This window comes from Leptolyngbya sp. FACHB-261 (genome assembly GCF_014696065.1).
In the GTDB taxonomy this organism is placed as follows: Bacteria; Cyanobacteriota; Cyanobacteriia; order FACHB-261; family FACHB-261; genus FACHB-261.
Genome location: NZ_JACJPL010000026.1, coordinates 115,344 through 230,686 on the forward strand (window position 1 = coordinate 115,344; position 115,343 = coordinate 230,686).

Consider the following 115,343-nt stretch of genomic DNA (forward strand, 5'->3'; position numbering starts at 1 on the left):
TTGGCCAAATATTTCAAAAGGTTAGTCTCGTTTTCTAAAACGGTGGAGTGAGCAGGCCGTTGCTCTGCCTGGGCTTTTAAAGCTGCTTGCCAAATATCAATCGCTCCTTGAAAGTCCCCTGCCTGATAGCGCGACAAGCCCTGTTGTAAAGGTTGGCTTGCACTGCCAGTAGGACTAGTGGGCTGCGCAGTTACTCGACCATCGAGACTAGCTGAATGGAACGAGGATATTGGCAGTGGGCCAAGCCAGACACACAGACCAACGCTGAACAGAAACAAAACTTCTAAAAATCGCCGGATTCTGACTCGGCGTCGTTGACTTGGCACGGGGAAACTCCGATGGGCTATTTTATACGTCGGGGCTTGGCTACATCCTAATCCCTGATCAGTGGTGCGCCATAGGTATAGAGCAATTAACAAGCTTCAGAGAGCTTACAGAGATTAAATTAACGATGCTTAAAACTTGGCTGCGACAGGGGGGGAGATGGGGGCTCGTCAGTTCCCTAGTGCTGGTTTGCAGTTTGGGAGAACGGACTGAGGCACAAATCGTTCCGGATCGCACATTGGGATCCGAACATTCAGTGGTGCGTTCCTCGCCTGATCTTCCAGTGGATGCCATTGAGGGAGGGGCCATTCGAGGAACCAACCTATTTCACAGTTTTCAACGATTTAATGTGTCAGAAGGTCGGGCCGTTTACTTTATTAGCCCAGAACCAGCTATCCAAAATATTCTGGCACGCGTCACAGGCCGTAGCCGTTCCGAAATTCTTGGCACCTTAGGAACATTAGGCGGCTCTAACCCCAATCTATTTTTGATTAATCCGAATGGTGTAGTTTTTGGGCCGCAGGCTAGCCTGGATATCGCTGGTTCTCTGGTCGCAACTAGCGCCAATGCTGTGAAGTTGGGATCAGGCAGCTTCAGCGCCTCTGCTCCTGCAACTAGTCAATTACTGACAATTAATCCTTCCGCTCTCATCTTTAATGCACCGGGTAAACCTGCAAGCATTGTCAATCACTCTAGAGCCGCTACTACAGCTTTGGGAGGAGCCTTAAACGGACCATTAGATCGCCCAATTCGAGGACTTCAAGTACTAGATGGTCGCAGCCTGTTGCTAGTTGGTGGTGACCTGAAACTAGAGCAGAGTTTGTTGACTGCTCCTGGTGGACGCATCGAACTAGGTAGCGTTGGCGGGCCTGGAACTGTTGAATTGTTAGGCAGCAGGGCCAGTGTGTTGGCCACCCAAGTTCCCGATAGTCTTACGCGGGCCAATGTATCCATCAGTGCTTCAGTTCTGGATGTCACTGGTGCTGGTGGTAGTGTTGCCATTAATAGCCACAATTTAGATATTTTCAATGGCAGTGGGATCTGTGCTGGCCTAGGCTCAAACAATGTTTGCCGTTCAACAACCTCTAATTCTGGTTCATCACTCGATGAGGCAGGCAACATTGGACTGAATGCCACTGGCAATATCAGGATTCGACAATTCAGCCGAATTGAGAATGATGTTAACCCGAATGCAACGGGCAATAACAGCAATATTTTCGACGCCATTGAGAACGATAAACTGTTTGGTTCTGTTGTGATTAATGGCAGAACAGTGTCAATTACCGATGGGGCTCAAGTCAGTACCAGTACCTCTGGTCGCGGCAACGCTGGGCTAGTGTTCATTGCGGGCAGTGACAAAGTTCGGCTAGACCAGGCAACGCTTTTCAGCACTGTCGATGAAGGTGCAGTCGGGGATGCAGGTGGCATCTTAATCACTGGAGGTTCAATCTCTCTCGATCACGGAACTGAACTTCAGGCTCAAACCAGTGGCCGAGGTCTTGCTGGGCTGGTGGCTCTCCGATCTCAGGGACCTGTTTCCCTCGCCAATAGGAGCATTATTGGCAGTACCGTGGAAACAACAGCCCAAGGCAGGAGCGACAGTGGTGGCATTATTATCGCTGCTGAATCGTTGACCCTAACTAACAATTCGCAATTGCAGACTCAGACGGACGGGCAGGGTAAGGCCGGCCCCATTGTCGCACTGACAACCGGTCCCGTTTCGCTCTCCGATAGCGGCATGTTCAGCACCGTTGAAAGTGAAGGGCGAGGCAAGGGCGGCAACATTGTGATCACCGCAGGAGCTTTGAATTTAACAGATGGCTCACTCCTTAGAGCTGATACGACCGGGCAGGGTAATGCAGGCAACATCCTTGTGCAATCCCAAGGGCCAGTGCTGGCCGATAACAGCAGCTTCTCGACCTTTGCTCTGAGCTTTAAGGGTGGCGATATTAATATCGATGCTAGTGATATCCGATTACTGGAGGGCAGTGATATTGTCACTAGTGTTCTGACTGGTGATCAAAACGGGGGGCGAATTACGCTAACCGCAGACACCATTGTTGCCCTGGGGGATAGTGATATTTTGGCATTTGCCCAAGGTGGTAGAGGGGGGGATATCACCTTGAATACTCCTGCATTTTTTAGCTCCCCTTTCTACCGCCCAAGTCCACCTCTGCTAGATCTCGAAGCATTGCTTAACCTGGATGGTAACGACCAAGTGGATATCAACGCCAGCGGCAGTCTTAGCACTGGGATTATTACACTGCCCGATATTAGCTTTTTGCAAAACAGCTTTACTGAGTTGCCAGCCAACCTACTTGATACTGATAGGTTGCTTGCTAATAGCTGTATTGTCCGCCGCCAACAACAAGAGGGCAGCTTTATCGTGACTGGGTCAGGCGGTTTACCTGTACTGCCAGATGATTTCTCAGAATCATCATTTGAAACCTATAACTTACCCTCGCAGCATGACCAGCCTGCTCATTCTCGCCCCTGGCGATCTGGAGACCCAGTAGTCGAGCCGCAAGGGGCTTATCGACTGGCCAATGGTGTTACTGTGTTGAGTCGAGATTGTCCCTAGAACTAATTGCATTAGAACTAACTGCGTTTCAAATTATGTTTTGGGGAACATAAACCTGATGTAGTGAACTTTGGCTAGTGAATTCTGGACTTAAGCCAGTTCTGCCATTTTCTAGGCGCTCCAACACTCGGAAATCGAGTTACGAATTAGGCGACTGCTCCTGTTCGTCTTCTTGCAGTTTGAGCCGCAGGCTCGTAAAGCAGAGAAAAATAATGCCGATAATAATTGATTCCATTGCTGACTGCTCTCCGTTGGCTTTGTTCTTCGCTTCGTCTCCACTTTAGGAGAGGAGGCTACGAGAGCGCATTCACTTTTGATTCAACTCAGTTGCCAATTTTGGAAGGTAGGGAGTAACCGCTCTGGTATCTCAGGGAGAAGTCTTGCCCTCGGAGGGCCCCCAATATTCTGAGGCTCTCCGAGGGCAAGGCTTCACACATATCTGAGTCAATGCTCAAATTTTGCTTAACAAAACTTGACAACCGGGGGCAAAATGAGCACATTGGGAGGCATGGAGCTTCAACGTGCCATTTCAATCCTGTTGCCGGACGAACGTGAACTGAGCGAGCGCTTGCTCGTACTGCTGTCCTGCGAAGACGCTAGCCAGGATGATAAAGGTGAGCAATCAGCTCCGATAGGTTGTCTAGACCCTCTAACGGTTCAACCGCTACGGGCCTTGCAACGATGTCGGATCCGAGTCGTAGACCAGGAGCAGGCCTTACCGGGTGTTCGCTGGCAGGGAAAGCTCTATAGTTTTCTCAAGCATTTCAACGACACGGCAAGAGCCCGATCTGCCGCCCAGCGCCTCATTGCCCGAGGCGAACAGATTCTATTGACCTCTAGTCCCAAAGGCTTGACACTCTGGGCACAGGAAGAAGATGGAGAACTAGAGTCCGAGCGAGGAGGCCTCATCTAGCTTTTGAGTTCTAGCTTTTGAGCTCTAGCTCTTGAGCAAAGCCTCGGCATGACGTAATTGTGCTACTGCCTTCTCCGCGCTGGAGAGTCTACAGATAAGGTTCTAAGCATTTAAATTCTAGTTTTCTAGGAGATTCATTGTTGTCCATGATCATTTGAAAAATATTTTTGTAGTAGGCTTCGAGTGCTCTGAAAACGAATTGGCAGAAATCAGCAACGCTCGTTTTATCACTGATATTGACTGAGAACTGCTTGGGGTAATTCTCAAACCCCACGATTGAGACATCCGCCATTACTTTTTTCATTACAAATGGCAGCACAACTGTTTGACGGGGGTAGTAGCAGCGGGTGAATGCAGCTGTCCTCAAACGATAGGCACTTTCCGGGCACATGGTAATCGCCATATCGAAATGCCAAACCCCGTTCTCTAGATACATCGCTTCTCTGAGGGTCCTCTCCTCGCCATCACGATCGCGATACTGTAACCGCTTAGCAGGAATATCAAGATAAACCTCTAGGCCCTTGATCAAGGTCTCAATAAACTGGACACAGGACTCTAAGTAATCTGCCATCTCAGAGTGGGACTGATTGTAAATCTGACACAGGTCTTGGAACTTGCTCATCGGGGGTTCTCCTGCTCAACAGGTTGCGGTTCGACTTCAGGGGCCGTGGGTTCGGGCGTTTTTCCATTGGTCCAGCGTCGAGTGAATTGGTCCCGTAAGTTGCCAATGATGATGTAGAGAATCGGCACCACAAACAAACTCAAGAATGTGGACACAACCATGCCGCCCATAACTGCTGTGCCTAGAGAGATGCGGCTTGCGGATCCAGCTCCTTCGGCTATAACCAGCGGCACAATCCCGAAAATGAATGACAGGGCGGTCATTAGAATTGGGCGGAGACGCGATTCTGAAGCTTCGATCGCGGCCTTAACCAAGGAAAGCCCCTGCTCTCGCAATTGATTGGCAAATTCCACGATCAAGATGGCGTTTTTGCTGGCTAAGCCAATCAGCATCACCAGGCCGACTTGACAGTACACATCATTCGGAAGGCCTCGGGCCGACTGGGCTAGCATTGCTCCTAGAACCGCCAGCGGAACAGACAGCATGATAGTGATTGGGTCGATGAAATTCTCATACTGACCCGCTAGTACCAGGAAGACAAAGAGTAATCCCAGGCCAAAAATGAATGGGGCTTGCCCACCGGATGAAAGCTCTTCCAAAGATAGCCCTGACCATTCGAACCCCATGCTGTCTGGCAACACCTCAGCGGCAATTCGCTCCATCGCTTGAATGGCCTGTCCAGAACTGAAACCAGGTGCAGGCGATCCGTTGATTTCGATCGAGCGATACAGATTGTAGTGATTGATGACTTGAGGGCCAGTAGCAGGGGTAACGCTTACTAGTTTGCTCAGAGGAATCATTGCACCTTGTGTTGAGCGCACATACAGCTTGTCAATGTCGTCAGCATTAGCTCGAAATTGCCGGTCAGCTTGGACATAAACACGATAGGTGCGGGTGAAAGCATTGAAGTCGTTGACATACTGCGATCCCAAGAAGATCTGCAAGGTCGTGAAGATCTCATTAATGGGAACTTGCAAGGCTCTAGCCTGGTCACGCTTTACTTCCACTAACAACTGCGGTGCGCTTGCGGTGTAGGTGCTAAAGACGTTTTGTAACTCGGGTGCTTCACTGGCCCGACTGACCAACTCATTTTTGGCCTGCACCATAGCCGGTATGCCATTGTTGCCTTGGTCTTGAAGCTGAAAAGTGAAACCCCCGACCGTACCCAGGCCCTGAATGGTAGGGAAATTAACCGAAATAATACGGGCTTCAGAGATGGCCGATAAGGGCTCTCGTATCCTTTCCAAAACAGCGAGGGCGGAATGTTCGTGTCCCTCGCGTTCACTCCAGGGCTTGAGCGGCACGTAGGAGAAGGCACTGTTAGCCGTATTGCCACTGGCTCCAAAGCCACCCAAAGTAAAAGTTCCGGCAACTTCAGGCAGGTCCAGCACGACATCTTCCAACTGGTCAATCACTTGACTGGTGTAGTTGATCGAACTTCCCTCTGGTCCCTGCACAATATTGATGAGCAAGCCTTGGTCTTCTTCCGGCAGGAATCCTGTAGGAACACTGGTGTAAATCCAGGCGGTTAGGCCCAGAGAGGCTACAAACAATGCCAGCACTACATATTTGAAACCATTGAGAAATTCCAGCGATTGCCGATAGCTTCGGCGCATCCAATCGAGAAAACGATTAATTGCCGCAAATACTTTGCCCACTAGACCGCTGCTTTCAGGCTGTTTTCGCAGCAGGAGGGCTGCAAGGGCAGGCGCAAGCGTCAGAGCTAGAAAGGTGGATAGCGCAATCGAAAAGGCGATGGTCAGGGCGAATTGTTTGTAGAGTTGGCCTGTCGTACCAGGGAAGAACGCAACGGGAATAAACACCGCCATCAACACCAGGGAAGTTGCAATGACCGCCCCAAACAGCTCCCGCATTGCCTCAGACGCTGCTCGACGCGCCGTTAATCCCTCTTCTTGAATCAGGCGAGCGACGTCTTCGACCACAATGATCGCATCGTCCACCACTAGGCCTGTGGCCAGCGTGATCCCAAACAAGGTCAGACTGTTCAGCGAGAACCCGAACACTTTCACAAACGCGAAAGTGCCGACTAGCGAGACTGGAATGGTGATGATGGGAATTAATGTGGCACGCCAGTCCTGCAGAAACACAAAGATAACCAAGACGACTAGAAAGATAGCCTCATAGAGGGTCTTGAGCACTTCATGCTGAGACTCTTCGACAAACAGCGTCGGGTCGTAGGGAATCTCGTAGGTTAAGCCTGGGGGAAAAGACTGCGCCAATTCCTCCATTTTTGCTTTGATCGCGGTCGCGGTTTCTAATGCATTGCTACCTGGCAGTTGCACAACCCGAAAGCCGACGGCACTTTGCCCACTGTAGCGAGCAAAGGTGTTGTAGTTCTCAGCGCCTAGTTCAGCCCGTCCCACATCTTGCAGCTTGACTAACGTGCCGTCTGGTTCCGCTTTAAGAATCAGTTCGTTAAACTCGTTCACCTCTCGCAGCCGACCCACCGCTTGCAGGTCAATCTGATACATCTGCCCATCTACGGTGGGCGCTTGGCCAATTCGTCCAATGCCCAGCTGTAAGTTTTGTTCATTGAGGGCATTGGCGACATCTAGCGCAGTCAGTTCTCGACTGGCGAGCTTATTGGGATCAAGCCATAAACGCATGGCATAGCGACGCTCCCCATTGACCTGAATGTCGCCAACCCCCTTAATGCGCTTGAGGGTATCGAGAACGTATAGGTCAGCGTAGTTACTGATGAACTCGTTGTCGTAACGGCCATCCTCACTAAAGATGCCCATCCCCACCACGGTGGCACTGGACTGCTTGCGCACAGTGACCCCCACTCGCCGCACATCTTCGGGAAGTTGGGGCTCAGCAATCGAGGCGCGGTTTTGCACATCGACTGCGGCAATGTCCTGGTCGTAGCCCTGATCGAAAGTGATGGTGATTGTGCTGGTGCCGTCGTTACTGCTGTTGGAAGACATGTACTTCAAGCCTTCCACACCGTTAATTTGACGCTCTAGCACCGTTGTGACGGTTTCTTCCACCACCTGGGCACTAGCACCGGTGTAGGTGGCTGATACCACCACTTGAACGGGGCTGATATCGGGGTACTGCTCGACCGGCAGCGTCGGAATGGCAATTGCCCCCACCAAAGTGATGATGATGGCAAAGACCGCCGCAAGCACAGGCCGTTTGATGAATGTCTCGGAAAACATAACTTCAAAAAAACTGAAAGAACAGGCTACGGCTCGGCAACAATTGCCGCTCCATTCGATAGCTGCAATAGGCCCGTAACCGCGATGCGTTCACCCGCTTCTAAACCGTCGAGAACTTGATAGTTATTGCCCTGAGCCTGACCTAATTTCACCTGTTGCTGGCGGGCTACTAATCCAGCGCCTTCCTTGGCTTTTTCTGCAAGGTAGACAAAATTTTCGCCAGCAACACGAGTCACAGCAGTTGTGGGAATCAAAACGCCTGGGCGCTGGTTCCAGATCACTCTAGCTCTAACTTGCTCGTCTGCTCGTAGTTGCCCGTTAGGGTTGTTGTACAAAGCTTTAACCAGCACGGATTGGGTGGTGTTACTGGCATTCGGTGCGATGAAGGAGATGCGGCTAGTTCCAACCGGTTGCCCTTGATCGTTAAGCAACTGAATCGGCATCCCTAACCTCAAGCGAGCAGCCCGTTCAGATGGGATGGAAAGATTGACCTCTAACGGATTGTTTTGAGTAACGGTGATCAACCGGGTAGAGGTATTAACGAAGTCGCCAACTTTAGGTGGAATATCGCCGACAGTGCCGGTGAAGGGTGCAGTAATACGGTAATACTGAAGTTCGACTCGGGCCTGTTGAGTATTGGCTTGAGCCTGTTGTAGTAGCCGTTGGGATCGGTCGATCACCGCTTGCTGAGCTCTAATTTGAGCATCTGTTGCTTTTAAACTTGCTTCTGCAATTGCCAAGCTGTTGGCGTATTGATCCTTGAGCTCGCGACTGACAGCTCCTTCGGTTTCGAGTGCTGTGTAGCGCTTATGTTGCTGCTGCATAAATCCCAGCTCAGCCTGCCGTTGCAAACGTTCTGCTTGGTGAGAGAGGAGAGTTGCTTTAGCATTCTCCACCTCGGAGCGGGCTGAGGCAATTGCTGCGGCAGAGCTGCTAACCGCAGCCTGTTGTCTGGCTGGGTCAATTTCCATTAGCGGAGTTCCCGCCTTGACCGCCGCTCCTGGATTAACCAAGATGCGCGATACGAGACCTTCTACACGAGGTTGCAGGGCAACCGACTGGCGAGATTCTAGGGTGGCAATGTATTCGGAAGTCTCTGCAACTTCACTCGTTTGAATGGTTGCAAGTTTGACCGCAACCCCCGGCGCTTCTTGAGCAACCGTTGAGTCGCTATGGCGGCAACTGCTGATCAATACCAGTGGCAAGAGCGACAAAATCAAAGGATATAGTTTGATCGCTTTTGACCATCCTTGACGCGATGTGACCTTGTGCTTCTGATCGAACACCCACAATGTCTCAAAAAAATTCATATGTGATAACTCCAACGCTACAAAAGTTGGAAGCGAACTGATGAAGCTAACCTAGGGGTTGGGTTAGATAGGTTGGGATGAGGCTTTAGTTTGAAAGATTCTCGGCGGTTGACAACTGATTCAATATCTCGAATTCGTTAACCGTAAGCTGGATCGAGGTAGCAGCAATGTTTTCTTCCAGGTGGGCGATTGTTGTTGTGCCTGGAATGAGAACTGTATTCGGTGCACGATGTAAAAGCCAGGCTAGGGCAACTTGACTCGGTTTTACATCGTGGCGTCGAGCGATATCTGCGAGAATTCCCTCAGAGGTGGCCAGTGGCGCACCGCGTTTAAGGGGGTGCGCTCCAAGAGAGCCGTAAGGAATGAAGGCAATATTCTGTTCTTGGCAATACTCCAAAACAGCTACGCTACTACGTTCTACAATACTGAGCCGATTTTGTACAGCCTCGATTGCTACAATTTTACGGGCTTCCTTAAGTTGCTCCAGAGCAATATTTGACAGCCCAATATGACGAACTTTGCCTTCTTGTTGCAGGCTTGATAACATCGACACAGAATCTAAGAATGGTACATTGGGATCAGGTCGATGTAATTGATACAAATCAATTTGCTCAACTTTTAGGCGTTGTAAACTTGCCTCACAGCTACGCCGTAGGCTCTCAGGTGTGCCATCAGCTCGAATATCATTAGGAGCAGGTTTATAAATTCCACCCTTAGTCGCAATCACAATTCCTTGCGAATAGGGATAAAGTGCAGACGCGATTAGTTCTTCGTTAAAGCCAGGGCCGTAGGCTTCCGCGGTGTCAATAAAATTAACTCCGAGTTCAACTGCACGGTGCAGAAGCTTTTGACCTGCTTCCCAGTCAGCATAAGGACCGAAATTTCCAGGTTGTCCAGTCAAGCGCATAGCACCATAGCCTATACGATTGACTAGCAAGTCGCCACCTATCATAAATGTTTTGGCAAAGCCCATTGCATTTATGGTCATAATAAAGTCCTTGCAAAATTTGCAGATCGCCCTCAGAGGCATATTTAGGGCTAAATTACTTGTTCTCTCCAGCCTTGGGATGGCAAACCTCAGAGCTGGAGGCTAAAGCGTCTCAAAAGCTGCATTCCAATCTTATAGCTAGCCTGAAAATATTCAGGTAACAACAAGCTTAAAAGCTTAGACAGGGCTGTCTATAAAGTTCTTGCTTTTTTAGTTAATTCTTGCGATCTATTTTCAGTCACCAACCAACCTTGCTCTCAGACAATCTAGGAGAAGGCACAGGCAGCCTTAAGGATCGGCTGGAGACTGACGCAGCCTTTCTGGGCTTGGGCAATCAATTCATCAATCAATCAAACCAATCTCAAGGCCGTTCCAGCGATTCTCTACACTTTGTTCTTGCTGCTTCGTAAGCTTCTAGGTAATCCATACCACCCAACATCACGTCGCCGTAATACTCATAGGGAGCAGCCCCGTAGATTGGCAGTGGATTGTCTTCTGGATAATCTTCCTTGGCTTCCTCTACTGCCGCTTTTAGTTGCTTGATGCTCAGACGTTGGGCGGTAAAGTAGCAAAGCTTTTGTGAATCACGGTTAAGGTGGGGCAGTGTTGGATCGACCGTTTGCTCATCAAGCTCGATCCAAGCATGTTCAATCGGTTCTTCTGACTTCCCTACGATCACTAAGAAACCCTGAACATACATTGCTCCCTTCGTTGCCAATGCGGCTCGATAAGCATTTTCAAATGGAGTCTTCGGCTTACTGGCGACACTGTCCCCTAGTTCTCTTGAAAGCGTTTCATTTAAAGGCTTATTCATCAAAAATAATTTAGAAAAGAGGGCTGCTACAAAGTATAGCTCGCCTTTCCACCGCGCTTTCTACCGCAATAAGAAAACTGGGATGGCCTACCCAGCATACTTAGAACCCCTTTTCTGTGAAACTGAATTTTCTAGTCTCCAGTGATAGCGCTGATGACTTTGCTACTTCAATTTTTTAATTCTTTCAAGTGTTCAGGAGCGCAATTTTGAGTGCAACTTTAGATGTGTCCCTACTGATCTAGGTTCTCCTGTGGGTCGAGTGTTCCTTGTTGCCACAGAGCCTCGAAAGCAATTTGAAGCATCTTGGCTAGCCCTAGGTGGGTAATGCCAAGAGCTGTAAAACTGGGGGTGCCTAGCAATGGGTCTTGCAATGACAACAGGGTTACCCGTTTATCAAATAACTGCATCTTGAAAGGCACTTCGGAGACAAAGCGAGCTTGCTGTCCCCAGGACTGGCACTGACGGACAAACTCGCGCCCACTCGGGTCTTGCCAAATGTTGTATTCGTAAATGGTGCGGTAGCTGATGCCTCGGCTGAGCGGATCTTGCACCAGTTGTAGCCCTTCTTCGTGGCTGAGCAGGGAGGGATGGCTGAAGAAAACACAGATACTTTGCTGAGCCGTTTGAGCTAAGGCAGCTCCTCGCTCAACAATGCGGTGTGGCTCTGAGAGTACCTCAATGTAAGCGAGGGGATCCTCTGTGCCATGTCCAGCTGCGTAAAGCGGTGACAAAGACGCTACAAGCCCTTCGGTTTGTTGCTTTTGTCGGGCCAGCTCAGCTTCGTACTGGCGTTGTTTCGCTTGCAGCAAGGTTGGTAAAGCCTTGGCTGGATCTACTGCCTGAAACAGCCGCTGCCGACCAGAATGCCTTTCCACACATAAGCCGTACTCGCAAAGGGAGCCTAGGACATCGTAAATTCGCTGCCTAGGTACTTGGGCGCGAGTTGCAACTTGGGACGGCGTAAAGTCCTGCCGTTCCAATAGAGCTAAGTAGACGCTTGCCTCATAGCGGTTCAGCCCTAAGTTCATTAAGTTTTCGAGTTGCTGGGGCTCAGACATAGGGTGACACCACTGGTGGGTGGTGCTATCTTAAAGTTCATCCTGAACTATCCGCAAGAGGAGCAGAACAAATGAAAACGGCTGTTATTCAGACAGAGGCCGATGTTGAGAAGGTGCCTAGCCCTTCTTTCCTGCCGCAGGCTTATTTGAGAGGCCAGTTTCTACCCTTCAATGAGGCTCACATCTCCATCGCAACTCACGCCCTGCATTACGGTACAGCTGTGTTTGGAGGCATTCGGGGGCTACAGGCCCCAACTAATCCCAATCGCACCCTGTTATTCAGATTGGATGCTCATTGTCAAAGGTTGAGTAACAGCGCTAGATATCTGGGCTACTCGATCACACCGGAGGCTCTCCGAGCTGTGCTGATCGAATTTGTGCGCCTCAATCAACCGAGCTTTCCTTTTTACTTGCGGCCACTGATTTACACCTCGGGTTTGGGGATTGCTCCGCGGCTACATCAGGTGGAAAAGGATCTGCTGATCTATGGGCTAGCCATGGGAGATTTTTTACCTAAAACAGGGGCCCGCTGCCGAATCAGTTCCTGGTGCCGACAAGAAGATCGGAGCTTACCTCTGCGCGGTAAGGCCAGTGCCACCTACATTGCGTCAGCTCTCGCTAAAACGGAAGCTGTTGCTTCGGGCTTTGATGAGGCAATTCTGATGAACTCTCAAGGGAAGGTGAGCGAAGCTTCTGCCATGAACCTGTTTATAGTCAGGAAGGGCCAGCTGATTACACCTAGTGTTGATCAAGACATTTTGGAAGGAATAACCCGCGACAGCATCATCACCCTAGCCCGCGATTCCGGGCTTTCTGTCATAGAGAGACCTGTAGATAAATCTGAGCTGTTTATTGCTGACGAAATTTTCCTTTGTGGAACTGCTGCCCAGCTCACCCCTATCGTCAGTGTTGAAAACTACTCACTACCAGAGGATCGCCCTATCACTACGATGCTGAGCACTGGTCTCCAAGCGGCAATGGAGGGTCGAGATCCGCGCTACTACAACTGGCTGACAGAAATCTGAATCTCCAGATGACGTCTTGTCTCGGCAGGGGAGGGCTCTGTTCTTGCTATCTGCTCTGAGCTCTATCGCTCAAGAAGCTTACCTGCCCCACCCTCTGCAACGAATTTCAAAAAAGCATAGGTTTTCTCGGGAGAATAACGGAAGCTCTCCCCCCCATACTCGACGATGTACTCACCAGAGGTTGATGCAGAACAAGCGGTGCAGGTTAACACTTCTGAACTTAAAGTCTCAACGCTGAGTTTCAAGATTTGCTGGGACAGCCAATGCTTGAAAGCTGCTGGAATAGCTGCATTGATATCTGACTGACTCATGGTTGTGTTTGTACTCCTTCAAAAGCTCTGAGTTTGTTCTGTTGCTCGTTCAAGCCATGCTGGTGCTAGTAGGAGAGCTGCTGGCCGGATTCTACTTATCAGAGCAAGTATTTTGAGCAAGGTGTTTCCTCCCTTGATTCCCTGACCTAATCCAGGTTACACGAAAGTCAGGGGCTGAAACCTTGTCGGCTTGAGAGGTTGGCATCCCTTATGTAACTTTGCAGGGGTCCAGGTCATCGGTTCAGTTAACATCTGCAATTATGCTACTGAACTGGGGGTTGTCAATTGCTCCTGATCAAGCTAACTGCCAATCTCCCTGACATTGAGAACATTGAGAGCCGATTCAAAGGGTCGTCTAATTTATGGGGGGAGTGGTTGGCCTGTCTTTACCTTCTACGACTGTTACCCCTGCTTCACGGTGCTTGGCAGATAGCTGGGTGAGTGAAGAGGCTTGCAATTTTAGTCGGACAGAATCGGCGGCTCTGCCTCTAAAACTTCATGGATAGTTTTAACTAATTCCTTCACTGGATAAGGCTTTGGTAGAAAGGCTTGAACCCCAGAGTAGGATTCCTCAACTACTTGATAACCAGATAGGAGCCCACTTACAGCAATAATCTTAATTTGAGGGTTGATTTTCTGTAATGTGCGGATCGTTGTTGGTCCGTCCATTGACGGCATCATCATATCAACCAAGACCAAGCCAATTTCGTCTCGGTGTTGAACATATAGGGAGATTGCCTCAATACCATCGTTTGCGGTAAGAACCTGGTAATTATAAGCCTCTAGAGAGGCTCGGCTGACCTCACGAATTGCAGCCTCATCATCGACCACCAGAATCAGTTCCTCATGACCCATGAGGGCCTCGGAGATATTTGCCTCCCAATAGTCTCTTGCTATGACAGCCGGCAAGAAGACCTTAAACTCGGTTCCTTGGCCCACTGAACTTGTCACGGTGATGAAGCCGTGATGGCTTTTGATAATTCCTAAAACGGTTGAAAGTCCCAACCCGGTTCCTTTGCCTAGCTCTTTCGTCGTAAAAAATGGCTCAAAAATTTTATCTAAAATTTCAGGGAAAATCCCTGTACCTGTATCCGCTATTGTGATCCCAATATAAGTCCCCTCGCGTGCGTCCAGGTTCATTCGAGCGTAATTCTCGTCAACTGTCAGGTTCTCGGTCAAAATTTTCAAGTGACCACCGGCTGGCATCGCATCACGAGCATTGACACAAAGATTCATAAGAACTTGATGCAGCTGAGTTGCGTTCCCGGTTACAGCCCATAAGTCCTCGGGTACCTCCATGTAGACTTCAATAGATTTTGGAAAGGTTTCTTGAACTATTTGTTGAATCTCTAGAATCAAATGCTTAATCTGCAGAATCGTGTGTTTTCCTTCAAGACCACGGGCAAACGATAAAACTTGCTTGACTAGCTCTGCTCCCCGCTTGGCATTAGCCTCCATTGCCTGCAACATCTGATGGCTCCGCTCATCAATATTTGTCAGTTTTATTTGCAATAGTTGAGCTGTTGCCAAAACAGGAGTCAAAATGTTATTTAAATCATGAGCGATTCCACTAGCTAAAGTCCCAATGCTCTCCATGCGTTGGGCTCGAAAAAATTGGGTCTCAAGCTGCTTTTTCTCAGTGACATCAGTGCTGACAACCAGGATAAATTTAGGCTGCTGGCCAGCATTATGGACTAATGTCCAACGACTTTCAACAATGATTTCTCGTCCTGTCTTTGTGACTTGATTGAGCTCTCCTCGCCATTCCCCCTTTGCGATCAGAATCTTTTGAGCCTCCTGAAACTGGGAAGATATTTCCTTGTACAAAAGCTCATCAGTTTTTTGACCTAAAGCTTCTTCTCCCTTCCAACCGTAGAGCCGTTCAGCACCTTTATTCCAAAATAGAATTCGATTTTCCAAGTCTCGGACCAGGATTGCATCGGTAGCAATGTCAAGCAGAGCCGCTTGTTCACGAATTTTCTGTTCTGCTCGTTTGCGCTCAATTGCATAGCGAATGGAACGTACCAGCAGTTCCCCTGTAATCTGTCCCTTTACCAGATAATCTTGAGCGCCTTCCTGCACCGCTCGTAAAGCCAGGGTTTCATCATTTAACCCCGTCGTCACGATGATAGGAATTTCGCGGGCATGGGTGTGTAGTCGCTCAAAGGTGTGGAACCCCTGGCTATCCGGCAGGGAGAGATCTAACAGAATGACGTCAAAGCTCGCTTCGTTGTGACGCTGTAGCCCCTTGCTCAAACAATCAACGGGTTCAAGTTCGATCTGCACAGAAGTTACTTCCCGTAGCAACTCTTGCAACAAGCGAGCATCCCCAGGATTATCTTCGATCAGCAGGACGTGAATTGCTCTATGTTCCATCTTGCTACTCCGCTGGAAGTTTTACGATGGTTAGCCAGAAGTCTTCAATTGACTTAATGACTCTGATGAACTGATCCAGATCGATCGGTTTGGTAATGTAGCAGTTAGCATGGAGATCATAAGCCTTGATGATGTCTTCCTCAGCCTGAGAAGTCGTGAGGACAACCACAGGGATACGCCTCAAGTGTCCATTAGCTTTGATGATTTCTAAAACCTCTCGTCCGTCTTTTCTAGGTAGATTCAAGTCAAGTAGAATCAGATCTGGATGAAGGGCATCTGTGTAAGGTGCTAGTTTCTTCAGAAATGCAATAGCCTTCTCGCCATCTTCAACAACGTTCAAGTGATTGTGAACCTTACCCTCTTTTAAGACTTCCTGGGTCAGTCTCACATCACCCGGGCTATCTTCAACCAGCAAGATCTCGATTGGTTTCCCAACAGGCTTAGCGTTCACGATCAGACTTTTCCCTCATTTGGAATTTCAAAATAAAAGGTTGCTCCTCTACCCAGTTCAGACTGTACCCAGATTCGTCCACCATGCCGCTCAACAATCTTTTTACAAACAGCAAGCCCAATACCCGTGCCAGCATACTCTACTCGGTTGTGCAGTCGTTGAAAAATCACGAAGATTCGTTCAGCATATTCAGGGTCGATGCCGATGCCATTATCCTGTACTGAAAAGAGCCATGCCCCCTGCTGTAGAGATGCTCGAATGTGGATCACAGGAGGATCTTCACGGCGGAATTTAATTGCATTGCCAATCAGATTCTGAAACAGTTGTGTGAGTTGAGTTGGATCTGCTTTCACACTTGGCAACTCCTCACAAGCAATAACAGCTCCACTTTCACCAATGGTGACTTTGAGATTATCAATTGCACGATTTACAATTTCAGAACAGTTAATCAATTCAAAGGCTTGTCCACGGGTGCCAATTCGCGAGTATGCCAATAAGTCGGTAATCAACGTCCTCATGCGGGCAGCGCCGTCGACGGCGTAGCCAATAAAATCATCTGCATCTGCATCTAATTTGCCTTTATAGCGCCGCTCAAGCAATTGTAGATAGCTCGTGACCATGCGCAGTGGTTCTTGCAGGTCATGGGACGCGATGTAGGCAAACTGCTGTAGTTCGATGTTGGAGCGAGTCAACTCTTGACGCTGCAGCGTCTCTTGTTCCAGGAGTTGGGCTTGCATAAGCGCAATGCCGAGCTGATCAGCTAATTGCTGAAGCAGCTCAGTTTCAAACTGAGACCAAACGCGAGGGCCTGTACACTGGTGGGCAATTAGCAGACCCCACAGTTCCTCTTTAGCAAGAACTGGTACAACCAGCTTTGCTCGCACTTGAAACCGTCGCACAAATTGGACTAGGCAGAGAGGAATCTGATCATCTTCCTCCACATCTGCGATCTCTCGGATCCGCCCTTGGCGGTATTGTTGCTGAGACTCTTCAGGGAAGACTTCCTCTGGAAAGGTTTGTCCTAACAACTGAGGTAAGCCTGGCACTACCGCCTCAGCGACGCCGCCGCCAGTGCCATCCGGCCCAAGCTGATAAATTAATATGCGATCAGCTTGCAGGATTCTTTGCACCTCTGTAACAACTGTTCGTAGAATATCGTCGATTTGAAGCGATTGACGGATCTTAAGAGTAACTTCGGCAAACAGTTGCGATCGCAGATTCTGCTGCCGTAGAGCCTTTTCTACTCGTTTACGTTCGCTAATATTTTGAAAATAAACTGATAAACCATCTGTGGAAGGATAAGCATGAACCTCAAACCAAGTATTCAGTGGCGCATAAAACTCCTCGAAAGCAACACTAACTTGTTCGCTAACTGCTTTGTGATACTCTTGCTCAAATGTCGATCCAATCGTCTCTGGAAACTCATTCCACACACATTTTCCTAGAAGATCTGCCCGAGAGCGCTGAAGCAATCGTTCTGCCTGTGGATTGAGATAGGTAACCCTCCACTCCTGATCCAGAGCGAAGAAGGCATCTGTAATGCTCTCCAAAATTCTTGCCGCCTGGTTCCGAGCAGCTTCAGCCTCTGCTCGTGCAACTTGCTCTCGCTCCCAAAAAGCTAGTCGCTCCTTTTCAATCTGCTGACGCACCTGGATCTCTTGTTCTAAAAGTGTATTGCGCTCCTGAAGTTGTTTTGTCAGAGCCTGCAGGCTTAGGTGGGTTTTAACCCGAGCAAGTACTTCTTCGTATTGAAGTGGTTTAGTAATGAAATCTACTGCACCAAGATTGAATCCTCTAATTTTGTCAACTGTCTCTGTTAAAGCAGTCAGAAAAATCACCGGAATGGACTTGGTCAGCTCGCTCTCTTTTAGACGACGACATGTCTCAAATCCGTCTATCCCTGGCATCAGGATATCTAGCAAAATCAAATCGGGAGATGCGTAATTCGCTTTTTGAATTGCACTCTCACCATTTTCAGCAATCAATACTTTGAAGCCAGAGTTGTTTAGAAATTCAAATAGAATTTCTAGGTTGATGGGTGTATCGTCAACGACGAGAATAATCTCTTGCCCAGTCGTATTAGTATTCATTATTCATGCCCGAAAACGTTGGATCAATTCTAAAATTTGCCGCTCTTTAAAGCCTTTTGCGAGTTGACGAAGCTGAATCGTAAATGGCAGCCACAGCGGATTTTGTACCTCTAGCTTAGCGGCCTGGTCAACGATTCCCCTGATATCGCCTCTCATAGCCAAATCAAGTAAGATGTTGATCTCTTCAGGGGGGAGTGCGAGGACGAGTGTAGACGCTGAAGCTTCGTCTTTGAGACATTCCTCATCACTTGTGTGCTTACTGTTTACTTCCCCGTAAATCCACTCTAGCTGGAGGCAAGCCTGTAGTTGCGTTAGGAGTTCTGCTTCCCGTACAGGTTTAGAGATAAAACCATTACAACCTGCTTCCTGGCTTGCCTGTTGATTGAAGCCAAAAACGCTGGCCGAAGTAGCAATGACAATCACGCCTTGAAGACCTGGCGACAGCTTAAGTTGACGCGTGGCTTCAAAACCATCCATAACTGGCATCACCAAATCCATTAAAATGACATCAGGTATAGTCTGATGAGCCTTATTCAGTCCATCCTGTCCGTTCTCTGCCTCAGCCACTTCAAAGCCTAAAGGCTGAAGAAAGTTGACAAGAACAGAGCGATTTTCCCAATTATCATCAACGACTAAAACCTTCAGTTTAGGGCCCTGATAACCAATGATCTGAGCTTTGGAATTGACACTATCTCTTGCCTCAGAAACTTCAGGCAGAGCGAGGTCGAGCCAGAAGGTACTCCCTGCATCCAAGGTGCTCTTCACCTGAATATCCCCGCCCATTAGTTGCGCTAGTTGGCGGCTGATGGAAAGCCCTAAGCCTGTCCCCTCAGCTTTACGACCCTGGTCGCCTACCTGCTGAAAAGGCAAGAAAACAGCTTCCAGTTGCTCTGCCGCAATTCCAATACCTGTATCTTTTATCAGAAAGCGGATTTTCCCCTCATGGGAGCTAACTTTGAATGTGACTTCTCCTACTTCGGTAAATTTAATTGCATTACTTAGAATGTTAAGCAGAATCTGACGTAGACGCTTTTCATCCGCTTGAACTAACTTAGGCAAGGGAGAAGTTATCTCATGGATCAGCAGGATCCCTTTCTGTTGGGCCCGTATTAGGCAGATGTCAGCAATTTCTTTTAGAAAGTTAGGAAAATCGAAATCGTTTACGTGAAGCTCCATCCTCCGAGCTTCAATCTTTGAGAGATCTAAGATGTCATTGATAAGGGTTAGTAGATGTTCGCCACAGCGGTGGATAATTTTCAATCCATTTTCTTGTTGCTCGGTCAGGTTCTCGATTTTTCTGAGAATCTGGCTGTACCCTAGTATGCCGTTTAGAGGTGTACGCAGCTCATGGCTCATGTTTGCTAGAAATTCGCTCTTAGCACGGCTAGCAACGTCAGCAGCTTCCTCTGCCTTCTGACGTTCCCAAATTTCTTGTTGCAAATGTAAGTTTTTTTCCTGTAGCTCTTGCGTCCGTGACACCACCTTGGCTTCCAGGGTCCGGTTCACTGCCTCCAGGTCAGAATAGAGACGTGCGTTCTCAATGGAGATGGCGGCTTGGGCTGAGAGAAGTTGCAAGATTTCCAACCGGTTTGAGGTGAAAGCTCCGATCGTTAAGTTGTTCTCCAAATAAAGAATCCCTGTTCGCTTACCCTGATGTAGGATTGGCATGCATAAAACTGATTTTGATCCTTGTCTCGTGATGTAAGCATCGTCAGCGAAGAGTTTGTCAGTTGTCGCATCACTTAGGACCACAGGTTCTTGGGTTCTGGCGACGTAATTAATGACGGATATGGGGAGTAGGGAATGTTCAGGCGTTTCTGTCACCTCCAGGGGCACCAATTGCCGCACAGTCATCTCCTCTACCGCGGTTCCTCCTGCTGCTTCTAGAAATAGCTGTCCCGCTTTATCGAGGAGTAAAAAGCCCTTTTGAGCACCCGCACTTTCGAGTACGATCTGCATGAGTTTTTTTAGCAACTTGTCTAGGACAATCTCACCCGAAAGCGCTTGAGATGCTTTCATGACTGTAGCAAGGTCTAAAGCTGGCGCACTTCCTATAGACCCAGGGCTTGTTATCGGCTCGGTCTGCGTATGGTCGCTATTTTCCCGTTTCAGAGCTTGGAACAAAGTTTGGGGATATCTCTCTTCCAGATCCCTAACTTTTGCCATTGCTCCCCAACGCAGGTAAGCATAGTAAGATTCAATCAGGTAAACCCGAGCGATTTTTTCTCTGCCTTGCGAGAAGTAAAACTTCGCTGCTAATTCGTTACCCAATGCTTCTTCTTGGATATAACCCTGTTCCCTAGCTCCAGCGATCGCACTGTCATAAAGTGCCATTGCCTTTACAATTTTCTCCAAAACTCGTGCTTTTTCTGCCTCTACTAACTGGTATTTATGGTGAAAATTCATTGGGGCATGCTCTGCCCATCTCTGCATTTTTTCCTGGTTGCGAACTACTCTCTCCAAAAGAATTTCTCTCTCTGTGTGTGAAGCTGATGAATGAATAGCTAAATGGGTTAGAGAATCATAGAAGTAGAATAATGGAACAACAATCCATCCTGTTACTCCATTCATATATTGCTCAGCCTGGGCAATATTTTCTACTGCCTGTAAGAATTCACCAAACCAGTAGCATAAAATCGCTTTATTTAGAAATACATAATAGATAGTCGTCCGCTCATTTAATTGCATGTGCAATGGCAGCAGTTGCTCTTCATCATAAACTTCACCGAGCAAACGGTAAGGTTTTTTAACTGCTCCGATCAGGTTTAAAACTACTTGATGAAATATTTGATGCCATTTTAAAGCAGTTTCTTGATTGATTTCAGCGATTGTCCTCCCGTAGCTCGTCATTTCTTGCTCAAGCTTTTGGAGCTCTGTGCCGCTCCAATAGGCATACTGACATTTAAAACTTGCTGCATAACCAGTATGAGCTAAATCTCCGTTCTCCAAGCCACTCAGATAAGCATCCTCTAAGAGGGACAAGGTTTCCCGAACATGATGCTTCCAATGTATGATGAAGGTCGAAACTTTAAATAATGTTTGACACCTAACTTCACGAGCGTTCAATAGGTTCATCAACTCTAAAGCTAGCTGCCCAAACCTGTAACCCGCCTCAATATCTTGCAGCAGACCGCTAAAGACAATTCCATAATCAGCAAAGCCACTGGCTGACAAAGAAGTATTTCCGTATTGAATAGACAAGTTTACCTGCTGGCAGGCCATGAGAATAAAGAGTGCGGGTGCAGCTTGGTAAGCCGCAGGAACCAAGCTTGCTATCAGCCTAAGTGCCGCTAGCTTGTTTGGGTCTGTCATCAACGGTAGATTGATTAAATCCCTTACTTCTTTCCCTACTAAATTTGCTGCTGTTTCTTCAACGGCCGCTTGGATATCCTGTGGAGTAGGAAATTCGTTGAGTTGTATTCCCAATATTTTCAAAACTTGCAGGCCGAGCTTCACTGCTTCGAGTAACTTTCGTTGGACCTCACAGGTTTTAATTCTTATTTCATATACTTTCACTCTATCTAACAACGTTTTAGCTTGTTGCAGCACTACCTCAGTGAGCTGCTCCATTTCCTCAAACTTGCCGTTTAGAAATGCTGACTCTGCCGCCTCTTCATGCAAAGATAATGTCAGTTGGTATTGTCTATCCCAACTGGAAGCTGTTAATAAACTCAGTCCCACCTCCAAATAATTTGCGGCAGCTTCATATGCTGTTGCTACTTTTGCTTTACGACCAGCGATGAGGTTGAGTATAGCTAGCTTATATCTTTCTGAATCCGAACTGAGTAAGTCAGTACCAAAATTTAATTGGTTGACCAGATCAAAAACATTCTCCCTTTGCAACTCAAGTGGAGTGTTCTGCAGCAATAGCCGACCAATTCTTAAATGGGTTTGCTTTTTCTGCTCCTCTGGAATGAGAGAATAAGCTGCTTGTTGAACGCGATCATGTAGAAACTTGTAAGTAATTTCTAAAGGGTCAAGCCCTAATGTCTTTAGGGCTTCCAGGTCAAGCTCAACTGGGATTTTGTAAGCCTCAGAGAGAGATAAGATCAGGCCGGACTCTAGGGCTTCCCGCAATTCTCTTGCCGTCTCTAACTGAGACTTTTCGTTGACGATGGCTAGAACATTTAGGGTAAATTTTTCTCCGATACAGGCAGCTAACTGCAAAACGTTTTGCGCCTTCTGTGATAGCCTTTGAATTCGGCTGATCATTAACTCAACTACATTATCTGTGATGTCAGTAGCCTGAAGGCAAGCAATGTCCCACTGCCAGCATCCCCTGTCAAAGTTGAAGAACAACAGATTTTCTTGGTAAAGGGATTTTAGAAACTGTGTCAGGAAGAAGGGATTACCTTGGGTCTTGTCAACAGTTAACTCAGCCAGTGAGTTTGTCTCCTCCGGCTTCCTGTGTAGCGTGTCGCTAATTAACTGCGTGATGTGGGCATGGTTTAATGGCTGAAGGGTGACATTGTTCACCGTTACGCCAGCCTGTCGAGTTTCCTCCAGCATTAACATTAACGGATGAGCTGAATTGACTTCATTGTCGCGGTAAGTCCCAATGACCAAGAAGTATTTGCTATAAGGGCTACTAAGTAGCAGGTGAACGAGTTTGAGCGAAGCAGAGTCAGCCCATTGCAGGTCATCCAGGAACAAAACCAGTGGATGTTCAGGCTGAGTTAGCACCTGAATAAATTGTTGGAATACTCGGTTAAAACGGTTTTGAGTCTCGGTCACTCCTAACTGGGGGATTGGTGGCTGAGCTCCAATGATCTGCTCAACTTCGGGGATAACGTCAATGATCACTTGGCTGTTAGAGCCGAGGGCCGCTAAAAACTTTACTCTCCAGCTCTGGATTACATTGGCACTTTCAGTAAGCAGCTGCCGCATTAAATCTCGAAATGCTTGAATTAGAGAAGCATAGGCAATATCACGCTTGAATTGGTCGAACTTGCCTGAAATGAAATAACCACGCTGCCGCACGATCGGTTTGTGGACTTCATTGACCAGTGAGGATTTACCAATGCCTGAGTAACCGCTTACCAGCATTATCTCAGCCGCACCATTACTCACCCGATCAAAGGCCGCTGCCAACATCGCTACTTCATTCTCCCGACCATACAACTTTTGGGGGATGAGGAACTGACTGGACCAGTCTAGCTGCCCAATTTGAAAGGAAGCGATCCGCCCTGAAGCCTGCAGCATTTGTTGGCAAGTTAGCAAGTCTGCTTTGAGACCCAAGGCGCTTTGATACCGCTCCTCGGCTGTCTTCGCCAATAGTTTCATTACCAGAGCACAGACTGCCTGTGGGATACAAGAATTTATATGGCTGGGGGGGATGGGAGCCTTGGCAATATGGCTGTGAACCAGTGCCAAGGGATCTGTCACTGGAAAAGGGAGCTGCCCAGTCAGCATTTCATAGAAGGTGGCTCCTAAAGAGTAAAAGTCAGTACGATAATCAACTGCCCGGTTCATTCTCCCAGTTTGTTCTGGTGATAGGTAAGCCAGGGTACCTTCCAGTAACGCGGGATCGACGACAGTCTGATTCTCTTGAGGTAGGTATGATGAAATACTGAAGTCAATGATTTTGACTTGCCTAGTTTGAGGGTTGATGAGAATATTGCGAGGATTGAGATCTTTGTGAATGATCTGATTTTGATGGAGTTCCGCCAGTGTTGAGGCCAGTTGGATGGCGATGTTAAGAAATTCAACTAAGGGAAGGGGTTTGCTCTCCAACAACTGTTCCAGAGAGACTCCACCAAAATCCTCTAATACCAACGCCAAACCATTTTGGTCAATCTCTAGAGTTAAAGGCTTGATTACTCCTTCAATGTCTAAAGTCTGAAGAATCTTGTACTCATGCTTTAAGCGAGCAATCTCCTCTAGAGGAGGATACTCATACTTGAGAACTTTAAGGACGACAGGTTGCTGCTCTGGCTCTTTTAACCCTGAATAAACTGTTGTATTAACACCTTCGTGAATTACTTGTGTCAGAGTATAGTTAACTAGTATCCTGTTCATAAATAAACCTTTGTAAACTCAGGGGGTGAATTACTACGATGCTCCATTCTGGATAGAGCATAAATACTCGACTTGATTCCAAGTCCCCTGTTAACCAGCTAAATTCTTGTCTCCTGCCAAGTCTATTTCAATTTTATCTACTATGCTCAAATCATCTTTTTCTTGAGGCAGTTTTAGTGAGCTTTGCAGCGCTCCCTGATGGCCAGCTATGAAAAGAAATGCAGATAAAGAAATGTATATACCACTTGCCCAATAGGTTTAACCTGGCTGGCGTGGGAGCAACGTGTAGGTTTGTATACCTCTGCTGTTTAGGTGCCAATGGCTCGTAAAGATGGGTAAAGCAAACTGTCCTGCCTAAGGAGTGACAAACAGGCTGGTTGTACTAGTTTTGTACTATTTTCCTGCGCAGGTTTCCTGTCCATCGAGCAGGCACGGTATTTCTCAAGCTTCACAGTACCGAGTAGCAAGCTATTACTCTTGGCTCCCGTCTACACCTTTGCACAAAGCCTTAACTCGACTAAAAGTTAAGGCCTTGTGCTTGTGCCCCAAAGATTGATGAACTAGCCTGCTTATATTAGATTCAGGATAATTCTGCCCCTACCAAGTCTGGTAGGTTTGGTAGAACGCTTTGCTGAGAATTCGAGCAACCAGCTTCTTGAATCCAGAATTTAGGGCTATGTGGACAGCGGATACTTACTGAGAGCTTGGATTAACTCTTCCTTTCGAATGGGCTTACTAATGTAGTCGTCCATTCCAGACTCAAGGCATGCTTCGCGATCACCTTGCATAGCGTTGGCTGTCATCGCAATGATTCGAGGGCGGCGCTCTTGAGGCCATTCTTGGCAAAGGAGACGAGTCGTGGTCAAGCCATCCATCTCTGGCATCTGCACATCCATCAGAACCACGTCGTAGGTTTGACGACGTAAGGATTCTAATACTTCAATACCATTACCTGCAATATCAGCTCGATAACCAATTCCTTTAAGTATGAGTAAAGCAACTTTCTGGTTCACAACGTTATCTTCGGCTAGCAAAATTCGTAGAGGAAGTTGCTCAGCTAGCAGAGGTTCAGCTTGAGGTAGGGGTGGTTGACCTGAGCCTATTTCAAGCTGTGAATCTTCCAGGACACCAACCAAAACGTCGTAGAGTTGGGATTGTTTGATTGGCTTGCATAGGGAAGCAGCAAAGAGCACACTGTCATCAACATCACTGGCTTCCTGCCTACCAAGGGAAGTTAATAGAACGAGGGGCAAGGCTTTACCCGCAGGTAGATTGCGGATTTCGTTTGCTAGATTTAAACCATCCATTTCTGGCATCTGCATGTCTAAGATTGCCAGATCAAAGGGCTTACCCTGCTGGAGCCAACTTAATGCTTCGGCTCCTGATTTGGCAGCGTGGGGTAGCATTTTCCACGCCTGCCCTTGCATGACTAATATTTCTCTGTTTGTGGCATTGTCGTCGACAATCAACAACCGTTTTTCAGCGAGTTTCACTTGCTGATTTCGCTGCTCAGTGTGCAAGCGGTTAGGAACAGATTCAGCAACCACAGTGACGTAAAAGGTAGAACCCTCGCCCACTTGGCTTTCAACCCAAATGCTACCCCCCATCATCTCGCTCAAGCGCTTACTAATTGCTAGGCCCAGGCCAGTACCCCCGTATTGGCGAGTGGTCGAAGAATCGACCTGGCTAAAGGACTGAAATAGGCGATCCATGCGCTCGTTAGGGATGCCAATACCAGTGTCTTTGACAGCAAAACAGATCTTGTATTTAGGGGATTGCAATTCCCCTACAGCGCTACTTGTGACTTGCTCATGAGCGGTCACAGAAACGACTATCTCTCCCTTTTCGGTGAATTTAACTGCATTACTCAACAGATTTACTAAGATTTGCCGAAGACGAGTAACATCTCCCAAAATTACCGTCGGCACTTGTGGCTCAACCCGATAAGCTAACTCCAAACTTTTCTCTGACGCTTCTAGGGCTAGCAGAGCTAGCGCATCTTCGACACAAGTTCGCAATTCAAAAGCTTGTTTCTCCAGCTCTAGCTTGTTGGATTCAACTTTCGAGAAGTCCAAAATGTCATTAATAATAGTAAGCAAGGAATCAGCACTGGTGCGAATCGTTTCAACAAAGTCCTGCTGCTGAGGCTGAAGCTCGGTATCTAACAGGAGCCCAGTCATGCCAATTACACCATTCATGGGAGTACGAATTTCATGACTCATATTTGCCAAAAAGGTGCTTTTGGCTTCAGAGGCTAACTCTGCTTGACGACGGGTTAATTCAAGCTCTTGTCTCTGATGGACTTCTTCCGCAAGAAGTTGTGCTTGCGCTAAAGCAATACTGACTTGATCTGCCAGCTGTTGCAGCAGTTGAACTTCCGAACTTTGCCACTGTCTTGCAACTGTGTTTTGGTGGACAATCAAAAGTCCCCAGGCGTCGGTTTTCAAAAGGATAGGCACTATCAGATGAGACTTTGCCTCAGACTGTTGTAGCAATTCCAAAGAACAGATTTTAGGGTCCATCTGCTCTAGCTCAGCGCTATCATCAGTTTGAATTTGCCACGAGTGCTGAAAAAACTCTGATGGCGGGCAAGAACTGGTAATTGTTGTCCCTAGAAGACTAGGGTAGCCAGGAACCACGGCTTCTGTAACTACCTTTCCATGAGACGCTGGCTGAATTTGGCAGATCAGCACTCGGTCCGCTTGGAGAATCTTTTGCACCTCCACGACGGTTGTCTGCAGAATGTCTTCCAGTTGCAAAGACTGACGGATTTTCAAGCTGATTTCCGCGAACAAATGCGCCTGTAGATTCTGAAGCCGTAAAGCTTCTTCCGCCCGCTTACGTTCCTTGACTTGTTGCCTAAGTAGCTCGTTGGCCTTAGATAGCTTGATGGTGCGTTGTGCGACCCGCCGCTCGAGTCGGTCGTGAGCTGCTTTCAGTTCCTCTTCTGTCTGCTTACGCTCGGTGATATCCCGCAAGATCACGACATATTCTTGTAGTCTTTGATTGGCTTGGTGGGAGAGGGTGACTTCAATGATGCGCGAGCCCTGCTCCCCTTGAGGGTATTGCTCACTGCGGTTGGGCCATTGCTCTGGCTTGCCTGTTAGTTCTGTAAAAAATACCTGGAGGGGCTTGCCCAATAGAACCGTATTGGCGAGCCCAAGCAAGTTCTCTGCCGCTGGGTTTGCTCGACGGATTGTGCCATTCTCATCTAGCACCACAATGCCATCTGGTACTGTCTCTAGCGCCATGCTGAGTAAGCTCTTTGCTTGATTCCGTGCCTCATCAATAGCCGCTACTTGGGGTAAGGTCGTCCAGCAAGCAATGGCCACACCTACGAAGGACAGGGTTACCAGCAGAATCACCAACATATTGCCATGCGTTATTGGTGAAATCTTGCTGAGTTGAGCACTGATACTCCAGCCCACTGTAGCGGCACCACAGATGAGCGAGATCAGCACTACGACTTGCAACATCACGAAGTCCTGCATCTTGCCCTGATGCTGTTGCGAGTAATGCCGTTGCCACCATGCGGGCTGCAAGACAGCAAAGGGCAAACGGCGCAGGGCAGCATCTATGACTAGAATGACAACCGGCAAGAGCAGGCCACTCAGCAAATCCTGCCAACTCCAGGCCAGACCTCCTATTACCAGCACTACTACTTCCACAAGCAGGAAACAGAGTGACCATTTAGGCCAACGTACTTCAGGTCTGCTCCGGTTCAGCCACAGCCCTAGATGCAGACCCATAATCGACAACAGATAGCCCGTTCCCGCCACAATGACTACGTGGGAAAGGTCATCCAATAGCAGACACACCAGGCTGAGCAGGAAAGTGCAGAGCAAGGCAGGACCCAACACCCCGCGTTGCGAAACCACCTTGAATACAGGCGAAAGGTGACCATCTAGTGCAAGCTGGTACAGAATCCGGGGGGTGCTGGCAACCGTGGTGGCACAAGTCAGCAGGCAGGCAAAGGCAATCAATAAGGTCACCAGCACCGAAGCAGACGGTCCCCAGAAGGGCTCAGCGGCAGCTAGCAGGTTCAGATATAGGTTGTCCCCTAGTCCGTCGGGTTGAGTTGCCAGTCGCATGAGCACCCAAGACCCTCCCACAAAGGCCACTGGCATCAGCCAGGCAGCGAAGTTCAGAAAGCGTAGAGTCTGAAGGGGTTGACGGCTATCGGCAACAAACGCAGCCGCTGTTTCACCGGAGTAAACCGAGTAAGTGGCAACGAAGAACCACTTGAGCCAATCGCCCAGGCTGAGGCTGGACCAGTGGCTAGGCAAAAGACCTGGGCTAGCCGGGGAGAAAGCTAGCCAGCCAAGTCCCTGTAGGCAAAACATCAGTAGGAAGGCAACTGCTGGAACTACAAAAAATAAGTGCAGAATTCCTAAGGCGCGGGTGCCACTAAAGCCAACGACAAAGGCAATGGCCGTAAAGCCAATTTTGAGCAGTGTTGTTGGGCAGGTAATTCCTAGAGGCTCCAGATTGGCTTGAATAAGATCTGTCAAAACGAAGGCATAAGCGGCAGGTGCTGTACCCCAGCCGATGAAGTAGCCGATGGCAGCATAGCGGCCTAGACTCGGCAACTTCTGTTGCGTCAGTAAGCGAGCCGCATAATTAGGAGTTCCACCTGCTACATCAGGCCAAAACTGCCCTAATCGCTGCACTTGCAGAATAAGCATGACCGAGACAATCACGCCCGGCAACCACAAGAAGACCGCTTGAGGACCGAGGGCAGCATGGATAGCGGGTGCAGTACCGATCCAGCCCACATGTCCTGAGAGGCCAAAACCCCAAGTTTCGAACGAGCTTAGGTTGCGAGATAGACTTGTTGTTAAGGATCTAGGGGACCTCACCCTGTTCACTCCATGAATTAAGTTTCTATGTGCAGTAACGTTTGTGCTTTTATGAGCTGAGTGTTGATGTGTGTGCTAGCTAGAAGGGACTAGTGAATTGGCCTTCTAGAGCCCCACTACGCTTTAGGTAGGCTAGGTAAGAATTCAGCAAGGTGATATCGACAGGTGGGCAAACGATGGAGGTTCCAGTTAGCCCCCTGACCGTGTTCTGACAGTCAAGAGCCTGAGCCCCGAGAGAACAAGTTTCTAAATAGGTTAAAGGTTTGTCTGAAGTTTTTTGGATCAACAGAGATGCTAGGGGCTTCAGCGCATTTTCCTGAGCATCATCTTCTAGTAAGGCAACTCGCCATTGCTCATAGTCCATCTGTTGAACAGGATAGCCGAGAGCACTAATTGTGTTGACTACCTCGCTAAGGTGTAAGGGTTGAGGATTGAGCAAGTGAAAAGCTTTGCCTAAAGACTCTGGCTGTCTCGACAGATGAACGATAGCCTTACTGACGTAATCAACTGGAATCAAATTGAGCATCAGCTCCAGGTCAGGCGCGTTGCCAAGCTGAATAAAGCCCTTGATCATTCTGCAGATCAGGTCATCTGTTCGAGAAATCCCTGTTTGGCTATGACCTGAAATCATGCCAGGTCTATAGATACAAACTGGTATTCCTCTTGATTTTGCAATGGTCATTAACTTCTCACCCACCCACTTGGTTTGGGTATAACCATCGCCGAGGGTTTTGTGAGGGGCAAGGTCGTCCTGTTCTTGAATGTCTTTCGTACCATAAGCTTCAGCCGTTTGAAACACATCAAGGGTAGAGACGAAATGCACCGGTTTCGTTTTGCTTTGGCTTGCCAATCTGAGGATTTCTTGGGTGCCAGAGACATTAGGCGCTTGCAAAGCAGCATAGGGATAGATCAAATTGACCAGTGCACCGTTGTGATAGATCAGGTCAATCTCGCTTGCTAGCTGACCAAATTGTTGTTCTGTAAGACCCAGCAAAGGCTGGGACAGATTGCCAACTACTGGAATAATTCTGGGGCTTAGCGTTTGATCCCAAAGTAAATAGTGCTCCAGGTTCTTCTGGATTTTTTGCCTGCCAGTTTCAGGATCAGCAGAGCGAGTCAAACAATAGATTTTTGCCTGAGTTTGTTGTAGAAGTTCATGGAGCAAAAACGCTCCCAAAAAGCCAGTAGCCCCAGTCAGGAAGATATGTCTGGGTTCAGCAGTTGGATCCGCTGCCTGCGCGGCTGGAACAATGGTTTCATCCAGAACGGCTTCAGCCTCAAGACTCGGCCCAGGTTGATCTTCAAGTGCAGCAGGGGAGCTTGAGTGCTGCTGAATTACCTGAGCAAATTCAGCAACTGTAGGGGCCTCAAAGAGGCATAGCAAGGGGAGCTTGATCTGGAGAGTTTCTTTCACCTGACAAACCAACTGAACAGTGAGTAACGAATCTCCTCCCAACTCGAAAAAGTTGTCATGGGTGCCAACCTGCTCGATTCCCAAGACCTGAGCCCAAATCTCTACTAATTGCTCCTCCAGCTCACTATGAGGGGCAATAAATTCTTCCGTCAAAATCGGTCTGGCTCGACTAGGAGTGGGTAGAGCTTGACGGTCTACTTTACCGGTGGGTGTCAGAGGCAGAGCATCCAAGAGAACAAACGTAGATGGCACCATGTAACCGGGTAACTTCTCCTGCATAAAGGAGCGTAACTGCCGTACTAGACTGTTAGCTCCTTTAGCTTGAAGAGGATTATTGGCATAAGTATGCCAGGATGTATTAGACACTATTCTATCACCGACCTTAGAGATCTTGTGCTTGTGTCTATCAACAGTTAAGGCTGATTGCTGCTGGAAAATAACATCATAGTAGCCCTCTGTACTGTTTCTCTCTGACCACTGGATATGAGTGGTATAGCCTAAATCTTGCCCAAGGCTCCATAACGCTTCAGGCTCAATCCCTATAAGCTGGGGCTTGTTTTGAAGGTTTGCTCGTAGGTCTTCCACGGTTCCAGAACCAGCATAATTTCTCAGCCATTCCATAGCACTCATTTCTTTGAGCAGCCGTGCATTTGGAATCTGGCTAACCTTAAGAGCTTTCGGTTGGGAATCTTTTAAGACTTGGTGAAGCGAAGATAGTGTGAGTTCCTGCTGTTGCCAGTCGAGTTCTAAAGGTTCGACCGGAGGCAAAGATTCAGTGCCAATGTGAAGAACTACATCGTAGCGAAACTGAGTAAATTCGTTGTGATAACAGCCGCGCTTTAGCTGTACTTGAACCTGGTTGATTTGGGGGAATCGCTGTTTGAGGGCAGCGAAAAAAGCTGGATCAATCACCAACTCTTTATCCTGCGCTACCCGCTCTTGAATCCGCTCCCGGAGGTGAGCAATTGGCAAAAAATCAGGAGCTTGATGCAGTTGAACCGAGGTGTGAAAGGCCTCCAGCAGAGGCAAACTGCGCACATCACCAATAAAGATGTGACCTCTGGGCTGAACAACTTTAACCGCTGTTTCTAAAACCTGTAGTAGATAGTCCAGATTTGGAAAATACTGAATGACAGAGTTGATGACAACCACGTCAAATGTTTCGGTGACTGTTGCCTCTAGGGCGTCAGCTGCCTTAGCTAGAACTGTGACCTGTGCTTGGCTCTGCTGACTGTCTAGTTGCTGCTGAACATAACCAATCGCTTCTGCAGAGATATCTGTGCCGACATAGCGAGAGCAATGGGGTGCAATTCTAAATAGCAATAATCCAGTACCACAGCCGATCTCCAGCACGCGCTTCGGCTGCAAAACAAGAATTCTCTCAACCGTGTAATCTAACCACTTCCGAATTTCATCGACTGGAGTTGGCAGGCCAGTATGACTGTCGTGGATACCACTGATATTAAATGTGGGCTCTTCGGGGGCTACCGGTTGGCTGTACGTTTCGTTCCACACCTGCTGCCAGTACAAAACTTGTTCACTCGGAGGTAGCGTGGGGGCAATAGGCTCGGCTGATGCCGACAATGGCTTTGGAACAATGTAAGCAACTAAGCGTTTGCCGTCTGATGAATCTGATGAATGCTTTTGAGCAACAACTACAGCTTCTCTAACGTTTGGATGTCCGTAGAGCTTGCTCTCAATCTCGCCCAATTCGATGCGGAAACCACGAATTTTGATCTGATGATCCGCACGCCCAATAAATTCAAGGCTGCCATCAGGTAGATAACGAGCGAGGTCTCCAGTTCTGTAAAGGCGGGCCGCTGGCTCGGTGCTTAGAGGGGGGCGAACAAACTTCGCCTGGTTCAGTTCAGGTCGATTCCAGTAGCCCCGAGCGAGACCAATACCCCCAATGTAGACCTCTCCTATCTCATTCAAAGCAACTGTCTGAAGCTGTGAATCTAGCAGATAGATTTGAGTGTTATCAAGCGGTTGACCAATTAGCCCTGGATGGCTCTCAGGCTCCACCCGGTACGCGGCAGACCAAACAGTTGTTTCTGTGGGACCATACATGTTCCAGACCGAACCACTACGCTCTAACAATTGCTCAGCTAGTGCTTGGGTTAGAGCCTCTCCACCGCAGAGAATTTTGAGCGACGGATCACCTCGCCATCCTGCTGACAGTAACAACCTCCAGGTTGCTGGCGTCCCTTGCATAACCGTTACCCCTAATTGGGTCAGCACTCTCATTAGCTGTGCTGGATCAGAGGCAACCTCACGACAAACCAAGGTAACGCAAGCCCCTACAGCAAGCGGTAGGTAGAGTTCCGGAACGGCCATATCGAAGGACACGGTCGTGATCGCAAGGAAGATATCTCGATGGGTTAATCCTGGCGCTCGGCTCATGGAATTGAGCAGATTCACTACAGACCGGTGCTCAATCTGAACTCCTTTTGGCTTGCCAGTAGAGCCTGAAGTATAGATGGTATAGGCCAAGTTATTGGCAAGCACATCGTTGGTTGAGTTTTCCTGGCTGCATTGGACAATAATCTGCCAATCCCGTTCTAGACAGACTACTTGTGCTTCAGTTTCTGGAAGCGCACTTAGCAAATGCTGGTGGGTTAACAATACGGTTATCTGCGAATCTTCCAGCATGAAGACTAAGCGTTCTTGCGGATACGCAGGGTCTAAAGGCACATAAGCACCACCAGCTTTTAAAATACCTAAAAGCCCAACTATTAGGTCAAGCGAGCGTTCCAAACAAATGCCAACCAGAACGTCAGGCCCCACTCCTAGTTTCTGTAGATAGTGCGCTAGTTGGTTAGCTTGCTGGTTCAGCTCTTGATAAGTAAGCTGTTGATTCTTAAAAGTAACTGCGATATTGTTAGGGACTTTTTCTGCCTGAAACTCAAATAACTGGTGAATGCATAAATCTTCTAGCCGCTGAACTTGAATGTTCTGCTGCTCTAGTTCGTTTATGTAGGTACTCACTAAGGCTTCTCCCTTTGGAACGCTAGATGTTGCAACTTTCTTAGGAAATAGCTCAAATTTAGGTTCTTGTTTTTGCGATGGAAAATAAGAACTTCACTCTAAAATCTCGAGTCCTCGTAAGGGTATGAGAGCAAGGTTATAAAATTGCGACCACTAATAATAGTTTTTTAACTAGATAGGCTAAACAACCCTCAATCTATTAACACCTCTAAACATAGAATTATTCTTCTGAGAAATACTTAGCTAGCAGGTCCTCACCCTCGACGCTGAGTTGCTGAATTAACTCTTCCAGCTTTTGCAAAGCCAGAGGAGAGGGTTTAGAGTGACCGTTCTCCCAACGATTTACGGTTAGGTGAGTGACTCCCAACTTAGCCGCAAACTTTTCCTGGGTTAGCTGGGTTTTTTGCCTGATCCTATAGATTAATTTGCCTACTCCCGGCTGATCTACTGGCAATGTTCTCTTACTGCTCATCCCTAGAAAGCATCATTTGATGTATCAACAAATGCATCCTAGTTGCTAGATCTGCCTCTGTAATCAGCATAACTACGGAGGATAAGAAAAGCGGCAGCCGCTGACACCTCGGTATTTAGGCAGACGGCAACCGCATCTCTCAGTGTCTTCTGCGTTGCCACTCTTGGGAGTGAGGGTACTCGCTCAGGGTTATAACTAATGGCCTTAAGGTTATGTCTGTTCCGAAAAAGCCACGCTGCCTATAGCTGGTGCGCAATATACTGAGCAGCTTCCGCTGAACTGCGCACCGGAATGATCTCAAAATGGCCAAGATCACTCCAAGCCTCAATCCAGATATCAAACAAGGCCCGATCATCGGTACGCATGAGTTGGAAGCACCTGAAGTAATCTAGGTCTACCCAGCTGTCTACATACTCAAGTCCAGGTGGCAATTGACGACCTCGGTCACGAGCACGACGATAAATATCAACCGCTGCACCTGCATTAAAGTATTCGATGACCATGTAAAGCATCAGCTACAGCTCCTGAAGCAGTTTGCTCTACTATTTTAAGGAAATATGTCTAGGCTCGCGATCATAGTAAAATCTTTATTGGAACTCTTTTCTTTTTTGCAATAGAGTCTAGAGAAGCAAGATTTAGAAAACCGATCTTAATTTACTACAGCCCAAGAGAAAGACAGGTTGAAAAGATGCGGTGGCACACTTGGCAAAGGCTGTTTGGGGAAGCACGAACTCGCATCTCAATTTCGTATTTTGTGTTGATGTTGTTTTTTGCTGGAGTCTCTATTCCAACAATTCGTCAAGTGTTATTCTCACGGGTGCAAGAACGAATTGAGCGATCTCTGGATCAAGAAGTAGAGGAATTTCGGCGCTTGATAGGGAGGAAAATCCCCGAACAGGTCAGCTATTTGGTGAAGATGCTGCTGCTATTTTTGATGTTTTTCTTTCTAGAAATATTCCTGGTGATGATGAATTTCTGCTGACACTATTAAATGGGAAACTGTACGAATACAGCCCCAGAGCGTTGCCAGAACCATTACAGCCCGGATCAGACTTGATTCAACAGTGGGCAGCTGCAGTGAAGCCAGAACAAAGAACGGTAAATACCTCTGCTGGAACCATTATCTATCGGGTTGAACCACTGATCATTAACCAGAAATGGATGGGGGTATTTGTTGTAGCCCATACAGCAGTCGGTGAAAGTCAAGAAGTCCAGGAAACCATTCAGGTGGTTATTCAAGTCATGCTTGTCGTGCTGGCACTATCTGTTGCCCTCTCTCGGTTGGCAGCAGGAAAAGTGCTCGCACCGCTTCAGTCATTGAAGGAAACAGCCCGTTCGGTCAGCGAATCAGACTTAACCCAACGAATTCCAGTGCAGGGCAGTGGAGACATTGCAGAACTTGCAATCACGTTTAACGACATGATGGAGCGGTTGCAGTTAGCATTTGCTAGTCAGCGAGACTTCATTAATGATGCTGGGCATGAACTCCGCGCCCCCATTACCATTATTCGTGGGCATCTAGAGCTGATGAGTAGCGATCCGGAAGAACAGCAAGAGACTCGGCTCCTGCTATTAGATGAGCTGGCTCGGATGAGCCGGTTTGTAGACGATTTAATTGTGTTGGCACAGGCTGAGTAACCCGACTTTTTATATTTAAAGACAATTGATGTTGCCGTATTAACAGAGAAATTGCTCGCTAAGGGAAGAGCGCTAGCGAGCCGAAACTGGCTGCTGGACAGGGTTGCTAAAGGAAAGATAGTGGGCGATCGCCAGCGAATTACTCAAGCAGTGATGAACTTAGCGCAGAATGCCACTCAACATACTCAGGAGAGCGACACAATCGCTCTTGGTTCTGTAATTGATGCAAATTATGTGCGTTTTTGGGTGCGAGACACGGGCAAAGGCATTGCCCCTGCTGATCAGAAGCGGATTTTTGAACGTTTTGCCCAGGCTGCCAATAGCTATCGCCGCTCAGAAGGGCCGGGTTGGGGTTATCGATCGTAAGAGCCATTGCAGAAGCTCACGGTGGACGGGTTGAACTGTATAGTCACCTGGGAGCTGGATCGACCTTCACCATCGTCTTGCCGTTAGAGTTGCTTCAAAGAGTGGAGACCCGTGCATCAAATTCTCATCGCGGAAGATGAGCCTCGTATTGCCTCCTTTGTCGAGAAGGGCTTACGCGCTCATGGCTTTACTACGTCCGTCGTGACTGAAGCCCAAGAGGTGCTGGTGCTGGTTCAGGAAAGTCAGTTCGATCTGCTTATTCTAGACTTGGGGCTTCCCGGCAAAGATGGGCTAAGTGTGCTAGAGGAGCTGCGGGGACAGGGAGAGCAACTGCCAATCATCATCCTGACAGCTCGAAATAGCATCAAGGACAAGGTGGCTGGGTTAGAAGGTGGTGCAGATGATTACATCACTAAGCCCTTTCGATTCGAGGAACTACTGGCACGGGTAAGAGCACGCCTGCGAAATGCAACTGCATCGCAAGGGAAAGATGAGCAGATTTTGCGGGTTCGTGATGTGACTCTAGATTTACGTACTCGAAGGGCAAAAGTTGGCGAGCGCACAGTTGAGCTACCTGCTCGCGAATTTACCCTGGCTGAAACCTTCTTAAGCCACCCTGGGCAGGTTATGAGCCGACAGCAACTGCTAGATCGGGTCTGGGGTTACGATTATGACCCAGGCTCTAACATCGTTGATGTTTATGTAGGTTACCTACGCAAGAAGCTGGGCAACGACCTGATTGAGACTGTTCGAGGTATGGGTTATCGCCTACGAGTGTAAGTACGGGCTAACAGAGGCGGGCTTGACCTGTAAAATTCCCTCTGTCACGAGGCGTGTGATTAGTGGAGCAATATCCCCCTCAAAATCAAGCTCAGGCGCCCAATTGGCAATGTCAGACAGGCTGAATTCAGCCTGCCTCCACAAGTTCTCCGCTAAAGTTTGTGGAATGCCCTTCAGCTCAATCTGCTTTGATCCAGCTTGCACGCGATAATACTCCTCCCCAAGCTGGTTAAGGCGAATGTGATGTAATTGTGACCAAGCAAACCGAGTCGAAAATAAATCTGGAAAAATATCTGACCCCATTTGACTGGGCAGGTTAACTAGTAGTGAGGGATGATCACGATAGGCGAGAGCGTCAATATATCGCTGGAGCAAATCAGGCTGATGTAAGGACTCAATCAATTGCTGACGGAGTTGAGTCAACTGCTGTTCTAAAGCTTCAGTGTTGTCGCCAACCATTGCAGGTAAGCTTTGCCGCCACTCCGCTTTCTTCTGTAAGTCGCCAATCAACCAAGCCAGTCTAGTCCGGTTTGGCATTCAATTCCCACTGTTAGGTGAAGAGATGGCTGTTCGCAAGCGACCGCATAATGCCAATGTCCTCTTGGGATGTAAAGTAAATCTCCAGCTCTAAGAGTGCATTCCAGATAGGGCGGCTCTGTCAGTTGAAGCTGCTTTGATGAAGGCATGTTTGAAGTGGGATAGGATACTGTTTCTCGATAAACAAACCACTTCTTCTCGCCATCAATTTGCAGGATTAGGACATCGTGTGTGTCATAGTGGCAATCAAACCCTTGTTGTCTTGCGGGTGAGCAGTACAGGTTGACATGGGTTTCATAACCAATGTCACATCGTAAATTAGCCGCGAGTTGAGCAACTGCTGGAACTCGTTGATGAACGCCATTGATGATCAGTGTCGCCCCCTGTCGCAGCCGATCGCTCCAATCGCGTCGATCGCGCGTCTCTGGTAGCGACTTACCCTCTGTTGAAAAACGTAAATCTGGTTCTGTAAGTTTCTGATAGTTCAATAGGTAATTTCAATCATTCCATGAAAAAACGGTTTGGAATTTCTGAGGATTGTCTGTCGAAATGTGAATTGCTTCCTGGGTCCAGTATTGCGCCAAGAACTGCTCAATGACAAGCGGTGCTAGTAGCTGCTGTAGAGTCCTCATAGCTAAGTAATATCTCTAAAAAACTTCTGCGATTTCTCAATCTAGCTGTACAAGGACAAGAAAGGGGACGAGAAGCTCTCAATTATTCAAGCTAAACGTACTTACAAAATTAAGCCTCTCAATCAGTTCCCGTCCCCTAAAACTGCTCTAAAACAACAAGCCTGGTTTAGTCGTCATCATCATCCAGCCACCAGCGTCTGCGACCAGAGTCACTGTCACTATTGCTATTGCTATTGCTGCTGCTATTGCTATTGCTGTTGCTATTGCTGTTGCTGCTGTTACCAGCGATAATGAATTCAGAGAAATCGCGGCCTGCTAAGTCGATCACCTCAACGTCAAGAGCCGATTGCTGGGTTGCTACAGTCCGCTCCGAGGACACGGCGGCATTAGCTAACTGGCTCCCTAGTGGCAATAAAAAGCCAAGATTGGCACCCATCATTAGACAGAGAATTACCTTAGGACTCATACGCAGCTCCTTTTAGGTTAGGTTAGTGGTCCGAGGAACCAGAGAACTTGGTATTAGTTCCCTCGATTACTACCTTTCAACGCCTCAATGAAGAAGAGATGAACAATAAATGAGAAAGTTCTCATCGTCAACTTCAAATACCAAATAGGTTAATTGAAATAACTCGTTTTATTGGACGCAATTATCAAAGCCAGTGAATATTAATAAATTAAGCCAGAAGCTAAGTCACAGGTGATCAGAATCTGAAACTTGCCGGCAGGAACACTGCTGCTCAACCGCCTAATAAATAGATGATAGGTGCCAGTCTCTGTACGAACATCTCGCTCAAGCGCAACAATCGGAGCATCGCTTTGAGCGCTCTCTTCTAAAAAGCTACAGGCGTCGAGTAGGGCTTCAACGACTTGCGAATCGTTCGCACCTCCCAGCGCTCGTTCAACTAGAGCTACGGCCTGAGGCAGAAGACGACTTCTAAGCTCGGTAGATTGAGTAGAACTCATAGCATAATTCTCCCAAGGCTTGCATTACCTGAATGTCAATAAGTTACATTAGGCTAATTGTAACGGTTAAGAGCAATAAGTGGCAGATATATCGAATATAGCTCTAAAGACTTTTTTCAACAGCTTCATTGCTATGCCATGTCGTATTTCTTTCCACCCAGTATTCTTTGCCGTTTTTGACGAGTCCCATCGAAGATTTCGAGTATTCTAATCTTCACCTGCAAGTGTCAGGTAGAAGTTGATTGATTCTGAACTCATCAATCCAGACAATGACATCTCAATAAAGTTGCCACGTAGTTAGGCTACTGCATAGCTATATTTTCAAGCTATTGTCTGACGATCAATTTCCAAATCACTTGCTTCTGACCAATTGCAGATAATCTTTCAACAACTAACTCAACCCATTCTGTAACAAGCCGATGATGAGATTGAGTAGTTTTCGGCAACCTTCACAACTTCATTAGCGTTTGCAACTGCCCAAAGTTCAATCTACACTCACAAGTCAACGATTCAGCAACCTATCCGCGGGTAAATACGGAGCTGGAACAGGCTTACCGATGGGTTAGACGATCATAGGCACGCCATATCTCTGCAACGTTACTTGATCAAATTGAGGCTATCAGAGCTGGGATGCCTGCTAGTTCACAAAAGCTTTACATAACAACCAATTAGACCCACAACATGCAAAGTTTTCGTGAAGGCCTTTCTGTTCGGTCTCCAAAAGAGGATCTCAACCGTAACGAGGCAGCTGACCGCAAATATACAGAGGTGGGTCAAGCACGGCGAAATCCAAGCCTGCTCGTACTTCTGTAGGGTTTGTAGGGTTTCTGAGTATGTCCGCGACTGTATTCCAGCAAATCCCTAGGAGATTTTCATGAGACTGAACAGATTCAATACAATCGCAGTCCTATTCGTCGCAACAGCTCTCACCTTGCTCAAGGACGTTCCAGCAGCGCAAGCTGCAACGACTCGGCTGTTTGGTCTCACCGAGAGCAATACCTTACTTTCCTTTGATCCTAATGATCCTGCTGAAACAAGACGTCTTAGCGTAACTGGCATCAACGGTACGTTGTTAGGAATTGACTTTCGTTCAGCCAACGGTTTGCTTTACGGTGTCACCGATAAGAATGGCATCTATACTATTGACCTAGTTACCGGTGCTGCAACCTTACAAAATTCGCTCTCTCCCCTCGGCTTCACTAGCGGGCAGCAATCAGGGCTAGACTTTAACCCAGCTGCTGATCGTCTCCGGTTAGTTGGCAGCAATGATCAAAACTTCCGCATCAATGTTGATACGGGTGTAGTAGCTGACTTTGACCTCAACACGGTAGGTGTTCAGCCTGACGCTAGCCTAGCTTATGCACCTGGAGATGTTAACGCTGGTGTAGACCCCAATATCACCGCCGCTGCATATACCAACGCATTCCGAGGCGCGCCCGCCGGTCGAACAACCCAACTGTATGGCATTGACTTTGCTCAGGATGTATTAGTTCTGCAAAATCCACCCAACGCTGGCACGCTGAACACTGTAGGTTCTTTAGGAGTTGATTTTGGAGCGCTGGGAGGATTTGACATCTTCTCACCTAGTAAGGGGATAAATACCGCCTTTGCAGCTTCTGGTTCAACCCTATACAAGATTGATCTACCAACAGGAAAGGCAACAGCTCAAGGCACTATTGGTCGGGGCGACACTCCCCTGATTGGTCTAGCCGCAACCTCGGTTCCCGAACCTGCTACTCTCAGTAGCCTGATTGGTTTAGGAATTGTTGGTTTACTCAGCCGTCGTCGCCGCTCTGCTCAATAAATATAGGCTGTAGCTCCTACCGCAGATTACAATCAGCAGCTCACAATTGCTTGAGGGCGTGGAAGTTCCACCTCCTCAGGCAATTGCTTGCTTTAAGCATTTCAGCAAAAGCTACTCGCTTAATTGAGAACTAACAAACCCTACCCGATCGGGTGATTTAGCTTGCGGCAGCGGAACTATTTCTTTTTGACCTGTATCTTAGTCGATGGACAAGGTGAGGGCAAACGATGCTACGGGGTAGTTTGATCAAGATTGGTTTGACAATCGGAATATTATTTAATGCTGGCTTGACAGAAACGGCATCAGCAACCTCAGCAGGCCCAATAGGACGGACGATTTTTGCTGAAAGCCCACAAACGGTTGAGCGTTATTTTGGACGCTATTGGACACGCCTAACTCAAACAGATGCACAGGGCAATACCACCCGAATCTACACCTATAATCCTGCTCGGTTTCGGGGAGTGTTTCCTGAATCGAAGCGGATGAAATTTTACATCACCTTCGTTAATGATCGTGCGCAATCGGTCCACCTGGAGGACATGTCGACTTACCTCAATCGGGTGCCTGATCGCATGGATAGTTTTTATGAGGTGGTCTTTGGCTATCGTCCATCACTCACCAATCCGGTTTATCACCGCCTGGTCAGTGACCCAGGTGGAGCCAATGGAACGCTGCAAGGACTGGCCTATTGCATGGAGCCAGGTACTGCCCTGGCTTTTGAGGCGGTGAGTGTTGCAGAAATTGCCACGTTTGCAATGCTGAGTCGGGACGCCCGCTGTAATGCAAGCACCCCTGCTCCTCAGTGACACTTGCTCTCGAAGCTTGCTCTCTTAATAGTCAGTGAGTTTGCACGGGGCGATCGCTGTTGGCTGGTATGAATGGCCTAGGTCCTGACAAAGTTAGCCGGGTCCTGATCGCGCCGATGGTTAGCTGGAATGGGGGGGGCCTGACCATCACCTACCAGGGCGGCAGTTTTCTCTAGGGCTTCCCTTAGCCGCTTTGCCGCGTAGATAGACATGTCCCGGGGTACATTAACCCTGTCGCGCAGATATCTCAGGGCAACATCAGACCCTGAGGGCGGCACACGAGTTTTGCCGGTCATCATGTAGGTTAGGGCGCAACGCAAGGCTTCATCAAACAATCGGTCATCAGCGGGGTTGACTCGAATGATATTGGCACGGTGCTTGATCACGCGTTGAAGCGCTTCAATGCGGGAGGATTCAGGCTCTGGGTAAGTCACATCAGGTAACCCAAACCAGGGGCCTTGATCCACCTGTGCCTTATTGAGTAGCATCTGGGGCTCCCCGTTTTCCCAGCAACCTCCCATCTGGGGGGGCAAATCATGCACATGGGTATGAAAGTCACTCTGAGTACCGCGATAGGTCGGTCGGCTTTCCATCGCCGCAAACCAGCCTGCCAAGTGCCGGTTTTCCTCTCGTAGTGAGTAGCCTTTGTAGTAGTAAAGACTGGCATTCATACGCTCGACATAGGGCGTAAAAATAACGTCAGCTGTGCTGAATTCCTCTAGAAAATAAGGGCCTGGAGTGCTGCTTAGGGCGTCCTCAACCTTGACCGCTATGCCTTTGAATTGGTCTCGGTTGCGCTGCTCTTGCCGAGGTGACCCGGCCGGATAGCAAAGCCAGGAACACCAGGCTCTAAAGAGAACTCGTTCCAGCCGCCGTAGCGGCAGCACCTTGGGGTCTTGCATACCAGGCCCCAAAGGTCCGAAGACCTGTTCCAGGGCGAGCAAGATGTCATCGCTTTCCGTGATCACGCGACCATCCAGCTCGATGGCCGGCAGCATACCTGACGGCACTTTGCGTTTGTACCAGCTCTCTTTCTCCCCATAGCAGAACATTGTTACTTTCTCGATGCGGTAGGGGATCTGCTTTTCCTCTAACCACAGCCAGACTTTCTGACAATAGGGGCACCAAGCGTGGTTGTCGCGGTATAGCGTTACGCGCACATCAGCTTCAGTCTGACCGAATAAGCGCAAACGGGCTTGAGCATTGGTGGGCCCGTTGACGGTATCAACTTGAAAGTTCGTGAGCGTTTCAAGCTCTGGCCAGCTGAGAGGAGATAGGGTCATGGAGTTGGGAGTCATTGTGAGCTTAAAATCACCAGTTTTAGATGGTTCCGATCGATTTTGTAGGAGCCAAACTCTAATGCAAATCAAAATTTACAGTCGATGATTAATTGTAAACCAGTCCCACATTCAAAAGCTCAAGGTAGTTTAGCCCTGAACATCCACAGATACACTTGAAGGATCGTCCCGAACGACTGCCCCCTTCGGTTAAAAAATTTCAGGTTATAGACGCGAACAGGGTGCAGAAGCATTGGAAAGTTATGCCCAATACAAAACTATTTGAGTGAATTTAGTGTAGTTTTAGCTGTACTGAAGAAAATATAGGGAGACTTGTGCGTGGTTGTTTCATCGGGATTGCCTCCCATTTTTGCCCAAACGCCAATCGCTCTGGTAGCAGCAGAGGTAGTCGCAGAATTTCCAGCCAATACATTTCTAGAAAGTATTGCTGTCAGTCCTGATAACACTCTGTTTATCACTGATCACTTAAATGGCAGCGTCTGGCGCATTGGTGCCGACGGTCAGACCATCCTTCATGCCAAGATTGCTGGAAAGGCAACGGGGCTTGTCTGTCTGCCGAACGGCAACCTTCTACTCAGTGCTTGGGATGAACAGAATGTTGCTACTGTGTTCAACATCTCACCGGACGGAGAAACTAGTGTTTTAGTAACGCTGCCTGATGCCATATTCCTCAATGGCATGACACCTTTGAGCGGCGGCTCGCTTCTAGACGGCACCGAACCCATCTTAATTGCTGACTCCTACCGTGGAGTTATTTGGCTACTCAATGTGCCTGAAAAAACAGTTCACATCTGGCTTGAGCACCCTTACTTAGTCCGCAGTTCTCCTGACAAAGAATTTCCAGCAGTTAATGGGCTGAAAATTTATGATGGAGTGTTATACGCATCCAACACCGAGAAAATGCAACTAGTCAAAATCCCCATAGTGAATGGGCAACCTGGAGAACCAGAAGTTTTTGTGACTCCGATTAATCTGGATGACTTTGCCTTTGATCAAGAAGGTAATCTCTACGGAACTACTCACATTTACAACAGTGTTGTGAGAATTGCACCAGAAGGAACTGTAACCGTGATTGCGGAAGCGGAAGCAGGTATGACAGGCAGCACTGCCCTTGCATTTGGACGGGGTGAAAGCGACCGCACAAGTGTTTACGTTGTCACCAATGGCGGTATGTCATTTCCACCTGCTACAGGAGTGGAACTGGCTAAGGTCATTCGCCTAGAAGCTGGCATTCCAGGATTGCCGATTGGGAAGTAAATCATTCTGAGCCAATGCAGCCCCTGAACAATGCTGACGATCCTCCAGTTACCATCCATGTACTTCACCGAGTAAAGCCAGGTTGTGAAGCTACCTTCGAGCAGGTCCTTGGCGACTTAATCACTGCTGCCCATTCTTATGAAGGACATCTTGGTGTGAATGTGTTTCGCTCTGGTAATAACACAAACCCCGAATATCAAGTTGTCTTCAAGTTTGACCAGGGAAGTCATTTCAAACAGTGGGAGTCATCGGCAATTCGGCAGCAATTGTTAACGCGAGTTAACCAGCTAACCGTTGATGCGGGGCAAATCTCGGTTCTCACTGGGCTAGAAACCTGGTTCACCTTACCAACCAAACCCGGATTGCCACCGCCCCCTCGTTACAAAATGTTTGTAATTACGTGGGCAACTATTTTTGTCCTGATTAGTTTAATGAATCAGCTGGTGATTCCACTATTGCACTCCCTACCATCCCTGCTCGGAACGCTGATCGTAACTGGACTCATGGTATTCCTGATGACCTACGTCGTTATGCCACGAATAACCAAGTTGTTTGCGCAATGGCTATATCCAAAAGCGAAACATTGAGCAGATCAATAAACTCACCCAATAGAAGTATCACCATGACTATGAAGATTGGCATTATCGGTGCGGGCAATATGGGCACCGGCATGGGCAAATTCTGGGCGAAAAACGGGCATCAGCTTATGTTCAGCTATTCACGCAGTTTAGAAAAACTGAAGGCAACGGCAGCCTCTGTCAGCGCAGATACTTTGACAGGCACGCCTGCTGAAGCTGTGCAATTTGCTGATGTCGTTGTGCTATCGGTCGCTTGGGCTGCGGTTGAAGATGCACTGCAGCAAGCAGGTTCATTGGATAGCAAGATCCTGTTTAGTTGTGTCAATGCTCTTTTGCCTGACATGAGTGGATTGGCTGTTGGCACAACCACATCCGCCGCTGAGGAAATCGCCAAACTAGCACCTGGTGCCCGCTTGGTAGAATCGATGCCATTATTTGCGGAGGTGTTGCATTCTCCCTCCACCCAGTTTAATGGGCAGACTCCAACTGTGTTTTACTGCGGGGATGATGCGGAAGCCAAGACAATTGTGGCTGGCTTGCTGCAAGAAACGGAGTGTGAGGCCATTGATGCGGGGCCCCTCCGAAATGCCCGCTATGTTGAACCCGCAGGAATGCTGTTAGTGCAGCTTGCCTACGCACAGCAAATGGGACAAGTGGCAATAAAACTCTTACAGCGTTGAATTAGCATCCTCGCCCCTTCAGAGGGGCGAGAAATCCTCTACCGTTTGCTATGCGGTGAGTACAGTGCGCCCTTGCGTCAAATTCTCCTGGTTGATCATCAGCTTCGGGCGAGCAACACGGGCGATCAATTGGCTCAAAATTGAGGTTTCAGGAAGCTCGCCGCTTAAGGCTGGGGTAAGGCATGGATGCAGCGATTGCTAGTCAGCCTGTGGGGTGAAAGACCGTCACAGTTCAGCCGTGAATACAGGCGGTTGTTTGGTGTACCCCCGTCTCGCAATATTACTCAGCTAAAAATGTGCCTATACCCAACTCGTCTGAGCGGCTACAGAATTGGTATGATTTTTGCGCTCGCCAGGTGCCAATAACTTTCGGAGTTCGATATGAAGAGATTTGTTTAATGCTTAATGACTTGTTCTGGCGTCCTTCATAGCTTTCATGGCCGCAAGTAACGACTGCTTAGAATAATGGCTCTCCAAAATAGCCATACTAGAAAGCTATAGAACATAATATTCAGAACAAATGTTGCTGGGTTCCTAGAGATATAATCCTCCAACCCGACTTTGCCCCAGCCGCTTGTGGGAGAACCTATTTCGTGATCCCAAACCATTGGCAATAGGAAGCCTGCCCTTTGCTCACCAAATTTACACTGATCTATCTGACAGGGTTCTTTTATGCACAACTGCTGGCAGTTAGCTGGCCGTTTGTAGCCTAAGGAGGATATCGTCAAACCTGTTCCAACCAGGATAATTAGGACAGTTAGGATTACTCTATAACCCAAAAAGCCAAGTTTTGACATCAGCTTGACTCCTCCCTTTAGGTTGTCGAAACCCATTAACCACTAGGATCTCATAACAACTCGCTTTAAAGAAACGATCGTAATCTACTGTGCTGTATAGCCACCATCAATAACCAAGTTATGCCCGGTGATGTAAGAAGCATCGTCAGAACATAGCCAAGCTACTGCTTTAGCAATCTCCTCTGGTTTTCCACCCCGCTTGAGAGGTACACTTGCCTCCATTTGCTCCAGGGTGTCATCAGGAACCTCAGCAAGCAAATCAGTCAGAATTAGACCTGGGCTAACGCAGTTGACCCGAACACCTTGTCCCCCGTATTCCATGGCGGCTGTTCGGGTTAGAGCCACTACGCCGCCTTTGGCTGCGGTGTAGCTGGCGAAGTTGGGCACACCGATTACACCACCGCCTTGAGATGCCATATTGACAATCGCTCCACCTCCGCTTTTGAGCAGAGCTGGAATCTCATATTTCATAGACAACCACACTGCTTTCAGGTTGACGCTCAATTCTGAGTCCCATCCCTGCTCTGACAGTTCAACTAGAGGGACCGCTTTACCAGTCCCAGCATTGTTGAAAACACAATCGAGCCGGCTATAAGTCTCTAAAGTCTTGGTGATCAGTACCTCAATATCTGCTGCCTTCGTTACATCAGTTTTAACGAAAAAACCATCACCACCAGTCGCTTTGACCTGACGAACTGTTTCCTCCCCTTCTGCCTCTCTGCGGGCCGCAACAACGACCTTCACTCCTTGTCTGGCTAACTCAATTGCAGTGGCTCGACCGATGCCAGAACTTCCACCCGTGACGATCGCGACCTTCCCACTTAGCCCAAGGCTCATGTTGCTAGCTCCCATTTACACCTGCTTTTGGACAATTTAGGAAAAATGTTGGCAATTGTCTATCAATTTCTTGCGATCGTGCTTTGAAGATATCTTCTTGACTGCACCTTGCAATGATTTAACAGTCCAGTGTTGCTTACACCCACCGCCAATAACTTCTGCATCATAGTCAATTGACTTGCATCAGTAGGCATGTATAGGCTCTGTTAGTTTGCTGTGAGGTTGTAGTTACGAAGTTGCTAGATACAGACATGTGCAATAAGCTAGCCGAACTTGACCTTGCTTATCACAGTAACGAGTATGTGAGTCTGATAACTCTGAAACAAGTTCTCCTAAAGCAAAAACTTTGGAGCGTATCCCTAGCTCCGAGCTAACCTAACCAAGCCAGTAGAGAAAAGATCTAAAGAATGTGTTCCTAAAACTGGGGCACAGAATTGGTTGAGGCTCCTATCGGCATCCTCACGGCAATTTCTTTCTTAGCTTAAATTCGGCAAGGATAAAGCGAACTAACGGCAAAATCGAGTGGCGGCTAATAGAGCTGAACTTAAGCGTGGAACCTCCCATCCATTGATATCCAACACCCACAGGAAACCTTTCTATTACAGCTCTACAATCATTCAACAGGCTAAGGCTCAAACCAGCCGCTAGAAACAACCTTGACAACAACCGCAATGGCTTTCGGCAGTCTGCTTTTACCGACTTGTCAGGCGAATTGGCTAAGGGAATTTTGCTGATGTTATAGATGTCAAAAGATGGCTGAGCTGTTTTAAGGATTGGAGAGAAATTGCGATAGGTCAGAGGGCATCGAACGTGTATGTACGAGCTGGCCAGTCGCAAGGTACTCCAGTTCCTCGGGAGTTGATTGGCGCCCTAGGACCTCGTTGCGATGAGGCTGACGGCCAAACAGGGCAATCACGTCTCGATGTCTACGCGCTTGCCCTGCAGAAAACTCCAGCAACGGTCGATGCTCCGGTGGCGCTTCCTGCACAAGGCCATCTGCCAGCTTGATCGCTAGCTCTAGGTTGCTGAGATCCTCAGCATGCCCTAGTGGTAGCAAGAAGAAGGTCTTCTCCCAAGGAGTCTCAAGAGCTGCGTAGTGACCAAGGTCGATTCCTTCAAGGGTCAGTGCCCGAGCCTTCGAGTCCTGAGCGAAGGCTTGAGCCGTTCCCCGATAGATAGTTCGTGAGAACTGGTCGAGGACGAGGATCAGTGCGAGGCGTGACTGTGGCTCGCACGACCAGGCATCGAGTTCACCCTGCACAGCTCGTTCCAGCAGTGGTGCAAAATGCTCGGTTACCTCAGCGTTGGTTCCTCCACGAAACCACCTATCCCACTGCCGAACCATTGCTGCTTGAGCAGGGTTTGCTTGGCTGGGAAACCAGAACTGAAGAACGTCTTCGGGCCGTTCAGTTTTCAAGATGAACCTTCCTTCTTCTTAATTTGTTGTTAAACACAGCTTCCTTGTTTAAATTGGTTAAATCACCGGTTCGGGTATTTAGGCAGAAATGTTCAGGGGCTATAGGATGAACTCGAACGGTAGTCAAAAAGTCCCTTTTCGCGCGTTGCAAAAGAATTTCTATGCTGCTTTCATACCTCTCTGATCACTCTACAAGGATTTCCTACTGCAACAACATTCGCTGGAATATCTTTAGTGACAACACTTCCTGCGCCAATTGTAGTATTATCCCCAATCGTAATACCCGGACAGACGATGGCTCCGCCGCCAATCCAAACATTATCACCAATGGTTATTGGAGCAGCTATCTCCACACCAGTTTTTCTAGCTTCTGGATCTAATGGATGATACACCGTATAAATTTGTACTTTAGGCGCAAGCAGTACATTGCTACCCAGATAGACTTTATTGCAATCTAGGATGACGCAATCGTAATTGATATACAGATTGTCTTTCGCATAGATATGACAACCATAATCGCAACGAAACGGGGGTTGTATTGCAAAAATTTGCCCCACCTCACCGAAAAGAGCTTGGATAATCTCCCGCCGCCTTTCAGCTTCATCAGGCGGCAATGAATTAAACTCATACAAGAGATGTTGTGCTTTTGTACGCATCTCTACAAGTTCAGGATCAGCCTCAAGGTATGGCTCATTCGCTAGCATCTTCTCTCTTGCCGTTCTCTGCATATTTCTAGGGGCAACATCTATAAAGTGAAAAGCTGCGCTAATTCTCTCTCAATACTCAGTGACTTTCAATCTACTGCCACACCACTTGTAGAGCAGGACACCAATCTTACCCTTTGTAAACTCAACCCTCTCACTTGTCAGTGCCCGAAAATTGTTAAATAACTGGATGGTGATAGTCTTTGAATTCAATAGATAGCTTCTCCGTTTCGGTTCGGCGGAGTGTTAACTAGCTGACGATGTTTCTGCGTGGAACTGCGTTCCTCAGGAGGCTAGCGTCTTCTCAATGCGACGGTCAGGGACAAGCCACATGATTGCGACTAAAACATATAGCATGAAGGCAACCCATGAGTTCAAAAAGGAAAGCGGAATTGCTACAGCATAAAGCACAACTGTTATCTTGTTCTTAAAGTCCCGCCCAAGTGCAATTGCCAGAGTGGAATCTTTACCGTGGTGAGCGATCAGAACACGAGTAAGAATGAAGTAAGCAATCCCAGAAGACAACAGCACTGTGCCGTAAAGGGCAACTGGCAAGGGGACAAAGTGGTTTTCCCCGGTCCAACCAGTAACAAAGGGAATTAGTGACAACCAGAACAACAGATGCAGATTAGCCCACAGAACACTACCATTGACATTTCGAACTGCCTGTAACAAGTGATGGTGGTTGTTCCAGTAGATACCGAGATAAATAAAACTAAGTACATAGCTCAGGAATACTGGAACTAGCGGGCGTAGCGCGGCTAAATCAGCTTCATGAGGCACTTTTAATTCCAGAACCATTATGGTGATGATAATGGCCATCACCCCATCGCTAAATGCTTCTAATCTCCCTTTGCCCATTTTCGTGCGCGCTCCATTTCTGCTTGTTAAAGCAAGTTAGAATTTTGTAATCTTACCGCGTCGCATACTCTTTTGGTGAAGATCGTCTGTCCCAACGAATCACTGCCAAGACTTTCTGTGTAATTGATCACCTCAATGGCAAGTGCAAGATCTAAGTATGAAGCCAACTAACATTCCTGGTCAGTGGTTGCCAGTCACTCTGTAACTTAACTGACAGTCTCTATCAACCCACTGCACCAGGTTTGTTAGCTGAAAAACATAGCCATGAACTTAATAAAGGCTAGAGGACTCTAATGCTCGTAGTAAGGATTTGACAAATCTTTCGCCGAATACACTCGATAGTGACCCGCACAGTATAATCAGCAATGATGCAATTCCTATATTAGGCAAATTCAATTCTGTAGATGATAACGAGTAAGGAATGATCACCATAAAAGCACCAAGAGCAGATCCTCCCAAAAATCGGTAGATAGCGGTAGTGGCAGAACGCTGTTTGAGATCGGTATCTTCAGAAGCCATACAAACTCTCTTTTAACTCGCTAGTAACTCAATATTCACACACTAACATAGAGGTCTAACTGATTGGCTCATCGGCGACAAGGCAACCTTCGATGAAGCCTGTAGGCTCTAATGTGCTGTCTGACACAGCCGCATGTTGGGTGGCATTATGGGTCAGGTCGGAGGATAACCATCCCGGCTGATCTGCCAACGCCATAGCTTGCCTTCTTCAGGGTCATCAATTTCGGCAATGAATGTCATTCCCACTTTCTGCAAGACTCTATTCGAGGCGTTTCTCTCAGCCAAGGTATGAGCCATGACAACTTGCACCGCCTCGTGAGCGAAAGCGCAATCGATCAGTTGCTGTGCTGCCTCCGTTGCAAATCCGCGATTCCAATATTCGGAAGCAATTTCATATCCTATTTCTACAGTGCCTGACTCATCAGGCGGGCCTTTGAAACCTCCATTGCCAACAAGCATTCCCTCTTCTGGGTGAATAAAGAAGTATCCATGCCACTCTCTGAGATCTGGGCTAGATTCGCGAGCTTCGTCGGCAGGGAGGGAAAATGCTTCTGGAAAGTGAGGCCAGCTCTTGGGCACAGTGACCTGTAACATTTCTGCAAGCTCGCTCTTGCTGCGCAGGAGTGCTTCGATGTGAATTCGTTCGACGATGAGCAATTGAAGATTGTTGATCTTGACCATGTTCCTGTTTTATTGATCAATTTCTCATGGCAAACGGCTCTCAGCTCGAGATAAGCTGACCAATTTCAAATCAGCTAGTACATAACTTTGGACTAAGCCTTTTAGGGTAATGTGTATTGGGGTTGGCTCATGCTCCAATCTTAAATTTCCGCCGCGAATTCATTAGACCTGTTCTACAGACAGTTCACCTGTTCTGGCTCAGTCGTTGCCTACAAGCTGCTCCTGCCCCTTGGCTAGCCTCCTCTGTAACGCTCAAGTTCTGATCTGTCCGCAACATATTAGAGAGAAGGCTTCTGTATAGTATGCAGCTTCAGGTGGATAGGCAAAATGCTTTAGCCTGTTTCCGGTGCGATGCAGTTGCCCACGAGCTGCGGCGATGCTTATGAGGTGAACGGGCAACTAAACAAAACCGGCGCTGTTGAACTTGCAACCTCTTGAACTTAGTTTCCAACAGATAATTTCTAAATTATGTTCCTAACGATAACCTGAGCCCATTCACAGTCTGCGTGTTTCGGTCAAGATTTTATAATCCATCAAGCACTTTAACTTCCCCGTTCAACTCGCAAGACAGTTTTGATGGTCTCGGTAAGACGTTTCTCGAACTCTTGTATCCCTCGTGGAGTATATGAATATTGGATATAACGCATGTGTTTTATATCAAACGGTACATCATCATTATTTTGGGTGATTAGGATAACGGGTTTTCCAATCACGTGTCCAAGCCCAATCTCATAGAAAACGTTTGGATTGCGCTCTGTGCAGTCTGCAATTATCACTTTCGCTGAACAAATAGCACCCCAGACATCCAACATGACAGAATGGGCAGTCGAGAAGTCATCTCCACGCGCAATACTCAAATTCAAATCCGCCGCCACTTTTACAATGTGGTCATCATATAGAGGCTTCATTTCCGGTTTAAATGGCATTAAGACAAATATATCAGCGCTGCTAATGGACTTATTCGGTAATCCAAAATAAGGTTTCACAATCATGGACTTGTTGGGATCTAGCTTAGATACTTGTGTCAAGCTAATTCCAAGCGCGTTCTGAATCTTTTCCCATTGTTTTGAAACTTTAATCTTGCCAATTGCTGGGTGACCCCAACGATCTCCTTCTTCAGCTGTAAACTCTATAAGGCCAGCTTCTCGAAGTTCATCAAGAGTATGACGGAGGATCCCATGTGCGGTGTGATATTCATGAGGCTGTAATCTACATTGAATACATAAGCTTGTCCAGTCGTTTGCAATTCCATTGCGTAGTAGAAGAAGGATTGTGCTGCCCTGAAAGCGATTCATCTATACTTGCCTTTAAAATGATTGGCTGCCTTGGAGTTGCGGTTCAAGACTACTGTTAAGCTAGCCCTTAGATTGCTCCTCTTAGTAATTCTCTCCTATTTCACAACCTCTCGAATGCCATGATTACTTGCTTCTGGAACTCGATAGCAAAGTTGTCATCCCTAAACCAATATATACACTACCTGCAAAGTAGCGCTGTTTCTTTAAGAAACGGCGCTTTCCTCGTAACCAATGCCAGCCCAGCTAGCCAACCGTACCTTGGTGTTGTTGGGTAACTCTTTCGTTTACAGCACGGCGTGAAAGCTTTAGCTAGCCTACGAGATGTGGCATGCAGCGGGCCGCAACAAGTGCTACGAGAGCACCAGGCGGGCTTGCTAGCACCCGAATATCGACTAATCTAGCCTCGTTCAAAAGTGTCTCGACCTAGCTAGGAGCCAGCAGACAGCTACCCCCAGAACACCGCTCGTAGTCGGGCAAGAGCTGTAGTCACTGGATCAGTGCCGGGATTAGCCATTCGAAGTTGTTCAGAAAGTACATCAATCTACCTGAAAGTCTGCCTTGAAAGACTTTTAGGGATTTTACCAGTCAACGTAACCTAATCAGCCTAACGGTTGCGTTCAGCGGTGACTATGTGTCCTGGCCACAACCTTGAGACTTCAATCAGTCCGCTGCAAAGCAGTCGTTCGACCACGTATAGTTGCTGCTGGAGAATTTCCCTCTGTTCGCATAATTAACTGTTCAATTGCGTGGCGATATTGAATATCTGACCAAGAAGCAAACACGATTGTTGAATCCAACAATGGAGAATTTTCCATGTCTACGCGCACGTTTGGGATGATACCAGAACCAAGAATTGGATGACCGCTTGGTGTTCTCACTTGTCCAGTTGTCACAGCAACGACAGCCCCATCCGCAAGCGGCAAGAAGTTGTGCACTATCCCTTTGCCAAACGTCGGTGTTCCCACAACCGTAGCTCGTTTAGCCTCTAGAAGCGCGCCAGCCAGAAACTCGGCTGCGCTGGCTGTTCCTTCATTGACAAGCACCACCAATGGCTTATCTGTCAACTGTAGCCCTATGGAACGAAGTTCGGTTGTGCCGCTTCGCTCGACTGATATACCGATGGTACTCTCTCCTAAGAAGAATCCTGCAATTTCCTGAAGCGCAGATACAGAACCACCGGGATTGTTGCGCAAATCTAGCACAAAGCCATCAGCATTTTGGATGTGTTCAAGTGCTGTTTTCAATTGCTGAGGAGATGATGCTGTGAACTGATTGAGAATAATGTACCCAACTTGTCGTCCTTGCCAAACTGCTTCCAACCTTGCCTTAACTGCTGGGATGGGCGTAATCTCTCTACGGCTCAATATGACATCAAAGACTGAATTGTTCCGTTGAATAGTTAACTGCACCGTCGAACCTGCGCTACCTCGCAGCCTCATTGCCGCATCGCCTAAATCCATCCCATGCGTTGAGATGCCATTGATCCTAAGGACACGATCATTAGGACGCAATCCAGCCTCAGCAGCGGGAGTATTAGGGGCAGGGGTTACCACTGTTAGTTTTCGAGTTTGTTCGTCAATGTCAAGTGATAACAACTCAGGCAATCCCACTCCAATATGAGGCTGACCTGTAACCTCCCGTTCAAACCCTGCAAATTGTTGAGGCGTTAAGAGGCGGGTTGCCGGGTCGTTAAGCTGACCAAGTATCGCTCGAATGGCTGCGTAGGCATCTTCTGATGAGGTGTAACGATGGGATTGTATTGCCTCACGAATCTGCTGCCAATTTAGCCCACTAAAATTTGGGTCGACGTAATTCTCATCAATAATCTGCCACGCCCGCTCCACCCACTGTTGAAGGCGGCTCGAAGGTGAACTTGTGATTTTTTCCCTTGCGTTAGAAGCTTTGCCTGGTGGCACGTTCGCGAGCGCGGGTGTGCAAATGCTGAGGAGTGATGTAGCCGTGGCAATCAGAGCACTGTAGACGAGAAACGAATTCATGTGTCTCCTTGCAATGTCAGCCTGAATCACTATTTGAAGTTTACACCAAGCTTACTTATATCTCGGTCTGACAATAACCTGATTTGAGTACTTCCTCATCGAAGTTCAATAATTTATTATGCTGAATAGGTATGTTAGTAAACTTACACGTTGAAATGAATAAGGGTTACGCGCATTGCGATGAACGACACTGTGAGTGTAGCAAATAGATAGAGGTAGAACCGAAGCATGACGAAATTGGATGCGCAATGGACAACGCTATGCAATGCACAAAACGCAACAAAGACCCACGCGGCGTTTACATACATTACGTCTACCTGCTTCATGATAGAGACATATGAGACAAGTGCATAGAAAAGCACCGGAATCTCGAACAGATTCTTTAGGCTGTCCAAGGGATTGGATACATTTGGTAGCGATATTTGCGCCAGTTTTCCAGGTGCAGCGAGGTCTTTCGGGTGGAGCTTTCTACTTGTGATGAAACTGATATGACGGATGTATATGTACACCCAGACCAGGAGTTTCAGAAACACTGTTGCAAAAAAAGGACTGAAGATTGCATCTTGCGCCACTATCACCTCTCACGCTTGAGCGTTCTGATAGTTGATGGGCAAATAAATTGCACTACACGGCAAGCCTTGAGGAAACATAGAATAACGCGAAATCATAAAGTAAGTGACCCCAATCATTAACAACCGGGCAATCAATTGGATGTTAAAGACTGCCGAAGTTGCATAAAGGCTCATCTCTAGGGACCGGATGGGAGCTACTCGCTATCAATTTCCGGGTCGATGGTTATGTCAATTTGTTATTGAGCTCAAAGTTAATATAGACTGAGCGCTTCAATTTTTCTAGAGCTCGATCGGGTAGACTTCAGTCAACTTCCCCTACAAAAAATCTCCTGAAGCTTCTTTCTGAAGCCATCGACCAAGCCCGTCTTCATTCCGAACATTGCCATATGATGGTGGGACGAGCACAAATTGCAATCAATGACTGGTGTGGTGGGTTACAGGTGTAGTGGGTTGCACTTGTGAAAAGTCAATGCCTACCTTCAACACACAAATCGGTCAGATTTGTGTGCCGTCTGTCTGCACTTATCTGTTTAGGCTGCGATGCTGCAATCGCAGCACCAACCCTTTAGAACTGATCGCTTAACGCTTCTAGCTACAACGGCTTCGGTGTCAGTGCTCAGAGAGGCTACGTCCAGCCCACTGCTCCTGAGGTGTCAGTGCCTTGCGATAAACGATCTTGTCATCGCCTGCACTGTAGAAGTCGCGGATCCGCGCTTCCTCGTCGTAACCGCACTTGCGGTAGAATGCCCGCGTGCGCTCGAAGCCCGGTAACCCTGACGTTTCCACCAGCAGCATGCGCCCGCCCCGCGCAGCCAACGTTTGTTCAACGTAGCGCAGCAGTGTCCCACCGCGTCCTTGTCCCTGGCGGTCGGGTCGGATGGCGATCAATTGCAGGTTCCACGTCTGATCGGTCATCCGTTCCGGCTCGCAGTAGGCGACCCCCACCGGTCCGTCGTCGTCGTCAGTGATCCAGAAATGATCACTGTTGCTGTCGCTACCGAAGTAATCGGCCAGCATTTCGCTCAGCTCCTCAAGCTCATTCGGCTGAAAGCCAATCACGTCTGCTATGGCGAGCAGCGCGGCGGTGTCATCGGGCGTAGTCGGTCGAATCATAGAGAACTCTGTGTAAGTGTAAAAGCAGTAGCAGGAGATCTCGAAGGTGCCATCCGCACCTATAGCTTCTTGAAGTACCTAGCGATTGGAAGCAGCCCGAAGCCTAGCTTTTCATAGGTGCGACGTGCTGGAGCATGACCGGGGTCGCCTCCAGTCTCTACCATCGCAACAGACATCCCAGCGTCTTTCATCCAATCAAGAGTGAATTCTATAAGAGCGCTGCCAATACCCTGACCTTGGAAGTCTGGGTCGACGGCGACCATGTAGATTTCACCCATGCTGGACTCGGAATCTAGTTTCACGGCTACAAAGCCCACAGTTGAACCTGCATCGATAGCAACCCATACATTCGTGTCTTCCCCAGCACAAACATCCTCGACAGCTTTTTGCTGGCTCACACGCCAATTATCGGGATAGAATGCCTGGTACACATCAGCGTCCATCGCGTTTTGAATCGAATCAAAGACCGGACCCCATGCCCGAAGCGAAAGACGAATAACGGCATCAAGTTGGTGGGGGGTGTATGGTTCAATGTGCATTTTGTATAGACTCCAAAAGACGCGAGGTTCCTAGGTGCTCAAGCTGCCTAAGGTTGCTTGTCACCCACTGCAGATAACCTCAGACGCTTAGTCAGCAAGCTCTTAGTAGTCGGTGTGCATTGGCATTGTTATGTCTTGCAACACACAGAATTCTTAAATGGGACGCTCCCAACGTTCGCCGTACTGTCGATATCCAACCCGCTTGAACGTAGAAATCATCCGCACATTGTTGACATCTGTGTCACAAAATATTCGCCAAACTCCGATATCTTGTAACATTCGTGTTCCTTGCAACAACAGATCGTTTGCAAAACCCAATCCTCGGTACTCTGGCACAACTCCGATATCGTAGATAGTTGCTTCTTCTAAATCTTCTTTGGCACAGTTTTTAAAGATGACAGGAAGCACAAATCCTACAACGTCCCCGCTCTCGTTAATCCCAAACTGCCACCAGCTATCTTGATACGAGAAGTCATCGCTTGCCGAGCTCAAATATCTTTCAACTGCTTGGTGAGGCTCGGGTTCTGAAACTTTCCTCTGATGACTTGGATTCATTGACGAAGCCCAAACACGGACAACGATTGAGATCAGTTGGTTGCCATGCATTGCATTGACAGGTTTGAAGGTTAACCGCTGTGGAACTTCAATCAGCGGTCTATGCTCTTCCCAAACAAAAGGCACTTTTAGATAGGTCTGCTGATTCATAGGCAATAGCAATAAGAATCTGTAAACTTTGCCAATCGTACTACAGAATACTACAAAGTGCAACTCGCTTGGTTCTGAATGCTCAAAAATAACTTTTAGGCTGCTGCCCTCGCTGACCAACCAGCGACATAGTGGCTCAAGTCAGCCCCTGCAGTAACCTCGAACCTAACTGCAGGGGCTGACGAAAGTCTGCTGCATTTAAATGGTTAGACGGTTGCCTGGCTCTCTATCAAATCTTGGTCCTGTTGCTGTGCCTCAAGTTGTCGCTGCAGCTCCTCAATGGAATCTAGAATTGGCATGAAACGCAGCCCAAAATCTGTAAGTTGATACTCCACATGAGGTGGAACTTCAGGATACACAACCCTCTCTAGGATACCCAGGCTTACCATACGGCGGAAGTAGTAGTTTCCAACTTTAGGTGTTAGTCCCTCTAGCTCACGCTCAATAGCACCAGGGCGGCAGACACCCCTGCGGATAAGGCCCAAGATACGGAGTGACCATTTGCAACCAAAAACAGCCTCTACAACCTCTGCTACATTTGGCACTCCTTTCAAAACTTTTTTCTCCTGATAGGACTGCATTTCTTTCATTAAAGTACCGTACCTAACAAAAATGTACATTCTTGTAAGAACTTGCGGCATCTTTTACGCTCTAAATCACAACAAGCGCAAAGAATTAGGGAGAAGAAGATGAGCCTGAACGATAAAGTTGTGCTGATTACAGGAGGGGGTACTGGTATTGGTGCAGATGCTGCCCATGCTTTCCATGCTGCTGGAGCTAAAGTTGTTCTTAACGGACGGCGCCAAGATAAGTTGTCGCAAACAGCCGCAAAAATAGACCCATCTGGCGAAAGTGTTGCTTATTTAGCTGGTGATATTGGACGCCTGGAAACAAGCCAAAACTTGATGGAACTTGCAGTTGAACGATTTGGTGGTGTAGATATACTATTCAATAATGCAGGTGTATTTCAACCAAAAGCGTTTCTTGACCATACAGAGCAAGATCTCAACGGTTACTTGAATCTGCTGCGGGGATACTTTTTCACGTCACAAGCTGCCATTCCAGAAATACGTAAGCGGGGTGGTGGAGCTATTGTAAACCTCGGTTCGATGTGGGCATTACATGCGATCGCCGCAACTCCATGTAGTGGCTCCTCAGCCGCTAAAGGCGCTGTGCATGCGCTCACACGCAACTTAGCGATCGAGTTTGCACCAGAGAATATTCGTGTCAACGCCATTGCACCAGCTGTGGTTGAAACACCTCTTTTTGATTCTCTGCTAACGCCTGAGCAACTCGCTTCTTTTAATGCCTTTCACCCATTGGGGCGTAATGGGCAACCTAAAGATATCACGGAAGCAGTTTTGTTTTTGGCAGATGATTCACGTTCTGGTTGGATTACAGGAATCGTTTTACCTGTAGACGGCGGTGTAACCACAGGACGCAACTAATTTAAGTCAGTCTCCCTTGGTAGTGGAGTATTTTCTAAAACCATATTTCCACTACCTGACCAACCTTGTCGAAACACTATCTCAACCAATAATCTAAAGCCGTCTAACCTTCCTGCCCACCGTCTGCCACGGTCTTTGTTACAACATTAGTAGCTTGCAACAATTCAGTGCAGCATGATGTTAGCTATCAAAAGAGCATTTAGTGTTTTGGCGGATAGAATGCCACTCAACCAAAATCTTCCAGTTTTAGAGGTTTTAACAACTTTTTTAAAGAGACGATGAATCCTTGTAAAGATCAAGTGTGAAGATGAAGAATAAGCAATATTTGAGGTATTGATTGTGATAGAAGCTTCTAAACTTTAGAGGCAGTAGTTCTAATCGCCCAAACTATCACCTAGCTTAAATTCGTTGATGTTTGAACAATGTTTTTTGAGAAGATCGTTCGTCTCCACAACTCCTGTTACAAGTATTGCGGCGCAAACCCATGGTAATCAAATGGCTATACGGATTTGTTTCTGCCTCTAACCTCCTTCGTTGTCTTGTTTTACTATCTCTACTGTTATTCAGCAGTAGTTGTCTGTTTGAGTCTATTGAACGTAAAGGAGATAGAGGAGACTGTTCAGATGTTACTAATGGGATATCTGAGCAAGATCTCTATTCCTTGGGATCTGAAGAAGTAAATATTGATAATCTAAAAGCTTCTCTAAAGAGTTGGAATAGTGCAACTCGCTATCAAGCTCTTTGGGTTCTGATTTTTAAAACAGAGCCACACACAATATTAACTACCCTCATGACAGCGGTTCAAGATGAAGATCCGAGGGTACGAGAAACTAGCATTAAAGGACTGGCTACGGCAGCTGAATCTCAAGCAACACTAATCCCTCAAATTTTTCCCATCTTAACTCAAGCAATGCGGGATAGAGATCCAGGAGTACGTGTAGCTGGTTTTAGCGGACTAACTACAGTTGCCCTACATCAAAAGACATTAATTCCTCGTGTCCTCCCTTTGTTCACGAATGGATTGAAGGATCGAAGCGCTTGCGTCCGTGCCAGCTCTGCATCATTTCTCGAAAGTCTTATCCGGGAGTCAGGACCTTATAAGAGCGAGTTAGAATTAGTTATTCCAGATTTGATTGTAATGGCGTCAAGAGATTCAAGTGCTTGGGCACGTAGGCATGCTCTAGATGGTTTGGGCTCAGCAAATGTAGCTTCAGAAGAAATAGTTCCTATACTAATTACGGTTTTGAAGAGTGATCCAGATGCAACTCTTCGTAACGTATCGGCTACTGCATTGGGTCAGAAGGTAGCAGAACCAGAGGCTACTAAAGCGCTAATTGAAGCCATTAGCGACCAAGATGCAAGAGTTCGTACTTCGGCAGTATACAGTTTGCTGAAAATAGAACCAAACCCATTGATTAACCAAAGTAATTTGGAGAAGTTGTCTGACCAAGGATTAAAAACGGCTATCTGGGCTCTGGAGAGATGGTCAAAAGGCCCAGATGTGGAGAATTGGAAAAAAACTGCTATCCCACCCATCCTCAATGCTTTAATTGCTGAAAGAAGTTCACGCTTACAAAAATAACGCTGTTTCTGATTTAGGGGCTAATGCTCGTGTTAAGGGGTGTAGTTAACATTCATAACCCCGACCAGCGTTTTTTTAGTCCAAGTGCATGTGCTTTTTAGGCTGTGCCATGACTCTATCCAGAGTTTACCTTGGCGCACTCATTCTTCGTTGCTTCTAAGGCGCTAACGAGTTTTGGTCGCCTGTAGGACAGTTGACACATAGTCGAGCACAAATCCCGGCTCCGCTTCTTCAATCTGAACTCTACTCATCGGCATAAATTCTTTAAATATCGGCTCAATAGAAGAACTCGACGCAAATATAAAGCCATCGAAAGAAGTTGTGCCGCAATCGAAATCAGACGATACTTCAACTGTATAACCAAAACCCTCAAGCCGTTCCACAACATCTAAATGCAATTGTTGGGAATGGGTTGAGATAAAGAGATAGTCTATTTTTTTATTTGTCAATGAATTAGAGCAGCCCTCCAACATCTCCACTTCATATCCTTGGATATCAGAATGAAGGATGTCGATTTTCTGTATACTTCTTTCTGCTAAATATTTATCAACCTCAAACTGGTCGTTACCGACAAATGCCTGAATGAATTCGCCAGTGAACCCATTCAGCTCAAAATTATGTTTTCCTACGTTTAGATTCTGTGGTTCTGGCTCCACCAGATGAACTTTTGCATTGGGATAGGTTTTCTTCAGCCACATTGAGTAGTGTCCCCAGTAGGCACCCAGTTCAACCATCAGGGGCGAGGTTTGGAGGTGATTTAATACTTCTTGAAATACAAATTCCTCTAGGGGTTCATGAACTCCGCGATTTATGCAGAGAATCGAACTGAACTCATCATAGTAGGCGTAAGGACCAGAGATTGGCACCTTCAACCCGTTGTGAAGATAAACATCATTGCCTTCCACAAAGCCAGCACGAGGATCCCTTCGGATAGCAAGGTTAAGTGGGTCTGAGACAATTTCTCTAAATCGTCCTGTGAAGTCCTCAGCGATAGCTTTTTGTCCCATCTGTCTTAACCTCTGGTAAACCGAGCGATTGACTACAATTTGAAGTTATAGCAGTCTAACGGTTAAGTTGAGCCGACGCAAATAACAGCCAAACCCCAGTCCACAACTTCGCGGTGTTCGGCTTCAACAACAGCTAGCTCCCACCGCGATTTTCTGAGGGAGCTACGCCACCCGTGTCACGACGACATCATGGGCTATGCTGCTCTCAATGCCTGTGCTCCCATCAGGCCCGTCAGCTGCCGGTGAGATGTGTCCGTTCTCGCTGAATTTGCCACGAGACGCTTCAGATCTAGGAATGGTTCGAATTTTTGTGAATTGTCCGTGGTCATGTTGAGTCACTGTTCAGATTCTCTCATGCCTTGATGGTTCCGGTGCAAGGCATTGTTGGGCGTGCTAGCTGTACACTGCCCTTTCCTTAGAATGGGTCGAGCATTGCCACAATATCAATGTCTCTGATACAGCTCTCTCTTGAAATTTTAATGATGCATTCCATAACCGTAACTAAATCTTGTGGAGCTATTACTCCGTCATATCCCTCAACCGGCTCAACCTCCATCTTGTCTTGGTGGAATCGAATTGTGCCGAATGTTCCAGGATTAAGCAATGTGATACCAGTTTTTTCCTGACGTAATCCCTGTTTGAGGGCGTTGACAACCCCTCGTAGACCAAACTTTGAAGCAGCATAAGCAACTGCTTGACCACTTACGTAATCATGGCTGTTCGCTGAACCCACTAGGATAATTTTGGGGTTCTGCGACAGCCTTAAGTTTGGCAATAGGGCTTTAATGCAAGAAATTGCAGTGACTAGATTGATCGTCAATATCCTTTCGTTCTCTTCATCTGTAACATCTTCAAATTTGTACTGTTCTGTAAACGCGAGTGTTTCCCAGATTCCAGCGTTGTAGATAGCAGTATCAAGTTCTTCTGCTGCGATCGCACTTGATACAACTTGGCTCGCACCCTTCTTCGCTAAATCAGTTTCTATCCAAATCCGCTCGATTTGATCTTCAAGATGCAATGTAGGTTTTGCCCTAGAGACAAGCCACACCTTATCACCTGATTCTGGAACGAAGCGATGAAAGACTTCGCCCAAACCCCAGCTGGCACCAAAAATAACAAAACGGTTCATCTTCTATCAAGAACCTTGAAGCATTGTCTGATCAACAACCTCATGGTAGCTTGAGTCTAAACCTACGCAGATAATCTTTCAATACCGTCTCCATTAGTGTGAAACAGCTTGGGGTTGCGGTCAAGCGGCTGTAAGCAACCTTTCTTCTACATTAGGGGCCTAAGGTTTTATAGGCTATTACAAAGAACATTGTGACATCATTCCAATAACCTTCTGTGGTTGAAGCTTGATTGATTTGTGTGAGGTATTCCTGTTTACATCGTTCCAGCTGTTCTTCTGACCATTTTGCACCCTGAAGGCCAAATGCACTGTTGGCATTGCCTACCCAAACACGTTCTGCATCTTGTAAGTAGAAGCCAAATTGTTCGGTTTTGATTTTGCTCTCTTCAAATCCAACCATTTTTAAGATTTGGTGGCATCTCCCAGGTGTTCCAAGTAATTTATTAGGATTTGGGATAGTAACCCCGTATTTTTGTGCCACTGCTCGAGATAAGACAGACGCGGATGGGGAGCTTTCAGCAAGGCAGGAAAAGGCAACGACTCCCCCCGGTTTCAAAGCCTTGTGCCATCGACGGAGTGCTGTCGAAATATCTATCAAGTAAACAATTGCCGATGAACAAAGGATGGCCTCAAACTGGCTCTCCTGCAATTCTTTCTCATCTGCATCTGCTTGCTCAGATGTTTGTCAATCCTAAAGTCTCAATCTTCTGCTGAGCTTGCTGCAACATCTAGAACTTGCTGACCTGGCTGTAATTTCGCCAACTCTACTAACCGAGTTGCAGCCTGTCTGTGAAACTCGTTCTCATAATTTGGGCAGTTGTTGAAGTCATTGAGAACCTGCTGTTTGTAAGCACTAGATGAGGAGTCAATCATATTGAGCTACTGATCTGGCTCCCTCTATTGTGCTGTCGATAGTTGATCCTTGACCAAAGTTCCGTCGTAACACAACTTGAACCCAAACCCTCACAGACGAGCCTCAAATCTTGCTCCTAGCGAGAACTTGTGGCATAACGGTCGTCGTTATGTGGCACCACGGCGACCCACGACGATCGGTTGGGGAAGGATTCCGTTCAAGCGTTGGACATCTGTAAAGCCTACCTCTCTAAAAAGAGACATCAGCCGCTCAATTGTAATCGTATAGTAACGAGATAAACCAGCAGTAACCCTAGCAGGAGTGCCTTCTCTTATCTCCTGTACAAAATACATGGCAACGTCGTAAGTATCGTGACTCCAATCACGAGTTTGATACACGAAGTAGCGATCGCTCCCGTCGTAGCGGAACCCATATGGCCACATCTGTGGGGAGGATCTATCCTCATCCTCAAGGTACTCGCGGAGGTTCACGACAGCCACTCCATTTTGCCTCAAGCACTTGTAGAAACCTCGGAGCGCAACTCGGATCTCATCTTCGCTAGAGAGATGTGGTAGGGAGTTGTCAGCGGTTAATACCACATCAAATCCAGAGCCATGAGTTTCGGCACAGTGCCGCATGTCTGCCACTTTAAACGTAATGTTGAGTCCGCGTGTTACCGCTTCTTTTTGCGCTCGGTTAACGGCTGCTGCCGCTAGATCAGATGCCGTAACAGTGTGTCCGAGCGTGGCGAGTCCCAGTGCCTGTGTTCCAATCCCGCATGAAACATCAAGGATCAATAGTGGTGCTGAACCCACCCAATTACTAAGGACACTGTTCAGAGCGGAGCCCTGCGTTTCGATGGCTTCGTTCCAGTTGGGATAAATCAGGTGATAAAGACTAGCAATATCGTCGTACATATCAATATTGGCGACGTGTGAACTAGAAACCGTGACGAAGACCAATTCATGTTGCTGGCCTGCGGCCTGTGGAACTACTACTTGGAGTTAACGAGGTAGAACAAGTTGAACCCATGCAATTTAGAGATCCACTCAATAATTCCCTACGATTTCGCAACTTCTCTAGTAGATATAGATGCTAAGGATATTCAATTAAAACAGGACCTTCTGGAAGGAATCGACCTCGATAGTTAGTTTTCTTATCCTTGCCACACAGGTTTCCCATCGGAATCGGCTTCTTGAGCGGCTCTAACTCTTGCACCTCCCAAAACACTGCCCAGTTTGGGGTGTCGGTAGCGGTTGATTTAGGGCGATAAATTGATTTACCTGGATAGCGACCTCGACGAGAACCGACATAGCCCACGTACAATCCCCGCCAGGTTACCTCTGGGTTTAAGGGTTGATCCCCTTTGGCATGAGAGGCATAGATGAAAACCTCGATTGCCTTTCCATCTCGCAGCTTTTCGACTTCACCAAAGAGTTCAAACGCCATGCTGCCAAAAGCCACTTTTGGCAGATGATCGGGCGGTAGCTCGTCAGAGTCAAGCTGGGCGGCAATCGCCTCCAAGCCAGAGATCAGGTGCATCTCTGGGACGGGAGCAAGAATTGCGAAGGCGTGAGTTTTTTGCATGAGTCTGAGTGCGTGAACAAAAAGTCAGCTTTTATAAACTACTAGGAACAGGTCAGCTTTTGGAGCACTAGAAAGCAAAACGGGTCGGCTCAACGATAGTCCGTTGCTTCAACCGCCGCACCATCACCACTTGAAGTTGCTTGCGGTCTGGTTCACCCCCCTGGCAAACCATTGAGTATCTAGCAATTCCAGCAATGCCGTCAAGTTCCCTGGATAACCGTTATGAGGAATCGCGGTCAAAAATAGCTTGTGTTCAAAGTGGAAAACGAGTAAGCGAATGGTGACCGTTCCCTGAGAGCCGACCTTATACTGCCCGCTGCCGGAAGGAGCCAACTTATGGGCCTCATCCACAGTCAGCAGATCAAAGCGACGGGGGTAGATAGATAAGCCTTTACTGATTTGTTCTCAAGATAGTAGAGCGTGCTTTTGCCTGGGTTGAGTGGTTTTGTGGATTTAAGCGACGGTTGGGTGGAGTGATTGGGGGCTTGTCTGTGTTTCTACTTATAAGTTTGTTGCGATTTATTGCTTGGGTGGGACTGGAATCAACAATGGCGACCGCCGAAATAACATCTGCGGTCGCCGAAACAGCTTTTGAGTATTCCGAAATAACATCTGCGGTCGCCGAAACAGCTTTTGAGTATTCCGAAATAACATCTGCGGTCGCCGAAACAGCTTTTGAGTATTCCGAAATAACATCTGCGACTGTGGAAATAGCTTTTGAGTACTTCGAAATAACATCTGCGACTGTGGAAATAACATTGGCGACTGCGGAAATAGCTTTTGAGTACCCGGAAATAACATCCGCGACCGTCGAAGTAATAAATACCTACGGCGATGCTCGCGGCGTGAAGGAGTAGCGCAACAAAACCTACACGGTTGAACCAGCGACATCTGCTCGAATTCAGCAGACAAGCTCTAGATTACGTCCTCACCCACAACCTGAGTAGCCTAACGTTGACCATTACCTGCCGCAGACAATTTCTTATTGCCAACAGATAAACTCTCGGCGGTCAGGTGTATGGGCGTTGTTAGGCATATTGCACCTAAATGTAACAATAGAGCGCCGCTTATTGATTTCAGGAGACAGTTCCTCACTGCAAACCAGTTGAGAGTGGATTATTCTGCCGTTTCTCCCGCTGCTTTGCGAGTAAGAAGATGGGTGGCTCAGTGTCATGTGAGCTTTGTGGAGAGTGGCCGCGATCGACTAGAGCCCAACGAAGCGGAGAGGGCAGGTTGGCAAAGCCTGGCTTATTGACGCAGTGTTGTAAAAAAGCAGTGCCTCAGGTCTGCAGCCCAGGATAAACAGATTCAATTTTGTAGAGATATTAAGTCTTGCGAAGCAATCTCTTTTTTGGCTCCCAAAGGTGGATTTGATAGATTAATCTTCTATCAGAAGTCGTAACGAGTATGACTTAATAAGATGAGTGAGCTCAACAAGTTGACGACAGCAGTCTGTTGTGCCCATGCGAATGTAAGGGGCGATGCGCTCTGCTCAATAAAAGGCGGCGCAGAGAAGAAAGAAAAAACACACCAAAATCTACAGTAGGGGACACTATGAGCAGCGAAAGCGGATGCCCGTTTACAGGCGGAGGTCAGAAACAGGTTCGTCATGTGCCGTCGAACCGAGACTGGTGGCCGCATTACTTAAATCTGAACATCCTCCACCAGCACTCATCCCAGGCCAATCCCATGGGTGAGGCGTTCAATTACGCTGAGGAGTTCAAGAGTCTCGACTTAGCTGCCGTGAGAGCAGATATCTTCGAGCTGATGACTACCTCTCAGGACTGGTGGCCAGCCGACTACGGCCACTATGGGCCGCTCTTCATCCGGATGGCTTGGCACAGCGCCGGCACGTATCGGATTGGCGACGGTCGCGGCGGTGCGGGCTCGGGTAGCCAGCGGTTTGAGCCCCTCAACAGTTGGCCCGACAATGCCAACCTCGACAAGGCGCGCATGTTGCTTTGGCCTATCAAGCAGAAATACGGCAAAAAAATCTCCTGGGCTGACCTCATGGTCTTCGCCGGTAACTGTGCGCTCGAGTCGATGGGCTTCAAGACGCTCGGCTTTGCTGGTGGGCGCGTGGACGTCTGGGCACCAGAGGAGGACATCTACTGGGGCTCTGAGAAAGCCTGGCTCGGCAACGAGCGTTATGAAGGCGATCGGGTGCTGCTGAATCCCCTCGCCGCCGTTCAGATGGGCCTGATCTACGTGAACCCAGAAGGTCCAGATGGCGAGCCTGACCCGATCGGCTCAGGGCGCGATATTCGCGAGACCTTTAGTCGGATGGCGATGAACGACGAGGAGACCGTCGCGCTCACCGCTGGCGGACACACCTTTGGCAAATGTCACGGTGCGGGTGAAGCGACGCACGTCGGTGCTGATCCTGCGGGTGCCACCGTCATCGATCAGGGCCTCGGCTGGAAAAACGCCTTCAACACGGGGGTCGGTGTCGATGCGATCACCAGCGGTATTGAAGGCGCATGGACGCCCACACCGACGCAGTGGGACAACAGCTATCTCGAAACCCTGTTCAAATATGACTGGGAGCTGACGAAGAGCCCGGCTGGCGCGTGGCAGTGGAAGCCCAAGGGTGACGCGGGTGCGGGTACGGTGCCCGACGCACACGATCCGTCGAGACGGCACGCCCCCATGATGACCACGGCGGACATGTCCATGAAGATGGACCCCATCTACAACCAGATCGCGCAGCGCTACCGCGACAACCCAGATGAGTTCGCAGATCAGTTCGCTAAGGCGTGGTTCAAGCTGACACACCGCGACATGGGACCGCGATCACGCTATCTCGGTCCGGAGGTTCCTCAGGAAGAGTTCTTGTGGCAAGATCCCATCCCCGCAGTCGATCATGAATTGATTGATGAACAGGACATCGCCGCTCTCAAAGCCAAGATTCTAGGCTCGGGGCTGTCTGTCTCCCAACTGGTTTCGACCGCTTGGGCATCGGCGTCCACGTTCCGCTGCTCTGACATGCGTGGTGGAGCGAACGGGGCACGCATTCGTCTTGCGCCGCAGAAGGATTGGGAAGTCAACCAGCCAGAGCAGTTGGCAACAGTGCTGCAAACTCTGGAGGGAATCCAACAGGAGTTCAACAGCTCACAGTCGCGTGGCAAGCGGGTTTCGATCGCTGACTTGATCGTTCTGGGGGGCTGCGCAGCTGTCGAACAAGCGGCGAAAAATGCTGGTCACGACGTGGCGGTTCCCTTCAAGCCAGGACGCACCGATGCGTTGCAAGAGAAAACGGATGTCGAGTCCTTCGCGGTGCTTGAGCCGACTGCGGACGGGTTCCGCAACTACACTAGCGGCAAACACAGTGAATCACTTGAAGAGTTGCTGGTCGATCGGGCGCAGTTGCTAAGTCTAACAGCTCCTCAGATGACGGCTCTCGTGGGCGGCTTGCGCGTTTTGGGTGCGAACTTTGGAGGGTCCAAACACGGCGTCTTCACCGATCGCCCAGAGACGTTGACCAATGATTTCTTCGTGAACCTGCTCAACCTGGGCACAACGTGGAAGGCGACCTCTGAAGCGGAGTATGTGTTCGAAGGCAGCGATCGCAAAACCGGCGAACAGAAGTGGACCGCTACCCGTGTCGACCTCATCTTCGGCTCAAACTCTCAACTCCGCGCCCTCGCGGAAGTCTACGGAGCCGAGGACTCACACCAGAAATTTGCGAATGACTTTGTGGCGGCGTGGGATAAGGTGATGAACCTCGATCGCTATGACCTTCGCTCAGTCCAAGCGAAAAGCTCTGCGAGGAGTTTCTAAGCGTAACTTCAGCTGATCATCAAGTGATTAGAGGTCGAGGCTACGCTAACCTGCGGAAATCTTGAACGCGGGTGGAAGCCAGAGACAAACATGAGGGCGGCGTTTCAACTTGTCTTGAAACGCCGCCCTCTGATTGGTAGCTCTCATTTTAGAGAATGGGTATTGCGCCAAAGCTGCTTATGGTCCTAACCAAACTAATACCTTGGGAAATTTACAAGGAGATCGTCAGCGTCTGATGCAAACGCATACTCGCCCAATACGCCGGGAGTTGTCGCCGCGAGGATGGCCGCCAGGAAGGTAGCAAGAAGCAGAACACAACATATAAAGCTTGGCTCGTCGTTACACCGGAATAGTGGAACTTGCCGGTATCACGGCCACCACCGTCCCACATCCTGGAGCGCAATCACAACTTCTGCCACTGCTGCCCGACCTCCTAGGGCACAGATAACCGAAGCTAGCGCCAATAAGTTAGGCACAAAGTCCCGATGAGGTTGGAAAGATAGCGAGTGGAGTGTATTTTGCCAAAGGGGAAGAAGTTCGCCCGTTTGCATCTTTGACATCTGGGACCCTAGGGCAATCAAAGCTGAAGCGCGATCGCGCTCAAACCGAATACCCCTAGCGGTAACGAGTGCTTCTGGTAACAAATCAGGTGGTAGCTTGGGCGCTAAAGCCGAGAGAGCTGAGGCGCGAGCGTGATCAGACTGAATAGCCCTGGTGGCGGCAAATGCTTCTGGTATCACCTCTGGCAACTTAGACGCTAAGGCAATCAAAGCTGTGGCGCGATCGCTCTCAGACTGAATATCTCTAGCGGCAGCGAGTGCTTCTGGTAACAAATCAGGCGGCAGCTTGGGCGCTAAAACCGAGAGGGCTATGGCTTGAGACCAATCCTCTTCACTCGCCCTAGCAGCAGCGAGTGCTTCTGGTAACACCTCTGCTTGCAACTTCTCTGGCAGCTTGTCCGCTAGGTCCGAGAGGGCTATAGCGCGACACCAATCTTCTTCAATAGCCCTAGCGGCAGTGAGTATATCTTCTAATACCTCTGCTTGTAATTCCTCTGGCAGCTTGTCCGCTACAGCCGTTAGGGCACCAGCGCGATACACGTTGTCGCGAAATTCCTTAGACGGAATAGCCTTAGCAGCGTTGAGTGCATCTTCTAATACCTCTGCTTTTAACTTCTCTGGCAGGAAATCTACTACAGCCGAAAGGGCTAAAGCGCGACAATACTCAGAATTCCGGTGGCTAAAAGCCTTGGCGATGGTGAGTGCTTCTAGTAACAAATTAGGCGGCAGCTTGGGCGCTAAGCTCTTTAGAGCCTCAACGCGAGTAATCCCAGACGGCATAGCCCTGGCAATGGCGAGTGCTTCTGGTAATAAGCTAGGTGGCAGCTTGAGCACTAAGCTCTTTAGAGCATTGAGGCGATCTTGCTCGTACTGAATAACCTTGGTGGCTGCGAGTGCTTTTTGCAGTGCTTCTTCTTTTAGGTTTTGTGGTGAATAATCGCTGATCTCTGTAAGTAAAATTGCTTTAGTTTCTGGGTTCGAGCTTTGCAAAGCATGAGCTAGTCCTTGTTTAGGAACTCGTACATATTTTTGGAGCAGTGCGCCCAGTAAAGGGGGTGGTAAATCAGCGCTTAGGCTATTTAAAGTAGACACAATCAGGGCATAGCGGCATTGCAAAGCGATCGCCCGCAATGGATCATCCTCAAAGAGATCTTCCGCTAACTGCCAAGCGAGTGCTACATCGGCAACAACAATAGCGGTTTGTCCGAGGCGTTTGCACGCTTCATGCCAGCCGTTGCAACCCGGCGAAATCTCCTCACGCAGTAGCTTGTGGATTTCATCGCCCCAGCCTGCTTGCTTTAGATGCCAAGTGAGACGAGCATGAATATAGCCATCATCAGCAAGTGTGTGCCATAGCTTAGACTGCGTGCGGACTCGATAGCGCTTTAGCAGTTCAGCGTGGCCTTTCGCTAGGGGAATACCTAGTCCTGTAGTCTGATTCGTTGTCAACAGACGACGGGCAACATCATGCAAGAGCTGATCCAGATGGTAGGCAGGCCAGGTGCGTTTTCCTACCTGTATGGGTGGGCTAGGAAGGAGAAGCGCATCATTGCAGAGGAGTTCTAGCCGGTTAGCCGCTTCCGCTTCCTCCACGCCCCAGAGAGTGGCAGCCATTGGTGCGGCTATGAGCAGCATCATCTAGCAAGACTCCGAGCCAAACAAAGTTCTGCCATCCTTCTAGGTCATCATCCCGCAGTGCGTTTAAGCTCAAGCTCAAACAGGCTTCTAAGCGCGTCGCTTCCTTTCGACGGGGATGGGGGTCTGACAAGGCCTCTAGGCGGGCCATCTCTTGCTCCAACATGCAGATCAGGTCGGACCAAGGGGTTGTTCGCGCTAGCCGCGCTGCTAGCTCCAACGCGATGAGGAGATAGCCCACCGCTTCTCTGCCAACTTCAATGCTTCTTCCCGTTCTGCCTTCTCCAGAGCGCGTCCTATGCGTTTTGACATCAACGCCAGAGATTGTTCTGGCGTTATAAAATCCAGTTGATACAGCTGTGCTCCCACTTCATCTGCAGGGTCTGCCATAAAGCTGTAAATTTCACTTTTGCATGAATCCAGTGATCTTAATCCTTAAAACGCAACATCCGCAGCAATCTCCTGCCAGCGAGTAGCTAAATCCTCCGCAGTAGAAACCTCAACAGCGGCAAGGTTTAAGGGGTAGTCCACCTTGTCTCGCTCGATCCAGCGTGCAGCTGTGAATTGACCATTGCTTGCCCTTAATATAAATCCAGACTCTCGGCACTCTGGAGAAGCAAGATATAACACCCCAGGAGCTACTTGATTGGGTTGCAAATCCTCTGGCTCATCTTGAATGTTCCACATCCGCGTTTTGGCTACTGGCGAAATCGCATTAACGAGAATTCCATGCTCTTTGCCTTCAACCGCGAGCACATTCATCAACCCGATCTGTGCCATTTTTCCCATAGCATAAGAGGCAAGACTACTGAGTGCATATTGCTGATAAATAGCTCTATCTGAAGTCGTAAGCACAATCCGTCCGTAGTTTTGCTGTTTCATAATTGGAAAGGCGGCTTGAGCCAGCCATGTTGGTGCTTCTAAATTAATACTGATGGCGCGTTGTAGAAAATCAGGCGTGAGTTCTTGCACTGACTGATAGGCAACCCATCCGGCATTGTGGATCAAAATATCGAGGCGACCAAACTTCAAGAGCGTAGTTTCCACTAGGCTTTGGCAGTTGTCTCTACTATCAAGAATTACGTTGCTTGGGAATGCAACTCCACCTGCTTCTCGAATCCTGCTTGCAGCATCAGCTGCCACATTCGAATCGGATCCGGTTTCATCTTTGTTGACGCCTGCGTCATGTATAACGACACGCGCTCCTCTTTCCGCCAGCAGACGGGCATAGGCTGCCCCCAAACCTCGCCCGCTTCCAGTAATAATTGCTACTTGATCGTTGAGTCGAATCATGTTTTCTCCAATCCAAAAACGATGGGGCACCCATATTTCGTACGATAGGAGACCGCCATGCGGCTGTCCAATATATATTTGGCTAAAATTAATAGGTTAGACGTATAAGTGTGATGGAACTACGGCACCTGCACTACTTCATCGCGGTGGCTGAGGAACTACACTTTAGTCGAGCAGCGGAGCGGTTGCACATTTCCCAACCCCCGCTCAGTCAGCAGATTCGTGGTTTGGAAGATGAACTAGGAGTCAAGCTGTTTGAACGAACAAAGCGGCAAGTGCATCTGACAGAAGTAGGCAAAGTGTTTTTAGAACGCTCCTATCTGGTGTTAGCGCAACTTGACCAGGCAATTGAAGCGACACAACAGATAGGTCGGGGTGAGGTTGGACGGTTGGCGATCGGCTTTGTCGGCTCTGCAACGTATACCGTACTGCCAGATATCTTAAATGTCTTTCGAGAACAGTTTCCTGCTGTCGAACTGCGATTGCATGAACTGACAACGCAAGAGCAAATTCAAGCTCTGCATCACAAACAGGTTGATGTCGGCATTGTTCGTTCTGCCATCATCGAGCCAGGTTTGAGGGTGGAATGCATTTTGCAAGAATCATTGGTACTAGCGTTGCCAGAAACCCATCCGTTCTCTGCCCAGACTAAGGTGTCTCTCTCTGCTTTGGCAGATGAATTATTTATCCTGTTTCCTGCCAAAATGGGCCCCGTCTTTTACGAGCAGATTATTAGCATTTGTCAACAAGCTGGATTCCGTCCAAAAGTTGCTCAAGAGGCAGTTCAGATGCAAACAATTATCGGTTTGGTTGCAGCAGGATTGGGCATTGCGATCGTTCCTGCCTCCTTGCAAAACTTCCACAGAAGCGGAGTCATCTACAGACCATTACAAGAGCAGACGCCTAAAACCGGGCTTTATCTTGCTTGGCGGCAGCATGATTCCTCTCCAGTAATCAGAGCATTTCTCAGCTTGGCACGGAAGACGACACAATTGGAGTCGAATCGTGACGATACGTGAGCAGTTAGGGATCAATCACGTCACCTATCAACTTGCTGCAGCACTTTAAACAGTTGGGCGTGGATTTGGTAGGGGAACTAGTCCGGCAAACTGTTTATTGGGATACCAGGGCATCTGAGCAATTCGATCGAATCCAGGAAGATTTTGCATATGTTGTACCATTCGGGCGCGCATTGCATTGTCAGGGAGCGCTCCTCTCAATGCTCCTATATTTTCAGTCATGTGGTCGGGATTACTAGTTGCAGGGATGGTAGCAGTAACAGCTGGATGTGAGATGACATATTTGAGGAAAAACTGCGCCCAATTTCTACAGTCAATCTCACGAGCAAAATCGGGAAGAGGTTGCCCTTGTACTACTCCAAACAGACGCGCCTTTTCAAAAGGCATATTCACTAAGACGGCTGTTCCTCGTTCTGCTGCGGCTGGCAGAATTCTCTCCTCAACTCCCCGTTGAAAGATTGAGTAGCGTACTTGAACGAAATCTAGATCACCTTTCTCAATCCACTGTTCAATCACTGGAGCATACAAGGGATCGTGATAAGTGATGCCTAAGTAGCGAATCCTACCTTCCTGCTTCCATCTCCGGAGCAGAGGCACCTTTACATCCACATCCACTAGGCTGTGAATTTGCATGACATCAATGGGATTTCGCGATAATCGTTCTATCGATTGCTTCAACTGGCGTTGCGCTTGACCGGGATCGCCCAGGTACTCGCCTGTTGCCCAGATTTTGTTAGTAATAAATAGTTCATTAGTGATGCCGAGTACTTTAATAAATTCGCCCACGTTCACTTCCGACATGCCGTAGAGTGGGGAGACATCAATCTGCCGTCCGCCACCCTCCCAGAAGCGACGGATCACCTGCAGAATCTGATCGCGCGGCTGACTTGCTAGGACATCAAACGTGAGAAAGGTTCCTAACCCGACTGCAGGTATGCGTTCCTTTGTGCGAAGGATCTCTTTTGTGATGATATCTGATAGTTGATTAGAGTTTGCTTGTGCAATCCTATTTACCTGAATCGGCTGGTTTGCCGAACCCTGGCTTGTCTGGCTTTGAGCGGTTTGACAGCCACTCAAAGCCAGGGGAGTTAAAATAGTGCTTGCAGCACCCATACCCATTGCCTTGATGATGGTACGGCGGGAAAAGGCTTGCGGATTGGATGAATGAGAATGTTCCGTGTTCATGACAGCGCCTCCCATTAGGATTAAGGTTCTCTGCGGAATTGCCTCTAAGCAGTCGCAAATTTCTGCACTTTTTAACAGATCCTTTTCGTGCGCAGTACAAGGTGATAAGAATCGTTGACCGCTCAAATCCATAGTAGATGCAAGGTTGAGAATTTTTATTTCTGGTTTACTATGGCGTAATAACTCAAAGTTATTACCAAGCTGTTTTATGGAACTCCGCCAACTCAAATATTTCGTCACGGTGGCTGAAGAACTGCACTTTGGGCGGGCGGCTGAAGCATTACACCTGAGCCAGCCCGCACTTAGTAAACAAATTCAAGCGCTAGAAAACAGCTTAGAGATTCAATTGTTCGAGCGAACGAAACACTGGGTGAGATTGACAATCGCTGGACAAAAATTTCTTGAAGCTGCTCACCGAATTCTGCATGAAGTAGAAGAAAGCATCCAGGTTACAAAACAGGTAGCAGATGGAGAAATTGGCAGACTCAGGATTGGTTTCACCGAAACGACTCTATTCAGCCTTGCCCCAAACATTGTCAAAACCTATCGAGAGCAGTATCCACAGGTCGAGTTGATTCTCACTAATGATGGAACAGAAGCTCAGGTAGAGGCGCTTCGAACTCACCAAATTGATGTGGGTTTTGTGTACCTTCCCATCCGCGACTCATCTCTCTCGATTCATCCATTGTTTGAAGAAGTTTATATCGCAGCAGTGCCTACTACCCATCGCCTAGCTCGGCAGCAACGGATAGCGCTTCAGTCTTTAGCAAATGAACCACTCATTTTTTATCCGCGCTCGCTGGCACCTGTACTCTATGCCAATTTCATCAAATGCTGCGAACAAGCTGGGTTTGTACCGAACATTGTGCAGGAGGCTGAACTCGCTCAAACTCGCTTAGGGCTAGCAGCGGCTGACGTTGGCATTACATTTGTTCTCTCGAACATACAAAACTTGAGTGCAAAAGGCGTAGTTTATCGACCTTTAATCGGAGATTTCCTAATGCTAAAACTGGCTTTAGCATGGCGACAAAACGAATCTTCACCCGTTGTACATGAATTCCTCAATGTGCTTAAAACAATTGAATTTTCTAATGGTGGCGTTGCTGATCTCTACAAAACTGGCTCCTCGAGCGTATCGTAGACGTATAAGTTTCTAATGGACGGGGAGCGATCGAGCTTTGAGGTTGAGTCGGGGTTATTCTGATTACACAGAACGGATTAGGTATAACAATTTAGCATATAGACCCCTTGTTGTAGATCTCCCTGTTTTAGGGTGGATCAACAGCAAAGTTCCACACATCTGCCTAAGTGATCTAATTAGAACAGATGCATTATTAGGTTCTATCTTATATATTGCTGATTTGCTAACTCATGCAAAAATCTCGCCCTCGAAAGCTGCTCGATCAGGTGCGGGAGGCTATCCGTCTCAAACACTGTTCTTACAGCGCTGAGAAAACCTATGTCCATTGAGTTCGCCGCTTTATTTTGTTCCACAACAAACGCTATCAGTTGAAATGAGCACCGCAGCGGTCACACATTTTTCGACCTGTCTAGTTGTCAATGAACACGTCATTTCAACCCCTCAAAACCAGATACTCAATGCCATGTTGTCTGTAAGTGGGTTGCGGTTGAAGGAGTGCGGTTGTGAGCCAGAGATATTGATTTTTCTCAAGCTCAAATTCTAGTGAGGGATGGCAAGGGCAGCAAGAGCTGTGTCACAGCCTACAACGGTATTTGGAGCACAGGACGAGCAGCTCAACAAAACCGATGCGTTTGAACCTGCAACACCTGCTTGAATTCAGCAGACAAGTCCAGATTATGTCCTCACCCATAACCTGAGTAGCCTAACGGCAAAATGCAGCGGCGGCAGATGGAGCTAAACGATAGACGAGAAGACTCTCAGCTGTCCGCTCCATCGAGTTGTTGGGGGGCTGATGCTCACTATGCGATTTCAACTTCTCTAAGATGTTTCTCCATTGCATCACACGCCACGCCTACACCATCTTCTGCTTGTATGATGCGTCCGATTTCTGCCGCTTTTGCTGCGTAAATAGGATTGCCTAACAACTCACTTAGCTCCTTCGCAACTCGTGCCGCTAAATATTGCTTACGCGGAATCGTGCGAGAAGTTCCTAATCGTTTGACCCGTGCTGCATTGTCGGGTTGGTCATGGCTGTACGGCATGATCAGGGTTGGGCGACCTGCCCGCAACGCTTGAGCCGTCGTCCCAATTCCGCCCTGATGCACGATCGCACAAGCGCGAGGAAAAATCTGAGAATATGGTGCGTAGTTGACCGCCAAAATATCTGCTGAAAGATTCTCTAAAGGTGAATTGTTACCAATCAACAGAACGGCACGGCGGTTCAACTGTTTTGCAGCTTGGATGCTTTCCTGGTAGAAGTTGCCGGCATCCAGCACAGCCGCTGATCCAAGCGTAAAGACGATTGGTGGAGCACCTGCATCTAAAAACTGCCTTAGTTCTGAAGTGAGTTCTGCTCCGCCTTGTATTCCATCATAGAAAGTGAAGCCTGCGACTACTGTATTTGCAGCCCAATCCAGCTGAGGCTGACCCAAAACCGAGGAAAACAACGCAACGACAAGATAGGGTGAAAATTTGTTTTCAATGAAGGGATTACCTTTGATGGGCGATAACCCAAGTTGGTGTCGAAGTTGACGAATGGGGTCTGCCCAAGAATTACTCGCAAGCTTCGCCAAGTTGATAATGCCTCGATTCACGATGGGTCCCAACTTATATAGCTTCGCTAAAGCAGGAAATGGCGCTAAGATTGGTGGGTCGTAAGCCGAGAAAAATGATAGGGGAACCATCGCGCTCGATGCCCATCGCATTTCGAGTTTCTCTGCTACTAATGGAGTGGCGATTACGCCTTCCCCTGAAAAGATAAAATCTGCTCCTTTGGCAACGTTTAGCAAGTCTGCATACATTTCGTGCAAACTGGGATTTGCCCATTGACGCACCATGTATTCTTGACCCGTTTTCAGATCCATCATGCGTGCCATTTCTTGAGGGTCATTCATCGCAGTGAAATCAGGTCGCATTTGATGAAACTCAAACCCTAAGGCTTCGAGCCTAGATTGATACGCTTGGTGCGTCACAAATACGACATCATGACCGCGTTGCCGCAATTCAAGCGCGATTGCAATCATGGGATGAAGATCTCCCAGAGTACCTAGTGTAGTAACAACGATTCGGCTCATTCTGTCGTCCCTCGATCAGCACTATGGACGTCAATACAGTTGTTTGATTTTAAACCGTCTGAATCGCTCCGCCGAAAAAATTGAAGGACCGCCCCTACCGGCAACTGAAAGCAGCTCAACGACAAAGTTGAGCTGCGGCCAATATCTCTGAAACGTAGATGAAAAAACTTGATTTGCCGCTTCAACGACTGGTTACGCCGCTGCGCCTGCAATTTGAACCGCCTTCTCAAGACACTGGCTGTCACCGTTTGCACATTCAGGAATCCCGATATCGGGTTGAACTCCTGCCCCCTCAATCGTATGACCTTTCGGTGAAACGATTTGAACAGTTGGAGCAATGAGAGCAAAGCCCTGCCATCTCAATCTAAAAGCATCGCCGCCAAGGAGTGCACCCATCGTGCGGACTCCCAGAATTGTGGCAGAACCGTAGTCTTTGATAACTCCTGCAAACAAATCACACGATGATCCGCACTGATCATCAACCAGAATAAAGTGAGGTCTTGGATCTACTTTGGCTTCTAATCGCGTGCGCCACTCGATGTAGGGATGCTTCTCTCCAAGCTCAATTTCTGCTTTCGCTTCTGCATTGATTGCATCGTCGAAATATCCTTGGAAAACATATGGTTTCTGCATCTGTAATCCCTCACGAGTTCTGTCTCTCCAAAGCACTTTGTTAGGGCCAATGATGTCCTCAACGAGGTAGCTGACGCTTGATCCAAAGCCTCCCCCATTCCCACGTACATCAATGAGAATTACCCTGGCTTGGGCAAGTTCAGCCTTTGCTCGATCGAGTTCTGCTTTGGTAATGAGAGGAACAATGAAGCTTTCAACTCGAAGAATTCCAACTTCACCTCGCATTTCGGCTGCAACAGCAGGCTTAGGTGTGATATTCGGGAGTGGTTTTCGTTCAAAAATACGAAATAATTTTTCACCTTCTACTGGATCTAAAATCCTCAAATGGGATGCTGAGAGCTTTTTGAGCTGACTGCTGATAAGTTTAATTATTTCCGCTCTCGACCAACTCGGCTTAGTATCCACGGTGGTTAAGAGTTCTTGCAGTTGTTGCTCACGCTCCTGTTTTTTGAAGGTAGGATCAAAAATTTTATTATCAAGTGTTTGATAGACATCATTGATGAATGCCTTTGCTTCTGAAGCAGAGACAACATCGGTAGACTTGAGTGGAGAAGAAGTAAACCACTTGAGTGAAACATCTGTGATCCCGGTTGGTTTCACACTGGTGCCTTGGCTCTGTCGATCGTGACCTCGAAAAGAATTAAAAAATTGACAGCCTGCCAAATTCAAAAGCGCAATTAGCATCAACAATCTCTTGATGAATTTAGTTTCTTGCATAAACTCCACCTGCAGTTGCCTAGGATTTCTTTTGCAAACTCAACCAAAGGTGTCTATTATCGATACGTTGCTAGGCGTTTGTCTTTCAGATTCTCCTGAAATTTATCAAAATCCTTTGGTTTTCTCTGTCGATGTGTCAGTGAGGTGAAATCGATGTCTTCTAAATCGGCCCTTCATCCAGCGGATGTCATTCAACCAGAATGGGTGTTGTCTAGCCAGAGCCTCCACTCAAGCGGGCTCACTATCGAGCATCAGGTTCAGCCTTCTGGCGAGTGTGAAATATCCGGTGGATTGACCCATCATGTTTTGGTATTTGAATTGGGCAATGTTTCGCGTCAAGTGATTCGCATGGACGGGCAAGAACATGACAGCTCACTACGTCAAGGCGATATCCTGTTGATTCCTGCCGGAGTTCCTTTCTTCAGTGCTTGCGAAGCAATGGATGAAGTCCTGGCCTTCATCATTAATCCCTTTTTTCTGGAGCAGCTGTCATTGGCAGCAGATTGTCCACAGGCTGAACGAGTTGAGCTAGCTAGCACATTCAAGCACCGCGATCGCCAAATTGAATGGATTGTACGCTCTCTTCAACGCGAAATGCAGACGGCGGCACTGGGAAGCAGATTGTATCTGGATTCCTTAACGAACCTTCTAGCAATTCATCTGCTACGACACTACACGCTTCAACCGCTGAAGCAATCAAAACCTGAGCCAGGGCTAGGTGGGTTGAAGTTAAATCGAGTAATAGACTATATCAACGCACATCTTGAACAGGAGATTCAGCTAGCTGATTTGGCTCAAGTGACCAACTTCAACCCATGCTACTTTGCAAGTCTCTTCAAGCAATCGATGAGAATTTCTCCCTGGCAGTATATCATGCAGCAACGAGTTGAACGAGCCAAGAAGCTGTTAGAACAGCACAATCATTCAATCTTAGAAGTTGCTCTTCAGTGTGGTTTCAACAGCCAAAGTCACTTCACCTATCAGTTTCGCAGACTGACAGGGATGACGCCCAATGCGTATCGAAATCGTTGATTTGGAGCATCGATCTACTACCAACTATAAAACATCGCTAATACTGGCACTACCTTAGCCCTGAATACTGACAGATAGGCTCTCGACTGTGCCCCTACCAGGGACTCAGGTGGCATAACGATCGCCATCAGTGGCACCCATATTTTTGTGTCTAGACTAGCAGTTATTGTTTGCCCATTGCATGGCGCTTGTTGTGTTCGCTTCAGCAGATTGCAGAACGAGTTAATATTCAACGATGGCTTGGAAGCGTTACTACCTCTGCTAGCCTAATGAATTAGCATAGACATCAAGATTGCAATCATGTTCCACACTAGTCCAGCAATTAGATACGCAGGGACATATTTATCACAGTCGATAACTGCCAAATCCGATAGTCCGATATTCCTTAGTACCTTCTCAGCTCCGTTGGCACCTTGCCAGACATAGGGATCCGAAAACAGCAATTCAGGATTAATTTCATTTTCTACAGCAGCCTTGCTCGATGTCTCAGCCGAGCACCTCTCGTCGGTCGGTGTGCAACGGGATTGTTAGACTACGTTAACTCTGTGAAATTCGATACGACCATCCTCTGAGGATTGCCTGTCTCGCCGTTTCCATGTCAAATTTAACCAGCTATTAAATCAGGAGGCAGGAGAAACCAATCATTAAATCCCGTGCCTACGATCGTATCTTGCACAAAGAACTCGCTTTATGACAGCAACAATGTTTTTACTTGATGATAGAGATGCTTTGATTGGATGGTTGGTAGGGATGGCGGTACATCCCTGTCATAGAATAGGTGTCAGTAATTTTGATCGGGCAATATTCCTGAAAGCCATGACGTTTGTAGAAGGAAAGATTACGAGAGTTAGAAGAGACTAGATAGCACGGAAGTTGATGTTGGTCTGCATAATCAAGGGCGGGTTGGATTAAATCATGTCCTAATCCCTTTCCCCGTGCAGAGGATTTCAACCCCAGAAAAAACACTTCACATCGGCTCTGCTGCGGTTCGTGTTTCCCAACTTGCTCGATCAGATATTGCCAAAATTGAGCTGTTTCTTCTCCAACGCGCTCTGCAATAATTTGAACAATCCCTATTAACATCTGTTCAAACGCTGCATCAAAAACATCCACATCTGCTGGATACCACAGACAAGCGCCCTGCAAGTTGGGTGTTAGAGTAATTTTGCCGCGTTTCCTAGCATCTGCTACAAATGGCTCAAAAAATGCTTGGATTGTGGATAAGCGACCACTGCTCTGATTGAAGACCATCTCAAAGCTCGGATCATCGGCAAAGGATTCTGCCAACACTTGAGCAATAGTGCTGGTCGAAAGAGTAGAGACTTCTGACATCGATTGATTCCTTATGGGTTAGGTGAAATTTAAGGTGGCGACGACGGGGTTATGGTCACTCAATTGCTCCCAGGTTGGCGAAGCGAGAACTTCACAACGATCGAGATAGCGATACCAAGATGCGGGCACAAAGATCCCATCACAATGGTAGGGATGAGTTTTGTTTCGGCTCCAACGCAAGGTTTGAGGTAGATCCTCGTTCGGGTTTGCCATTTGCCAACAACTCATCAAGTTAAATTCTTTGCGGAGTCGTTCTAGTAGCCAGAGCGTATTGTCTCGTAATCCTTCGCTAGGATGTCGCTTGCCCGTTGTGAGATTGAAATCACCACCAATGATTAAGTCGCAATTATCGAACAAGGTTGCAATGCAATCGAGGATTTGATTGACGGATTTTTTGTAGGGAGATGGAGCGTGAAGGCTGAAGATCCGCAGCGATCGCCCGGTCTTTGCCGACCACGGTGATTCATGTACTTCGACTCCAACGAGGCAACCAGTAAAATCAGGGATCGTAATCGGTGTGAGCTTGCCTGAGTGGACAAACACAGCACTTCCCCAAGTTCTGCTGTCAACTTTTACCCATTGAATTTGACTGCCATATTGCTTCCAGCGATGATCTGATAGATATAGTTGTGGATTACAGCTTTCTTGAACTAGAAAAATGTCAGGATTAACTTCCTGAAAGATCTGATTCCAGTGAACTCGTTGTCCCGCTTTTCCCCCAAAGCGAAGGTTATAGGTCACGATCTTCATGCTAGCTGGGCAGCAGTTCAAGACTACGCCACAAATACCAGACGGCGATCGTACGGTAGGGTTTCCACGTCTGCCCCATCTGCTCGACTGCTTTCTTCTCCGGTAAGTCTGCTAATCGATAGGCTCGACGAACTGCTGCCCGAACTCCTAAATCATCAGCTGGTAAAACATCCCAACGATGTAATCGAAAAATCAATAGCCTTTGTGCTGTCCAGCGTCCGATGCCTTTAACTTGCGTTAGATGTTGAACCACCGCTTCATCATCCATCTCCTTTAGCTCGTCTAGAGTGGGCAATCCTTCTAAAACTTTCTGTGCCAAGTCTTTGAGGTAAACGACTTTAGCGCGAGATAGCCCTGCCTTCCTCAGCATGTCATCATCTGTGTTGAGAATGGCTTCTGCTGTGGGAAACGATCGCTCTGGATAAAGTTTCAGAAATCGACGATAGATACTTGCGGCTGCCTTTCCTGAGATTTGTTGATAGATAATCGATTCACACAAACTCAGAAATACGTCCCCAGTTTGTTGTTCCTGAATCAGTGTACAATCGCCAATCTGGTCGATGACGGTTGCTAGTACAGCATCCGCTTGTTTGAGCGCATCAGTCGCAGTTTTGTAATCAAGGTGAACGAAACCCTGAGTTGCCATAACACTAGTCTTCATCTGGTGAGATTTTTGGCTCGACGCAGTTGGAATTGCCCATAGCGTCGTGTGAGTCGTTTCATTAACTGGGGTTGCTCATCGCCATAGTAAAGAGCACAGAGGGCTAGTTGATCGGCCACCAACAGGAGTGTCCCAATTTCTGTCTCTAGCTCATCCCACGACAGTTCCATCTCCTTCATTCTCAAATACAGAGGCATGGGAGCAGGGGGCAAGAGAGCCCCAGCCTCTCTTCATGCGCTACACTGACGTTCGACCCGCGTTTTTGTCGGACTCGTCAAGAATATACGTTTTTTGTCGGACTCGTCAAGAATAAAACTCTAGTTGTTCACTGCCATGCCTCGACCTCGTTCTTTTGATTCAGATGCTGTGATCGACAAGCTATGTGAGTATTTCTGGGAACATGGATATAGTGCTGCGTCTTTGGATGACCTAGCGCGGCAGTTAGGGATAAAGCGCGGTAGCTTATTCAATGCCTTTGGTTCTAAGGAAGCGCTGCTCTGTGCTGCGTTTGAGCGATATGGGCAAATATTCCAGGGGAATTACGAAACGGCCCACCACGGCAGGGATGCGATTGTGGAGTATTTCAACAATGCGACCGCACTTGCGACCACTCAGGCAATGGGACGAGGTTGTTTCCTAGTGAATCTGCTTATGTCTCAGGACATTCCAACTCTTGAACTTCAGCAAGCCCTTGACCAAGATGTGGCGTTTATCAAAGAATTTTTCACCGACCATCTGCATCAAGCTCAACAAGAGCAGGATCTGCTTCCTACAGTATCCATTGCTGCTGGGGTTGATGCGTTGTTTGGAACAATGGTTGGGTTATTCGCCTTGGCTCGGATGAAAGCCACGCCTGTCATGGTGGAAGAATTTGTTCACAACAATCTACGGGGATTATTTGCTGGGTATTAGATAATATGCTTCTAGTAGATCAACATGTGCGACCGGGGTAGCAAGTTTCGAGACAATTTGACTCGTCTTTAAGTCCCTGCATTTTAGTCAAAATAGTGCCTGAGCAGATCGGTCTAACAATTCAGTATACAGAGCGTATACAGAGCCTTGCTGTAGATCTATCTACAACTATGAACTCGGTGCAGTATAACGCCCACTCAGAGGCGCGAAGCACTTAATCACCGAGCGAAGCAAGCTACTGGCTGTATTCGCGTCCCCCGCAGTGACTTATGTTATCTGAATGTCACAGCGATCGCCTCTCGCTACCACCCTCACCAAAACCTCACTGGAGCACCTCGGGCTCTGCGATCGCGATCGCTGCTCATCCTACGTTACAGGCGGAACGCTATCCTGGCTGTCTGCCCTGCTGATTTGAAACCTAACAGTCCTTATGCCTTCAGGATTTGCGCTAACCGCCACACACCTTCCGCAATCGTCTCTGAATTGAGATCGGCATATCCCAGCAAAAACTTTCCGTTGCTATTCTCAGCTTTCATGTAGCATGACCGAGCGCTAATCAATTCCACACCCCTTTGCTCTGCTCGATCGACAATCTCTTCATCCTTCCAATGGGTATGAAATTGCACCATCACGCTCATCCCAGCATTCTCGCCCATAATCGTCACTTGGTTCTCCAGACCTTGAGTCAAAGCTTGCACGAGAGTTTCCCGACGTTGGGCATAGAGCATTCGCATTCGTCGGATATGGCGTTCCAAATGTCCTTCGTTGATGAAATCGGTTAAAACATGCTGCTCTAGTAGGGGAGATTGGCGATCGATCAACCACTTCGCACGAGTCACCACCGGAACGAGTTGCTGCGGTACAACTAGATAGCCCATTCGCAATGAGGGAAACAAGACTTTGGAAAAGGTGCCGATATAAATTACCGAATCACTACTTGCTAGCCCTTGAAGAGCAGGAATTGGGCGTTCATCATAGCGAAACTCACTATCATAATCGTCCTCCAGAATTATTGCACCTGTTTGTTGCGCCCAGGCTAAGAGCGCTAACCGTCTAGGCAACGACAACACTGCGCCTGTGGGAAACTGATGAGAAGGAGTGACATAAACTAACTTAATAGGCGTTGTGAGGGTTGAGAGATATTTCATAACCAGTCCTGAGTGATCCACGGGAATAGGTAACACCTCTGCTCCTTGCACCTGAAAGATGCATCGCGCCTCGAAATAGCCAGGGTCCTCCATAGCAACCCGATCGCCCCAATTCAAAAACAGTCGAGCGATGAGATCTAAGGCCTGCTGAGAACCATTGACAATCACTACTTGATCAGGTTCACACCGCACTGCACGTGACTGAGTCAAATAGCGAGTGACCGCCTCTCGCAACGGTTTGTATCCCAATGGGTCAGCCGGATAATCGAGTATGGTTGTGTTAAAGCAACAAGCGCGAGACAATAACCGCCGCCATAGTTGGATCGGAAATTCGTCAAAGGCAGGTCTGCCATAGCAACTGAAATTGATCAGAGGTTTTTGTCCGGGTGGAGGCTGCAAATTCACCGTTGCCAAGGTTTCGCCATAGGTAGATAACTCAAGGCGAGACGGGGATGTAGGTGAAATCAGGGGACTGGTTGCCTGCAATAGTTCGTCTGGCAGCTGGCAAGCCACAAAGGTTCCAGAGGCAGGTACTGTTTTCAGATAGCCTTCACTGAGCAATTGGTCGTAGCTGAACAAAACGGTTGCTCGGGAGATGCCCAAAGCCTTTGCCAGTGCACGAGATGAGGGCATCCGCTGTCCGGATTCTAACCGACCTGATAGAATCGCTCGGCGTAATTCGTCGTAAAGCTGTCGATGAAATGGAACTGTCGAAGTGGTCTCTAGCTTGAGTGCGAGATCCATGATGAGTTGTCTAACTGGTCTGGTACATAACTCTAAAACTGGTACTTGTGCCATACCAGAGTGCTGACTACTCTAACAAGAGAGTGGGCAACCATTAGACATGCCAATGGCTCCTAATCTTAAATCGCGACAAACAATCGCCTTTGCCAATCATCCAGGGTTTCGCCGTATGTTTGCGCCTGGAGGGGGACAAAGGAACTATCCGAATTCTCCGAAATCAGATTCAATTTCCAATTAACATCTTGCCATCACTAACTGCTGCGCTTCTTTCAGTATTGCAAGCGATTGATGCCAATCGCGTTAGTTTTGGTCCCTTGTGTTCAGGTTCTGTCTCAATGTAATTGATCAGATTGCTCTACATGCATTCGATGTTGCTGATTTGTCGTGCTATTTTTTGAAATTGTCATGACTTCAATTTCAGTTTCTCCAATTCGAGCCGAAATCAAAGCGTTTCTGAAACTCGCTATTCCTCTGGTGGCTGCTCAAGTTGCCCAATCAGCTACAGGGTTTGTAGATACTGTGATGATGGGCCATTTAGGATGGAAAGTCCTAGCTGCGGGGGGATTAGCCTCCTTCACCTTTCAAGTTTTTCTGAATGTTCTGAGCGGTGTGGTAATGGGGGTGAGTCCACTCATTGCTGAAGCTTATGGCGTAGGACGCAAAAGCCGGATTGAGCAGGTAACACAACAGGGATTATGGCTAACGGTTGGGTTGGCAATTTCGACCATGTGGGTCCTAGCGCACATAGATGTCTTGATGCTGCAGTTGGGTCAAGCTCCCGAAACCGTTACATTAGCCAGTAGCTATCTCAATGTGGTGCTTTGGGGTTTGTTTCCTGCAGTTGGCTTCGCCATGCTTAGAGGGGTTGTATCTGGGCTGTCGCAAGCTCGTCCCATTATGGTGATTGTGATTGGGGGGACGCTCTTCAATATAGTAGGCAACTATGTTTTGGGCTACGGCAATTTTGGCTTTCCTCGGATGGAGTTGGCAGGGTTAGCATTAGCCAGCGCTCTATCGTGGTGGGGGATGTTTCTGGTGCTGGTTGTCTACTTGCTCAAACACCCGCAGGTTAGAATCTACAACCTATTCCAGAAGTGGCATCAACCTAGATTACGCCTACTGTCAGAGCTAGTCACGATCGGTACGCCGATCGGCGTCTCCATCGCCTTCGAGTATGGCTTGGTGTTGGTGATGACATACCTCATGGGAATTCTGGGAACCGATGTCTTGGCGGCTCATCAAATTGCTTTGCAGACAGGAATCATTGTATTCATGATTCCGTTAGGGATGTCATTTGCGGCAACGGCTCGTGTCGGTCAATGGTTTGGGCAGCAAAAGCTCGAAAGAACGAGATGGGCAGGATACGTCAGTATCGGGGTTGCTATTGGCGTGACGACACTGGTGGCGATTGCCCTACTCACCTTCCGGCAGCAAGTCATAGGACTTTATGTAGACGTTAGTAATCCTGAGAATGCAGAGCTGCTGAAACTTGCGATTCCCATGCTAATCGTTGTGGCAATCGGTCACATCTTCGATGGTCTACAGAAAACGGCGCTGGGTGCGTTGTATGGGCTTCAAGATACCCGAACTCCGATGCTATTAGGCATCCTTGCATTTTTAGGAGTTGGACTGGTTAGTGGCTATGTTTTAAGCTTTTATGTTGGCTTAGGGGGCGTCGGTTTGTGGATGGGCTACTACCTCGGAAGTGCAATGGCAGCTATAGTCTATGTTTGGCGCTTTGGTAACTTGATTTCCAGAAAAACAGAAGAATTGGACTGAATTTTGTAAGCAGACCTAAGCGAATGGGTCGCAAGCAGTCAATTAGAGCATTATCATTTGTCCGTTGCATGGCGCTTGTTAGCTGGCTGGCCTTCGGATGCGGACTTTCAGTCATCTTATTTACGATCACTTGATTGCACCATCTGCGAGAGATAGTTGTGCAGTGAAGTCGCGCCCCGCTCAACAGAGTTCAAGTTTGGAAATGTTTCATTGAGTGTAACTGCTGTCATATTGGCGAAAGATTCGGCAGCCTCGTTCGAGAAGCCTATGCTCTTGAACGTCACCAACCATTGGTCACGAGGAATAGATTCAGCAAAAACGGGACGGCCCAGTGCCGTCGCAAACGCAACCGCTACATCTTGTGATGAGTAGCGATCGGGACCTTCAACATAATGAATCCCCGTCTGCTCGATTGGTTCAGTCATTAGACGAGCAGCTATCTCACCAATATCTGATGGAGCAACCATCGGCAATTTGAAATTTTCTGGATAAAGCGTTTGTACCACTCCCTGTTCGTGTGCTGTTTATAGAGATGCGCGCCAATTGCTCATGTAATAAGCAGCTCGGATAATCGTTGTGGGGACAGGTTGGGCAGTGAGTGCCTGCTCCATTTCATAAAGCACATCTAAATCGCCTATTCGCTCTCCAGGTTTGGCTCCATACGTTGATTCGGCCACAATTTTCTCCAAACCTGTCCCACTAATCGCGCTCAAAATGGCTGCTAAACTGCGTCGCTCTTCAGTAGCCGTATCGGAGCAAGGAGCAGCGGGCGGATTGAGTAAAAACAACCGCCGACCTTGACGAAAGATACTACGAAGCGTTTCCACATCATGCACATCGGCTACTGCAACATCGGCACCGTCCCGGCGCAATCCTTCGGCTTTTGAGGGATCGCGAGTGACGACAAGAACTGGTTCACGACGTTTGAGTAGTGCCCGCGCTGCGGCTGAACCAACATTGCCAGTACCGCCAAGGATGATGTGCATCCAGTAACTCCGAGGATGTGTTATCGCGCACTTGAAAGGAGCCGCTCTCATTCAAGCTTCGATCGTTTAATTCTGATTATTGATTATCGAGCTTCACCTAATGCCCCAGCTCACCTGCCAGTGGAACTGAGTGAGCTATAAGCTGCGGAAAGCTGTTGTGTGTTCCCGGTCCCCTGCAATAGGTGGTTATTCGGTGGCAACACCGTGCAGGAGCGGTATGCTACAGGACCTCCAGCGTACCGCTTTCCATCGAGTCGGCCAGCTCGTTCAGCCACGCCTCGATACTCGGATACTCCACCGGCCGGTCCTCGTCCGCCTTCCAGAAACCGATCAACTGTCCTAGCGATCCTCCGCCCTCCGCAGCGAGGTCGATACACAGGTAGCTGCCGCTGCCGTTGTGCAGGAACGGCACCCACCCGCGCCGCCAGTAGCGCGGGTTCTCGAAGTCGTACCCGATCATCCCGTCGAGCATCTCCTTGGTCTCGGCCACTTCGTCGAGCGGCACGAACATCCGGTTGTCTTGCAGACTCGCGCTGTAGTCCGGCCGTTGACCGTTCCGCCACCGATACAACTCGCGGAACAAGGCGGGCAGCCGCACCGAAAATCGGGACTCGAATGCGTCGAGGGCCGTATCATCAACGCCCGGATGGAGTTGTGCGTAGTAGTCTGGGCGATGCGCCGCAAGCCACTGGTCGATGCGCGTGATTGCTGGGAGCATCAAGGCCCTCCGCCGAATAACGCCAAAGCTCAGCGGACCCACCCGCCCGAGCAAGGTTGAGTATACAAGAACCGCCACGGCGGGTGGGGTCTGTTGCAGCGCGAGGTTAGGCGGCTCGCCGGGGCAGCGTACAACGGGGCACAAAGACCTTGCTACGGCCACGCGTCCGCTAACTCTGACCGAAGAACGAGGTCTGCTGAAACTTCAAGCCATCCAGGATCTGAACCACCCGAGCCTCCGACAACGCGCCGATGAGTTCACCGAGATGAGCCTTCAAGACCGAGGATACTTGCGCCACAAGGACGACACTCTGCCTGGGGAGATTCCCCTCACCCGCGTGGAGCAACACGTTGCCCGGCTCGCTCGCGCGGCGGAGGTTTGTGGTCAGTGCGCAAACGACGACCGTGTGGACACGAGAGCGGTTAAATACGTCCTCTTGGACGATGACGTGTGGGTGTCGGACGCTTGGTACAGCCCCCCAGATCGCATCCGGCTCGATCCAGAAGATGTCACCGCGACTGAGATCCATGATGCCTCCGATTAGAGCTGACGCTCCCTCCTTCGCCGCCTAACGACTTATTCTACAGAATTTAGCTACAGCTCTCCGGATTTGAGATAGATCAACGGCTACTCTGCTGTTAATCCACTTGAATCCAGGTGGATCAATAGCACCTTTGCTATATATTCGCCAGTACGAGGTGGAGCAACAGAAAAACTCCGCAAATCCGCCCAAGCCAGCATGATAAAACATCCGTTTTATAGAGAAGTATTTATATAAGGGTACTTCATCCACTCATGCTGGAATCTTGCTCTCGAAAGCTGCTAGATCAGGTGCGGGATGCTATCTGTCTCAAACACTATTCTTCACTGAAAAAAACTATGTCCACTGGATTCGCCGCTTTATTTTGTTTCACAATGAATGCCATCCGGCTGAAATAAGCACCGCAGAGGTCACACGATTTTTGACCTGCCTAGTTGTTAATGAACACGTCGTTTCGACCCCTCAAAACCAGGCACTCAATGCCGTGTTGTGTGGAGGTGAGTTGCGTTTGAAGGAGTGCAGTGTGAGCCAAAAATATTGATTTTGCTCAAACTCAAACTTCAGCCGAGGATGGCAAGGGCAGCGAGAGCTGTGTCATCGCCTACAACAACGGTATATGGAGCACTGGACGAGCAGCTCAACGAAACCTATACTGTTGGACCGGCAACACCTTCTCAAGTTCCATCTATAGTATTCACTCATAACCGAGTAGCCGAGTGGGCTTGCTCAGCGTCTGTCAGCATTCTAACCAACACAAATGGCTTCGTCAGTCTGCTGTAACAGAATCGTTAGATCACACTTCGGGGACTAAAGAGTTAATTCCTTCCTGTAACACTTTTAGTTTATAGTCTAAAGTTCCTGGCTCATCAATATCTAAATCTCCAATCAGCCTATCCAGTAATAGATTTAGCTCAGCCAAAGTTTTTCCTTGAAGTATCTTGTAAATATCTTGCCCAAGTAAGTAGATGTTTGCATCAAGAAAATCAACTACTCCATCAGCAAGCTCATTTGCCAATTCAGTATAAACTCGTTCATCATCCTCATACTTCGACAGAATAAATTCAATATCTTCTAAATCTTTGTTGGTACGTTCTCCACGATCCCCCCAAGCAAAAACCTTGAGAACTATAAAAGCTGGCGTATCAATCACTTGGATTTCCAGGTCATCGATACTAGCAGTTTTCGCATGTAAGAGAGCTTCAGTAAAACCTAAAACGTTCATGGGATTTTCGCTATCAGGCCAAATAATTTGTTGGTCAGGCTCACCAATTTTTCCAAAGGGCACTATATCAACCTCGATATTGGTTTCTACATGTATGAATTTATAAGAGTTTTTCGTAGGCTTAAAGCAAGGAGGATCGCCCTCGATTAGATGTTCACGAAGTTTTTGATAGGCTCCCCAACTATCTATTGATATTGCTACATCCCAATCCTTTGTTCCTCTTCCTTCCCCAAATTTCTGATCGAATATCAGTAGCCTAGCTCCTGCACCGACCAGAATCATTGGCAGCTCTAATGCGCTGATTATATTTACCAAATCAGCCAAGACTTGTTTTTCTTTAGAACTGATCATGCTTTTGAGCCAATTCCTCAATATATCGGTCGTAAATAAGTTGAGCTGTTTCTTTTAATCGGCTGTTACCAGTCCGGACTAACTCTGCATGGATTAGTAATGGATTAACAAGGTTTGGAGGAAAATCTCCAAATTCGTTTTGATTATACTCATCATGTTCTAAGCTTTGAAGTAACGCAATATTTCCCTCTGGGTCAGGTTTGAGTCTGAGCTTGACTGCTATCTGACGACTATCGACATTTTTACGAAGATGCAGTGTTGCACTAATGGGGCGAAGATATTCAGTTATTATTGAGGCAGCCAGCTCGCCGCCTATTAAATAGGGGTATCTACCTGCGTGTTCTTTAAGCTCATCTCCGACTTCTGAAAAGTTTCGCTTTCCAATAGGGCTAAATGTTCCAAGCAGTAATTTTGCACGTAGTCTTTCAGAGTATCCTAACTCCCACCGCTCAAGAAGCTTAACATAATCAACGATTCTGTATTCTTTCTGACTGTATCTGATGTAATCTAACTCTCGAAGTTTTTTTAAAGTGCTTTTTACTGTTTCTGGAGTGACGCCAGAAATGTGAGCAATTTGTTTGAAGTCATGCTCCATTGCAATAAGGCTTTGCTGGCTAAGCAAGGCATACATGACTTGTAAAGCAGCAGTAGTAATTTCTAAAGACTTGCTTGCACTATGTTTTGTAGCCTGGTTGCGAACTATCACATAGATTTCTGGGCTATTAAGATAAATATTCCCGTCAACATCAATAAATTCGATGTTTCTCTCTAATAGTTGATTCACAACAAGATCAGATAAATTGCGCGTAACAAGTAGAGGTCTTTGCTCGTGCCTTAGTCTTGCACCTAAGTTGGTAAAATATTCTGCAACCGGTTCGACTACATCACTTGTGAGACCAGTTTTAATTTCACATACATAGTTGACAGTTTTATAGGGGGTGCTAATTATTAACTTCCCATCCGCCAAAACCTCGCTAGAGAAATAAGGCTCTCCTTGAACGGTCGCCTTGATATTAGGTAGTGATTCAAGGTAGGCAAGACACTTCTGGAACAGTGGGTTTTTAGGATGCATTGAACGGCTCCCCACTTGACAGTACAAGATTCAATTATATCCTTCAGTTGATATTTGGAGAAGGTTTCTAAAAAAACTGTTCCATAACCCGAGGGCACAGGACTTTTGCTAAACTCCTATCATTGTGACTTCTCCGCCATCATTACTTTCTGAGTGAGTTGCTTTAGAGATTCAGTACTCTAGCGTTAATGGCCGTTGTGGGGATAAGTATTGCAGATGCGGCTCTGTAACTGTGAAAAGAGACATGGCATCAAGTTGTACCTCTTAGTGCTGTTGAGATTGATTTGATAAGTTAGATGAATTAGGACACGACTAGTGTTTTACTGCTGCCATTGGTTGAGGCGTTTGTGGTTGCAGTTGGAGTGGGTTGAGGTGTAGAAGTCGTGGCAGTTGATGTGGGTTGCTTGCTGCGCTTGCGATTGGAGCCACCTGCTTTGGCATATTCCATGCTGTTTCTGCCGTAGATGGTGGCAATTCCGCTCAGCATTCGTTGCGATAGTTCTGAGAGGGCTTTGTCCATTTCAGTGACGGTCTTGCGCGATTCTTCCAGGTTGGACAGAAGCGTGTTGTGGGCCTCAATGGTGGTGCGGGTGGTTTCGATAAGTCGGCTGTAGGTTGCAATGTTGAGGCCGTGGCCGAGGTCCAGGTTCTCGTTGATGGCTTTAAGCAGAGCGAGGCGACGTTGAGCTTTGTCTAAGGAGTCGGAGCCGCGAGTTCTGAGGGACATATAGATAAGTCTTTACTGATTTGTTCTCAAGATAGTGGAGTGCGCTTTGGGCTGGGTTGAGTGGTTTTGTGGATTTAATGGACGGCTGGGCGGAATGATTGGGGGTTTGTCTGTGTTTCTACTTATGGTTTGTTGTTTTGATGGGACTGGAATCAGCAATGGCAAGCGCGGAAATAACATCGGCAGTCGCGGATGTTATTTCCGCAGTTGCCGAAGTAATAAATACTTACGGCAATGCTTGCGGCGTGAATGAGCAACTCAACGAAACCTACGCCGTTGAACCTGCAACACATTCTCAGATTCCAGCAGTCAAGTTCTAAATTATGTCCTTAATAACACCCGAGTAGCCTAACATTCCTGCTGGGCGGCTGTAAGTAATCTTTGCAATACAATCAACATGACTCACCAGTCCGCTCCAGCAGAGTTGTTATGTCGTGCTGCATCCTAGATAGTAGCTTCACCATTGATTCAGATGAATTGACAATGCGTCCTAACATCTACCTACTTCACCAGCGATAAAACGTGAAACATTAAGCATTGCTCAAATTAGTAAAAAATTGCCTCAAAGAGACTGGTGTAATCTGGGGATAACGATCGTTAGCAATATTTGTCAATTTGCCTTTCCCGGATTCCATTCCCCATAAATACTGTCGTCCAAGATAGTCAAAAACAGGTCTGCCAGCCACTTGATCTGCCTCAATCGAGGCTTTCAACTCATCTACGCTGCCTAAGTGTTGTTCACTTAATGCGCGTCCTGTTGCTACTTCGTAGGCTACCCGCAGTTGTTTAAACGTCGCAACTTCGCCTACAAATTCCAAGGTGACGTTGGTGAGACTTGCATCGGCAATCACCTCTGCAACGTACTTCGCTACATCAGAAATTGCCGTGAAATCTGCTGATTGGTCACCTGTGCCCCAGTAATTGAACGTTTCAGCTTCAACATCGATCGTGCCAATGAACGGGCTAGACAGAACCTCCATGAACGAGCCATTGTTTACCGAGACGTAGGGTACAGAACTACGCTGCAACACTTCAAAGAATCGCTTACGCATATCGATGTTGAAGTTATCGCCGTAGTCCAATTTGTGATAATCCAATGTGAAGTCTGAAGGCATGAACCGTTTGACCCCAGCTTGCTCTGAAGCTTGCAGCAAATTTGTTTGTCCAGCAACGTAGGACTCGGGATCGTTCCCGATCGCAGAAATGATCGCTTCAACTCCCGCAACCGCCGCAGGCAAACTGGCAGGAACCATCATGTCCCCCTCGACAAAGGTGGCTCCCCTAGCTCTGAATGCTTCCAATTTTTCCGCTTTCGCCGGGTCACTCAAACTGCCAGGACGGACTAAGATGCGTAACTCCATTGCCCCTTTATCCAAAATGGCATGAGCAATTTGGGAACCCAGCAATCCAGTACCAACTAAAAGCACAATTGGTTTCGTAGTCATGTCGTTTCTCCTTGAAAAATTCAACCTGATGAAACGATAGCTTTTGCAAAAGACAAGAAAAAGTAGCTATAATTCAAAACACTTATGCAAAAGATGCAAAGGTGGATAAGCTCAAAAGCCTATTGATTTTCATGAGATCGGCACAGCATCGCAGTTTCTCTGAAGCCGCACGGCAGTTAGGGATGTCGCCTTCGGCAGCGAGTCGGGCGGTGTTGCGATTGGAGGAGGATTTGGGTATTCGTCTATTGCAACGCACCACCCGCAGCTTGACTCTGACAGATGATGGTTCTCGATTTTACGATCGGTGCCAGCAAATCCTGGATGAACTTGAAGAAGCGGAGCTGGAGATCAAACAATCCCAAACAATCCCTACGGGAACTCTGAGACTAGATCTCTCAACAGCGTTGGGAAAAATGCATATTGCGCCTGCGTTGCCCCGTTTTGCAGCTCAGTATCCAGAGTTGACGCTGAACGTTTCATTTAGCGATCGCTTCGTTGATCTGATTGATGAAGGCATCGATGCCACGATACGAGTTGGCATGGGGGGTGATAGCCGCCTAATTATGAGAAGCCTTGCAACTATGCGGCTTGTCACTTGTGCATCGCCCAAATATCTCACATCGAATGGTTTACCCACGACACCTTCAGGCTTGAACAATCATCACTGTATCAATTTCATCTACCCACAAACTCGGCGAGAGTTTGACTGGAAGTTTGAGCAAAATGAAAAACCCTTGAGCTTTAGTGTCAAAAGTCATCTTCAATTCGATGATGCGGAAGTTGTGCTGGATGCGGCGATTCAAGGTGCAGGAATTATTCAGCTTCCCAAATACATTGCAGCAGGTGCGATGGCCTGTGGAGAACTGCAACCCATTTTGCAAGACTATACAGCGCAAACTGGATTACCAATCGCCTTGGTGTACCCACAAAAACGACACTTATCCGCTAAAGTTCGATGCTTCGCTGAGTTTATGGTGGAACTGATAACTGCATTAAAACAAGCAGGAGTTGTAGACTGAGGACAACGAACCTCAGCGCAACTTGGTCTAGAACAGCAACAGATAATATTGTGGTACTACCCTCACCGAGCACTCAGCGACATAACGACTAAGTTGAGCGGCGGCAGAAAAGTGAAACGAAGCAAAGCGACTCTCAACTGTCCGCTCCAATGTCTCCCTCAGAGCCTATGTTAGGCTGCAACTTCACTGCTCGCCCCACACTGCTTGGCTTTCCACAGTTTAGCTCGAAACCACGATCACCCCAACTAACACCCTTTTGAACGATCGCACCACTCACTGATGACCTTAAAACCACGAACCACGAACCTTCTGGGCGATCGTACTACCAATCGCTACTCTGGAAGTGCCGTAACAATAGAAATTCTTCCAGCCAAATCCCAAATTGCAAATTCGTACTAGATACCTCTGATTCGTCCAGCCAGATTCGCAATCACTGCAATTAATTCAGCAGGTTCAACGGGTTTGGCAACATGGGACTGGAAGCCTGCTAAAAGAGCAGCCATACGATCTTGAGTTCTGGCGTACGCGGTCAGGGCGATCGCGGGAATTCTGCCTCCGTGCTCTGGTTTCAGTGCTCTGATTCGACGCAACAGAGCATAACCATCTTCATCTGGCATTCCAATATCACTAATTAAGATATGCAGTGGTGTCGAAGATGTGGTTAGTAATGAGATGGCTTCGTCTGCTGAAGCTGCAACCATGACTTCTGCCCCACAAACTTCTAGCGTGTAGGTGAGTAAATCCCGAATATCCGCATCGTCATCCACGATCAGCACCCTCAAGCCATCTAGCCGAGGGGAGCAGTCAAATGGGACGCTGCCTCCCACTGTTGGATGCACCCGTTCTGGTTCAATCGCTGCTGGACCAACAGCCATCAGGGGAAGTTTCACTGTGAATGTTGCGCCTTGTCCTTCTCCTGGGCTTTCAGCGTGCACCGTTCCGCCATGCAGCTCCACCAACTGGCGGACAATCGCTAAACCCAGCCCCAACCCGCCAAAGGAACGAGTGATGGAACTATCTGCCTGGCGAAAGCGCTCAAAGACGTAGGGAAGGAATTCTGCACTGATACCTTGACCCGTATCCGCCACCACAATTTCAACATGCGAATTAATGCGTTGCAGGCAGACCTGAATCCGCCCGCGTTTCGGAGTGAACTTGATCGCATTGCTGAATAAATTCCAGACAATCTGTTGTAACCGCTCAGGGTCGCCTAAAACAGGACCGGCTGCTGGATCAAGTACTAACTGCAATCGTAGGTTTTTTGCATCAGCGGCAGGTCGTACCGTATCGATTGCTGCCTCAATGACGGGTAATAGCTCAACCGTTCGCACATTGAGGCGAAGTTGGCCTGTAATAATGCGTGAAATATCCAGGAGATCATCAATTAACTGGGCCTGAGATCTGGCATTGCGCTCAATCGTTTCTAGAGCACGATTCACCGTTGCTTCGTTTGCCCTGTTGGTTTGAAGGATCTTAGACCAGCCGAGGATAGCATTGAGGGGGGTCCGTAGTTCATGGGAAACGGTCGAGAGAAATTCATCCTTCAATCGATTAAGATTCTCAGCCTCCGCTCGTGCTTTCTGTTCCTGCACCAGAAGTTGAGTCCGCTCTTCTTCCACTCTTTGGCGCTGCCGGATCTCTTTTGCCAATTCATTAATCTTTTTGTTCAATAGGGTGAATCGGCTGCTGGCGGATTCCCTGTTTTTTAAGCGCAATAAAATTAGTGCAGGTGATTCGGGTGACGACGGTTGGATAGCAGCGCCTTCACAGCGATACAAGCAAGTTTCTCCATCGTTGGCCCTCAAGGTTAATGAGCCAAGCACCATTTCTCGACTGCTAGAGCAATTGCGTAAATACTGTTTCACCTGATCAGGAGGATTGGTCGCTAGCTCAAAGATCGTCCTTCCTTGCGGTATCTGACGGGGTAGACCCAGCATCTTGGAGAATGCCGGATTGGTAGCTAATATCTGACCTTTTCCCGAAGTCAGCAGCATGGGCTCTGGCAAAAGTCTGGCGAACTTGAGAAACTGTTCGGGAGTCACCCCTCGCTTTCTCCCTTGAAATATTCTCTTCCTTGACTTTCTTCTGCCTCCAGAGTGGGTTTCAAATAAACGACCACCCGACATCCAGGCGCACCCGTCGCGATCGTCTCTTGCAGTTCTACTTTGGCGTACCCTAGATTGTCCGCTGCAATGGAACCAAAAACATTGGAGGTCATCATACACATAGCGGGGCGATCGATAACTTTTTCGGCAAACGGGCAAGCACGGTTCCCTAAGACAATCTTCTCATCCGTTTGTTCAATAAGATAAAAGTCACCCTGGATTCGCTTCTTCAAATCCACGAAGACATCGGCTACTTGCTCTCGCGTCAGATGGGATACCTCTAGAGCCGCTTTGTAGTCCTGATCGATTTGCCTCCCCATATTCTGACCTACGACACTGATAAACCCTGAAGCTTCATCTAAGCCCACGACGTCCTGTAATGTACCCGCTAACTCTCGAATTAAGGTACGTAAAAACACATCCCGCTCCAAAGGAATTGTGAGATCCTTCATGGGTGTTTCAGACTTAAAAGAACTATTCATAGGAATTCCTCATAATTGAGTTCAGCAGAAATTTAGTCAAAACTATAATGTCACCGGACGGAGGGACAGGTAATATGGCTAAAGATAGATGACCCAGATACCATTGTGTTGCTTTACTCCCGCGCGAGTCTGTAACGCAACCAGCCAATTACTACGGGGCTAGGCGAGCTGCATCATGGGGCAGCTCAATATCATCAGTTGCCAGAGTATATGTATCCTGCAAGATTGTGAGACTGAGGCAGTGATCGCCTCTATAGAAGGAAACCATTGCGAATGTAACATCCACACGTCTCCCAGCAAGAGTGAACTATCAACCTTGAGGAACTGTCCTATAGATAACCTTACAGTGACTTGGCTTTGAGCACCTACAGACAATTTTTCTGTCTTGCCTCAGCTACAAACGAAGCAGGCTAACGACTATTGGACTGAAAGTTTCCGTATAACACCCCTATAGTGTTGATTAGCCAGGTGATTTCCGTATAACACCCTAAACCAAGTAGATAGACAGAATCTTTCTGTATAATATGCCGATTCTGCCTGTTTTTAGATTCAGTACACCCACATTAATAAGAGTTGTTAAATGCTCGGGCATTGATGCTGCCTCCACCCTTTATGCCAGAATGTCCCAAGAAACTCCTTGACCCAGTGCGATTCGCTTAAAGCACTATGCCTGCCGGACTGAAGACACTGATGTGCAATGGGTCAGGCGGTACATGCTCTTCCACCACAAGCGGCATCGCAACAAGATGGGGCCAAGGAGATTGAAGACTTTCTCCCTTATCTAGCTGTGCAGGGGCAGGTTGCGGCTTCCAGTCAAAATCAAGCGCTCCTTTACTGATTTGTCCTCAAGATAGCGACGTGCTCTTTTTCCTGAATTAAGTGATTTTGTGGATTTAAGCGATGGTTAGATGGAGTGATTGGGGGTTTGTCTGTGGTTCTACTTATGGGTTTGTTGCGATTTATTGCTTAGGCGGGACTGGAATCAACAATGGCGACAGCCGAAATAACATCGGCGGTCGGGGAAATAACATTGGCGATCGCGGAAATAGCTTTTGAGTACTCGGAAATAACATCCGCGACAGCCGAAATAACATCCGCGAGCGCGGAAATAGCTTTCGAGTACTCGGAAATAACATCGGCGGTCGCCGAAACAGCTTTTGAGTACTCAGAAATAACATTGGCGGTCGCGGAAATAGCTTTTGAGTACTCGGAAATAACATCGGCAGTCGCGGATGTTATTTCCGCGGTCGCCAAAGTAATAAATACCTACGCCGATATTGGTGGCGCGGACGAGCAGCTCAACGGAACCGATGCGGTTGAACCTGCAACACCTGCTCGAATCCAGCAGACAAGCTCTAAATTACGTCCTCACCCATAACCTGAGTAGCCCAACGGCAAAGCGCAGCGGCGGTAGATAATCTCGCCCTCGGCATCAGCGGCTTTCGCCCGTCCGTGCCGCGATTTGTTAGCCATAGAAACAATCAAATTGATGCCAACTCTCAAGTTACCAGACTTGAAACTACAAATTATTTGCGCTCAAATGATGCAATCAAAGGATTGTTAGACACTAATAGTTGGCTGAGAAATTCAAGAGCTGTTGTCTCGCAACGAACATGAGCATCAATGAACACGCCAATCGCTTCCGCCATTAAATTTCGCAGTTGTTCTTCTGATTGGGTAGCCGGAAAGTCTAGAAATGGTCTGCCTGTTGTTAAATCGAATGGATCGGCAATAGAAAAATGGTTGGCTCCTTCTAGAAGTAGCAAATAACTATCACTTCTGCCACCCACAATCGCCTCTTGAAAGGTACGCTTAACTGGTGTTGTAGCTTCTTCCCAAATCGCTCCATAGCGATGGCTACTATTGGCAATGACTCCATCACGGGTTCCCCCAATTAATAGGAGGGGTAAGGAATCCGGTAGAGATAGGATTTTGCCTGCTTCATACCCTAACTGGGTAATCGCTGCTGTATGAGCGCCATAGGCGAAAGCAGCGACAACAGGTGGGAAAAATCGTGAATCTGCGCTTTCAACTGCAACCCTACCTCCAGCAGAATGCCCCCCCAGAATGACACCATTTAAGTCGAGTAGACCCGCCAGCACCCCTTCACTTTGGAGCCTCTCTAGCTCCCTCAGCAAAGTTGGTAAAGCAGAAGCCGTCGGAGCTTTACCATACATAGCTGGAGTCAGCATATTAATGGCGACACCAGGAGTGAGCGACACCATCCCAGGTAGATTTTCGGCAACCCAGGAAAATGTAATGACCACTAATCCACGCTCTGCCAACTTAACAGCCAGCCATTGATACAGTTCAGGACCGCAATTGATACCGTTAAAAAAAATAACGACCTTAAAGGGGGCTTGTTGAGAATCGCCAGGAACAATGCCCATGTCCTGCTCTTGGTCACTGCCTGTCAACTGGGCGGGGTAGAAAACCTTTAGTTGAATGTTGTTGTAAGGAGGGGCAGCATCTTCAACCGTAGCAGCTCGGAAAAATGCTCGTACATTCATAATATCGATCTTGCTACTTGGATCAACATGGCTTTAATGCTCCTTGAGAGTATCCTTCTTTAGAAGGGCTTTACGATGAGTTTGAGCAATAACTTTTATTTCCAGTTCGCTTCTTACCTCAGCAGACGACTATAAGCTTTGTGACTGCTAACGACCCCGCTCACCGGACGTAAACAACCTTTGCAACTCCCTGATCGCTTTGCTTCGTTCCGGTGCAGCGGGATTGTTAGGCACCGGAGTCGGTCACAGCGTCTTGCGGAAATGTACTGTGCGTTCGACTTCGGCAAAGCCGACGGCTTCATGGGCTTGGTGGCTTACCGTGTTCTCCAACTCGGCGTTCGACGCCAGCTCGGAATAGCCTTGCTGCCGCGCCCAATCTTCCGCTGCCTCCATGAGGGCACGACCGACGCCACTCCCGCGCAGGTTGGAGTCTACAAACCAGCTTTCGACGTACGGCGTAGGACCCGAGCACCCTTCAGCGTAGTTGCGCACTGAGAGTTCAAGGAACCCGACGAGTTTGCCTGTGTCCGCCTCACATACAAAGACTGCGGAGGGCAGCAATTCGACCGCGGCCTGGCCGGAGAGGAAGGCATCGACAGCCGGGATGTGTTCTGATTCCAGGTGGTCTGGGTACAACTCGGTCAGCAGTCTGAGCCACTCGTCTCGATCGCTCGGCTGTACCTGGCGAACACGCATAATGGGCAGAAGGGTGTGAGCACGTGCCTAATAATTTAGTATATGGAGCCTTAGACCCGCCTAGTGAGATGCTGCGTTGGCACCCTCTGTATGAGAGTGGCGTGCGGAAAACGGTGTGGGTGACAAAGCTTGCCAAGCGAATGGGCGTCTTACGTTTCGACGTAGCTTCTTTCCGCATCTGTTGGCAAGGGTTCAAGAGACATATAGATGCTCCTTGACTGATTTGTTCTCAGAATGGTGGTGTGCTCTTTTGCCTGGATTAAGTGGTTTTGTAGATTGAATCAACAGTGGACTGAGTAATTGGGAATTTGTCTGTGGTTCTACCTATGAGTTTGTCGCGATTTATTGCTTGGGCGGAACTGGAATCAACAATGGCGACTGCGGAAATAACATCGGAGTACTCGGAAATAATATCCGCGACTGCCAATGTTATTTCCGCAGTCATCAAAGCAATAAATACCTGCGGCGATGCTTGTGGTGTGGACGAGCAGCTAAACGAGACCTACACCGTTGGACCTGCAACACCTTCTCAAATTCCAGCAGTCAAGCTCCAAACTATATCCTCACACTTAACCCGAGTAACCTAGTAGCTAGCACCAGTGGTTGTTAACCTCTGTAAGAGCGATCGCACACCTAAAGTGTTTTTAGTGAGACCAGAAACATTGCCATTATGTAATTTAAATTTTCTTGATCAGTACATAACGCTCTTGCTGCTCAAAGCCAATTTTTTTGTATAAAGCATCAGCCGTTTGGTTATCCTGCTTAACTTCTAGTTGCAGAATTTGTACTCCTAATTGTTGACAAGCTTGTTCCAAAAACTGCACCGCCTTTGTTCCAATTCCCTGACCTCGTTTATCCAATCGAACGTAAAGCTCGTCCAAAAAGGCATAATAACCTCGATATTCCAATCGATAGCCTAAAGTTAGAACAATATATCCAACGACATCCTCTGCTTGCTGGATGAGCCACACTCTCCCAATAAACTTATCAGTAACAACTTGTTCAATTGCGGCACGAGCAGGAATTTTATCGAAGGGCTCAGTATGGTCAAACTCGTGAAATTCCTGCATGTATTGCATGAGGACGTTGAGGTCAGTGGATGTAGCTTCTTTGAAATGGATTTCCATCTATGATTATTGCTTGCCCTTGATTGCCCACTAGGAGCATTGCCTCAATGCTCCTACCGCTGCTGCCTAACGTTCCCAATCACCCGCAAATGCTCAGTAGACACACTTGTGGCGGTCAGCGTGCATTGGAGTTGTTGTGCCGCGATCGCTACTCAGTAGCATAAACTTCGCATCGGATAGAACTTAGTGGTAATCCGTTGGTGGGTGGGGGCATTGTGCAAACCGAGCCAACCCATAAAACTGGCATTTCAGCCCGCAATTCAATATAATCCCCTGCTTGAGATACTGGCGGCTCAACCCGCCAAGAACCATCACTTCGATGCGGCATGTTCATAAACGGATTGAGGCAGGACGAAGGGATCAATAGCTGTGGTGATAATCCAAGTAGCCTAAGTTCTGCTTCTAACACCTCCTTACACCCTGGTTGATCATGCCCTAAAAATCGATTGAAGTCATGAGAGCAAAACCCACCTGTCCATTCATGCACTCCACAAGTATCAGCCGTAATTGTCCACAAAGGACGCATTCGCTGGGTGTAAAGCTTATCTTCAGCAGAGAGCTTCCATGCTTCTTTGACAAATAGCGAGTATATCAAATCACAACACTCGGTTGGATCGTCTCGATGAAATGAAGAGAAGTCAAAAACTTGCTGTCCTTGTACATCAATGATACGAAGAGTTTGACCTGCCTCTAGCGTCCCATGCGCTCCTTGCCCCGGCTCAACTGTAATGGACTGAATCGGTGTGGGTGTCCGTGGGGTCATTTTCAGGTGATGAGGTTTAGCTCTGTAATGACAACTTCTGACTACTATCCTACAGATCACTCAGCGGCACAACGTTCACGCTCACCGGACGCAAATAACCTTTGCAATCAATCGACCATATTTCTACGTTCCGGTGCAGCGCGGTTTGTTAACACGTGCGCATAGGTTCTATATAGATAGCATCTATTAATGAAGGCTTAGTAACTAGGCTAGGAATCATGATTCTTGTAGATAAAATCGTCTGGAACCTCAATGACCGTGCCAAGAACATTACTCGTGTAAGAACGAATATCGAATCCAGGATGAAGTTTATGCGTTTGCAGATCAAACCAAAGTCGCTGCAAGAACAGGAACAACGATTTAGCTGGATCAACAAGAACTTGGTGCCCCCGCACAGACGTACTGAAGGCTCTTGCTTCCCCTGCATTCGTGGCAATGGCAATCCAACGCTGGATATAACCATTAGGACTCTCCATGTGAATAACTCCTTGATCCAAAGAACACACCCGTAAAACACGGATCTCAGGGTACTTTGGAGCTTTATTACGTAACTTGACACCACGGAAGAGGAATTGCAAGTCAAACCAACGAGCAAAAGTTTCAAAGGACTGACAATTAGTGCGATAAGCAAAGGCGTATAGTGAGGGCGGATTATAGTGAATCTCTTCGTTCTGCGTCCTGTTTTCCCAATACGGAGTGAGTGCTGGGCGAAACTCTAGATCTGAAACCGAAGCAAGATTGTCCATCGCTGAGTTTGCTTCAGTCGAAGACATTGAGGTTTTTACCTCGATTACGGCATAGACCATTTCAACTGGATAAACCTTACGGAAGAAACTAGCCTGTCTCTCTGCATCGAAGATAACGATATCTGCTTGACGGCTTACCTTTCCAAACCTATCGATAACCAAAGCATTAACTTCTACACCGTACTTTGATGGGAGAAACTGCCAGATAACTTCTGCGATTGCGTTCTCGTTCTCTGAGCCAACCAAACCAGCATGTGGCAATTCACGGTTGAATAATAGTGTGTCCGCCTCAAGTTTATTGTAGACACTCGCAAAGTAGTGATCGAGGAAATTTCGGTCTTCGCTGGGGCGAGAATGAAGCATGCCGCCAAAGTTTGGTGGAGTGTCTGGGAACATTCTGCTAATTATTTCATCCGATTCAAAACAATCGAAATTATTTTAGCTTGGTTACTTAATGCGCCCCTTTGAAACGGTTGTAAAGCGTTTCTTCGTAAATACCTAAGCTCTCGTAAATCGTCTTCGCCAAAAGACGAGCGGGCTAACGGTTCGGGTCAGTGGTTGTTGGAGACTTTGCATCCTATTCAAGCAGCTTCGGTCAATCCGCTGCACCCAAATTGTTAGGCGGCGGACTACTATCTGGTTTAGCTAGCTCCCCCCAGCGAAGATAGAAAGCAAAAAATGGATCTGTAATATGTAGTTTTTTTTCTTCTTCCTCAAAATCGATAACAGGTGTAGAACTTTGATCCGTAGCAGCAATCGTCGCCATATGTTTTAAAACACGTGCTACTTCCTGTAGCTGAGGAATTTGAGCAGCAGAGACATCTCTAATTGCAGAGCGGAGGTCTTCATACTCGAGACTCACAAGACCTGGATGAATATGCGCAAGTCCATGTAATACTAACTCGTAAATATCGACAACACGTCCACTTTTTAACTCTCGTGGCACACGATCAGTCCGTTGACGTGGACCACGTGCAAGTTTTTCAAAAATCGGACGACCAATAGTCTCAGCAACATCCTGAAAAATCGATTCGAGTTGACCACTCGTAGTGCTTAGCTTAATTTTCTGACTCGCCTGCTCAAACTTAAGTAGTTTGCTAATTTCACGGCAAAAATCTTGCATCAAGTGCGGACTGCCAATAGATTCTGAAGCAAGATTTGCGCAAAATTCGTTGGGAACATCATAATTGAGCAAATCGAAGCCTTTCTTCGGGATGAAACTTAGCTCCTCTTCTGTCCATATTGGAATACTAATTGGAGAAATGCGCCCAGTCATCTCCTTCTCAACTTTTAATGCATCATAACGACGATGGGGAATGGCAATGATTACAACTGGTAATCCTTCAAATACAAGTGGCTTTAATGCACGAACAATCCCACCTTGCATGTCTCGCGGAATATAATGAAAGTCGTCTATCACTAATGGAGTAGGAGTATCGCGAAGACCACGGAGAGCAACGACGCGAGAAGAAAGAGTTTGGCTGCTAGTAGTTGATGATCCTCGAGATACCTCCATTTCAGCGCCAACTTCACCAGAACCTTTTGCTAAAAGAAAGTTAGCTTCTGCCGTGCCCTTACCACTGACTTTATTGCCGATATCCTTTGAAGTCTCTTTTTCTTGCGCCTGAAATAGTTCTAGCTGCTCAATAATAATTTGCCAAAAATCATCCTCTGTCGAGACAGAACCACCATCAATCCAAACTGATTCCTCAGGAGGAAAAATTTGCCTTGCAAGAACTGTCTTACCTGATTTTGTCTGTCCAGTAACTGTAACGAGCTTGCATAAGTTGTCTTTCGACTCAGCAAGCTTCTGCTCAAGTTGTAATTCAATACGCGGATTGTATGTGTGCCTGGGAAAACCACCTGGTACAAAGACTTCTTGATAACGCAGCATAGCTCATCCTAATCAAAAGCTGATTTTCCCCATGTTAAACCTTGTATCTGAAGCCGGAGCAGATTAAACGGCACATAGAGCTGAAGCAGCCTGACTCGTTATTAGGCGGATTTCGTCTGCCTATTTCCCTGCTAGGGGTAGCTAGACAGATTTCGACAGTCTAAATTACCCTAAACTGGGCGCTTAGGCTGCAAGGTCACAGTCTAAACACTTGAATGTTTCAATGCTCGCAGTGTGTAGTTCGCTGCAACACACAGATCTTTTTTGCACTGCCTACTTGACTCCAGCAGTTAGTCCCTGCTACCTTCCAACTCAGGCAACTGGACCCCTAGGCGTCCCCCAGGGTCTTAGTCAAACTCTGGGGAACTAACCGCCAGGTTGTCATTTACACAACCTGGCGGCTAGGGGGCAGTTTAGCACCTGCCTTTCTCGACCCTGAATAGGGGTCAAAGGCTCTATTGCCCTCAAACTTTTGGAGTTTTCCCCATGCACCTCACCCAGGTGTTGCAGCCGCAGCTTTGCATTCCTCTAGCTCAAGTCGCGCAGTTTCTCGGCATTCCCGAATCGCGCATCTGTCGCATTGAACACTGGCTGCATGTGCTGTTTGTCCATCGTGCCGACCGAGGCGGACAGTTCCTCAGCTACCGCAAATTCAACCAGTGGCTTGCTGCCTGTGCCCTCACCATCCAAGCCTGCAACGACCTGCACCTGCTCGACTGGATTGGCGAAGTGATCAAAACCGAAATCCAGCGCTACGCCTACCCCGAAGACGTGCTGAGCTACTGGCGGCAACTGTGGCGACAGCGACACACCCAACTGCGCCACTCAAGCAGCCCTATGCCCGCTATCCCTTGACACGCTTTGCAATCGCTACCCCTGCCTGTCAACCCGCATCAATGACACCTTTGCCCCCCATCCCTCAACCATGAGCACCAACCTTCGCCTTGCCCTCTGGGACCACATCACCCGCCGCCTCAACCTCTCCGCCCAGCTCAAACTCATCCTGCTGACCATCGCCAATTACCTCGAACCCAACAGCGCCCACTCCCGCGTCACCCTTGCCCTACTCAGCCGCGACAGCAACCTCGAACCCCAAGACCTCCAGCCCCTGCTCTTGGGCCTCGAAGCCCGCGACTTAGTCCGCAAAGTCACTGTCCACCCCGAAGGCGGCGGCCCCACCATTGCCCTCTACAGCCTCTCCCCCAACCTGCTGCGAACTGTACAAAATGGCCATTGAGGGCATGCCAATGCCAAACCCCTACCCAAGATTTCTTCACCTCCTGCAAAAACCTGTCCTGCGCCTCCCCCTTCCCAAATCACTTTTTAATCGCTACCCATTGACCCCTCCCAACCTCCCCTTGCCAAGGGGAGGAGCCGTAGGCCGTGGGGTTCTGACTTGCGCTCTATTCGACCCCTCTTAACCTCCCCTTAGCAAGGGGAGGTGCCGCAGGCGGTGGGGTTCCGATAAGAGGCAGGATGAAGCCTGTGGATCTAGAACCTACTTGCCAGCCATGCCCAGCTACCAATTTCCTGACGATTTCCAGTGGGGCGCAGCCACAGCCGCCTACCAGATCGAAGGAGCCGCCAGCGAAGACGGACGCAAGCCCAGCGTCTGGGACAGCTTCAGCGCCATTGCCGGACGCACCCTCAACGGCGACAGCGGTGCCATCGCCTGCGACCACTACCACCGCTACGAAAGCGACGTCAAACTCATGGTCGAGCTGGGCATCCGGCACTACCGCTTCAGCATTGCCTGGCCGCGCATCGTCCCCGATGGCCGAGGCTCGGTGAATGAGGCCGGTGTCGATTTCTACAAGCGCCTGGTCGATTGCCTGATCCGCCACGGCATCACCCCCCACGCCACCCTATTTCACTGGGACAGCCCCCAAGCCCTAGAAGACCAGTACGGCTCCTGGCGCAATCGTCAGATCGCTCATGATTTCGCTGAGTATGTCTCCGCCATCGTCAGCCGTCTGGGGGACCGAGTGCAGCACTGGATGACGATCAACGAAATCCCCTGCTTCACCCACCTGGGCTACAGCGCCAACCAAACGCCGCCCCACGCCCCCGGCACCCGCGTCGGCAGTTCCAAGGAAGTGTGGCAAACCTCGCACCATGCTCTGCTGGCCCACGGTCTGGCCTGTCAGGCAATTCGCGCTGCCTCACCCGGTCCCTGCTCGGTTTCATTGGTGGACAACATCGCCGTCACCGTGCCGATCACCGAGTCCGAGGCAGATATCGCCGCGGCCCAGCAAGCCTTCCCCCATTGCTGGCTCAATGGCGGCATCGTCTTCCCCGCTCTGACCGGCGCTTATCATGCGGGCTTCCTGGAGCAGTTGGGCAGCGCTGCCCCCGAAATTCAGACCGGCGATCTAGAGATCATTCACCAACCGCTCGACCGCCTGGGCTTGAATATCTACACCGGCACCTACGTTCGCGCTATCGACCAGGCACCCGGTTACGAATGTCTGGACTTGCCCCAGGGCTACCCGCGTTTGCATATGCCCTGGCTAAATTTCGTGCCGGAATGTCTCTATTGGGGCATTCGTCACATCAGCGAAACCGTCGGTCGCCCTGACCTACCGATTTGGATCACCGAGAATGGTTGTGCGGCTCAAGATGTGCTCGATGCCAAGGGCGAAGTCATCGATACCGACCGCATTTTGTACTTGCGTCAGCATCTCAGAGCGGCACAGCGTGCTGTGGCCGAGGGTTACCCGCTGAAAGGCTATTTCGTCTGGAGTTTAATGGACAACTTTGAATGGGCCTGGGGTTATGATCGACGCTTCGGCATTGTTTACACAGACTACCGAACACAGCAACGCATTCCCAAAGCCAGCTTTGGCTGGTATGCCGAATGCATCCGTCAGAACCGAGTCGTGTAATCGTATCCTCAATCACCTTTTTGAGGGAAGCGCCTCGTTATAACAAGTGAAGTCTGCCGTTAGGAGGGGGCCGCTTTGTGTGGCATTGCAGGGGTAATCTATCGCAACCCAACAACCGAGCGCTCTCTCGGTTCTGATCTGCTCACTTTGGTTCGACCATTGGAAAGTCGAGGCCCAGATTCCTGCGGCGTTGCCTTGTATCGAGGCGATCTAGCTGCTCACCAAGTCAAATTAATGCTGTTTATTGAGCAGCGATTGGCTGAACCTGGGACTGGCGCAGCTTTGCAGCAATGGTTGGCGCAGTACGCCCAAGGCGAAGCCTTTGAGCCGATTGGCAGCAGTCATCGCCTCATTCTGAGCCTGAACCAGGCCAACGGCCACAGAACTCAAATCAGTTTGAGAGAACTTAGAACGGCCCTGCAGGACAAGTTTCCGCAGGTGACCGTGATGAGCACCGGCCAGATGCTGGAAATTTACAAATCTGTGGGCTCGGTGCAGCACTTGACCCAAGATTATGGTCTAGAGAAATTTGCCGGTAGCCACGGCATTGGTCACACGCGCATGGCAACAGAATCGGTGGTGGATACTGACCACTGCCATCCGTTCACTGCCGCCGAAGATTTAGCCGTGGTTCATAACGGCCAAATCTCTAATTACTACCGCCTCAGAGCCAATCTGGAGCGAGCCGGCGCTGTATTTGAAACCGCTAACGATTCTGAGGCCATTGGCCATTACCTGCGCTTCCAATTTTTGCAAGGCAAATCATTAGAAGAAGCCCTAGCCAACCTGGGCAAAGACTTTGATGGCACCTACACCATTCTGGTTGCCACCCGCGATAAAGTTGCCCTGGCGCGGGATAAGTTTGCGGCTAAACCGGCAGTGATTTACGAATCCGCCGAGATGGTTGCGATTGCTTCGGAATATCGCGCCTTTCTCAACTTGCCCGGTTTTGATGCCAACGCCACAATTCGCGAACCGGATGCAGGCGAAGTCAATGTTTGGCCGGTTTTGAATGTTGCACAGACAGCGCCGTCTATGCCGGAAATCGTGTCTGGAGTGGGAGCATGAGCGAGCAGGTTCTCCTGGATCAGGTAGTTTTGGACTGCGCCGATTTCAGCACCCGCGAAATCAATCACCAGCTCAAAACTCTGGCCGCTGAAGGCATTACGCAAGTCGAATTGCTCAACCCCGCTGGACGGCACAATCTAGCCGTGGGGGTCAATGCGCCGCTCAAGATTCGCTTCCGGGGTGCGGTGGGGTACTACTGCGGCGGCTTGAGCGATGGCGTTGAGATCGAGGTCTTGGGCTCTTGCGGCTGGTCGGTGGGCGAAAACTTGATGTCAGGCAGCATTACGGTGCAGGGCAATGCCTCGGCCAATGCTGGCGCTACGGCCCACGGTGGCAAGATCTGCATTTTGGGCAACGCGGGTCCGCGTGCGGGGATTTCCCTCAAAGGCGCGACTCTAATTGTCACCGGCAATGTCGGTTACAGCAGCGCCTTTATGATGCAGCAGGGCCGCTTCATTATCTGTGGCAATGCCGGTCCCAGTTTGGGCGATTCGATTTACGATGGCGAGATTTTTGTGGGCGGTGAGATTGATTCTCTCGGGGCGGATGCACGCCTGGAGCCACTGACTGAAGAAGATTGGCATAGACTCAAAGCTGACCTAAACCCCCTGGGCCTGAGCGCTGAGCAATGCAACTTCAAAAAGATCGTCTGCGCTCAGGAACTCTATCATTTTAAGGCGAAGGATTTTTCCAAATGGAAAGACGCGTACTAAAGACGAGCAGCACGTTCAGCCCAGAGGTGATCGATGCTATTCAGGAGCGAGCAGAATTAGGTCGCTATATTATTCGCGGCTATGGGGCACTGCGCAATGTGCCTCGCCTGGATGATTTGGTATTTTTAACTGCTTCTTTGACTCGCTTCCCCTTAGAAGGCTATCGAGAAAAGTGCAATACCAAAACCTTGTTGGGCACTCGTTGCGCCAAGCGTCCGGTTGAGTTAGATGTCCCGATTACGATTGCCGGGATGAGCTTTGGGGCCCTCTCGCGCAATGCTAAAGTTGCGCTAGGCAGAGCGGCAACTCTTCTAGGCACCTCTACCACAACTGGCGATGGCGGCATGCTGGCGGCTGAGCGCGAGGCCTCATCAAAATTGGTCTATCAATGTTTGCCTTCCCGCTACGGGTTTAACCCCAAAGATCTTAAGCAGGCAGATGCGATTGAGATCGTAATTGGTCAAGGGGCAAAACCGGGCGGCGGTGGCCTTTTGTTGGGGCAAAAAGTCAACAAGGTTGTGGCCGGTATGCGCACCTTGCCGGAGGGCGTGGATCAGCGTTCGCCGTCGCGTCACCCCGACTGGATTGGACCGGATGACTTAAAAATTAAGATCGAAGAGTTGCGCGAAGCCACGGATTGGGAAATCCCGATTTACGTCAAAATGGGCGCGACTCGGGTCAAAGACGATGTGAAGTTAGCGGTCAAATCTGGTGCTGATGTCATCGTGCTAGATGGCATGGAGGGCGGCACTGCTGCTACCCAGAGCATCTTTCAAGAGCACTCCGGCATTCCCACGCTACCGGCCCTAGTCCAGGCGGTCGAGGCGCTGCAAGAAGCTGGCGTTTATGGCCAGGTGCAACTAGTGATTTCTGGCGGCATTCGCTCGGGTCCCGATGTGGCTAAGGCCTTAGCTTTGGGTGCTGACGCGGTCAGCATTGGCACGGCCAGTTTGATTGCTATGGGCTGCAACAAGCCGGTTTACATTGAGGACTACGAAAAACTAGGCACAGAGCCCCACCATTGTCACCATTGCCATACGGGGCTGTGTCCAGTTGGCATTGCCACCCAAGACGAAGATCTGATGGCTCGTCTGCCGGTTGAGGAGGCGACGATTTATGTTGCCAACTATCTGCAATCGCTAGTCATGGAATTGCAGAGTTTGACTCGTTCTTGTGGCAAGTCGGATGTGCACAACCTGGAGCGGGAAGACTTGGTAGCTCTGACGCTCGAAGCCTCGGCAATGGCGAAACTGCCTTTAGCGGGCACAGATTTCGTGATGGGGCAATAAATGTAAATTGTCGTAGCCCTAATGCCGAAATGATGCATTCTGTAGGGGCAGTGTCTTGTGCCTGCCCTGCCAGTTTTATAATTTCAATAGATATAATCGCTACCCATTGGCCCCTCCCAACCGCCCCTTGGCAAGGATAGGTGCCGCAGACAGTGGGGTTTTGATTTAGCTCTCGTTGAGAGAATGGATATAATCCCTAAGCTGTCATAATTCTTTGCTTACATTCGCGTTTCTATGCAAGTCTTTGCTGGTACTAATCTCGCGTCGCTTTTGTAGAAAATCTGGATGGTTTTAGCTAAATTCTGGCACTCAAAATCATTGCGATTCGCCCAAGTTGCTTGCAAGTAGCTTTGGATACAAACTTGCATCAACAAAATTGATTTACTCTGGGCAAAAAGCTATCTGGAGTCGCAGCAGTGGTTAGCAGCTTAACCAAGGGCCAAACGCTATCTGAATCGGCGAAAGAGCTGAAGCTTGATTTCTTCCTGGTATCCTACACCGACCTGTTGGGTGGGACCCGAGCTAAGTTGGTTCCGGCTGCCAAGATTGACTCTGTTGAAACCGATGGCGCTTTTTTCGCACCCTTTGCCTCAAACCTGGGACTTGGACCCGATGCTCACGACATCGCCGCGATTCCTGACCCAAATTCACTGACAGTTCTGCCCTGGCAACCAAATGTCGGTTGGCTTGCCAGTGATGCTTATCTGGATGGTGAACCCTTTGTCGCTTCGCCCCGAGTCATTTTCAAGCAGGTACTCAAGCGTTGCCAAGAGTTGGGCTATAGCTACAAAACTGGGGTAGAAGCTGAGTTTTTCCTGCTGAAAAAGACAGAGCAGGGGTATCAAATTGCCGATTCGCTAGATGTGGCAGTTCGTCCCTGCTACGACCAGATGAACTTGATGCGGCAGTTTGATTTCATCTCAACCATTGTGCGCTACATGGAGCAATTGGGTTGGGAACCCTATCAATGCGACCACGAAGATGCCAATGGCCAATTTGAGCTGAATTGGACCTATAGCGATGCGCTGACCACTGCTGACCGCCATGTGTTTTTCAAGTACATGGTGAAGACCCTGGCCGAGCAACGGGGCCTAGTGGCAACCTTCATGCCCAAGCCGTTTAGCAATCTCACGGGCAATGGTGGTCACATCCATATGAGCCTCTGGAACGATGGCGCTAATGCCTTTGGCGATGCTGCCGATGAGCTGGGACTATCGCTATTGGGCTATGAGTTCCTGGGCGGCATCCTGGCCCACGGGCAGGGCTTGTCTGCTCTGTGCAGCCCTACTGTCACCTCCTACAAGCGATTGGGGGCCACGATGACCACCTCCGGTAGCACTTGGAGTCCCCGCTACATTTCCTACGGCGGCAACAATCGTACGCACATGGTGCGCATTCCTGAAGGTGGGCGCTTTGAGTGTCGTCTGGTCGATGGGGCGGTCAATCTCTATCTAGCTCAGGCCGGTCTGCTAGCCGCTGGTTTAGATGGCTTGGCTCAGCACCTCCAGCCCGGTAAACGCCTAGACGAAAACATGTTTACCCGTGGCTCCGAATTTCCCGATCTGCCAACCTTGCCCAATAGCTTGATCGAGGCCTTGAACTTCCTGGAGCAGGACGCGTTGCTGATGGCAACCTTGGGTGAATTGGGTGCCAGAACTTTCTTGGACTTCAAGCATCAAGAATGGAATGCTTACAATGCGATGGTCAGCCCCTGGGAGATGGAGCAGTACATTAACTGCTGATCCTGTTGCGGCTATGCCATCGCTGTGTGGAAGGTTAGTCCACCTAACCGACAACAGCTCAAAAGACCTCGTTCAAGAGATTCTCTATGACGATTGCCCGTGAGTTGCCCCAAACGATCAGTGCATCTATCTCGATTCAGCACCCGCTCGATCCGCTAACGCCCGAGGAAATTACGGCGGCAGTTAGCGTGGTCCGCAAGGCCAAATCCTTAAGCGACCGCGTGCGTTTCGCGACCGTCACCCTGCAAGAACCGGACAAGAGCCTTGTGCTCAATTTCCAAGCGGGTGACTCGATTGAGCGCGAGGCTTTTCTGGTCATTCTGGATAACACTACCGGGTCAACTTATGAGGCAATCGTCTCCCTGAGCACTAGCGCTGTCGTTAGCTGGGAGGTCATCCCGAATGTACAGCCCTCGATTCTGTTGGATGAATTCATCGAGTGTGAGCAAGCGGTCAAAGCCAGCCCCGAGTTTCAAGCGGCACTAGCCAAACGGGGGATCACTGACCCAGATTTGGTCATGGTCGATCCCTGGTCAGCGGGCAATTTTGGCATGACCGACGAGCAGGGACAGCGCTTGTCACGGGCCTTGTGTTGGGTGCGCTCTAGCCCTACTGATAATGGCTATGCGCGACCGATTGAAGGTGTGATTCCGGTAGTGGATCTGAACACCATGACCGTGCTCCGGGTCGAAGATTACGGCGTGGTGCAATTGCCACCGGAAGCTGGTAACTACACCACCGAGTTTGTGCAGGATTTGCGCCCCGATCTCAAACCGCTAGAGATTGTGCAGCCCCAAGGCCCCAGTTTTGAGATCGATGGGTATCAAGTTCGCTGGCAGAAGTGGCAATTTCGCATTGGCTTTACGCCGCGCGAAGGGCTGGTGCTTTACACGCTTGGCTATGAAGATCAGGGGCGTTTGCGACCGATTTTGTATCGAGCTTCCCTGGCTGAAATGGTAGTGCCCTATGGCGATCCCAGGCCGCACCACTTCCGTAAGAACGCCTTTGATGTCGGTGAATACGGAGTGGGTACGCTGGCTAACTCGCTCACCTTAGGTTGCGATTGCCTGGGCGAGATTCGCTACTTTGATGCGTTCATGACCGATAGTCGCGGTCAGGCCGTCACAATTAAAAATGCCGTTTGTCTGCACGAAGAAGACTATGGCATTCTCTGGAAACACATGGACTGGCGCACCAATCAAACCGAAGTGCGTCGCTCCCGCCGTCTGGTAGTTTCGTTCATTGCCACGGTTGGCAATTACGAATATGGCTTTTTCTGGTATCTCTATCAGGACGCCTCAATCCAGTACGAAGTGAAGCTTACCGGCATCGTCAATACCACGAGCATGGAGCCGGGTGAGACCTCCAAATATGGCACGCTGATTGCCCCTCAACTGAATGCGCCTATTCACCAGCACTTCTTTAATGTTCGTCTGGACATGAGCGTCGATGGTGAGTCGAATTCGGTTTACGAGGTCAATACCGAAGCCGAACCTATGGGTCCTGATAACCCCTATGGCAATGCTTTCTTTGCCAAATCAACGCTGCTAGAAACTGAACAAGAAGCTCAGCGTGTGATTGAACCGATGACCGGCCGTTACTGGAAGATTGTGAACCCATCTGTGCACAACCGGCTGGGTCAGGCTGTAGCTTACAAACTGGTTCCTGGCGAGAACATTCTGCCGTTCGCGCGTCCAGAATCCAGTCTGCTCAAGCGAGCAGCGTTTACAACCAAGCATCTGTGGGTGACACCCTATCAGCTGCAGGAACGCTTTCCCGCAGGCGACTACCCCAACCAGCATCCCGGTGGCGAGGGCTTACCCGCCTGGACCCAGGCCAATCGCGCTATTGCCGACACTGATGTGGTTGTGTGGTACAGCTTTGGTCACCTCCATGTGCCCCGACCCGAAGATTGGCCGGTCATGCCCACCTCCTATGTTGGTTTCATGTTGAAGCCGGTAGGTTTCTTTGAGGCCAGTCCGGCTCTAGATGTACCGCCCTCAGCGCCTAAACATAAAAGCTGTTGCGATTAGCGCCTTTAATTAGGTGCGTTGATTGGCGTTAGGTT

The 115,343-nt window shown here is 48.4% G+C and carries 100 protein-coding genes and 1 pseudogene (1 of these 101 only partly in view); 33 read left to right on the plus strand and 68 right to left on the minus strand.

Translation table 11 applies throughout. The features are described from left to right. Positions 1 to 326 carry the start of a CHAT domain-containing protein gene (locus H6F94_RS16625; RefSeq protein ID WP_190803359.1) on the minus strand. Its footprint begins 2,452 nt before the window's first position, so the window shows 326 of its 2,778 coding nt (coding positions 1-326); it begins with the start codon at positions 324 to 326; its stop codon lies beyond the left edge, outside the window. Between the two features lie 125 nt (positions 327 to 451). Between H6F94_RS16625 and H6F94_RS16630 the strand changes: the two genes are divergently transcribed. Together H6F94_RS16630 and H6F94_RS16635 are read left to right on the plus strand one after the other, a co-directional pair. Continuing rightward, the gene (locus tag H6F94_RS16630) at positions 452 to 2,905 is read left to right on the plus strand and encodes a two-partner secretion domain-containing protein (protein ID WP_190803360.1); all 2,454 of its coding nucleotides are present in this window, start codon (positions 452 to 454) and stop codon (positions 2,903 to 2,905) included. A 490-nt stretch (positions 2,906 to 3,395) separates the two neighbouring features. Next, complete coding sequence (locus H6F94_RS16635) at positions 3,396 to 3,818, plus strand: hypothetical protein (RefSeq protein ID WP_190803361.1); 423 nt, start codon at positions 3,396 to 3,398, stop codon at positions 3,816 to 3,818. A gap of 88 nt (positions 3,819 to 3,906) precedes the next feature. On the opposite strand, the gene H6F94_RS16640 is transcribed toward H6F94_RS16635, so the two are convergent. The 6 genes from H6F94_RS16640 to H6F94_RS16665 all read right to left on the minus strand — a co-directional run bounded on the left by H6F94_RS16640 (position 3,907) and on the right by H6F94_RS16665 (position 11,792). After that, the gene (locus H6F94_RS16640) at positions 3,907 to 4,440 is read right to left on the minus strand and encodes a hypothetical protein (protein WP_190803362.1); all 534 of its coding nucleotides are present in this window, start codon (positions 4,438 to 4,440) and stop codon (positions 3,907 to 3,909) included. Beyond that, a complete protein-coding gene (locus H6F94_RS16645) occupies positions 4,437 to 7,622 on the minus strand; it encodes an efflux RND transporter permease subunit (RefSeq protein WP_190803363.1) in 3,186 nt (1,061 codons plus the stop codon). Before H6F94_RS16645 ends, H6F94_RS16640 begins: the two co-directional genes overlap by 4 nt. 26 nt (positions 7,623 to 7,648) lie before the next feature. After that, a complete protein-coding gene (locus H6F94_RS16650) occupies positions 7,649 to 8,932 on the minus strand; it encodes an efflux RND transporter periplasmic adaptor subunit (RefSeq protein ID WP_190803364.1) in 1,284 nt (427 codons plus the stop codon). An 85-nt stretch (positions 8,933 to 9,017) separates the two neighbouring features. Next, on the minus strand, positions 9,018 to 9,920 hold the full coding sequence (locus H6F94_RS16655; protein ID WP_190803365.1) for an aldo/keto reductase: 903 nt from the start codon (positions 9,918 to 9,920) through the stop codon (positions 9,018 to 9,020). Between the two features lie 361 nt (positions 9,921 to 10,281). After that, the gene (locus H6F94_RS16660; RefSeq protein ID WP_190803366.1) at positions 10,282 to 10,734 is read right to left on the minus strand and encodes a hypothetical protein; all 453 of its coding nucleotides are present in this window, start codon (positions 10,732 to 10,734) and stop codon (positions 10,282 to 10,284) included. Between the two features lie 230 nt (positions 10,735 to 10,964). Further along, entirely contained in the window at positions 10,965 to 11,792 is an 828-nt protein-coding gene (locus H6F94_RS16665) for a TrmB family transcriptional regulator (protein WP_190803367.1), read from the minus strand. 71 nt (positions 11,793 to 11,863) lie between these two features. On the opposite strand from H6F94_RS16665, the gene H6F94_RS16670 reads away from it, so the two are divergent. Then, the gene (locus H6F94_RS16670; RefSeq protein ID WP_190803368.1) at positions 11,864 to 12,817 is read left to right on the plus strand and encodes a branched-chain amino acid transaminase; all 954 of its coding nucleotides are present in this window, start codon (positions 11,864 to 11,866) and stop codon (positions 12,815 to 12,817) included. A gap of 62 nt (positions 12,818 to 12,879) precedes the next feature. Here the strand turns inward: H6F94_RS16670 and H6F94_RS16675 are convergent, their stop codons facing one another. The 9 genes from H6F94_RS16675 to H6F94_RS16715 form a co-directional block, all read right to left on the minus strand. Then, complete coding sequence (locus tag H6F94_RS16675) at positions 12,880 to 13,128, minus strand: hypothetical protein (protein ID WP_190803369.1); 249 nt, start codon at positions 13,126 to 13,128, stop codon at positions 12,880 to 12,882. A 459-nt stretch (positions 13,129 to 13,587) separates the two neighbouring features. Continuing rightward, on the minus strand, positions 13,588 to 15,504 hold the full coding sequence (locus tag H6F94_RS16680) for a hybrid sensor histidine kinase/response regulator (protein WP_190803370.1): 1,917 nt from the start codon (positions 15,502 to 15,504) through the stop codon (positions 13,588 to 13,590). Between the two features lie 4 nt (positions 15,505 to 15,508). After that, positions 15,509 to 15,955 (minus strand): response regulator, encoded by a 447-nt coding sequence (locus H6F94_RS16685; RefSeq protein WP_190803371.1) that lies wholly within the window; start codon positions 15,953 to 15,955, stop codon positions 15,509 to 15,511. A 2-nt stretch (positions 15,956 to 15,957) separates the two neighbouring features. Further along, the gene (locus H6F94_RS32410) at positions 15,958 to 18,045 is read right to left on the minus strand and encodes an ATP-binding protein (protein ID WP_190803372.1); all 2,088 of its coding nucleotides are present in this window, start codon (positions 18,043 to 18,045) and stop codon (positions 15,958 to 15,960) included. 3 nt (positions 18,046 to 18,048) lie between these two features. Beyond that, positions 18,049 to 24,063 carry a hybrid sensor histidine kinase/response regulator gene (locus tag H6F94_RS16695; RefSeq protein WP_190803373.1) on the minus strand — a complete coding sequence of 2,005 codons (6,015 nt, stop codon included), beginning with the start codon at positions 24,061 to 24,063 and terminating at the stop codon, positions 18,049 to 18,051. A gap of 674 nt (positions 24,064 to 24,737) precedes the next feature. Further along, positions 24,738 to 28,922, minus strand: coding sequence for a response regulator (locus H6F94_RS33290; protein WP_190803374.1), 4,185 nt, complete (start codon positions 28,920 to 28,922; stop codon positions 24,738 to 24,740). Between the two features lie 79 nt (positions 28,923 to 29,001). Further along, positions 29,002 to 33,324, minus strand: coding sequence for an amino acid adenylation domain-containing protein (locus tag H6F94_RS33295; protein ID WP_190803375.1), 4,323 nt, complete (start codon positions 33,322 to 33,324; stop codon positions 29,002 to 29,004). 220 nt (positions 33,325 to 33,544) lie between these two features. Continuing rightward, positions 33,545 to 33,796, minus strand: a complete 252-nt coding sequence (locus H6F94_RS16710) for a helix-turn-helix domain-containing protein (RefSeq protein ID WP_190803376.1) — start codon at positions 33,794 to 33,796, stop codon at positions 33,545 to 33,547. Between the two features lie 239 nt (positions 33,797 to 34,035). Continuing rightward, positions 34,036 to 34,308 carry a DUF3303 domain-containing protein gene (locus H6F94_RS16715; protein ID WP_190803377.1) on the minus strand — a complete coding sequence of 91 codons (273 nt, stop codon included), beginning with the start codon at positions 34,306 to 34,308 and terminating at the stop codon, positions 34,036 to 34,038. 176 nt (positions 34,309 to 34,484) lie between these two features. Here H6F94_RS16715 and H6F94_RS31725 point away from each other — a divergent pair, with 176 nt between their 5' ends. The 4 genes and pseudogenes from H6F94_RS31725 to H6F94_RS16725 all read left to right on the plus strand — a co-directional run bounded on the left by H6F94_RS31725 (position 34,485) and on the right by H6F94_RS16725 (position 36,580). Next, positions 34,485 to 34,778, plus strand: coding sequence for a hypothetical protein (locus H6F94_RS31725; protein WP_199320481.1), 294 nt, complete (start codon positions 34,485 to 34,487; stop codon positions 34,776 to 34,778). Between the two features lie 95 nt (positions 34,779 to 34,873). Further along, on the plus strand, positions 34,874 to 35,434 hold the full coding sequence (locus H6F94_RS31730) for a HAMP domain-containing protein (RefSeq protein WP_199320482.1): 561 nt from the start codon (positions 34,874 to 34,876) through the stop codon (positions 35,432 to 35,434). Positions 35,435 to 35,587: 153 nt separating this feature from the next. Beyond that, positions 35,588 to 35,940, plus strand: a pseudogene (locus H6F94_RS33580) (sensor histidine kinase). Continuing rightward, entirely contained in the window at positions 35,912 to 36,580 is a 669-nt protein-coding gene (locus H6F94_RS16725) for a response regulator transcription factor (RefSeq protein WP_190803378.1), read from the plus strand. The pseudogene H6F94_RS33580 and the gene H6F94_RS16725 overlap by 29 nt, the downstream one beginning before the upstream one ends. Here H6F94_RS16725 and H6F94_RS31745 read toward each other — a convergent pair. The 4 genes from H6F94_RS31745 to H6F94_RS16740 form a co-directional block, all read right to left on the minus strand. Then, entirely contained in the window at positions 36,569 to 37,117 is a 549-nt protein-coding gene (locus H6F94_RS31745; protein ID WP_199320485.1) for a hypothetical protein, read from the minus strand. The two genes, H6F94_RS16725 and H6F94_RS31745, sit on opposite strands and share 12 nt — an antisense overlap. Beyond that, a complete protein-coding gene (locus tag H6F94_RS31750) occupies positions 37,087 to 37,605 on the minus strand; it encodes a cupin domain-containing protein (protein WP_199320486.1) in 519 nt (172 codons plus the stop codon). The genes H6F94_RS31745 and H6F94_RS31750 overlap by 31 nt, the downstream gene beginning before the upstream one ends. Positions 37,606 to 37,915: 310 nt before the next feature. Further along, positions 37,916 to 38,215, minus strand: a complete 300-nt coding sequence (locus H6F94_RS16735) for a hypothetical protein (RefSeq protein WP_190803379.1) — start codon at positions 38,213 to 38,215, stop codon at positions 37,916 to 37,918. A gap of 200 nt (positions 38,216 to 38,415) precedes the next feature. Next, positions 38,416 to 38,712 (minus strand): hypothetical protein, encoded by a 297-nt coding sequence (locus H6F94_RS16740; RefSeq protein ID WP_190803380.1) that lies wholly within the window; start codon positions 38,710 to 38,712, stop codon positions 38,416 to 38,418. An 874-nt stretch (positions 38,713 to 39,586) separates the two neighbouring features. Between H6F94_RS16740 and H6F94_RS16745 the strand changes: the two genes are divergently transcribed. Together H6F94_RS16745 and H6F94_RS16750 are read left to right on the plus strand one after the other, a co-directional pair. Beyond that, complete coding sequence (locus H6F94_RS16745) at positions 39,587 to 40,516, plus strand: DUF4394 domain-containing protein (RefSeq protein ID WP_190803381.1); 930 nt, start codon at positions 39,587 to 39,589, stop codon at positions 40,514 to 40,516. A 227-nt stretch (positions 40,517 to 40,743) separates the two neighbouring features. Then, positions 40,744 to 41,322 carry a hypothetical protein gene (locus tag H6F94_RS16750; protein WP_190803382.1) on the plus strand — a complete coding sequence of 193 codons (579 nt, stop codon included), beginning with the start codon at positions 40,744 to 40,746 and terminating at the stop codon, positions 41,320 to 41,322. Between the two features lie 77 nt (positions 41,323 to 41,399). Here H6F94_RS16750 and H6F94_RS16755 read toward each other — a convergent pair whose 3' ends face one another. Next, the gene (locus H6F94_RS16755) at positions 41,400 to 42,605 is read right to left on the minus strand and encodes a glutathione S-transferase family protein (RefSeq protein WP_190803383.1); all 1,206 of its coding nucleotides are present in this window, start codon (positions 42,603 to 42,605) and stop codon (positions 41,400 to 41,402) included. Positions 42,606 to 42,938: 333 nt separating this feature from the next. On the opposite strand from H6F94_RS16755, the gene H6F94_RS16760 reads away from it, so the two are divergent. The 3 genes from H6F94_RS16760 to H6F94_RS16770 are packed head-to-tail and all read left to right on the plus strand — an operon-like array spanning position 42,939 to position 45,135. Continuing rightward, positions 42,939 to 43,877, plus strand: a complete 939-nt coding sequence (locus H6F94_RS16760) for an SMP-30/gluconolactonase/LRE family protein (protein WP_190803384.1) — start codon at positions 42,939 to 42,941, stop codon at positions 43,875 to 43,877. A gap of 14 nt (positions 43,878 to 43,891) precedes the next feature. Then, on the plus strand, positions 43,892 to 44,464 hold the full coding sequence (locus tag H6F94_RS16765) for an antibiotic biosynthesis monooxygenase (RefSeq protein WP_190803385.1): 573 nt from the start codon (positions 43,892 to 43,894) through the stop codon (positions 44,462 to 44,464). Positions 44,465 to 44,499: 35 nt separating this feature from the next. Continuing rightward, positions 44,500 to 45,135 carry an NADPH-dependent F420 reductase gene (locus H6F94_RS16770; protein WP_190803386.1) on the plus strand — a complete coding sequence of 212 codons (636 nt, stop codon included), beginning with the start codon at positions 44,500 to 44,502 and terminating at the stop codon, positions 45,133 to 45,135. A gap of 881 nt (positions 45,136 to 46,016) precedes the next feature. Here H6F94_RS16770 and H6F94_RS16775 read toward each other — a convergent pair. From H6F94_RS16775 to H6F94_RS16830, 12 genes are all read right to left on the minus strand, one after another. After that, complete coding sequence (locus tag H6F94_RS16775; protein WP_190803387.1) at positions 46,017 to 46,769, minus strand: glucose 1-dehydrogenase; 753 nt, start codon at positions 46,767 to 46,769, stop codon at positions 46,017 to 46,019. Positions 46,770 to 47,535: 766 nt separating this feature from the next. Then, on the minus strand, positions 47,536 to 48,186 hold the full coding sequence (locus H6F94_RS16780; protein WP_190803388.1) for a DUF924 family protein: 651 nt from the start codon (positions 48,184 to 48,186) through the stop codon (positions 47,536 to 47,538). Positions 48,187 to 48,356: 170 nt separating this feature from the next. Further along, complete coding sequence (locus H6F94_RS33000) at positions 48,357 to 48,890, minus strand: sugar O-acetyltransferase (RefSeq protein ID WP_277878109.1); 534 nt, start codon at positions 48,888 to 48,890, stop codon at positions 48,357 to 48,359. Between the two features lie 285 nt (positions 48,891 to 49,175). Continuing rightward, the gene (locus H6F94_RS16790) at positions 49,176 to 49,751 is read right to left on the minus strand and encodes a TMEM175 family protein (protein WP_190803390.1); all 576 of its coding nucleotides are present in this window, start codon (positions 49,749 to 49,751) and stop codon (positions 49,176 to 49,178) included. 672 nt (positions 49,752 to 50,423) lie between these two features. Beyond that, the gene (locus tag H6F94_RS16795) at positions 50,424 to 50,951 is read right to left on the minus strand and encodes a GNAT family N-acetyltransferase (protein ID WP_190803391.1); all 528 of its coding nucleotides are present in this window, start codon (positions 50,949 to 50,951) and stop codon (positions 50,424 to 50,426) included. 542 nt (positions 50,952 to 51,493) lie between these two features. Then, positions 51,494 to 52,246, minus strand: a complete 753-nt coding sequence (locus H6F94_RS16800) for a hypothetical protein (RefSeq protein ID WP_190803392.1) — start codon at positions 52,244 to 52,246, stop codon at positions 51,494 to 51,496. A 656-nt stretch (positions 52,247 to 52,902) separates the two neighbouring features. Then, positions 52,903 to 54,243, minus strand: a complete 1,341-nt coding sequence (locus H6F94_RS16805; RefSeq protein WP_190803393.1) for a S41 family peptidase — start codon at positions 54,241 to 54,243, stop codon at positions 52,903 to 52,905. A 143-nt stretch (positions 54,244 to 54,386) separates the two neighbouring features. Continuing rightward, positions 54,387 to 54,821 (minus strand): MAPEG family protein, encoded by a 435-nt coding sequence (locus H6F94_RS33585; protein WP_396426442.1) that lies wholly within the window; start codon positions 54,819 to 54,821, stop codon positions 54,387 to 54,389. 603 nt (positions 54,822 to 55,424) lie between these two features. Next, the gene (locus H6F94_RS16815; RefSeq protein WP_190803395.1) at positions 55,425 to 55,928 is read right to left on the minus strand and encodes a GNAT family N-acetyltransferase; all 504 of its coding nucleotides are present in this window, start codon (positions 55,926 to 55,928) and stop codon (positions 55,425 to 55,427) included. Between the two features lie 59 nt (positions 55,929 to 55,987). Next, a complete protein-coding gene (locus tag H6F94_RS16820; protein WP_190803396.1) occupies positions 55,988 to 56,467 on the minus strand; it encodes a GNAT family N-acetyltransferase in 480 nt (159 codons plus the stop codon). A gap of 153 nt (positions 56,468 to 56,620) precedes the next feature. Next, entirely contained in the window at positions 56,621 to 57,172 is a 552-nt protein-coding gene (locus H6F94_RS16825; protein ID WP_190803397.1) for a GNAT family N-acetyltransferase, read from the minus strand. A gap of 206 nt (positions 57,173 to 57,378) precedes the next feature. Continuing rightward, positions 57,379 to 57,813 carry a winged helix-turn-helix transcriptional regulator gene (locus H6F94_RS16830; RefSeq protein WP_242041245.1) on the minus strand — a complete coding sequence of 145 codons (435 nt, stop codon included), beginning with the start codon at positions 57,811 to 57,813 and terminating at the stop codon, positions 57,379 to 57,381. A 48-nt stretch (positions 57,814 to 57,861) separates the two neighbouring features. Here H6F94_RS16830 and H6F94_RS16835 point away from each other — a divergent pair, with 48 nt between their 5' ends. Both H6F94_RS16835 and H6F94_RS16840 read left to right on the plus strand, forming a co-directional pair. Then, on the plus strand, positions 57,862 to 58,620 hold the full coding sequence (locus H6F94_RS16835; RefSeq protein ID WP_190803398.1) for an SDR family NAD(P)-dependent oxidoreductase: 759 nt from the start codon (positions 57,862 to 57,864) through the stop codon (positions 58,618 to 58,620). A 484-nt stretch (positions 58,621 to 59,104) separates the two neighbouring features. Then, positions 59,105 to 60,202, plus strand: a complete 1,098-nt coding sequence (locus H6F94_RS16840; protein WP_190803399.1) for a HEAT repeat domain-containing protein — start codon at positions 59,105 to 59,107, stop codon at positions 60,200 to 60,202. A 164-nt stretch (positions 60,203 to 60,366) separates the two neighbouring features. On the opposite strand, the gene H6F94_RS16845 is transcribed toward H6F94_RS16840, so the two are convergent. From H6F94_RS16845 to H6F94_RS16870, 6 genes are all read right to left on the minus strand, one after another. Continuing rightward, positions 60,367 to 61,209 carry an FkbM family methyltransferase gene (locus H6F94_RS16845; RefSeq protein ID WP_190803400.1) on the minus strand — a complete coding sequence of 281 codons (843 nt, stop codon included), beginning with the start codon at positions 61,207 to 61,209 and terminating at the stop codon, positions 60,367 to 60,369. A 162-nt stretch (positions 61,210 to 61,371) separates the two neighbouring features. Further along, a complete protein-coding gene (locus H6F94_RS16850; protein WP_190803401.1) occupies positions 61,372 to 61,548 on the minus strand; it encodes a hypothetical protein in 177 nt (58 codons plus the stop codon). Positions 61,549 to 61,624: 76 nt separating this feature from the next. Then, the gene (locus H6F94_RS16855) at positions 61,625 to 62,338 is read right to left on the minus strand and encodes an SDR family NAD(P)-dependent oxidoreductase (RefSeq protein ID WP_190803402.1); all 714 of its coding nucleotides are present in this window, start codon (positions 62,336 to 62,338) and stop codon (positions 61,625 to 61,627) included. Positions 62,339 to 62,489: 151 nt separating this feature from the next. Continuing rightward, positions 62,490 to 62,987, minus strand: coding sequence for a methyltransferase domain-containing protein (locus H6F94_RS16860; protein WP_199320487.1), 498 nt, complete (start codon positions 62,985 to 62,987; stop codon positions 62,490 to 62,492). 371 nt (positions 62,988 to 63,358) lie between these two features. Next, the gene (locus tag H6F94_RS16865) at positions 63,359 to 64,006 is read right to left on the minus strand and encodes a class I SAM-dependent methyltransferase (protein ID WP_313949315.1); all 648 of its coding nucleotides are present in this window, start codon (positions 64,004 to 64,006) and stop codon (positions 63,359 to 63,361) included. 280 nt (positions 64,007 to 64,286) lie between these two features. Beyond that, the gene (locus H6F94_RS16870) at positions 64,287 to 64,778 is read right to left on the minus strand and encodes a hypothetical protein (RefSeq protein ID WP_190803404.1); all 492 of its coding nucleotides are present in this window, start codon (positions 64,776 to 64,778) and stop codon (positions 64,287 to 64,289) included. 548 nt (positions 64,779 to 65,326) lie between these two features. Between H6F94_RS16870 and H6F94_RS16880 the strand changes: the two genes are divergently transcribed. Further along, entirely contained in the window at positions 65,327 to 65,635 is a 309-nt protein-coding gene (locus tag H6F94_RS16880) for a hypothetical protein (protein ID WP_190803405.1), read from the plus strand. 697 nt (positions 65,636 to 66,332) lie between these two features. Beyond that, positions 66,333 to 68,558, plus strand: coding sequence for a catalase/peroxidase HPI (katG, locus tag H6F94_RS16885; RefSeq protein WP_190803406.1), 2,226 nt, complete (start codon positions 66,333 to 66,335; stop codon positions 68,556 to 68,558). Between the two features lie 368 nt (positions 68,559 to 68,926). On the opposite strand, the gene H6F94_RS16890 is transcribed toward katG, so the two are convergent. Genes H6F94_RS16890 through H6F94_RS16905 form a run of 4 tightly spaced genes read right to left on the minus strand, consistent with a single transcriptional unit; the run spans position 68,927 to position 72,046 of the window. After that, positions 68,927 to 70,732 (minus strand): hypothetical protein, encoded by a 1,806-nt coding sequence (locus H6F94_RS16890; RefSeq protein WP_190803407.1) that lies wholly within the window; start codon positions 70,730 to 70,732, stop codon positions 68,927 to 68,929. After that, positions 70,689 to 70,994 (minus strand): hypothetical protein, encoded by a 306-nt coding sequence (locus tag H6F94_RS16895; RefSeq protein WP_190803408.1) that lies wholly within the window; start codon positions 70,992 to 70,994, stop codon positions 70,689 to 70,691. Before H6F94_RS16895 ends, H6F94_RS16890 begins: the two co-directional genes overlap by 44 nt. After that, entirely contained in the window at positions 70,964 to 71,143 is a 180-nt protein-coding gene (locus H6F94_RS16900; protein ID WP_190803409.1) for a hypothetical protein, read from the minus strand. The genes H6F94_RS16895 and H6F94_RS16900 overlap by 31 nt, the downstream gene beginning before the upstream one ends. Positions 71,144 to 71,188: 45 nt before the next feature. Continuing rightward, positions 71,189 to 72,046, minus strand: a complete 858-nt coding sequence (locus H6F94_RS16905) for an SDR family NAD(P)-dependent oxidoreductase (protein WP_190803410.1) — start codon at positions 72,044 to 72,046, stop codon at positions 71,189 to 71,191. 113 nt (positions 72,047 to 72,159) lie between these two features. Between H6F94_RS16905 and H6F94_RS16910 the strand changes: the two genes are divergently transcribed. Continuing rightward, positions 72,160 to 73,065, plus strand: coding sequence for a LysR family transcriptional regulator (locus H6F94_RS16910; protein WP_190803411.1), 906 nt, complete (start codon positions 72,160 to 72,162; stop codon positions 73,063 to 73,065). Between the two features lie 45 nt (positions 73,066 to 73,110). Here H6F94_RS16910 and H6F94_RS16915 read toward each other — a convergent pair whose 3' ends face one another. Next, complete coding sequence (locus tag H6F94_RS16915) at positions 73,111 to 74,490, minus strand: aldo/keto reductase (protein WP_313949316.1); 1,380 nt, start codon at positions 74,488 to 74,490, stop codon at positions 73,111 to 73,113. Between H6F94_RS16915 and H6F94_RS16920 the strand changes: the two genes are divergently transcribed. Then, positions 74,459 to 75,391, plus strand: a complete 933-nt coding sequence (locus H6F94_RS16920; RefSeq protein ID WP_190803412.1) for a LysR family transcriptional regulator — start codon at positions 74,459 to 74,461, stop codon at positions 75,389 to 75,391. The genes H6F94_RS16915 and H6F94_RS16920 overlap by 32 nt on opposite strands. Before the next feature lie 800 nt (positions 75,392 to 76,191). Here the strand turns inward: H6F94_RS16920 and H6F94_RS16925 are convergent. Then, the gene (locus H6F94_RS16925; protein WP_190803413.1) at positions 76,192 to 77,466 is read right to left on the minus strand and encodes a glycosyltransferase; all 1,275 of its coding nucleotides are present in this window, start codon (positions 77,464 to 77,466) and stop codon (positions 76,192 to 76,194) included. Between the two features lie 192 nt (positions 77,467 to 77,658). Next, entirely contained in the window at positions 77,659 to 78,816 is a 1,158-nt protein-coding gene (locus H6F94_RS16930) for a S41 family peptidase (RefSeq protein ID WP_190803414.1), read from the minus strand. 153 nt (positions 78,817 to 78,969) lie between these two features. Here H6F94_RS16930 and H6F94_RS16935 point away from each other — a divergent pair, with 153 nt between their 5' ends. Next, positions 78,970 to 79,848 (plus strand): helix-turn-helix domain-containing protein, encoded by an 879-nt coding sequence (locus H6F94_RS16935; protein ID WP_190803415.1) that lies wholly within the window; start codon positions 78,970 to 78,972, stop codon positions 79,846 to 79,848. Positions 79,849 to 80,556: 708 nt separating this feature from the next. On the opposite strand, the gene H6F94_RS16940 is transcribed toward H6F94_RS16935, so the two are convergent. From H6F94_RS16940 to H6F94_RS16955, 4 genes are read right to left on the minus strand one after another with little or no spacing between them, the layout of a single operon-like run. Beyond that, a complete protein-coding gene (locus H6F94_RS16940; protein WP_190803416.1) occupies positions 80,557 to 81,180 on the minus strand; it encodes a GNAT family N-acetyltransferase in 624 nt (207 codons plus the stop codon). Between the two features lie 18 nt (positions 81,181 to 81,198). Continuing rightward, positions 81,199 to 81,930: an endonuclease/exonuclease/phosphatase family protein gene (locus H6F94_RS16945; RefSeq protein ID WP_190803417.1), complete on the minus strand. Its 732-nt coding sequence runs from the start codon at positions 81,928 to 81,930 to the stop codon at positions 81,199 to 81,201. Between the two features lies 1 nt (position 81,931). Further along, the gene (locus H6F94_RS16950; RefSeq protein WP_190803418.1) at positions 81,932 to 82,576 is read right to left on the minus strand and encodes a DNA-3-methyladenine glycosylase family protein; all 645 of its coding nucleotides are present in this window, start codon (positions 82,574 to 82,576) and stop codon (positions 81,932 to 81,934) included. An 11-nt stretch (positions 82,577 to 82,587) separates the two neighbouring features. Continuing rightward, complete coding sequence (locus tag H6F94_RS16955; protein ID WP_190803419.1) at positions 82,588 to 82,761, minus strand: hypothetical protein; 174 nt, start codon at positions 82,759 to 82,761, stop codon at positions 82,588 to 82,590. 163 nt (positions 82,762 to 82,924) lie between these two features. On the opposite strand from H6F94_RS16955, the gene H6F94_RS16960 reads away from it, so the two are divergent. Continuing rightward, the gene (locus tag H6F94_RS16960) at positions 82,925 to 83,503 is read left to right on the plus strand and encodes a TetR/AcrR family transcriptional regulator (protein ID WP_190803420.1); all 579 of its coding nucleotides are present in this window, start codon (positions 82,925 to 82,927) and stop codon (positions 83,501 to 83,503) included. A gap of 428 nt (positions 83,504 to 83,931) precedes the next feature. Here the strand turns inward: H6F94_RS16960 and pdxR are convergent, their stop codons facing one another. After that, positions 83,932 to 85,395, minus strand: a complete 1,464-nt coding sequence (gene pdxR / locus H6F94_RS16965) for a MocR-like pyridoxine biosynthesis transcription factor PdxR (protein WP_190803421.1) — start codon at positions 85,393 to 85,395, stop codon at positions 83,932 to 83,934. Between the two features lie 405 nt (positions 85,396 to 85,800). Between pdxR and H6F94_RS16970 the strand changes: the two genes are divergently transcribed. Beyond that, positions 85,801 to 87,174, plus strand: a complete 1,374-nt coding sequence (locus H6F94_RS16970) for an MATE family efflux transporter (RefSeq protein ID WP_190803422.1) — start codon at positions 85,801 to 85,803, stop codon at positions 87,172 to 87,174. A gap of 116 nt (positions 87,175 to 87,290) precedes the next feature. Here the strand turns inward: H6F94_RS16970 and H6F94_RS31755 are convergent, their stop codons facing one another. From H6F94_RS31755 to H6F94_RS16985, 4 genes are all read right to left on the minus strand, one after another. Next, positions 87,291 to 87,680 (minus strand): Rossmann-fold NAD(P)-binding domain-containing protein, encoded by a 390-nt coding sequence (locus H6F94_RS31755; RefSeq protein ID WP_199320488.1) that lies wholly within the window; start codon positions 87,678 to 87,680, stop codon positions 87,291 to 87,293. 18 nt (positions 87,681 to 87,698) lie between these two features. Further along, positions 87,699 to 88,160, minus strand: a complete 462-nt coding sequence (locus tag H6F94_RS31760) for an SDR family oxidoreductase (RefSeq protein WP_199320489.1) — start codon at positions 88,158 to 88,160, stop codon at positions 87,699 to 87,701. Positions 88,161 to 88,380: 220 nt separating this feature from the next. After that, the gene (locus H6F94_RS16980; RefSeq protein WP_190803423.1) at positions 88,381 to 88,878 is read right to left on the minus strand and encodes an SMI1/KNR4 family protein; all 498 of its coding nucleotides are present in this window, start codon (positions 88,876 to 88,878) and stop codon (positions 88,381 to 88,383) included. Positions 88,879 to 89,047: 169 nt separating this feature from the next. Beyond that, the gene (locus H6F94_RS16985; protein WP_190803424.1) at positions 89,048 to 89,407 is read right to left on the minus strand and encodes a type II toxin-antitoxin system PemK/MazF family toxin; all 360 of its coding nucleotides are present in this window, start codon (positions 89,405 to 89,407) and stop codon (positions 89,048 to 89,050) included. 376 nt (positions 89,408 to 89,783) lie between these two features. Here H6F94_RS16985 and H6F94_RS32440 point away from each other — a divergent pair, with 376 nt between their 5' ends. Continuing rightward, positions 89,784 to 89,960 carry a phage integrase N-terminal SAM-like domain-containing protein gene (locus H6F94_RS32440; protein WP_242041279.1) on the plus strand — a complete coding sequence of 59 codons (177 nt, stop codon included), beginning with the start codon at positions 89,784 to 89,786 and terminating at the stop codon, positions 89,958 to 89,960. Between the two features lie 252 nt (positions 89,961 to 90,212). Here H6F94_RS32440 and H6F94_RS16995 read toward each other — a convergent pair whose 3' ends face one another. The 3 genes from H6F94_RS16995 to H6F94_RS17005 form a co-directional block, all read right to left on the minus strand. Beyond that, positions 90,213 to 90,992, minus strand: a complete 780-nt coding sequence (locus H6F94_RS16995) for a hypothetical protein (protein ID WP_190803425.1) — start codon at positions 90,990 to 90,992, stop codon at positions 90,213 to 90,215. Continuing rightward, the gene (locus H6F94_RS17000) at positions 90,979 to 92,064 is read right to left on the minus strand and encodes a type IV toxin-antitoxin system AbiEi family antitoxin (protein ID WP_190803426.1); all 1,086 of its coding nucleotides are present in this window, start codon (positions 92,062 to 92,064) and stop codon (positions 90,979 to 90,981) included. Before H6F94_RS17000 ends, H6F94_RS16995 begins: the two co-directional genes overlap by 14 nt. Before the next feature lie 301 nt (positions 92,065 to 92,365). Beyond that, positions 92,366 to 92,791: a hypothetical protein gene (locus H6F94_RS17005; RefSeq protein ID WP_190803427.1), complete on the minus strand. Its 426-nt coding sequence runs from the start codon at positions 92,789 to 92,791 to the stop codon at positions 92,366 to 92,368. 158 nt (positions 92,792 to 92,949) lie between these two features. On the opposite strand from H6F94_RS17005, the gene H6F94_RS17010 reads away from it, so the two are divergent. Beyond that, positions 92,950 to 93,111, plus strand: a complete 162-nt coding sequence (locus H6F94_RS17010) for a hypothetical protein (RefSeq protein ID WP_190803428.1) — start codon at positions 92,950 to 92,952, stop codon at positions 93,109 to 93,111. 210 nt (positions 93,112 to 93,321) lie between these two features. Here the strand turns inward: H6F94_RS17010 and H6F94_RS17015 are convergent, their stop codons facing one another. Next, on the minus strand, positions 93,322 to 94,236 hold the full coding sequence (locus H6F94_RS17015) for an NmrA family NAD(P)-binding protein (RefSeq protein WP_190803429.1): 915 nt from the start codon (positions 94,234 to 94,236) through the stop codon (positions 93,322 to 93,324). A 101-nt stretch (positions 94,237 to 94,337) separates the two neighbouring features. Here H6F94_RS17015 and H6F94_RS17020 point away from each other — a divergent pair, with 101 nt between their 5' ends. Then, the gene (locus tag H6F94_RS17020; protein ID WP_190803430.1) at positions 94,338 to 95,255 is read left to right on the plus strand and encodes a LysR family transcriptional regulator; all 918 of its coding nucleotides are present in this window, start codon (positions 94,338 to 94,340) and stop codon (positions 95,253 to 95,255) included. Positions 95,256 to 95,650: 395 nt separating this feature from the next. On the opposite strand, the gene H6F94_RS17025 is transcribed toward H6F94_RS17020, so the two are convergent. Both H6F94_RS17025 and H6F94_RS17030 read right to left on the minus strand, forming a co-directional pair. Further along, positions 95,651 to 97,297, minus strand: a complete 1,647-nt coding sequence (locus H6F94_RS17025) for a hybrid sensor histidine kinase/response regulator (protein ID WP_190803431.1) — start codon at positions 97,295 to 97,297, stop codon at positions 95,651 to 95,653. Further along, on the minus strand, positions 97,294 to 97,842 hold the full coding sequence (locus tag H6F94_RS17030; RefSeq protein WP_190803432.1) for a methanogen output domain 1-containing protein: 549 nt from the start codon (positions 97,840 to 97,842) through the stop codon (positions 97,294 to 97,296). The genes H6F94_RS17025 and H6F94_RS17030 overlap by 4 nt, the downstream gene beginning before the upstream one ends. A gap of 692 nt (positions 97,843 to 98,534) precedes the next feature. Here H6F94_RS17030 and H6F94_RS32445 point away from each other — a divergent pair. Next, on the plus strand, positions 98,535 to 98,627 hold the full coding sequence (locus H6F94_RS32445; RefSeq protein ID WP_313949317.1) for a hypothetical protein: 93 nt from the start codon (positions 98,535 to 98,537) through the stop codon (positions 98,625 to 98,627). 181 nt (positions 98,628 to 98,808) lie between these two features. Here H6F94_RS32445 and H6F94_RS17040 read toward each other — a convergent pair whose 3' ends face one another. The 7 genes from H6F94_RS17040 to H6F94_RS17070 form a co-directional block, all read right to left on the minus strand. Next, positions 98,809 to 99,096 carry a hypothetical protein gene (locus tag H6F94_RS17040; RefSeq protein ID WP_190803433.1) on the minus strand — a complete coding sequence of 96 codons (288 nt, stop codon included), beginning with the start codon at positions 99,094 to 99,096 and terminating at the stop codon, positions 98,809 to 98,811. A 272-nt stretch (positions 99,097 to 99,368) separates the two neighbouring features. Next, positions 99,369 to 100,352: an alpha/beta hydrolase family protein gene (locus tag H6F94_RS17045; protein ID WP_190803434.1), complete on the minus strand. Its 984-nt coding sequence runs from the start codon at positions 100,350 to 100,352 to the stop codon at positions 99,369 to 99,371. Between the two features lie 243 nt (positions 100,353 to 100,595). Next, the gene (locus H6F94_RS17050) at positions 100,596 to 101,048 is read right to left on the minus strand and encodes a GNAT family N-acetyltransferase (RefSeq protein ID WP_190803435.1); all 453 of its coding nucleotides are present in this window, start codon (positions 101,046 to 101,048) and stop codon (positions 100,596 to 100,598) included. A 677-nt stretch (positions 101,049 to 101,725) separates the two neighbouring features. Continuing rightward, positions 101,726 to 102,175 carry a GNAT family N-acetyltransferase gene (locus H6F94_RS17055; RefSeq protein WP_190803436.1) on the minus strand — a complete coding sequence of 150 codons (450 nt, stop codon included), beginning with the start codon at positions 102,173 to 102,175 and terminating at the stop codon, positions 101,726 to 101,728. Between the two features lie 148 nt (positions 102,176 to 102,323). After that, entirely contained in the window at positions 102,324 to 102,938 is a 615-nt protein-coding gene (locus tag H6F94_RS33590) for a DUF1989 domain-containing protein (RefSeq protein WP_190803437.1), read from the minus strand. Positions 102,939 to 103,147: 209 nt separating this feature from the next. Next, on the minus strand, positions 103,148 to 104,080 hold the full coding sequence (locus H6F94_RS17065) for a DUF6602 domain-containing protein (protein WP_190803438.1): 933 nt from the start codon (positions 104,078 to 104,080) through the stop codon (positions 103,148 to 103,150). A gap of 199 nt (positions 104,081 to 104,279) precedes the next feature. Further along, positions 104,280 to 105,578, minus strand: a complete 1,299-nt coding sequence (locus H6F94_RS17070) for an ATP-binding protein (protein WP_190803439.1) — start codon at positions 105,576 to 105,578, stop codon at positions 104,280 to 104,282. Between the two features lie 486 nt (positions 105,579 to 106,064). Here H6F94_RS17070 and H6F94_RS17075 point away from each other — a divergent pair, with 486 nt between their 5' ends. The 8 genes from H6F94_RS17075 (at position 106,065) to H6F94_RS17110 (ending at position 115,308) form a co-directional block, all read left to right on the plus strand. After that, a complete protein-coding gene (locus H6F94_RS17075) occupies positions 106,065 to 106,433 on the plus strand; it encodes a hypothetical protein (protein ID WP_190803440.1) in 369 nt (122 codons plus the stop codon). A 70-nt stretch (positions 106,434 to 106,503) separates the two neighbouring features. Beyond that, positions 106,504 to 106,815, plus strand: coding sequence for a hypothetical protein (locus tag H6F94_RS17080; RefSeq protein ID WP_190803441.1), 312 nt, complete (start codon positions 106,504 to 106,506; stop codon positions 106,813 to 106,815). A 274-nt stretch (positions 106,816 to 107,089) separates the two neighbouring features. Continuing rightward, entirely contained in the window at positions 107,090 to 108,463 is a 1,374-nt protein-coding gene (locus H6F94_RS17085; protein WP_190803442.1) for a GH1 family beta-glucosidase, read from the plus strand. Positions 108,464 to 108,538: 75 nt separating this feature from the next. Next, positions 108,539 to 109,531: a class II glutamine amidotransferase domain-containing protein gene (locus tag H6F94_RS17090; RefSeq protein WP_190803443.1), complete on the plus strand. Its 993-nt coding sequence runs from the start codon at positions 108,539 to 108,541 to the stop codon at positions 109,529 to 109,531. Next, positions 109,528 to 110,244: a GltB/FmdC/FwdC-like GXGXG domain-containing protein gene (locus H6F94_RS17095; RefSeq protein WP_190803444.1), complete on the plus strand. Its 717-nt coding sequence runs from the start codon at positions 109,528 to 109,530 to the stop codon at positions 110,242 to 110,244. The genes H6F94_RS17090 and H6F94_RS17095 overlap by 4 nt, the downstream gene beginning before the upstream one ends. Then, positions 110,226 to 111,533: an FMN-binding glutamate synthase family protein gene (locus H6F94_RS17100; protein ID WP_190803445.1), complete on the plus strand. Its 1,308-nt coding sequence runs from the start codon at positions 110,226 to 110,228 to the stop codon at positions 111,531 to 111,533. Before H6F94_RS17095 ends, H6F94_RS17100 begins: the two co-directional genes overlap by 19 nt. 416 nt (positions 111,534 to 111,949) lie before the next feature. Then, positions 111,950 to 113,275: a type III glutamate--ammonia ligase gene (glnT, locus tag H6F94_RS17105; protein ID WP_190803446.1), complete on the plus strand. Its 1,326-nt coding sequence runs from the start codon at positions 111,950 to 111,952 to the stop codon at positions 113,273 to 113,275. 86 nt (positions 113,276 to 113,361) lie between these two features. Then, positions 113,362 to 115,308: a primary-amine oxidase gene (locus H6F94_RS17110; RefSeq protein WP_190803447.1), complete on the plus strand. Its 1,947-nt coding sequence runs from the start codon at positions 113,362 to 113,364 to the stop codon at positions 115,306 to 115,308. Positions 115,309 to 115,343 lie beyond the last annotated feature (35 nt).

Bases quoted from the DNA above. Each gene is read 5' to 3' on its own strand.
- H6F94_RS16680 (WP_190803370.1), bottom strand. From the start codon at position 15,504: ATGGAACATAGAGCAATTCACGTCCTGCTGATCGAAGATAATCCTGGG.
- H6F94_RS16945 (WP_190803417.1), bottom strand. From the start codon at position 81,930: ATGAAGATCGTGACCTATAACCTTCGCTTTGGGGGAAAAGCGGGACAA.
- H6F94_RS16855 (WP_190803402.1), bottom strand. From the start codon at position 62,338: ATGAACCGTTTTGTTATTTTTGGTGCCAGCTGGGGTTTGGGCGAAGTC.
- H6F94_RS31760 (WP_199320489.1), bottom strand. From the start codon at position 88,160: ATGCACATCATCCTTGGCGGTACTGGCAATGTTGGTTCAGCCGCAGCG.
- H6F94_RS31725 (WP_199320481.1), top strand. From the start codon at position 34,485: ATGCGGTGGCACACTTGGCAAAGGCTGTTTGGGGAAGCACGAACTCGC.
- H6F94_RS16880 (WP_190803405.1), top strand. From the start codon at position 65,327: ATGGCGACCGCCGAAATAACATCTGCGGTCGCCGAAACAGCTTTTGAG.
- H6F94_RS16980 (WP_190803423.1), bottom strand. From the start codon at position 88,878: ATGCTCCCAGCAATCACGCGCATCGACCAGTGGCTTGCGGCGCATCGC.
- H6F94_RS17080 (WP_190803441.1), top strand. From the start codon at position 106,504: ATGAGCACCAACCTTCGCCTTGCCCTCTGGGACCACATCACCCGCCGC.
- H6F94_RS16935 (WP_190803415.1), top strand. From the start codon at position 78,970: ATGTCTTCTAAATCGGCCCTTCATCCAGCGGATGTCATTCAACCAGAA.
- H6F94_RS16715 (WP_190803377.1), bottom strand. From the start codon at position 34,308: ATGCTTTACATGGTCATCGAATACTTTAATGCAGGTGCAGCGGTTGAT.
- H6F94_RS16925 (WP_190803413.1), bottom strand. From the start codon at position 77,466: ATGAGCCGAATCGTTGTTACTACACTAGGTACTCTGGGAGATCTTCAT.
- H6F94_RS16805 (WP_190803393.1), bottom strand. From the start codon at position 54,243: ATGAATTCGTTTCTCGTCTACAGTGCTCTGATTGCCACGGCTACATCA.
- H6F94_RS31745 (WP_199320485.1), bottom strand. From the start codon at position 37,117: ATGCCAAACCGGACTAGACTGGCTTGGTTGATTGGCGACTTACAGAAG.
- H6F94_RS17055 (WP_190803436.1), bottom strand. From the start codon at position 102,175: ATGGAAATCCATTTCAAAGAAGCTACATCCACTGACCTCAACGTCCTC.
- H6F94_RS33590 (WP_190803437.1), bottom strand. From the start codon at position 102,938: ATGACCCCACGGACACCCACACCGATTCAGTCCATTACAGTTGAGCCG.
- pdxR (WP_190803421.1), bottom strand. From the start codon at position 85,395: ATGGATCTCGCACTCAAGCTAGAGACCACTTCGACAGTTCCATTTCAT.
- H6F94_RS16995 (WP_190803425.1), bottom strand. From the start codon at position 90,992: ATGATCAGTTCTAAAGAAAAACAAGTCTTGGCTGATTTGGTAAATATA.
- H6F94_RS17100 (WP_190803445.1), top strand. From the start codon at position 110,226: ATGGAAAGACGCGTACTAAAGACGAGCAGCACGTTCAGCCCAGAGGTG.
- H6F94_RS16840 (WP_190803399.1), top strand. From the start codon at position 59,105: ATGGTAATCAAATGGCTATACGGATTTGTTTCTGCCTCTAACCTCCTT.
- H6F94_RS16635 (WP_190803361.1), top strand. From the start codon at position 3,396: ATGAGCACATTGGGAGGCATGGAGCTTCAACGTGCCATTTCAATCCTG.
- H6F94_RS16890 (WP_190803407.1), bottom strand. From the start codon at position 70,732: ATGGCTGCCACTCTCTGGGGCGTGGAGGAAGCGGAAGCGGCTAACCGG.
- H6F94_RS16660 (WP_190803366.1), bottom strand. From the start codon at position 10,734: ATGAATAAGCCTTTAAATGAAACGCTTTCAAGAGAACTAGGGGACAGT.
- H6F94_RS17030 (WP_190803432.1), bottom strand. From the start codon at position 97,842: ATGAATAGTTCTTTTAAGTCTGAAACACCCATGAAGGATCTCACAATT.
- H6F94_RS16800 (WP_190803392.1), bottom strand. From the start codon at position 52,246: ATGAATCGCTTTCAGGGCAGCACAATCCTTCTTCTACTACGCAATGGA.
- H6F94_RS16900 (WP_190803409.1), bottom strand. From the start codon at position 71,143: ATGGCAGACCCTGCAGATGAAGTGGGAGCACAGCTGTATCAACTGGAT.
- H6F94_RS16815 (WP_190803395.1), bottom strand. From the start codon at position 55,928: ATGATTCGACCGACTACGCCCGATGACACCGCCGCGCTGCTCGCCATA.
- H6F94_RS17005 (WP_190803427.1), bottom strand. From the start codon at position 92,791: ATGTCCCTCAGAACTCGCGGCTCCGACTCCTTAGACAAAGCTCAACGT.
- H6F94_RS16940 (WP_190803416.1), bottom strand. From the start codon at position 81,180: ATGTCAGAAGTCTCTACTCTTTCGACCAGCACTATTGCTCAAGTGTTG.
- H6F94_RS17045 (WP_190803434.1), bottom strand. From the start codon at position 100,352: ATGAATGTACGAGCATTTTTCCGAGCTGCTACGGTTGAAGATGCTGCC.
- H6F94_RS16955 (WP_190803419.1), bottom strand. From the start codon at position 82,761: ATGGAACTGTCGTGGGATGAGCTAGAGACAGAAATTGGGACACTCCTG.
- katG (WP_190803406.1), top strand. From the start codon at position 66,333: ATGAGCAGCGAAAGCGGATGCCCGTTTACAGGCGGAGGTCAGAAACAG.
- H6F94_RS17070 (WP_190803439.1), bottom strand. From the start codon at position 105,578: ATGCTGCGTTATCAAGAAGTCTTTGTACCAGGTGGTTTTCCCAGGCAC.
- H6F94_RS16985 (WP_190803424.1), bottom strand. From the start codon at position 89,407: ATGGATCTCAGTCGCGGTGACATCTTCTGGATCGAGCCGGATGCGATC.
- H6F94_RS16845 (WP_190803400.1), bottom strand. From the start codon at position 61,209: ATGGGACAAAAAGCTATCGCTGAGGACTTCACAGGACGATTTAGAGAA.
- H6F94_RS16905 (WP_190803410.1), bottom strand. From the start codon at position 72,046: ATGATTCGACTCAACGATCAAGTAGCAATTATTACTGGAAGCGGGCGA.
- H6F94_RS16825 (WP_190803397.1), bottom strand. From the start codon at position 57,172: ATGAATCAGCAGACCTATCTAAAAGTGCCTTTTGTTTGGGAAGAGCAT.
- H6F94_RS32410 (WP_190803372.1), bottom strand. From the start codon at position 18,045: ATGAATACTAATACGACTGGGCAAGAGATTATTCTCGTCGTTGACGAT.
- H6F94_RS16835 (WP_190803398.1), top strand. From the start codon at position 57,862: ATGAGCCTGAACGATAAAGTTGTGCTGATTACAGGAGGGGGTACTGGT.
- H6F94_RS16665 (WP_190803367.1), bottom strand. From the start codon at position 11,792: ATGTCTGAGCCCCAGCAACTCGAAAACTTAATGAACTTAGGGCTGAAC.
- H6F94_RS16930 (WP_190803414.1), bottom strand. From the start codon at position 78,816: ATGCAAGAAACTAAATTCATCAAGAGATTGTTGATGCTAATTGCGCTT.
- H6F94_RS17110 (WP_190803447.1), top strand. From the start codon at position 113,362: ATGACGATTGCCCGTGAGTTGCCCCAAACGATCAGTGCATCTATCTCG.
- H6F94_RS16820 (WP_190803396.1), bottom strand. From the start codon at position 56,467: ATGCACATTGAACCATACACCCCCCACCAACTTGATGCCGTTATTCGT.
- H6F94_RS16710 (WP_190803376.1), bottom strand. From the start codon at position 33,796: ATGAGCAGTAAGAGAACATTGCCAGTAGATCAGCCGGGAGTAGGCAAA.
- H6F94_RS16740 (WP_190803380.1), bottom strand. From the start codon at position 38,712: ATGAGTTCTACTCAATCTACCGAGCTTAGAAGTCGTCTTCTGCCTCAG.
- H6F94_RS16745 (WP_190803381.1), top strand. From the start codon at position 39,587: ATGAGACTGAACAGATTCAATACAATCGCAGTCCTATTCGTCGCAACA.
- H6F94_RS16735 (WP_190803379.1), bottom strand. From the start codon at position 38,215: ATGAGTCCTAAGGTAATTCTCTGTCTAATGATGGGTGCCAATCTTGGC.
- H6F94_RS16775 (WP_190803387.1), bottom strand. From the start codon at position 46,769: ATGAGCCTTGGGCTAAGTGGGAAGGTCGCGATCGTCACGGGTGGAAGT.
- H6F94_RS16795 (WP_190803391.1), bottom strand. From the start codon at position 50,951: ATGGTCAAGATCAACAATCTTCAATTGCTCATCGTCGAACGAATTCAC.
- H6F94_RS17015 (WP_190803429.1), bottom strand. From the start codon at position 94,236: ATGACTACGAAACCAATTGTGCTTTTAGTTGGTACTGGATTGCTGGGT.
- H6F94_RS16830 (WP_242041245.1), bottom strand. From the start codon at position 57,813: ATGCCGCAAGTTCTTACAAGAATGTACATTTTTGTTAGGTACGGTACT.
- H6F94_RS17000 (WP_190803426.1), bottom strand. From the start codon at position 92,064: ATGCATCCTAAAAACCCACTGTTCCAGAAGTGTCTTGCCTACCTTGAA.
- H6F94_RS33000 (WP_277878109.1), bottom strand. From the start codon at position 48,890: ATGCTAGCGAATGAGCCATACCTTGAGGCTGATCCTGAACTTGTAGAG.
- H6F94_RS16640 (WP_190803362.1), bottom strand. From the start codon at position 4,440: ATGAGCAAGTTCCAAGACCTGTGTCAGATTTACAATCAGTCCCACTCT.
- H6F94_RS16670 (WP_190803368.1), top strand. From the start codon at position 11,864: ATGAAAACGGCTGTTATTCAGACAGAGGCCGATGTTGAGAAGGTGCCT.
- H6F94_RS16790 (WP_190803390.1), bottom strand. From the start codon at position 49,751: ATGGGCAAAGGGAGATTAGAAGCATTTAGCGATGGGGTGATGGCCATT.
- H6F94_RS16630 (WP_190803360.1), top strand. From the start codon at position 452: ATGCTTAAAACTTGGCTGCGACAGGGGGGGAGATGGGGGCTCGTCAGT.
- H6F94_RS16970 (WP_190803422.1), top strand. From the start codon at position 85,801: ATGACTTCAATTTCAGTTTCTCCAATTCGAGCCGAAATCAAAGCGTTT.
- H6F94_RS17010 (WP_190803428.1), top strand. From the start codon at position 92,950: ATGGCAAGCGCGGAAATAACATCGGCAGTCGCGGATGTTATTTCCGCA.
- H6F94_RS16655 (WP_190803365.1), bottom strand. From the start codon at position 9,920: ATGACCATAAATGCAATGGGCTTTGCCAAAACATTTATGATAGGTGGC.
- H6F94_RS16765 (WP_190803385.1), top strand. From the start codon at position 43,892: ATGCAGCCCCTGAACAATGCTGACGATCCTCCAGTTACCATCCATGTA.
- H6F94_RS16770 (WP_190803386.1), top strand. From the start codon at position 44,500: ATGACTATGAAGATTGGCATTATCGGTGCGGGCAATATGGGCACCGGC.
- H6F94_RS16870 (WP_190803404.1), bottom strand. From the start codon at position 64,778: ATGCAAAAAACTCACGCCTTCGCAATTCTTGCTCCCGTCCCAGAGATG.
- H6F94_RS16750 (WP_190803382.1), top strand. From the start codon at position 40,744: ATGCTACGGGGTAGTTTGATCAAGATTGGTTTGACAATCGGAATATTA.
- H6F94_RS16695 (WP_190803373.1), bottom strand. From the start codon at position 24,063: ATGAACAGGATACTAGTTAACTATACTCTGACACAAGTAATTCACGAA.
- H6F94_RS16910 (WP_190803411.1), top strand. From the start codon at position 72,160: ATGGAACTACGGCACCTGCACTACTTCATCGCGGTGGCTGAGGAACTA.
- H6F94_RS17095 (WP_190803444.1), top strand. From the start codon at position 109,528: ATGAGCGAGCAGGTTCTCCTGGATCAGGTAGTTTTGGACTGCGCCGAT.
- H6F94_RS17085 (WP_190803442.1), top strand. From the start codon at position 107,090: ATGCCCAGCTACCAATTTCCTGACGATTTCCAGTGGGGCGCAGCCACA.
- H6F94_RS16920 (WP_190803412.1), top strand. From the start codon at position 74,459: ATGGAACTCCGCCAACTCAAATATTTCGTCACGGTGGCTGAAGAACTG.
- H6F94_RS16650 (WP_190803364.1), bottom strand. From the start codon at position 8,932: ATGAATTTTTTTGAGACATTGTGGGTGTTCGATCAGAAGCACAAGGTC.
- H6F94_RS17050 (WP_190803435.1), bottom strand. From the start codon at position 101,048: ATGCGTGTTCGCCAGGTACAGCCGAGCGATCGAGACGAGTGGCTCAGA.
- H6F94_RS16960 (WP_190803420.1), top strand. From the start codon at position 82,925: ATGCCTCGACCTCGTTCTTTTGATTCAGATGCTGTGATCGACAAGCTA.
- H6F94_RS16950 (WP_190803418.1), bottom strand. From the start codon at position 82,576: ATGGCAACTCAGGGTTTCGTTCACCTTGATTACAAAACTGCGACTGAT.
- H6F94_RS16645 (WP_190803363.1), bottom strand. From the start codon at position 7,622: ATGTTTTCCGAGACATTCATCAAACGGCCTGTGCTTGCGGCGGTCTTT.
- H6F94_RS17075 (WP_190803440.1), top strand. From the start codon at position 106,065: ATGCACCTCACCCAGGTGTTGCAGCCGCAGCTTTGCATTCCTCTAGCT.
- H6F94_RS16675 (WP_190803369.1), bottom strand. From the start codon at position 13,128: ATGAGTCAGTCAGATATCAATGCAGCTATTCCAGCAGCTTTCAAGCAT.
- H6F94_RS16755 (WP_190803383.1), bottom strand. From the start codon at position 42,605: ATGACCCTATCTCCTCTCAGCTGGCCAGAGCTTGAAACGCTCACGAAC.
- H6F94_RS17065 (WP_190803438.1), bottom strand. From the start codon at position 104,080: ATGTTCCCAGACACTCCACCAAACTTTGGCGGCATGCTTCATTCTCGC.